The following is a 113,611-nucleotide window of genomic DNA, read 5'->3' as shown; positions in this document are numbered from 1 at the left end:
GGGGACCCTCACGGGCTGGGGCCTGGGCACCGGATTCGATCTCGTCATGCGTCGTCACGCCGACGACGTGGCAGTAATGACGAAGCACCTGATGGGGCTCGTCGGGGACGTCGACGACCTTCCGAAACGTACCTTCTGGGAGCTTCCGACCGGTTCCGATCCCGTACTCGAGCGGCACGGCCTCGCATCGCTGGCCCGGCCGGAGACGATGGCGGCCGCGAATGTGGCGGACCGGCAGGACGCGGTCACGGTTCCGAGCCTCAATATCGGCGGCTGGTTCGACATCTTCCTGCAAGGAACGATCGACAACTACCGGGCTGCTCGCCGCGGAACGTCCTCGAAGCTCGTGATCGGGCCCTGGAACCACGTGTCGACGCTCGCTCAGCAAGGACAAGTCGACTTCGGGTTCTCCGGCAACGGCTTCGCCATGGACTTCGCGACGTCGATCTCCGGGCTCTCCTTCGACTTCCTTCAGGCCCGGCTGACGTCCGACGACACCCCGCCCGAGGACGACCTTCCCGTGAAGATCTTCGTGATGGGCGCCAACGAGTGGCGTTCCGAAGCGGAGTGGCCCCTGGCGCGGGCGGTGGACACACCGTGGTTCCTGGGTCCGGAGGGCTCCCTGGACCCGGCCGACGAGCCCACCCCCGCCACGATGACGTACACGTACGACCCTGCCGATCCGGTGCCGACGGTGGGTGGAGCGACCCTGATGTCGCACAGTCCCGCGGGCGCCTTCGACCAGACCTCCGTCGAGGAGCGCCCGGACGTCCTGGTCTTCACCAGCGAGCCGCTGTCCGAAGACCTCGAGGTGACCGGACGGGTGACCGCGACCCTCACCGCGGCGACCGACGGCCCCACGACCGACTGGGTGGTGCGCCTCTGCGACGTCCACCCCGACGGCCGTTCCCACAACGTGACCGACGGCATCGCCCGCGTGCAGAGCACACCGCACGAGCCGACCGCCGTGACGGTGGATCTGTGGTCGACGAGCATGGTGTTCAAGATGGGCCACCGCATTCGCGTGCAGGTCACGTCGAGTTGCTTCCCCCGGTGGGACAGGAACCTGAACACGGCGGACGGGTTCGAGTCCGGCTCGTCGCGGGTCGCCCAGCAGACGGTCCACCTCGGAGGCGCCGGTGCCTCCTGCATCACGCTGCCGGTGGTTCCTCCGAGCAACTGAGTCCCCTCCGCCTCTCACCTCCTCGAAGGGCCAGCCATGACGCGGCGCACCCCCACAGTCGCTCACTGGGGCAATTACACGGTCGTCAGCGACAACGGGCGGGTGCTCGCGCTGGAACCCGCCCGGGGGGACAGCGCACCCTCCCCGATCGGCTCCGGCATGGCCGGCGCCCAGCGCGACGCCGTCCGCATCACGCAGCCGATGGTCCGGGAGGGGTGGCTCGCCGACGGGCCCGGACCGGCGAACGGCAGGCGCGGTCGTGACCGCTTCGTGCCGGTGTCGCACGACCACGCACTCGACCTGGTGAGTGCGGAGATCGAGCGGGTGCGGGGCACATTCGGCAATGCGGCGATCTACGCGAGCTCCTACGGCTGGTCCAGCGCGGGCCGGTTCCATCACGCCCAGAGCCAGATCCACCGGTTCATGCGCATGGCCGGCGGCTACACCGACTCGGTCAACAGCTACAGCGTCGGCGCGATGGAGGTGATCCTGCCCCACGTCATCGGCGGTACCGGCATGAGTATCTGGCGGCGCTGCCCGACCTACGAGGAGATCGCCTCCTACGGTGAACTCGTGGTCTCCTTCGGGGGAATGGCCCGCAAGAACACGGAGATCGAGCAGGGCGGTATCGCTGACCATGCCGCGCCCAGGCTTCAGGAACGCTGCCGAGGGGCCGGTGTGCGGTTCGTCAACGTCTCGCCGGTCCGCTCGGACTCGGCGGAGGACCTCGCGGCCGAATGGCTGCCGATCCGGCCCGGAACCGACGTCGCGCTGATGCTCGGCCTGGCGTACGAGATCGTCGCCTCCGATCGGCACGACCAGGACTTCCTCGCCCGCTGCTGCGTGGGTTTCGAGGAGTTCGCCGCGTACCTGCTCGGCCGCAGCGACGGAACCCCCAAGGACGCGACGTGGGCCTCCGGGATCACCGAGATCCCCGCCGACCGCATCCGGTCGCTGGCCGAGGAGATCGCCACCTCGCGCACGGTGATCAACGTCAGCTGGTCGATCCAGAGGATGGACCACGGCGAACAGACCCACTGGATGGGCGTGGTGCTCTCAGCCATCTCCGGGTCACTCGGCCGCCCGGGCGGAGGCTTCGCCGCGGGACTGGGCATCACCCAGGTCGGGGTGCGCCGCGGTTCGCACAAGAAGGCCGCACTCCCGCAGGGTGAGAACCCGGTCAAGAGCTTCATTCCCGTCGCCAGGATCGCCGACATGCTCCTGTCTCCCGGCGAATCCTTCGAGTACAACGGGCAGTCGCTGCGCTACCCCGACATCAAGCTCGTGTACTGGGCCGGCGGCAACCCCTTTCACCATCACCAGGACCTGCACCGTCTTGTACAGGCCTGGCAGCGTCCCGACACGATCGTGGTGCACGAGCCATGGTGGAACGCGCACGCCCGGTTCGCCGACATCGTCTTCCCGGTCGCCACGACGCTGGAACGGGAGGACTTCGCGGGGGGCGGGTTCGACCTCACGATCAGCGCCATGCACCGCGCCGTCGACCCCCCGCCGGGGGTGCGCACCGACTACGAGATCTTCGGCGGGCTGGCGGACCGCCTGGGCTTCGAGGACAGGTTCACCGAAGGACGCGACGCGCGTGCGTGGGTACGGGAACTCTACGAGCGGACCCGTGCCGGTCTGGCCGAGACCGTCGAGCTCCCGCCGTTCGACGAGTTCTGGGAACGCGGTCAGGTGACCCTGCCGCCGCCTCCGGACCCCCTGGCCGGAAGCTTCGCGCTGCTGCGCCAGAACCCGGAGAAGTACCCGTTCGCCACGCCGTCAGGAAAGATCGAGGTCACCTCCGCCACCATCGCGGGCTTCGGCTATGACGACTGCCCGGGTCACCCCACATGGCTGGAGCCACGCGAGTGGCTCGGTGCCCCCGCCGACGATCGCCTCCCGCTGCATCTGGTGTCCAACCAGCCGAGCCGCCGCCTCCACAGCCAGTACGACAACGGCTCCTACAGTCGCGAGGGCAAGGTCGCCGGGCGTGAGCCGGTGCTGATCAACCCGGTCGACGCGGGGGAGCGGGGCATCGCCTCGGGCGACGTGGTCCGGCTGTGGAATGCCCGGGGCGCCTGCCTCGCCGGAGCGGTCGTGACCGACGAAGTCCGCCCCGGCGTGGTCGTCCTGGCGACGGGTGCCTGGTTCGACCCCGAGGAGCCGGGCGTGTCCGGCTCACTGGAACGGCATGGCAACCCCAACGTCCTCACAGCCGACAGCGGAACCTCACGGCTCGCCCAAGGCTCGACGTCCGGCACGACACTCGTCGAGGCCGAACGCGTCGACCCCACGACGGCACCGGAGCCGCGGCCTTTCGTGCCGCCGGAGACGGTCGACCCGGGATCTCCGTCGGCTCAGCCTCCTTCGCGATGACCTGCGGTTGTCGGACTCCATCCCCCAACGATGTGAAAGACAGGCTCGATACATGTCCGATCTGACCATCGAATACGATCTCCCTGCCACCATGCGGGACGGCACCGTCCTGAGGGCCGACGTCTACAGACCTACGACCAGTGGGCCGTGGCCCGTACTGCTCTCACGGCTGCCTTACGGCAAGAACACCCCGCTGATGATCACCCTGCTCGATCCGATGGGCATGGCACGCAAGGGCACCATCGTGGTCGTCCAGGACACCCGGGGCCGGTTCGCCTCCGAAGGCGACTGGGAGCCCTTTACGTTCGAGTCGGACGACGGCTACGACACTGTCCGCTGGGCCGCCGCGCTCCCGGACTCCAACGGCTCGGTCGGGATGTACGGGGCCAGCTATTTCGGAAACACCCAGTGGATGGCGGCCCTGTCCAAGCCTCCGGAGCTGAAGGCCATCGCTCCGACGATCACCTGGTCGGACCCGGACGACGGCCTGTTCTCCCGGGGCGGGGCGGAAGAACAGGGCGTCAATGTGTCGTGGTCTCTGTCGCACGGGGGCGACACCCTGATGCGTCGGCACGCCGACGACCCGGTTGCCGGCACCGCCGCGCTCGCCGCGCTGGTCCGCGACATCGACGCCCTCGCGACGACCGGCTACTGGGAGCTGCCGTCCGGCCGCCATCCCGCGCTTCAGCGGCACCAGGTTCCCGATCTCGGATTCGAGCGTTGGAGGCGCGAGCCGGACTGGACCGCGTCGTGCCGGGTGGCGGGGCGTCACGGGGAGGTCGACCTGCCGAGCCTGAACATCGGGGGCTGGTACGACGTCTTCTGCCAGGGAACCCTCGACAACTTCACGGCGATGTGGGCCACAGGCCGTCCGGCGAACCTGATCATGGGGCCGTGGACCCACGGACACTTCGACGCACAGGTGGGCGACGTCAACTTCGGCACGGCCGCGAGCGGGGACGTCCTCGGCTTCCGGGGCACGCTCAGCGAGGTACAGCACGGATGGTTCCGGCAGTGGCTGGCACCGGACGCCGAGGCCGGCGACGGAGGCCCTGTGCAGCCGCACCTGCCGCCGGTTCTGCTGTTCGTCACGGGGATCAACGAGTGGCGGGAGGAACAGGAATGGCCCCTCGCCCGCGCCGTCGACACGGAGTTCTTCCTGCGTGCGGACGGGCGGCTCACCGATGACCCGCCCCAGGAGGGCGAGGGCGGCGACACCTATGTCTACGACCCGGCCGATCCGGTGCCGACGACCGGCGGCGCGGCGCTGCTACCGGACGAGTTCCGGCTGGGCCCCCTGGACCAGGCCCGGGTGGAGGCACGGCCGGACGTGCTCGTGTACACCACAGAGCCCCTGACCGAGGACGTCGAGGTCACCGGACGGATCCGGGCCTTCCTCCACGCCGCGACCGACGCCCCGACGACGGACTGGGTGGTCCGGCTCTGCGACGTCGACGCCGACGGCGTGTCGATCAACCTCGTCGACGGGATCGTCCGCGTGGCCGCGTCGCCGGGCGAGTTCGCCGAACACGAGGTGGATCTGTGGTCCACCAGCCATGTGTTCCGCCCCGGCCATCGCATACGAGTGCAGGTCACCTCCAGCAACTTCCCGCGCTGGGACCGGAACCTCAACACAGGAGAGCCCGTCGAACACGCGACAGGCTGGCGCCCGGCCCACCAGGAAGTGGCGCACGACACCGCGCGGCCGTCCCGTATCGTCCTCCCGGTCATCCCGGCTTCCTGACTCCGAGGATGACGAACGTCGTGGCCGAGCAACATCGGCCACGACGATGACACGTGGTGCGACAGCACAGCTCACAGGCTCGGTCCTGAAGGCCGTGCTGATCTCCACGCTGCTGGAGAGGACGGGCAGCGACTGGGATCGCCGCAGCCACCGTAGCCCTCGCAGCAGTGCGGACGCCCTCGTGTCCACGCGTACGTCGAACTGCTGCGAGGGCTATGGGTACGGCGCCTGGACGACTCGACTGAGCTGGCGTCGCACTGTCATCAGGCTGCTGATCTGCGTCCGGAAGACCCGACTCCCTGGGTGATCCTGCTGGGAGCGGTACGTATCGAGCGGTTCAAGTCCGCGACTGTGAACTCCATGTGGCGGGAGGCGACCGGCCGGGACCCGTGGCATCGCGAGGCGTACCTGCAGATGCTCGGCTATCTTTCCGCGGAGGAAGGCGGCTCAAGTGCTACGCGTTCTCGAATTCGTTGACGCGGTGCGCCACAAGGTCCCGGCCGACGCGCCCTGTGCCGGCCTCGAGTTGACGGCAGCTGTCAGGCAGTTCCATGGCCTGATGGCTCAAGGCGGTGTTCAGGAGCTGACCGCTCGTCGACTCTGGAGCGGCGCGCGTGTGTCCGCGGCCCTGGACCAAGCTGGCAACCAGTGGCCGAAACCGGGTTTCTTCCGGCATGCGGCCGCCCTGGCCGACCTGAACGTTCTGGCCTACGCACTGTGTGCGGCGCAACGCAGATCCGATGCCGCAGTCGTCTTCCAGGCCCTGGCCGGAACGGTCACCTACTGGCCCTGGCACGTCGAGGGGGAGGCCCTGGCGCAAGTACAGGGCGCAGCAGGCCAGGGGAGAGGGGACAGGACGCACTCGCTGAACCGGGAACGTGTCACGCGTTGTGGTTCCTCGACCGTGTGGCAAGCAGTCCCGATCGCTCCACGGAGAGCTGTTCACGCAGCGGACCGGGTTCGCCGACGATCATCTGGGCGAGGATTTCTCCGCACACGGGACCCGTCGCCATGCCGTACAGGTGCCCGGTGTTGACGTAGATGCCATCGACGCGGTCGACGATGGGCAACTGGTCACGGGTGTGGCCCACCAGACCCGCCCACAATCCGGTGATACCCAGTTCCCCCATGCGGGTCCCTCGATCCAGCGTGGTGTCGATCATCGCCTGAGTCGCCGACATGCTGATGTGCGGGTTGAGGGAACCAGGGCCGTCGATGCTGTTGCCGATCAGCACACCGCCCTCGGTGTTCTGGACGAGGACATCGTCGTAGTCGAAGTGCTCCTCCGCCCCCGTCGGCTGCAACGGTGCGAACACGTACGGGTCGTAGGACGGCAGGTCCGTCAGCGCGCCGCAGAACGCCACACCCCGGGGCCCGTGCAGGATGGCTCCCGGGGCATGGGTGGTCGGCTGAGTGAGCAGCTGGCCCACCCGGTAGGTCTCGATCGGCAGGTCGATGCCTTCCGACCTCAGGTTCATCGACCAGGCCCCGGTCGCCCACACCACGCCGCTCGCATGGATGTCACCGCGGACCGTACGCACACCGATGACCGCGTCACCGCGGCGGACCGTACCGAGCACAGCGGTGTTCTCGTAGACGCGTACCCCGCGCCGAAGGCAGGCGGAGCCGAGGCCACGGGCGAACGCCTGCGCATCGAGCTGGGCGTCGTCGGGGCAGTAGACAGCCCCGATCGCGGAGTCGGGAAGCACGGCACAGTGCTTGCGTGCCTCGCGCGCAGTGACGAACGAGACGTCGAGAAGAGCTGCTCGGCGATCCTCGACGTAGTCATGCAGAACAGCCTCTTGGACCTCGTTCTCGAAGTAGAACAGCCCGCCCTTGCGCCGAAACTCGAACGTCGGGCCGATCTCCTCCTCATACCTGGCGTAGTACTCCAGGCCGCGCTGTGCCAGCGTGAGTTCCGGGCCCGAACGGCGGACCTGCAGCCACAGCGCGCCAGAGTTGCGGCCGGTCGCGCCGTAAGCCAAGAAGCGCTGTTCCACGATGACCACGTCGTACCCGCGTTTGCTCAGCTCGAAGGCGCTGCACAGGCCGACGATGCCGCCTCCGACAACGACGATGTCAGCCGTGTCGAGGGCCCTGGGCCCGTCCATGCTGCCTCCTTGCGTGCCCGTGGGGTGGGACACCACCTCATAGTGTCGGGGTGTCTTGCTGTCAAGGGTCGTCCGAGAAGACCTTGCACGCCCACTGGAGGATTTCTGAGGGATACGGAAAGTTTGGTGAATCTCACAAGCAGTGGCTGGACCGGATGTGTCTAGGCTGGCCGAATTGCGACGCCATCCACGATGGGGCGACGAAAGTTCCGGACTGGTGTAGGGAACCCTCCACATGACGGACATGGCGACTGGGTGCACGCTCGGCGCCCTCTTGAGGAGCGACCGGCTGGGCCTGACCCTGCTCGTCGACAGCCCGGGGGCCCACTCCCGCCTGGTGCGCGGGGCACAGCTGCTCGGCAGGAGTGCCGGAGGTCCCCGGGACGACGTCATGCTGGTGACCGTGGACCCACCGGAAGACGGCACGGAACTCCTCGCCAGGCTTTCCGGCCTGCGGGATCTCCCCGGCTCGCACATGATCGCGGTTTGGCTGCCACCGACCGGTCTCCCCGACGGGCTGGAACAGGCAGCGGGTCGCCATGTCCTGCTGGGGCTTCCGGCCGAGGCCGATCCCGCCGAGTTGATCGGCGAGATCGCCCAAGCGACCACGCTTGTGGAAAGGAAGCTGACCAGACGCCTGACTGCGCTGCAGCGCTCGCTCACGCAAGCGCTCGCCGAACCGAATCCGCTGAAGGCTCTGACCGCACGGGTGGCCAAGGTCTGCAACGCGGTCGTCACCATCGTCGGGGCCGGCGGAAGAGCCGAGTACGCCACGGGCCCGCTGCCTCTGTCCTTGCTCGTTCCGGAGATCAGCCGCACCCAGAGCGACTCGCAGACCTTCGCCGTCGACGGCTGGTATGGCATGGCAGTCAGGGTCGCCACCGGTGCTTCCGAGGGTGAAAAGACCGGTTGGCTGCTCGCCGCCAGCCGACGTGACCCCTTTCCCGACCGCTACTCGGAGGCGGCGCTCTATATCGCCGCTTCCCTCGCCGAGACCAGTTTCCAGATCAACCTCGCCGCGCAACGGCAAGAGAGAGCCGTGCGCAGCGCCGTACTCGAAGAGGCTCTGGCCATGCGCCTGGAGCGCCACGACGCCGAGCTGGCCGGGCGAGTCGCCTCCTTGGGAATCTCCTTCGAGCACGAGACCCGCATGATGGTCGCGGAACTGGACCACGGCCTCTCGCCCGCCCGAGACGCCGCGGCCCTCGAATCCCTGTATTTCCGCCTCCAGCGCAGGCTGGACACTGACGGGATCCCGCATCTCCTCGTCCTCAGAGAAAGCGCCGTGGTGGGTCTTCTGCAGGCCTCCGCAGCCGCTGTCAGGCGCACCTTCGTGAAGACGGGGGCGTCGTCCGAGGACTTTCTGCTCGGTGTAGGCCGCAATGCCGTCGACGTGGGCCACGTGGTCGACTCCTACCATGATGCCCAGCTCGCGGTGCGTTTCCTGAAACGTGACAGCACCAGCAAAAGGGTCATGTCGTACGAGGACTTCGATTTCGCCACGCGCCTGTTTTCGGATGTGGGCCTCGACAAGATGAGCGAATGGGCGAACGAGCTTTTGCAACCACTCGAGGACAAGCAGACCATGCTCGTCACGCTGTCGACGTATTTCGAGCACCGGCAGAACATCATGGAGGCGGCCGAGGTTCTGGCGGTTCACCACAACTCGCTCAGGTACCGCCTGTCGAAGATCGAGTCGGCCCTCGACCTCAGCCTGCGGGATCCGTCCGCTGTGTCGTCCCTGTTCCTCGCCCTGACCGCCCTGTCCATTGTCGAAGCCCAGTCGCATCTCCAGCGCCGGATCACTCCGGGCGCGCGAGGCGGACAGGTGGGAGAGACCCGGGGTTCGGAGGCCGCGGGCGCCGTGCTCAGCACGGACGGCGAGCGGCTTTCCGAGCGCTTCGGCGCGGCAGTGGGCCCCGAGCGCTGATCGAGCTGACCCCGTCACCGGGTCCTGATCCCACTTGGAAATCTTCCATCCAAGACACTCTTGTTTCAGAACAAGGCCACTGGTGCTGCCCGACGCCCAACGAAAGACTTGCCGCCGGCCTTGGCCCAGGGTGCGCATCAGTGACGAAAGATGAGGGTTATGTCCGTGTTGGAAACGCCGTCCCACGCATCCGGTCTGTATTTCGACGACTTCTCCGTGGGTCAGCACTGGACCTCTCCGGCGCGCACGATCACGGAGGCGGACCTCGTTGCATTCGCCGGTTTCTCCGGCGACTACAACCCCCTGCACACCGATGAGGAATTCGCCAGGAAGACGCAATTCGGTGGTCGTATCTTCCATGGTCCAGGCGTTTTTGCCGTGGCCACCGGCCTGGAATCCCGGCTGGGCATAAAGGATGGCACCGCCATCGCCTTCCTGGGCATGGACTGGATCCTGACGGCACCGGTGCGCATCGGCGACACGATCAAGGTCTACGAGGAAGTCGCCGAGGTGAGAGCCTCCTTGTCGAAACCGGACCGCGGCGTCGTCACGTTCGACGTTCAGGTGACCAACCAGCGCGATGAGATCTGTCAGAAAGGCCAGTGGATCGTCATGTTCCAAAGGAAGCCATGAGAGGGGAGTCGCCCGGGCTTCACCTTCCCGTGGCGTGAAAGGGGCGGAGTTTCTGAACGTTGCCGGATCGCTCCTTCAAGGCTGTGGACGGGATCATCCACGTGGAAGCCGTCCCGGGCGAGGCTGCCACGGTCGAGGTCGACCTGTCGTCGACGAGCATGCTCTTCAAGCAGGGCCATCGCATCCGCGTGCAGGTGACGTCGAGCTGCTTCCCGCGGTGGGACCGCAATCCGAACACGGCCGACGGGCTACGGACCGGCGAGATGCGCGTGGCGATCCAGACTGTCCACGTGGGAGGCGGGTTCGGATCGTTGGTGACACTTCCGGTCGTGCCCCGTGCCGGCAGCAGCGAGGTGTAGGACGCGTCCTCCTTCGGGGTCTGGGTGCGAAGGTGCCACGCGGTTCGTGGTCCCGAGGACGACGCCCTCCGCACGGGTAAACGCCCAGCTCGCCCGAGCCGTCGGACTCGGTCACCCGCATGTGGGCGTCCCGGCGACCACGGGTCGGCGATCCTCGGCGAGAGGCTCTGGGGAGGTCGACGCTTCAGCGCGTCCCGGTCGGCGGACTCCTGTGTGACGTGCCCGGCCGGGCGCCTCGCCGTCGGCGGACGGCTGTCGGCGGCTACGCCTCTCCCCAGCGGTCCACCGGGGCGCCCACACGACCGTTGGAAATCCACCAATGATCACAGAACACCCTCGCAAGAGGACCAATGGCCGCAATCCGGGGCGCGGCTCACGATGAAGCCAGAAGACCGTGATCGGAACACGCCGGCTGCTCAGGCCCCTCGATACACGAAGAAGGACGGACACCGATGTCGACCACCACGTCATCCTCCACCGGTGCGACCCAGCCGGCGAGCACGATCATCGTCGGCGCTGGGATCATCGGCGCCGCCACGGCCCTCTACCTCGCGCGGGAGGGTGTGAAGGTCACGCTCGTCGACCGCCAACACGCCGGCTGGGGCGCCTCCGGCCGGAACGCGGGCTACATCTCGATGATCACCCGCTCCGGCGGTCCGCAGCTGGACCTGGCGCAACTGTCCCGGATGCTCTACTCACGCCTCGCCGAGGAGCTCGGCGACTTCGAGTTCCGTGCCAACGGGGCGCTCGTCTACTACTACGAGGAGCAGCTGCCGCTGATCCAGGGCTTCGTCGAACGGCGTCAGGCCGACGGGTTGCCCATGGAGATCGTGGACGGTGACCGGGCTCGCGAGCTCTGCCCGCTTCTGCCCGAGGAAGTCGTCGGTGGCATCCACAGCAAGAGTGACTGCTTCCTCCACCCGGGGAAGCTCGTGGACGCCCTGACGGCCGCCGCCGTGAAGGAGGGTGCCGAGCTGCTCCAGGCCGACGTCCTGGATCTCGTCGTGCAGGACGGGCGGTGTGTCGGCGTGCGGACCGCGACCGGTGTCCACCGCGCCGACGCCGTCGCCGTGACGGCCGGGTCGTGGACGGCCGAGCTCCTCGCCAAGGCCGGCCTGCCGTTCCACGTGCTCCACATGCGGATGCAGATGGCGGAGACCGCACCCGTCGAGGAGCGCTTCGGCGTCGCGGCGTACGGGCCGAGCCTGTTCCACGAGTACGCGTTCGTCCGTGAGCTTCCCGGCTACGACGACGACATCGTCCTGCACCCGCTGCAGCACATCATGCCCGAGGTGGGACTTCTCGAACTGATCTGCCAGCGCGCCGACGGGCGCCTGTGGCTCGGCTGCCCGATCGAGTTCGTCGACGGTCCCGACGCCTCGCCCAATCCGACCGTCGCCGGTATGGCCCAGACCTTCGGTGTCCTCGGCGACCACGTCCCGTCCCTCCAGCACATCCCCGTCGAACGGACGTGGGCCGGCATCGCGCCACAGACCGGTGACGGTCTGCCCGTCCTCTCCGACGTCGCGGCCCTCCCGGGGCTGTACCTCGGATCCGGACACGCCTACGGCGCGACCGTCGGCCCCGGCAGCGCCCGGGTCCTGGCGGACCTCGTCCTCGGCCACCGGCAGGAGATCGATATCGCTCCGTTCCACTACGACCGCCCTGCCATCACCGAGGGCATGGCCCGCGCGGTGAGTCTCGGCTGACTCCTCACCGAATCTCACCGAATCGACGACTGGAGAGACCTGGATGACCTCCCGCAAGGCGGACTGGAGCAGGCGCACCGCCAAGAAGACCGCCGGTACGACGGTCGTTCTCGACGACGTGGTCGTCGTGCCCGTGACGCCGGCCACGGCCTGGACGCGGCTGGAGGACGTGCCGCTCGTCGCCTCGTGTCTGCCCGGGCTCGACCCGGCGAGCCTCGTGGCCGAGAGCGAGAACGTGTTCCGCGCGCGCATGGTCAACACCGTCATGGGCATCAGCGCCAACTGGGACCTCACAGCAGTCATCGAGCCCGATCCGGCACGTCACGCGCTCACCGTGACCCTGGGAGGCGAGGACACCCGTCTCAACATGAAGCTCAAGGGGACGGCCAACGTACTGGTCCGTGCCGACGAGTCCGGACACGCACTGCTCGACTACACCGCGGACCTGAGGATCGACGGCAGCCTCGCCGCGATGGGCGGCCCCGTCATCCGCTCGATCCTGAGCGACGCGATCGGGCAGTTCGTCGAAGTGGTGGGCGGCCAGGAACCGGCCGAGCACGTGCCGTGGTACGTCCGCTTCTCCGAGCTGCTTCGTGGGTGGTGGGCTCGTCTCACCCGACGTTCCGACACCGGCTGACTGCTCGGCGGTTTCCGTCGGCCGGCCCGGACTCGCTGTCATCGCCGACGACTTGGGGGCCGGCCGGCGCCGCGAACAACGACCGATCAAGGAAACCGACCGTGAACCAGACCACCGCACCCGAGCGGCTCGTCCCCGGCCGGCGTGGCCTCTGCCTCGACGACTTCTTCGTAGGGCTGACGTGGGTGACGCCGGCGCGCACGATCACCGGCGCCGACCTCGTCAACTTCGCCGGCCTCTCCGGCGACTTCAACCCGCTGCACACGGGCGAGGAGTTCGCGCGCACCACCCCCTTCGGCGGCCGGACCCTCCACGGCCCCGGTGTCCTCTCCGTCGCCATCGGGCTGGAGGCGCGGCTCGGCATCAAGGAAGGAACGGCCATCGCGTTCCTGGGCATGGCCTGGAACCTGCGCGGCCCGGTGCTGATCGGAGACACCATCCATGTCGAGCAGACCGTCGCCGAGGTCCGCCCGTCCAGGACCAAGCCCGACCGGGGGGTCGTCACCTTCGACGTCGTCGTCAAGAACCAGCGCGACGAGGCGTGCCATGACGGGCAGTGGCTCGTCATGTTCCAACGCCACTGACCGAACCGGTCGGCCCGTTCACCGCGACTGCCGGGACGAGCGCCGATCCCGTCGTCGATCCATCGGATGACAGCCTGAGAAGAGGAACCCACCTTGACCACCACAAGGACTCGAACCGTCGCCATCACCGGAGCCGGATCCGGCATCGGGCGAGGCATCGCCCGCGCCTTCGTCGAGGCCGGTTACCAGGTGTTCGCGAGCGACGTCTCCCAGGACCGCCTCGACGAGACCGCCAAGGAGGTCGGCGATGCCGCCAACCTGCACACCCGGCAGGTGGACGTCACTGACCACGAGTCGGTCGAGTCGCTCGTCGCCGAGGCCGCGTCGGTGACCGGCGTGCTCGATGTGATGGTCAACTGCGCGGGCGTCTTCGACGGATACGCCGACGTGGAGGAGACCACTCCCGAGCTCTGGGCGAAGGTGATCGGTGTGAACCTCACCGGAACCTTCAACGGCTGCCGGGCCGCAGCGCACCGCATGATCCCGCAGAAGTCCGGCCGCATCATCACCATCGGCTCGGTCGCCGGGCAGCGTGGCGCGGCCGACGGCCTGTCCTACGTCGCCTCCAAGGCAGGGATCGAGGGTCTCCACCGCCGTCTGGCGATCGACGTCGGCCCGCACGGCGTCACGGCGAACGTGGTGGCCCCGGGGGTCATCAGGACCAACCTCCGCGCGACCTCGGAGGAGCTCCTGGGGGACCTGGTCTCGACCCAGCAGCGGGGCATCGGCGTGTCGCCGGAGATCATGGATTTTCTGATCCCCGCGCGCCGGTCCGCCGAGCCGTCCGAGGTGGCGAGCGTCGTGCTTTTCCTGGCCTCCGACGACGCGAGTTACGTGAACGGTCAGGTCATCGCGGTGGACGGTGGCTGGACGGCGACCTGATCGACCACCAGCCGCTACCTGCGGAACAAGGCGCCGCTCACCGGCCAACGGGCGAGCCGGCCATGGCTCCGGTACCCGCGAGGAGGCCATACGCGATCGAAGGTCAGGCGCGTCTGATCGTGATCGAGAGCGGCACCGACCGGGAAGTCACCGGCGATCCAGGCGATCTCATCGTCCTCCCGAAGGGCACGACAGTCCGATACGGCGCCGCGGTCGGAACCCGGCTCCTGCTGTCGATCTCTCCCGTCAACTGGCGGGAGCGGCAGTGATCTTGTGCCGTCCATAAGCCAGATGTGAAAGCCGAGCGATTAATTCGTCATTCGCACAATTGTTGGCGGGGGAGAGGAGGTCGAAGGTTGTGCTCCCGGTCGCACGAGGCCGAGCACATTTCGGCGTAGCACCGGCTGTTCAGCCACCGCGTCAAAAACCTGCAAGGGAACGCGAATGACCGTCACAAGTGAGTCGCTGAGCCACAACGAAACCAGACTCAGAGGCAACCTGGGTATCTTCCACCTCTTCTTCAGCGTCATGGCCTGGAACGCGCCGCTGGTCATCGTCGTCGGAGTCATCCCGATCATGCTCGTCGTGGGGACAGGCATCGGGACCCCGATCGCCTTCATCACGGCCGGCCTCATCATCGGCGCGTTCGCGGTCGGCTTCACCCGGATGGCACGGGTACTCCCGAACCCAGGCGCGTTCTACTCCTACATCACCGCCGGTCTCGGTCGTGCCGTCGGGCTCGGCTCGGGCCTGATGGCCCTCGTCGGGTACTTCTGCGCATACACAGGGACGTTCTCCTTCGGAGGCGTTGTCCTCAACTCGCTGATCCACAACACCTTCCACGGTCCCGATCTCCCGTGGTGGGTGCTCGGTACGCTCTTCTGGGCCGCGGCCGGCCTCCTCGGCTACCTGCGACTCGACCTCTCGGCGAAGGTCCTCGCCGTGTTCCTCGCGGGTGAAGTCGCCGTGGTCGTCGTCTACGACGTCCTGGTCTTGGCGAAGGGCGGTGCATCGGGCCTCTCGGCAGCTCCGTTCGAAACGGGCAACTGGTTCCAGGGGTCCTTCGGAATCGCCCTGCTGTTCGGCCTTGGAATGTACGGAGGATTCGAGATCACGGCGCTCTTCCGCGACGAGGTCCGTAACCCGGCGCGCACCGTCCCGCGCGCCACTTATGCGGTGATCATCTTCGCCATGGTGTTCTACAGTCTCACCGCCTGGCTGTACATCAATGCCCTCGGGGTCGACCAGGCGGTGGCGGCTGCGGGTGAGAACCCGACGGGTTCCATCGAAGGCACGATGCAGCAGTTCGGTGGCAAGCTGTTGCTGGACTCGGCCACCGTGTTGGTGAACACGAGCACGTTCGCGGTCGTTCTGGCGGGCCACAACATCGTGAGCCGGTACGTCTTCAATCTCAGCGCCGACCGCATCCTGCCGAAGGGCCTCAGCGGTGTGCACGCCAAGTTCGGTTCCCCGCACACCGCTTCGATGGCGGTCAGCATCGCGGCGCTCGGCGTGAACATTCCCGTCATCGTCCTGGACGTCGACCCCGTCCAGTTCTACGCGGCCGCGCTCGGCATCACGAGCCTTGTGCTCGTCCTCGCCATACTGCTCACCAACATCGCCGTACCCGTCTACATGAGAAAGCACGGCGGTGACCTCTTCTCCGTCTGGGCAACGGTGGTCTGCCCGCTGATCGCGGGCGTGGGACTGGTCACCGGCGTGGTCATGGCCGTCACCAACTTCGAGCTCCTGATCGGCGGCTCGACGGTTCTCGCGAACACCCTGCTTCTGTTCATCGCGGCGGTCTTCGTCGGGGGCGTCGTCCTGGCGATCGTCTACCGCCGGAGCCGCCCTGAGGTCTACGCGAAGATCGGACGGCAGTGACCCGGCAGGTCCCGCATTTCCTTGGGTATCCGTAGCGATTCGTCATCCGTCGGCCTCATGCCGTGTGCTCGGTGTCGGTGTCGTATGTGGGTACGAAGATCGAATGCGTGACCTTCCGCGGGGCGGATGACAGCATCGCGGGCGGGAAGAGGGCACGGGTGAGCCGGAAAGTGCCGCTCGCCGGTGGCGAGAGTGCCCGCACCGCGTGCCCCCGTGGTCTGCTGCGTACGGGGTGTGGAGGAGAAGACGGGCGGACTCCTGTCGGCCTCGGTGCTGGCGATGGGGGGAGGGTGGGTTGGGCTGCTGATCTGGTGTCCGGGATGGTCGCCGCGCTGCTGGCCGAGCACTGGAACGCCGCCGACGTGGACGTGCTGCCGCGTAGAGCACGCCGAGCGCCAGTGAGGACTTCCCAGAACCGGACACCCCGGCGATCGCCACCAGCCGGCCCAGCGGCACAGTGACGTCGACGTCCCTGAGGTTGTGCACGCGCGCGCCGCGCACCTCGATCGCATTTGGCGCGGCGGGCTCCCGGGCGGTGTCGCTGGCGTTCACGTCTCGGGTTCCTTCTGAAGGTGATCATGAGGAGCCCCCTGCTGGCGACGCAGGGGGTCACGCATGTGGCTTGGCGTCCCTTGGATCCTCAGGTCAGGACGCGATCGCTTCCGTCGCGGTCTGAGTGAACGCCCAGTGGGAGTGAACGATGCGCCACTCACCGTCGATCAGCCGGTAGGCCTCGGTGGCGTTCCACGCACGGAGCTGCTGCTCGTTGCCGTTGTCGTCGAGCACGTACGTGTCGAGGTTGTAGGCCAGGACCGCGAAATCACCACTGTCGCTGACGTTCACGGCGGGGTTGAGGTACTCGTTCCGCACGATGTGCGGGTTCGAGTAGAGCGACTCGATGTGAGCGATGACCGCGTCACTTCCCACGATCAGTTCCTTCAGAACCGGATCGAAGTAGCTGATCTCTTCGGCGTAGTTGTCGAGGTAGCCGCGGTTGTCGCCGACGCTCCACCGCTCGTTGAAGGACTTCTCCAGCTCAAGAACGGTCTTGCCGATCTCTTCCTTGTTGACGCTCATTCCGTTTCCCTTCATGGACAATGTGGCCGGCCGCATGAACGCGGCGCACGTGTGCACTCCCGGCGCCGTGCGGCGCCGACAGCCCGGCTGTGCGGGCCTCACCAGCCACTATTCCCTCGGGTCGGGCATTTCGGCCCGTAGCCAACAGACATGAGATGGTCATCAGCGGACAGTGGAAAGCGGGCAGGCCAAGGCATTCGTCTTCCCCTCAGGCGCACCCAGCCTGCTGTACGGCCGGCCGATCACCCGCACCGGATTGAGCTGCACTTCCTGCCGTCGTATTCGCCGGCGCGGAACCCCGACGAGCTGGTCGACGCCGGCCTCGAACGGAGCCTTTCGATACACAGCCGCGCCCGCGACCAGGCACAACTCGGCGCCGAGACCCGCCGGTCCGCCTGATGCTCTGCCGGTGGATGACGCAGCCGTTCTCCAGGAGGCCCAGGCCCGGCGGCCATGCCGAGGGCGTCGACGACCAGGTTGGCGTGGTGGTGATCGGCAATCGAGTAACCGATCACCTCGCGGGTCGCCCGATCGAGCCAACCCAGGTCCAGCAGCCTCTCCTCGGTCAGCTCGGCGCCCTCGGCCCAACGCCTACGGGACTGTCCTTCTTCGATCCCGGGCCCTGCTGCGCCCCCTGGGGACCAGTAGCTGGGTGCGGGAGTCCCCAAGTGAGATCAGCGGGTCTACGGAGTCCGGGGACCGGTTGCTCATCAGCGCACGATCGACCTGAGTGCCGTCCTCGGTGAGCTGCCAGTAGTCCTCGTTGACCGAAGTGGAACTGTTCGCGGCGTAGTTGACCTGCATGTAGGTGTGCGGCGGCACCTCCGGTACAAGAGGACGTCGTCCAGTTCCCCGCGTCGTCGACCTCGACGCCGACCGCCACCACCGGGGTTGGGCGCACGCAGCGCCGCAGCCCGCACAGCGGCGACACACCCTTGCCAGGCAGCCAGCCACTGGTAGCTGTCACCAGCGATACGGACACCCGTCGAGCTCGGGGCAGGCAGGTCAGGCACTGAAACGATCTCCCAGACGGGCCGAGCCTGAAGCCCTCACACTTACTGGTCGCCGGGTGGGGCACAGGCTCTCTCGCCCGCCCACCGGCGTAACAGAAGCCCCGTTCCAGAAGTTTCAGCACCGGCACCTTCACCGACAAGTTCCGCAAGGTGAACGGCAAGTGGGAGATCGAGCACCGCGTACAGACCATCGACGAGCCGATCCCCACGAGCCGGTAGCCTCAGCCGCCAGCCGCCCCCGGGTCGATGAGTTCGGCCAGGTGCAAGCTCTGCCGGTCGGGGGCGAGTTGCCTTACCTGCATGGAACAGCTGAACCCGTCGGCGAGGACCGGTGTTTCCGGTGCGGCCCGCTTGAGGGCAGGGGCGAGAGCCTGTTGGGCGACCTTCATGGAGACGTCGTAGTGCTCGGACTCGAAACCGAAGGTGCCCGCGACGCCGCAGCATCCCGTGGCCTCGTCGACCTGGGCGACGCCCAGTGCTGCGAGCGTCTTTCGCTGGACGGCGGCACCGAAGGCCGAGTACTCGTGGCAGTGGGTCTGCACGGTGACCGTCGGCGGCATCGTCGGTGGCTGCCAACCGCCGTCGACCCACTCCAGCACGGCTTCCGCGAAGCTGCGGACCCGGGAGGACACCCGCTCGGCCGCCTGTGTGCCCAGGAGTTCCGGGGCCTCCTGCTTCAGCGCGGCCGCGCAGCTCGGCTCGATGACGACGATGGGCGTGTCCGTACCGTCGTCGAGCTTCGAGACGGTCTTCGACAGCACCTTCTTGGCGGTGTCGAGCTGGCCCGTCGTGATCCAGGTCAGCCCGCAGCACGCGTCGGTCTCGCAGGTGACCTGGCGGCCGGAGCCGGCCGCGACCCGTGCGGCGGCACCGGCCACCTCCGGACGGAATCCCTTCGTGAAGGAGTCGACGAACAGGACGACATCGGCACCTCCCGCGTCGCCGCCGAAGTCCGCCAACTCCTTGCGGAGCCTGCGCCGCGAGGAGAACCGGGGCAGCGCCCGTTCGGTCGTCAGGCCCCCGGCCCGGGCCACGACCTTGCCGAGCGGTGAGGCGAGCACCGCGTTGACCAGCGGGCTGACGCGCCCCGTGAGCCTGAGCCAGCGCGGCAGCCAGCCGAGCGAGAAGTGCGACATGGGCCGTATACGACCCGCGTAGTAGTGGGAGATGAACTCGGACTTGTACGTCGCCATGTCGACGCCCGCGGGGCAGTCGTGCGAGCACGCCTTGCACGCCAGGCAGAGGTCGAGAGCCCCGCGGACGTCCTCCGACCGCCACCCCTCACCGACGCTGCTCGCACCCCGGACCATGTCCTGGAGCACGCGGGCACGGCCGCGGGTGGAGTCCTTCTCGTCACCCGTGGCCCGGAAGCTCGGGCACATGACGCCGCCGGAGTCCGCACGGCACCGTCCCACGCCGATGCACCCCTGCACCGCGTGGACCCAGGGGTCCGTCCCGGCCGCCTCGGCGTCGACGGGGCTGAGCGTGAAGTGGGTGCGCCACTCGCGGTCGGGGACTCCGGCGAGCGCGAGGTTCGCGTCGATCGGGTCCGGCTGGGTGATCGACCCGGGGTTGAGCAGCCCCGAGCCGTCCCAGATGCCGCGGTAGGCCTCGAAGGCGGTGAGCACGGACGGGCTGTACATGATCGGTAGGAACTCGGACCTGGCCCGCCCGTCGCCGTGTTCGCCGGAGAGTGACCCGCCGTGTCGTACGACCAGTTCGGCGGCCGCGGCGGTGAAGTCCCGGTACACCTTCCGGCCCGCGTCGGTGCGCAGGTCGTAGGTGATGCGGATGTGCATGCACCCGGCCCCGAAGTGCCCGTACATAATGCCCGTCAGTCCGTGCTCGTCCAGGAGCCGGCGGAAGTCGGCCAGATAGTCGGCGAGATGTTCCGGCGCGACGGCGGAGTCCTCCCACCCCGGCCAGGACTCCCCGCCGCTCGCGGGCCGCGACGACAGACCTGCACCGTCCTCGCGTACCCGCCACAGCGTCGCCCGCTCGTGAGGATCGGGAACCGCACGGCCGTCCACCAGGCGCCCGCCCGCCTCCAGCCGTTCGAGCAGCAAGGCGGCATCGGCGGCCACGTCCTCCGGACGCTCTCCGTCGAGGTCGACGTAGAGGAACGCCTCGCCCTTGGGCATGCCCAGGACGGAGTCCGCGCCGCGGCGCAGCCGCATCGTGTCCACGATGACCTCGTCGATGCCTTCCACAGCAGCGGGCGAGAACTCCAGGATGGTGGGGATGTCCCGTGCGGCGTCGACGACGTCCGCGTAGCCCAGGCACACCAGGAGCGCGCTCGGAGCCTTCGGCACGAGCCTCATCCGCGCCCGTACCACGAGGGCGCAAGTGCCCTCCGAGCCGACGAGGGCCCGGGCGATGTCGAAGCCCTTCTCGGGCAGCAGGTGCGAGAGGTGGTAGCCGGACACCTGTCGCTGGATGCGTCCCAGCTCCGTGCGGAAGGGGGCGAGGTTGGCCCGCGCGAGCTCCTTGAGCTGTTCGCCGAGCTCGAAGGCTCTGGCCACCGCATGCGCGTCCTCGGGGTCGGTCGCGCGCAGTCCGCCGGCGAACGCCGTGAGCCGTGCGCCGTCCGAGGTGACGACGTCGAGTTCGACCACGTGGTCCGACGTCCGCCCGTACCGCACGGAGTGGTTTCCGCACGCGTCGTTCCCGACCGCGCCCCCGACGGTGGCGCGGGTCTTCGACGAGGGGTCGGGCGCGAAGGTGAGGGCACCCTCGGTGGCGCCCTCCGCAGAGCGGCTGAGCACCGAGAGCACGACGCCCGCATCGACATCGGCCGTGCCGGACGTCTCGTCGATCCTGTGGATCCGATTCATGTGGCGGGAGAAGTCCAGCACGACGCCGGGACCGATCGCGTTTCCGGCCATGGACGTACCCCCGCCCCGGCCGACCACGGGCGTACCGGTGGCGGCACATGCCTTCACGACCGCTACGACATCCTCGACGCTTCGCGGGAAGACGACGGCCAGCGGTGGAACACGGTAGTTGGACGCGTCGTAGGAATACGCGGCGAGCCGGAGTCCGGAGGTCTCCACGGACACGCCGGCCGCCTCGATCGTCGACAGGACGTCCATGGGGGCAGTCACGTCAGAGCCCGTCCTTTCTGCCTGCGGGGTAGCCGTGGAAGCCGGTCGTCGCACATCCGGACACACCGTAGGTCACTCGCCCCACACTACTGGATGACCTGTCAACTTGCTCTCGGAAGGCGCACCAGCCATGAGCCTGGCCATCGGCTTTTCACCAGTGTCTGCCGCCTCGCGCGCATGCCTAGGCTGAAGAGCCAGAGGCCGTGACAACGGAGCGTGATCATGCCGACGCATCTGACCCACTGCCATTGCACGTTGCCCAGGTAGCTGATGCCCCACATGCCCACCGCGCCGCTGGAGCCGGGCAGTTGCGCGGCCCACTCGATGGTGTCGGCGCCGTCGGAGGCCTCGTTCACCAACGGCACGAACCCGCCCTCGGAGGTGAACCGCCCGTGCACGTCCTGGACCACGGCGATGAGCCCGCGCCGCGCGGCCAGCACAGGGTCCAGGAATTGCAGCTCGTAGTTGTCCGTCTTGTATATGACACAGCAGTAGGAGGAGAGCAATGGCAGGCGTGACGATCGAGTACGACGTGCCGGTCCCGATGCGCGACGGTGTCGTTCTGCGGGCGGACGTCCACCGTCTGGAAGGACCGGGATCGTGGCCTGTCATCGTCTCCCGGACGCCGTACGACGTGGTAGTTGGGCGAGGATGACGCGACGGCGTCGGACTAGTCGACGTCCGTGACCTTCTGGAGATGGTCGAGGGCGTCGACGTACTCGTTGAGCAGCCGCGTGATCTCGGACTTGACGGTGGTGTGGCCCTTCATGTCACCGACCACCTGGCCCACGGCGTAGGTCCAGTAGTCGAGATCGCGTGCGTGCTCCGCCCGCTTGTAGGAGTAGCCGTTCAAGATCGACTGCATCGGCCAGGACAGCGGCGCGGGAGCGGTGGGAGCCTGCCAGGCGTCGATGTACTTCGTCCGCAGCATCCGCCCCGGCTTGCCGGTCATGACCCGCGCCAGGAGGGCGTCCTCCGACTCGGCGGCGAAGAGCTTCTCCCGCATCTCCAGGCTGAGTTCGCTCTCCGCGGTCCCGAGCCACAGCGACCCGGTCCACACACCCTGACAGCCCAGGGACAGCGCGGCGAGGATGTGCGAGCCGCGGGACACACCGCCGGCGGCCAGCACCGGCACACCGGCCGCGGCCTCCACGACCTGCGGCCACAGCACCATCGACGCCACGGTGCCGACGCTGCCGCCCGCCTCCGTGCCCTGCGCGACGATGAGATCGACCCCCGCCTCGCGCTGCTTGACCGCGTGCCGGGCGGTGCCGACGAGCGCACCGACCTGGACGCTCTTGGCGTGCGCCGCCTTCACCACCCAGTCCGGTGTGACACCGAGGGCGCCGACGACCAGGCTCACCGAACTCCGGGCCAGCGTCACGTCGAGCTGGTCGCGGCTCTTCTTGTTGGTCATCGCCATCTTCCTGGCGTTCTCGACCATGTAGGCGTCGCGGTCCTCGGGAGTGAGGTCGTTCAGCCCGCCGCCGTCCAGCATGTCCTTCACGAACGCCAGGTAGCGGTCCGGGATCGAGGCCAGGTACTCCTCTGGAGTCTTCTCGTCGTCCATCGCCGTGCCGGGGAAAACCAGGTCCACGCCGAAGGGCTTGCCGTCGACCTCCCGCTCGAGCCACTCGATCGACATGTCGAGCTCTTCGGGAGTCATCCAGGCGGCGCCGAGCACGCCCATGCCTCCAGCCTTCGTGACGGCCGCGACGACGTCACGGCAGTGGGAGAAGGCGAAGAGGGGCAGTTCGATGCCGAGGCTTTCGGTCACATCGGTTTGCATCAGGAAACCTTCTCGTGGCGGTAGAAGTCGACGTTTTCGGGAGCCAGCGGCTCCTTGCCCAGGATCAGGTCCGCGGCCTTCTCGGCGATCATCATGACCGGGGCATAGAGATTCGCGTTGGGAATGACGGGCATCACCGAGGCGTCCACGACGCGAATCCCGTCCAGACCGTGAACCCGCATGGTCTGCGGATCGACCACGGCCTTGTCATCGGTGCCCATCTTGGCCGTGCCGCAGGGGTGGTACGTCGTCTCGGCGTCGCGGGCCACCCACGCGAGGATCTCCTCGTCGGTCCTGACGCCGGGTCCCGGTGAGAGCTCACCGCCGTTGAACGGCGCGAACGCGGGCTGGTTGAGCAGATCCCGCGTGACGCGGACACCCTCGATCCACTCCCGGCGGTCCTGCTCGGTCGACAGATAGTTGAAGGTGAGGACCGGGGCCTGGAGGGGATCGTTCGCGCGCAGCTTCACATGCCCCTTCGACTGGGGCGTCTGCGGTCCGAGGTTGATCTGGTAGGCGTGCTCCGTCGGCGCGGGCGTACCGTCGTTGCGCACGCCCAGGGCGAGCATCGTCAGCATCTGGTTCGGCATCGGCACGTCGTCGTTCGAGCGGACGAACCCGCCGGCCTCGAAGTGATTGGTGGCGGCCGGGCCCTCACGCTTCAGCAACCACTTGGCCCCGATGCCCGGCCATGACTTCGGCTTGAGAATGCCGGCCATCGAGACCGGCTGCGTACAGGCGTACATGACGAACGCTTCGAGGTGGTCCTGCATGTTCTCGCCGACCCCGGGCAGGTCCTCGACCACGTCGATGCCGAGCCTGCTCAGTTCCTCGCCGTTGCCCACGCCGGAGAGTTGCAGGAGCTGGGGCGAGTTGAACGCTCCGCCGCAGAGGATGATCTCCTTGCCGTGGACGACCGTCCTGCCGTCCCGCCGCGAGGCGAGTTCGACGCCGACCGCGCGCTTGCCCTTGAAGACGACACGGCTGACGAGCGCGCCGGTCATCACGGCCAGGTTCTTCCGGTCGCGGATCGGCGCGAAGTACGTGCGGGCCGCGTCGTAACGCTCGCCGTTCTCGATGTTGCAGTCGAAGGGCGCGAACCCCTCCTGGCGGTAGCCGTTGACGTCGTCGACCACTTCGTGGCCGGCTTGGCGCGCGGCTTCGAAGAGTGCGCCGAACAGCGGGTTCTGGGCCTTGTGCCGATGGACCGGGATGGGTCCCGAATGGCCGCGGTAGACACCGCGCGGATCACTGCCGACGAGGCGTTCGAGTCGCTTGAAGTACGGCAGGGTGTGGGCGTAGCTCCAGGTCTTCATGCCCGGAGCCGCGGCCCAGCGCTCGTAGACGAGGGGATTGGCGCGCTGGAAGAACATGCCGTTCATGGAGCTGGAGCCGCCCATGAGCTTGCCCCGGTAGTGCGCGATCCTCCTGTTGCCCAGCATGGGCTCGGGCTCGGACTTGTACTGCCAGTCGTAGAGCTTGTGGCCCATGACGAAGAGGAAGGCGGCCGGTACCCGCACCGGGTAGTCGAATCTGGAGTGTCGCCGACCGGCCTCCAGGACCAGGACCCGACTCCGGCCGTCGGCCGTCAGACGGTTGGCGAGCACACAACCGGCCGAACCGCCGCCGACGATGATGTAGTCGTAGCCGTCGTGCTTCATGAGAGGCCCTTCTTCCGAGGTTCCTGTGTCATGCCGGTCAACTCAGGTCAGCGAGCAGCGCCGCGACGTCTTTCCGGTTGAGCTTTCCGGTGGTCGCGTTGACCGGGAGGGCGTCGACCACGACAAAGGCGCTCGGCACCTTGTAGGAGGACAGCCGCGCCTTGCAGTACGCCCGGAGTTCGGCCTCGTCCACGCCCGAGGCGGTATTGGGGACTACGGCGGCGACCACCCGCTGGCCGTAGATCTCGTCGGGCAGGCCCACGACGGCGGCCTGGCCGACCGCCTCGTGCTCGTTGAGGACGCGCTCGATCTCCGAGGGGGAGATGTTGGTGCCCCCGCGGATGATGAGGTCCGACAGCCGCCCGACGACGTACACGTAACCGTCCTCGTCGACCCTGACCAGGTCCTTCGTCCGGTACCAGCCGTCGTCGGTGAGCGCCTCGCGCGTCAGCTGCTCGTCCCGCCAGTACCCCAGCATCAGGCCGGGGCCGCTCGAATACGCCTCGCCGACTTCGCCGGGCGGGACGTCGGCTCCCTCAGGGCCGAGGATCCTGAGCCGTGAGCGGGGAACGAGCTTCCCGGCCGAGCCCAGCCTGGGGACAGGGTCCGTGAAGGGGTCGTAGGTGACGAGGGGAAGGCACTCCGAGGCGCAGTACGCGTCGAGCACCGAGACACCGGTCAGGGCCGTCCAGTGGTCGAACACCGCCTCGTTGCGCGGCTCACCCCCCGAGATGCACAGACGGAGCGACTCGAACACGCGCGTACCCGGGGCCGGATCTCCCACGTGCTGGACGAGCTTGGCGAACGTGGCCGTGACGCCGGCCACGAACGTCGCCCGGTGCCGCTCGATCGCCGGAGCGATGAACTCCGGACGTGCCCGCCGTACGACGATCACGGTGCCGCCGCGCAGGAGCACCGCGAGCGAGGTGCTCGCAAGGCCGTACAGCCACGCCATCGGCAGGCAGATGATCGCCCTGTCGTCGGGGGAGAGGTGCCAGACCTCGCCGTAGGTGTCCGCGCAGTTGAAGACCGCGGTGGCGGACACCATGATCGCCTTCGGGCGGCTGGTCGTGCCCGAGGAGAAGCAGATCAGGGACAGCGGCTCCCGCAGATTCTCGGGGCTGGGAGAGCAGTCCTGACGGACTCCGCCGACGCCGAAGGACACGATGTCCACGACGGGGGTTCCGGGCGCCCCGGCCTCGACGGCCTCGCGATCGACTCCTTCGGAGACGACGATCAGCGAGGGGTCGCTCGTCTCGATGGCGTACCGCATGTCGCCGGAGCCCGATGAGGGGTAGACGGTGACGAGGACGCCGCCGGCGCGCCACACGGCGAGGGCGGTCATCAGGTACTCCGCCGAGCTCTCGGCGACCAGGGCCACCCGGTGACCGGGGCCGAGGCCGGCTTCGAGCAGTGTCGTCGTCCGGAGCTCGACCGCCGCTTGCAGATCGCGGTAGGTGATCGTCGTGTCGTTGTCGATCACAGCGGCGCGGTCGGGGTGCTCACGAGCGATGCGCTCGAAGGCCGACACGCAGTCGCCACGCACGGTGGCCGACGAGAACGCCATCCATAGCTCCTGTTCCTTGATCGGCGAGGCTGCGCAAGAGCCTCCCGAGTGGGTGGTCGGGCGCCAGGTGATGGGCCACAACGTAGGCGGTGGGGCCACCGGAGGTAATTGGAAATCCTCACTGGCTCCGGCGCTCCGCCCCGTAGAAACTCCGGTGGGATCACGTCTGCTGTTCCGCGGCAGCCACCCACTGTGGAGCTTCTGATGGACTGCTCCGATCCTCTGGGAAGTTCCAATGCGGTCCCGAGGTCGGTGGAGAGATAGTTCAGAAGGATGTTCGGGCAACCGGTTACATGCCGAACCGACGGACCGACGGCAGGGAGATCGCAACGTGAAACTGGACCAGGCGGATGTGGTCGTGGTCGGCGGCGGCATCGTCGGCGTGTCGACAGCGTACTTCCTCGCGACCAAGGGACATGACGTCGTCCTCTTGGAGCAGCGGGGCATCGCGTATGGCGCTTCGGGCCGGAACATGGGATTTCTCCACATGCACAACCGGAACGGAGATTTCTCTCTGGCGCTCTCCCGGGCCGGCCGCGCTCTCTACGACGACTTCTCACAATTGCTCGGCCCGTCGTTCGAGTACCGCGCGAACGGCGCGATGACGTATTTCTTCACCGACGACCAGCGCCAGGTCTACAAGGAATTCGTCGAGGACCGCAACCAGCACGGCTTCACCATGGAGCTGCTGGACGGACCGACGGCCCGTGAGGCGGCGCCGATCCTGCCGCCCACCGTCATCGGCGCCACGTTCTGTCCGGAGGACGGCCAGATCCGCACCCCCAAGTTCGTCCGGGCCCTGGCCCAGGAATGCCGCCGCCTCGGCGTGCGCATCTATGAGCACACACCCGTGCTCGGACTGACGCGCGACGGAGCGAAGGTCACGGGCGTCCGGGCTGTCGGTGGAGACGTGTACGCGGATCGAGTGGTCTGGGGTACGGGGGTCTGGTCGCGGATGCTCGAAGCGGAGGGCATCCGCGTGCCGATCAAGCCCGAGCGGCTCGGCGCGGTGCTGTTCGCTCCGGTCGAGGAGCACCTCGACAAGATCCTCAACGGTCCCCTGGCCGCCAAGCAGTACGGGCACATACGGAGTCTCCCGAGCTATCGCGACGAGTACTTCACGGCGCCCTACGAGGACCCGACCCACGGGATCGAGCACCTGGAGTGTGTCGCCAAGACGGAGGACGGCAACCTGTTCGTCGGGTGTCCGATGGACTACCCCGAGCAGCTGGACGACCGTATGCCGCTCGGCGGACTGAAGATGACCATCGACGCCCTTCTGGAGACCTTCCCGCACTACCGGGGACTCGGCGTCGAGGGTGTCTGGACGGGTCTCCTCCCGGCCACCGCCGATTCACTGCCGATCGTGGACGAGGTCGACGAAGCACCGGGCCTGGTCCTCGCCACCGGACACGTGTACGGGAACCTGGCCGGGCCGATCACCGGACAGCTCGTGGCCGAGCTGATTTCCGGCGAGGAACTCAGCCTGCCGATCGATGAAATGGCGTTGGACCGCCCGGCACTTCGCGAGAACTCCGACGGCGTGATCCGCTGGTGACCTTGCCGAGAGCAGAGAACTTCCCACGAGGGCGGAAAACGTCCCGTTGTCCCCATCAGCTTCCGAGGAGCATGAATTGACCACCAACACTCTCGGCGCGGCGCACACTTCGGAGTCCGTTCGATACCTCGACGAGATCGAGCTCGGGCAGACCTGGGTGACGCCCGGCCGGACCGTCACCGAGACCGATGTCGTCATGTTCGGCACCTGGTCGGGCGACATGCATCCGCTCCACATGAATGAGGAGTTCGCGAAGCAGACTCAGTTCGGTGGTCGACTCTTTCATGGCCCGGGAGTCCTGGCCATGGCGTTCGGCCTGGAGATGGGCCTGGGGTGGAAGAACCCGTCGGCGATCGCCTTCCTCGGAATCCGGGACTGGAATCTCCTCGCGCCGGTGCGCATCGGGGACACCATCAGGGTGAGCGAGGAGATCGTCGAGATCCGGCCCTCCGCGAGCAAGCCCGATCGCGGCGTCGTGACCACGCACGTCCGGGTCCTGAACCAGAACGGGGACGTGTGCCAGGAGGGCAAGTGGGTCGTGCTGCTGTCGCGCCGCTCCGACCGGTCGGAGTGAGGTGCCGTGACGCTACGACTGCCCGAGGGAAAGCGGCTCGCCGTATGTCTCAGCCCGGATTTCGACGCCCAGAGCGTCTGGATGGGCACGTTCCGGTCCACGTCCCAGACGGCTCTGTCACGAGGCGAGTTCGGTGCCGTGGTAGGGGCTCCGCGTCTGCTCGACGTGTTCCGTCGCTACGGGATCACCACCACGTGGTGCGTGCCGACGCACACGATCCAGACGTTCCGCTCGGCCGTGGACGCGATCCTCGAGGACGGCCACGAGATCGGAGCGCACGGGGTGTATCACGAATACGTCCCCGCGCTGGATCCGGACGAGGAACGGCGGCTGCTCGAACTTCAGCTGCGTCAGCACGAGAAGCTGCTGGGCACCCGGCCGCGGGGCTACCGTTCACCGGCCCTGGACGTCACGGACGACACGCTCGACCTGCTGGCCGAGTTCGGCTTCGACTGGGACTCGTCCCTGATGGGACGTGACTTCACGCCCTACCGGCCGCGGCTGGTCGTGGAGCTCGACCAGGAGAACGGCAACACCTTCGGGCCCGAGAGCCGGGTCCTGGAGTTCCCCGTCTCCTGGTTCCTCGACGACTTCCCGGAGCTGGAGTCCTTCAAGGGCAACGCCCTGATGCAGGCCAACGATGTCGTCCTCGCCCGCTGGAAGGACAGCTTCGACTTCGCCCACGAGCGCTGCCCGGGCGGGGTCGCGACCTGGACGCTGCATCCGCAGACCATCGGCAGGGCCCACAATCTGCTGATGCTCGAGAAGTTCCTCGACCACGTGACATCTTTCGACGACGTGTGGTTCCCGACGCTCTCGGGGCTCTTCGACTGCTGGGAAGACGGCTGAACAACCGACGCCGACGACAAAGCGCTCGGTCCGGACCGCGGACCGAGCGCTTTTCGCTGCTTGTCGGCCCGGTCCGCGCGGACACCACCTGGTAGGTCGCTCAAGGTGGCGCCAGCAGCGGTCACTGAACTGCTCTCCTGAGCATGCAACTGGGATCTGCACAGAGGGCGGGTGCCCGTTGACAGCTGGTTGATGCGTCACATATAAAGATGATGCATCAACCAAAGGATGGGGTCATGGAGACAGGGCAGAGCCGGCAGGCGGCACCCGGTGCCTTCACCGCCTTCGCCCGCTTCGTGCTCTACGGCGGCGGGGTGGGGCTCGCCGCCAGCTTCGCCGTGGCGGCCCTCGCCTCCGGGATTCCCTGGGCCCTGGCCAACGCCCTGACCACCGTGGTGTCCACGCTCCTGGCCACCGAGCTGCACGCCCGCTTCACCTTCGGCGCGGGCGGGCGCGCGAGCCGGCGCCAGCATGCGCAGTCGGCCGGGTCCGCGGCGGCCGCGTACGCGGTGACCTCTGTGGCGATGCTCGTCCTGCAGCAGCTGGTGGCGACGCCCGGTGCGGTGCTCGAGCAGGTCGTCTACCTGTCCGCCTCCGCACTCGCCGGTGTCGCGCGGTTCGCGGTGCTGCGCCTGGTCGTCTTCGCGCGGAACCGCTCGCAGGCCACGGCCCCCGTCCGCACCGCCCGTCCCATGCGCACGACCATGGTCCGTACCGCGGCCCCGGCCGCCCTCGCGATGCTTCTCCGCGCCGCCTGACCGCGCTGGGCGGCCAAGCCGCGAAGCTCTGCGCACCATGCCGCCCTCGGCACCAGGGAAGTCGTCCAAGCAGTGGGACGCACCTGGCTCCACCTCAAGAGGCACGCCGCCACGCAGCTTCACGATGACGTCGAGGCCGCAGTGGCCAACACGCTGCCGGTCAAGGCCAGGGCCGAACCGCCCGTCGGCGTGGCGCAGGCGTGCCGTTCCTTACGGTCTCGATCAGGGATGCGCCGCGGGTGCAAGAGCGTTGTCACCAGCCCAGGTGTCGATGGCGGCGAGGGTGTGGGGCATGAAGGTGCCGACGGTCATCATGTGGTCGGAGCCGGCGAGCTCGACGTAGGTGCCCCGTGCCCCGTACTTCTTGCTGGTGACCTTGCCGATCCGCGGCACCGTGCACTTGTCCTCGGAGCCTGTGATGACGAGGACGGGAGCGTCAACGGCGTCGAAGTCGACTCGCGCGTTCTGCCGCGGGTCGAGGTACCACAGCGACATCTGCCGGTACGCGGTCCCTGACTCGGCGCACAGCGTGGCGTAGTACGACTTCTGAATGTCGGGTGCCGTCTTGTTGCAGATCAGCGTCGTCCACGCCTTCCACGACACGGGGTACATCGGTTTGCCGCTCAGCCACTGGGGCAGGTAGCGGGCCCACAGGCGGACCATCGTCGGGTAGGCGTTCCACATGCCGGCCGCCGGTGCGGGGCCGAGCAGGACCACCCCCCCACTCAGAACTCGGCGTCGCCCAACAGGTCTGCGGAATCCCACAGCAAGCCGTCCGGGCCACCAGAGAGTGCCTGTTCGGTCCAGATGGACTTCCCGGCCGCTGTGTAGCGTGTGCCCCACCGCTGGGAGAGGGCTGCGACCAGCTGCAGACCGCGTCCGCCCTCGTCCGTTTCTGCTGCGTGGCGGATCCGGGGCGTGGTCAGGCTGCCGTCGGAGACCTCGCAGGTCAGGGTGGTGCTGTACAGCAGGCGGAGGCGCACAGGGCCTTTCGCGTGCCGTACGACGTTTCCCAACAGCTCGCTGGCGATGAGTTCGGTCGTCATCGTCAGGTCCTCGAGATCCCAGGCACGAAGTTGCTCCCGGATGTGCTCGCGAGCCAGGCCGGCGGCCCGCGGGTCCTCAAGGAGCTGCCAGGAGGCCATCCGGTCGGCGGCGAGCGAGTGGACACGGGCGATGAGGAGGGCCGCGTCATCGTTGGTGGTGGGGTGTTCTCGGGGGAGCAGCCCACCCGTGAGGATGTCGCACAGTCGTTCAGGGTCTGTGTGGGCGGCTGTGTGCAGGAGCTGCTCGAGATCGGACATGCCTTCGTCGATATCACGGTGCGCGGACTCGAGCAGGCCGTCGGTGTAGAGCACGAGAAGGCTGTCGTCCGACAGCTCCAGTTCACCCGTTTCGAACGGTGGTGTGCTTGCGCCGAGCGGTGGGTTCGAAGGCAGGTCCGGGAAGTACACACTGCCGTCGGGTGAGACGACCGCGGGTGGCGGGTGGCCGGCCCTGGCGATGGTGCAGACGCTGGTGGTGGGGTCGTAGACCGCGTACAGGCACGTGGCGTACGAGTCCTCTCCGAGGCCGCCGACGATGTCGTTGAGGTGGCTCATGACCTCCTCGGGGGGCAGCTCCAGTTCGGCGAGTGTGCTGACGGCAGTGCGCAGTCGGCCCATGGTGGCCGCTTCGGACAGGCCGTGGCCCATCACGTCGCCGACGACGATGGCGACACGGTCGGCCGAGAGCGGGAGTACGTCGTACCAGTCGCCGCCCACGTCCATGCCCTGACCGGCGGGGAGGAAGCGTGCGGCGGCCCTGCACGCGGGCAGTCGGGGCAGCCGCTTGGGGAGCAGGCCGCGCTGTAGTTCCTGGGAGCGTGTGTGCTCGGCGTCGTAGAGCCTGGCCCGCTCCAGGGCATGTGCGACCAGTGCGCTGATCGCGGTCAGGAGGGTGCGCTCGTCAGGGGAGAGACGGCGCGGCTGGTCGAAGGACACGGTACAGACGCCGAACGTGCGCCCGGAGACGGTCAGTGGCAGGAACGCCCAGGCTTGTTTTCCGGCCAGGCCTGGCCGGTCGGCACGGTGCGGGTAGCGCCGCGTGTAGTCCTCCACCGAGGCGACGAACAACGGCGTGCCGGTCAGGACGCATTCTCCGACCGGATCGGTCGCCACGACGCGATGGCCGTTCATCTCGTCGAGCAGGGCCTGCGGGTAGCCAACGGCTCCCACCACGTGTGCCCGGTCGCCCTCGATGGCGATCACAGCCAGGCCGGTGGCGCCGAACGGTGGGAGCACTCCCTGGGCGACCGCGTCCACCACATCGCGAGAAGTCCTCGCTTTCGCGAGCTCCGTGGTGAGCTCGGCGATCCGGGCCGAGCGCTCGGAAGCGGCTCGCTCGGCGGCGGCTCGGGCGGCCTCGCCCCGCCGCTTTTCGGTGATGTCCGTGAGGTAGAGGGTGAGTCCGTCGGGCCCTGGGACGATCCGCAGGTGATGGCAGCGCCCCGCCGCAATCCGTACGTCGAAGCCCACGGGCGCGGTCCCGGTGGCCTTCCTGCAGCGGGTCTCCAGGTCGGGAACCCGCCGTAGGGCGGGCAACTCCCACAGCACGCGCCCGAACAGCTCCTCCTCGGTGCCGCCGAGGGTGCGTTCGGCCTCCAGGTTGGCGAAGACGATCCGCCAGTCGTCGTCCACCAGGACGAAACCGTCGCTCATGTGCCGCAGTGCGCGGCTGAGAGCGTCCCGGACGGAACGGGATTCGTCGGTGTCCCAGATCACGCCCACCATCCGTGCCGGTTCCCCACTCTCGTCGAAGATCACCGACCCCCGGGCCCGCAGCCAGCCATAGCTGCCGTCCTGCAGCCGCATTCGGTACTCCGACTCGTACACGCTGTGGTCGCGGATCGCCCTCTCGACCGCCGCCAGCGTCGAGGGAAGGTCGTCGGGGTGGATGGACTTCATCCAGCTCTCGATCCGGAACCCGTACTCGGTGAGGACGGGGTTGTAGAGGGACGACTGCGCATCGTCCTCCCACATCAGCTTGCCGGTACGGATGTCCCACTCCCACGTGCTGACCGGGACGGCCTTCAGAGCCTGTCGGAGGCGCCCCCCGGCCCATGCTTCCTGCGACGGAGGGGAGGGCGGCGGCACCTGGCGCATCCGCCCCTCCGCCCAGTCGACCACAGCCCGCAGGAACCTCCACTGCTCCTCGGTCGGCTGCCCCTCGCTGCCCATCAGCACGGTGAGCGCGCCCGTCGTGCGTTCGTCCGCGAATATCGGAACGGACGCGAATCCGGTACCGGGCCAGAGCCCTGGGGGAAGCCCGGGCGCACCGGAGGGCTGAGAGGGTACCCACGTGCGGCGACCGTCGCGCACGGCGCCTGCCGGGACGACGGAGTCGTCCTGGTCGACCATCTGCCAGGAGCGGGTCAGCGACGGGGGCAGGCCGACCGATGAGGCAAGGCCCAGAACGGACAGCGCCCCACGCAGATGGACGGCGCCGCCCAGAGCGCCGAGCTCGGCCACCGCGTGCGAGAGAGTCAGCTGCAAGATCTCACTCTCGGTGATCTCCTGATCTGTCTCCGCCAGCAGCATCAGCCGCGCGCTCATGTGTCAAGGGTAGAGAGCTTGGGCGAAGAGCTCCAACCGCGCCGCCTCGACCAGACCACCGAGTCGGGCCCGTGATGGACGAATGCGGCGTCGCCGGCGAACAGCCTTGGGCGCCCGGCTGCCGGCGGGCTCAGACGGCAGCCGCGTCCGTACCGGCGCTGATCGGTGGGCGCCTCCCGGCCCAAGGGGCGGCCTGCTCGAGCTGGGCGGCAGGCCGGAACGGGATGTGCTCCACGCCGTAGGCCGCCACGAAGGCGCGGGCACGAACTCGATCCGCAGCCTGCCGAAATGGGTGCCGACCTCCTCCCGGTACGGACGCCCTGGCGTCGGCGCGTGGAAGGGGTCGCATGGGTGGTTCCCGGAGAGCGACCGCCAGGGCCGGGGCGACCTTCCAGCGGATACGCCTTCACCGCCGCCTACGAGGCCTTCGCCTACCTCCCGTCCCTGGTCTCGGTCACAGGCCAGGCTCACCAGGCACGGTTGTGCCCCGCCAAGCGCCAACTTTCGGTTGAGGCGACTGAGGCAGCTGTCAGCTCACGTCGTCACCACGAGCTTGCCGATGTGCGTGCGCTTCAGCAGCCGTGCCTGGCCCTGAGCCAGGTCCTCCAGAGGGAAAGCCTCCTCCAGCAGCGGCTGGAGCCGGCCGGCCCGGATCAGGTCCACCAGCCGGGAGAAGGTCGCCGAGGTCGGATTGGTGATGCCGTGCATCTCGAGGTCCTTGTAGATCAGGTCGCGCAGATCGATCCTCGTGACCGGACCCGCGATCGCACCGGCGGTTGTGTACCGGCCGCCGCGGCGGAGCACTTTCAGCAGCACGTCGAACACCGGCCCGCCGACGACGTCCGCGGCGACGTGGGCGCCTCGTTCACCGATGACGCGCTCGATGTCCCGCTGGACGTCCTCGCTCTCGCGGGCGACGAACTCGTGGGCCCCCAGTGCGCGAAGCCGCTTCTCCTTGGCGGCGCCGGCGATGGCGACGACGCGTGCGCCGCGCAGGCTCGCCAGCTGGATGAGCGCCGTTCCGACGCCGCCGGCGGCACCGGTGACGACGATGGTCTCGCGGTCCGCCAGCCGGGCGCGCTGAAGCATCTCCTCGGCTGTGTCGTACGAGCACGGAAACGTGGCCAACTCGGCGTCGGACAACGGTGAGTCGATGCGGTGGGCGTTGCCCTCGGGCACCGCCACGTAGTCCGCGTAGCCGCCGTCGCGCTCGCTGCCCAGGTACTGCACCAGCTGTGCGTGGAGCGGCAGTTCGGCGTCTCGGACCGAGGGGTCCACGATCACCCGCTCACCTATGCGCGCGGGGTCTCCCCCCGGCCCCACGCCGGCGATATGACCCGCCACCGCGGCACCCTGGATCCGGGGGAAGGCCACCGTGGAGCGGTTCCACGAGGATGCCGCCCCGTCCGACCGCCCCTGTAGGCCCAGTTCCTCGGAGACGCCGGACTCGACGACCTCGTCGTACCAGCCTGTGCGTGTGTTGATGTCTGTGTTGTTCATGCCGCAGGCGCCCACCCGGACCAGTACCTCTCCCTCCGCCGGTGCCGGGGTGGGGTAGTCGTCGCGGAAGACGAGCTTGTCGATACCGCCGTGGCCGGTCAGCACAGTGGCCCGCATGGTGGCCGGAACGGGGACGGCCGGTGCGGAAGGGGCGTTCACTTGTGTACTGGAATTCATGGAATCACTGACGTCCATTTCTCGGCTAGTTCGCCAGTTCGGGATTGACCATCACGTGCTTGAACTTGGAGTACTCGTCGATCCCGTGCGGGGACAGCTCCTTGCCGTATCCCGAGTTCCGGAAGCCGCCGAACGGCATTTCCGAGGCGACGAAGATCTGCTGGTTCACCCACACGGTTCCGAAATCGAGCTCCCGCGTGAAGCGCATGGTCCTGGCGAGGTTGGTGGTCCAGACACTCGCCGACAGGCCGTATTCGACTCCGTTGGCCATGTCGAGCATCTCGTCGTCACTGTGCCCGCGCTGGATCGTGATCACCGGCCCGAAGACCTCGCGCTGGATGATCTCGTCCGACTGGTCGGCGTCGGTGATGACCGTGGGGGCGTAGAACCAGCCCGGGCGGTCGAGCCGCTTTCCGCCGATCCGCACGGTCGCGCCGTTGTCGCGTGCGCGGTCCACGAAGCCGGCGACCCGGTTCATCTGACGCTCGGAGATCAGCGGACCGATCTCCGTCTCCGGGTCGGAGGGGTCTCCGACGCGCAGCTTCGCAGCCGCTTCGCAGTAGGCCTCGACGAACTCGTCGTACGCCGCGTCCTCGACGATGATGCGGCAGGCGGCCGTGCAGTCCTGGCCGCTGTTGGAGTATCCGAACTCCACGAGGTCCCGCGCGGTCGCACGGATCGGGCTGTCGGCGAAGACCAGGACCGGAGCCTTGCCCCCGAGTTCGAGGCCGATGCGCTTCAGCGTGCGTGCGCCCGACTCCGCGACGGCCTTTCCGGTCGCGACGTCTCCCGTGAGCGAGATCATCCGGATGACGGGATGCGCGACCAGGGCCTTGCCGGTGGTCGAGTCTCCCGGCACGAGATTGAGCACGCCCTCGGGGAGGAACTGATTCGCGATGTCGACAAAGAGGATGGTGCTGGTCGGAGTCAGCTCCGACGGCTTGATGACCGCTGTGTTGCCGGCGGCGACGGCAGCAGAGATCTTCCAGGCCGCCATCAGGAGGGGATAGTTCCACGGGGTGATCAGGCCGACCACACCGATGGGCTCGCGGCGCACCCACGAGGTGCTGTTGTTCGCGTACTCGCCGGTGGCGGGAACGGCAGACGTGCGCGCCGCGCCGGCGTTGAAACGGATGACGTCCCACACCCAGGGCATTGCCCCCTGGGCGACCGTGATCGGCTGGCCGACGTTCTCGCTTTCGAGCTGAGCGAATTCCTCTGCTCGCTCCTGGACCACGTCGGCGATCTTGAGGAGGATTTCAGCGCGTTCGGCAGGAGGGGTGTTCCCCCACGCCTTCGCCGCTGCCGCCGCCCGCTGCACGGCCTCGTCGACATCGGCCTCCGTCGCTATCCGATAGGCGGCGATCGCCTTCTCGGTGGCCGGGTTGACGACCACGGCGGCGTCGGTGTCGGTGATGTCTGCTGCGAACGCCGCCGCGGCGCTCCGGCGTTCGACCATCGGCTTGCTCATCGTTGCCGCTCCTTGTGAATCGGTTATGCCTGGTTTCGCCAGTTGACCGGTGTGATCGACAGGAGGAGACGCGTACCCGGGACCGCTCCGTAGCGGACGGTGGTGCCTCGGGGCAGGACGATCAGCTCTCCTGCCTCCCCGATCAGCGGGACATCGACGCAGTCCTCCACGACGAGGAACTCCGCCCGCCCATCGAGGACATAGACCGTCTCCTCGTACTGGAGCGTCCACGGGTCGCTGTGCCCCGGCTCGTCGAACGTCATGAAGTAGGTGCCGAGTTGGTCGAGGCCGGAGCCCGCGGTGCGATGCTCGATCTCGGCGGGACCGAAACGCTTGACCTCGGCCGACGCGAAGGCCGGCTTGGAAGCGCTGGGGCGGGTCATTTCTGTCTGTCTCCTCGCTGTGAAGGCCCTCCGGCGACGGAGTCACGGAGGGCCTGTGTGACGTCCTCGGGCAGCGGGCGCGACCGTGCGGCCTCGGCGTCGACGTTGACGTACACCAGCTCGATCTCCGCGATCTTCGTCCCGTCACGCGTGACGGCCATGTCGAGCTGGAAGCTGGACGTCCCCACACGCCGGCACGCGACGTCCACGTCGAGGACGTCGTCGAAGCGGGCCGGCGACAGGAAGGTCTGCCGCGCGCTCACCACCGACGGGTCGGTTCCGCCCTCGACCAACTTCGCGTAGGGCCAACCGAGTTCGCGGAAGAACTCGGTCATGGCGACGTCGGCCAGCTCGAGATAACGGCTGTTGAAGAGGAAGCCCTGCGTGTCGACCTCGTGGTTGCGGACCCGGTGCGTGTGGGTGAACACGTCAGGCGCCCGCCTCTGCCTGAAGCTTCGCGTACAGGTCGGGCCGCTGGAGCGCGAGCCCGGGCGCTTCGGGGTTCGCCCGCGAGGCCTGCAGGAGGTCGTGGTCCAGGGACACCACCACCAGGTCCTCCCCGGACGACTCGGCCTTGGCCAGGAACCCGTCGTTGATCCCGACGGTCCTGTCGACGGGCCCGGTGACCAGGGCGTTGCCGGTCGCGTGCATGGGCGCGTCCGCCGGCAGGCCGTCGTGGCCGATCAGGGGCGACATCGCGACGTAGAGCTGGTTCTCGATGGCGCGCGCCTGGCATCCGGTGCGGACCCGGTGAACGCCTCGTCGGTTCCAGGTGAGCGAGGGGCACAGGATCAGGTCGACCCCCTTGCGCACGAGGTACCGGGACAGCTCCGGGAACTGGATGTCGGCGCAGATGAGCACGCCCGCGGTGAACGGCCCGATCCTGGTGACCAGCAGTTCGTCGCCGCCGCGGGTGCCGAGCGCGTGCTCCTGGGGCGTCAGGTGGATCTTGTCCTGGGACTCGACCCGGCCGTCGGGATGGACGACGAAGGCGGTGTTGCGCAGTGAGCCGTCGCTGTGCACGCGGTTGTGGCTGCCGCCTGCCACCACGATGTCGTGGTCCTTGGCCATGCTTCGGAGGCCGTCGACGATTCCGTCGGTGAAGGTGGGCAGGACGTCCCAGTAGTCGGACCTGATCGTCGCGGTGGTCACCTCGTGGTCGTCGATGGAACCGAGGAGCCCGGTGCTGGAGAGTTCGGGGAAGAGCACGACCTCCGCGTTCTGGTGGGCGGCGCGGCGCACGAGGTCCTCGGTGTGGGTGAGGAATTGATCGAGGTCCCGCTCGGGGCGAAGCTCGAATTGGGTGACAGCGACGTTCAGCGACACCATGATTTCTGGGACTCCTTTTCCGGAGGTGAGGCGATGGTTTCTGCCGTAAAAGGCCCCGTCGCCGCCCGTGAAAGCGACGGTATCGGCTCTGTCGCGGCGGCTCACTCGTCACTTATGACAAGGACCGGGTGCGTTCCCTGGAATCTTTCCAAGCCGCCTTTGGCCGGTTGCGGATGAGGAAGCGCGGTCAGCGTTCCGGCCCGAGCGCCGCGCCGAAACGTGCTGAGAGGGACAGCCCCTGTTCCGGGTCGGCGAGCACGGTGCCCGTCGCCCCGGCGCCGCGGATCTCCCCGGTCTGTTCCTCCCGGCCGGCCGGCCTGATCCGGCGCTGGGTCCAGGACTCGGCTTCCACCATGGACAGCGCGGTCAGCGCGAGGAACAGGGACGAGACCGCCGACGGGTCCCGCAGGCTCAGGTCGAGCGCGGACTCGATCTTCGACAGGCGGTAGCGCAGCGAGTTGTGATGCACGGTCAAAGCGTCGGCGGCCGTCATGATGTTCTGCCGGTGCTCGAAGTAGGTCGACAGCGTCGCCAGCATGGTCTGCTTGTCCTCCAGGGGGCGCAGCAGTTCCCTCGCCCACTCGCCCATCCGGTCGAGACCGACGTCGGAGAACAGACGGGTGGCGAAGTCGAAGTCCTCGTAGGCCATCAGGCGCCGCCCCGTGCCGTCGCGGCGCAGGACGCGGAGGGCGAGTTGGGCGTCGTGGTAGGAGTCGACCACGTGACCGACGCCGGCCGCGTCCCGTCCGATGCCCAGCACCAAGCCCTCCGTCGGTGTGCCCGTCTTGACGAAGGCACGTCTGACGGCGGACGACGAAGCCTGCACGAGGCCGACCAGGGCGGACTCCCGCAGGACAAGCAGATGGGGGAGACCTTCGCCGACCAGCGTGCGTTGCAGGCCGGCGTGCAGCGACTCCAGGGCCGCCACGTCCCGGGCGGTGGTCACGCCGAGGGCCGGCTCCGCGACGATCACCCGGGTCTCCTGCTCGAAGGACAGCCCCAGCGAGGCGATGCGCCCCGCCAACTCGGTGTCGTGGCGCTCCAGACGCAGCGCCAGGGCCTCTTCGAGTACGGCGCTGCGCACCGCCCGTTCCTGGCGCTGGGCGGCGAGTTCGATCTGGAGGCTGGTCTCGGCGAGCGAGGCGGCGATGTACAGCGCGGCCTCGGAGTACTGGTCCGGGAAGGCCGGGCGGCGGCTGGCCGCGACGAGCCAGCCGGTCCGCTCACCGGCAGAGGCGCTGGTGGCGACCCTGACCGCCATGCCGTACCAGCCCTCGACGGTGAACCTCTGGGACTCGCTCCGGGTGCGCGCGATCTCCGGGAAGAGCAGGGACAGCGGCAAGGGCCCCGAGGCGTGTTCGGCGCCGCCGTGGCCGTCGACGAGCGTGACGACCGCGTTGCAGACTTTGGCGACGCGAGAGGTCAGCGCCCGCAGCGGGTCGGGTTCGGCCAGCGCCTGGGTCAGCGAGCGCTGCAATGACGTCAGACGTCTGGCCGGTGCCTCTTCGGCCCGCGTGGTCGACCGGGCTATCTCGGCGATGAGCTCCGCGGGATCGATGTCGTCAGGAAGGCCCAGCAGGAGGTGGCGGCCCGCCGCACGCTCCAGGCCTTTGGGCGGGGCGCCCGGCGGCAGCCATACGGCGATGACCCTGGAGCCGGGCAGCGCGAGGGCATCGGCGACACCGGCGAGCAGGTCACCACCGGTGCCGGGCCGGGCCGCGGCCACGAGGACGACGTCTTCACCGATCTTGGCGAGATCGGCGCTTCCCGAGGCCAGCCGTGCTCCGTGCACCGGCCGGGATTCCGCTCCCGCCCGGTCGACGAGCAGAGTCAGCCGCAGCCGCTCGTTGCCCAGGAGTTCGCCGAGCGTACAACCAGTCCCGTCATGCGTCATTTGGAAGGTTCCCTACGTCAATGTGGAACGTTCAGCCACCTACCAGCGGACCGTTGTGCTCCGGACAGGTTAGGCAATAACCGGCGAGGTGTGATCGGAAAATATCCCAAGAACCTGCCGTGCGGTGATGACAATTCCAATGGGGTGGACGCGTGGTCGCGACTACCGTCGGGGCAGAAATACGCAGACGTCGAAGCAGACGCCGAAACGTGGGTGGAGACTTAAATGGAGCCGCAGCACCCCGGAGAAGTCGCCCCCTATTGGCGGTCGGCCGTCAGCCAGGTGACGCCGGAGAAGGTCTTCGTCCGGGGCTACGACCTGGAGGACCTCATCGGAGGGCTGTCCTTCACCGCGGCTTCCTTTCTGCTGATCAAGGGGCGGTTGCCGACCCCGCAGGAGACCCGGGTGCTGGACGCCGTGCTCACGGCGGTTCTGGACTACGCCCTGCAGAAGCCCGGCACCGTCGCGGCGCGCTACGTGGTGTCCGCGAACCCGAGCATGGTGGCCGGCCTGGCCGCGGCGACCATGGCGGTCGGCAAGCACACCCTGGCGACCGAGGACACGGCCCGGTACATCACCTCCACCTACGCCCGCTTCGAGGAGTCGGGCAAGGATATGGACGCCTTCGCGGCCGACGAGGTGGCATCGATGGCCGCGCGCAGGCAGCGCATTCCCGGCCTGGGGCACCCGGTCTTCAAGAGGGTCGACCCGCGTGCGGCGATTCTGCGTTCGCTCGCTGTCGAGGAGGGGCTGTGGAGCGAGCCGGTGCAACTGTACGAGGCGATCCATCGCGCGTTCACCGCCCGGCCCGGCAAGAGCGACATCCCGATCAACGACGTGGGCGTCATGGCAGCGGTACTCGTCGGCCTCGGCTTCACCCCGGAGGAGACGACCGGCCTCGCGGTGATCTCGACCCTGCCCGGTGTGGTGGCGCACATCTCCGAGGAGCTGGCCGCGGCCAGTCCCCTCCGGATCGTCCCCGACCACGACGTGGCCTACGAGGGCGCGCGGGACAGGGACTTCGCCACCGACCTGAAGGAAGCAGGGTGGCCCGCCGCGCAGTGACCACTGCCGACGGCACTTCGTAAGATCCACCGGACCAGGGGCAGTCAGGGAGGCAGCATGGACCGGCTTCGAGCCCTCGACACCGCCGACATCGTCGTCGTCGGCGGCGGCATCGTGGGGCTGTGCACCGCGTTCGAGCTCAGCAAGCGCGGATACGACGTCATCATCGCCGAGCAGCGGTTCTTCGCGTTCGGCGCCTCCGGCCGCAACTCGGGGGCGATGTGGCTCCAGACGCGCCGCTCCGGCACGGAACTCCAGCTGGCCCGTCGCGGCCTGGAACGCTACGCCGAGTACGAGCGGGAACTCGGCCCCACCTTCGAGTTCCGCCGCCATGGCGGGCTGTTCTTCTACGAGACGGAAGAGCAGAAGACCGTGCTGAAGGAGTACGTCGAGGACCGTGCTTCCGCCGGTCTCGACATCTCGCTGCTCGGCGCCCGCGAGGCGCGTAAGCAGTCCCCGGTGCTCCCGGAGTCCGCCATCGGCGCCGTCCACTGCGCCGACGACGCGCAGATCGACGCCCAGGCGTTCGCCCGCGGTCTGGGAGCCGCCTGCCTGCGCCGCGGTGTGCGGGTCTACGAGAACACCGCCGTGCTGGGCACGCTGCGGCGCGGTGACACGGTCATCGGCGTCCGCACGGTGCGCGGCGACATCCACACGGGCGGGGTGGTGTGGGCGTCCGGCGCCTGGTCGGTGAACCTGCGCTCGGAGGGCATCGACCTGCCGATCGAGACCTCGCGGGTGGGCCAGCTGGTCACCCAGCCGATCGCCTACACCCCCGGCCCCATCCTGCGCGGCCCGCGTGGCGTGGCTTGGTGCGGGGCACTGACCGACCTGGCCGGCTACGACCCCCGGCTCTTCGCCGCGCCACAACCGCCCGGCGCGGACAGCGACTTCGTCTACGACGACACGCTCGTCCAGAACACCGAAGGCGCCCTGGTGGTGGGCAACAGCATCGACGGCACGGGCTCCCTCAACCCGCACATCAGCATGTCCGCCACCCAGGCCCTGATCAACACGACGCTGGACCGCGGCACCAGGCGCGGTGAGCTGGGCGTCACCGGACTGTGGGCCGGACTGGTCGGCCGCACGCGCGACCACCTGCCCATCGTGGACCGCGTCGAGGGCATCTACGTCAACACCGGTCACTCCTACGGAGTGGCGAGCGGCCCGGCCTGCGGCGAGATCCTCGCCCAGTTGATCGTCGACGAGCCCAGTCCTTTGCGTTCCGCGCTGGCTGTCGACCGGCCTGGACTCCAGGCCGCGCATGCCGCGGCCCCGTCGTGGTAGCCGCCCGGACCCGCTCGTGACGGTTCCGGTGACAGGGAGGTATCGATGATGCAGGCCGTGCTCCTCACCGCGTTCGAGGGCCCGAATGCCTTGGCCGTACGAGAGGCTCCGGAACCGGAGGCCCAGCAGGGCCAGGTCCTCATCGACGTCGAATGGGCCGGCGTGACCTTCCCGGACCTCCTGCAGTCGCGCGGGGAGTACCAGACGCGTCCCGAACTGCCTTTCATCCCTGGCTGGGAGGTGTCGGGAACGGTCCGCACGGACACCGGCGGATTCCGGGCCGGTGACCGCGTGGCAGCCCTGCCGGTCACCGGTGGCTTCGCCCAGACGGTCGCGGTCGACGCGCCGATGGTCTTTCCCCTCCCGGACAACGTGGACACCCGCCGTGGGGCGGCCCTGCCCCTGAACTACCTGACGGCGCATTTCGCGCTCGTCCGCCGTGGTGCTCTCCGGCCCGGTGAGGTCGTCCTCGTCCACGGAGCCGCAGGCGGGGTGGGGAGCGCGGCCTGTCAGGTGGCCGCGGCGTACGGGGCGCGCGTCATCGCGGTCGTGTCCACCGAGGAGAAGGCCGAACTGGCCAGGTCTCTGGGAGCAGATGAGGTGGTGGCTGCCGACGGCTTCCTCGACGAGGTCAGGACCCTCACCGACGGCCGAGGGGTCGACGTCGTGGTCGATCCGGTCGGCGGGGATCGCTTCCTGGACTCGCTGCGTGCGCTGCGGCACGGTGTGGGGCGCCTGCTCGTCCTGGGATTCGCAGGCGGGGGCATCCCGACGGTCAGAGTGAATCGTCTGCTGCTGACCAACACGTCGGTGCTCGGCGTCGGTGTCGCGGAGTACTGGCGGCAGGATCCGGAGGCCGCCCGCGCCCAGTGGCGCGAACTCTGGCCGTTGCTGAAGTCCGGCCGGCTGGACCCGCCCGTCTCGTCCGTCTTCCCCCTGGAACAGGCGGCGGCTGCCCTGAGGCACCTGGACGAGCGCCAAGCCCTCGGCCGGACTCTTCTGAAGGTGCGTGCCTGACGACACCTCCGAGGTGTCGTCGAGCACGCGCGCGTACCAAGTCCCCATGGCTCGGCGGATGGACGAGCCGATGCCGATGCCGCCGTCGACATAGAGGACGACACCGGTGATGCAGCGGGCCGCCGGCGAGCACAGGAACGCCGCCGCCTCGGCTATGTCGGTGGGGTCATCTGTGTGCCGCAGGGGAACCTTGCCGATGAGTTTCTCCCGGGCAGGGTCGTTCATCGAGGCCGGCATGGGAGTCTTGTCAAACCAGGCGCGATGGCGTTGACGGTGATCCCCTGCCGCGCGGTCTCCAGGGCGATGGCCGGGGTCAGGCCCACCACGCCGGCCTTCGCGGCGACGTAGTCGTCCTGGCCGAAGTTGCCGCGCCACGACATGGGGGAGAAGGACAGGATGCGTCCGTAGGCGCGGCGCCGCATCACCGGCAGCACGGTTCGAATGCCATGGCAGGAGCCGCTCATGTGGACGTCCAGCACGGCCTGCCAGTCCTCGTCGCTGATCTTTCTCGGCACGGTTGTCGCGGATGATGCCGGCGTTGTTCACCAGCACGTCGATACGGCCGTACGCCTGGTCGAGCTCGTTGATCCACGCCGTCACCCCGGCCGAGGAGGACACGTCCACCTCCTAGGCCCGGCCGGTTCCCGGGGAAGTGCTTGCTATGACCCGAACCGTTCGGGTGCGCGAACGCCGTCGGCCAGCGTGAACAGGCCGCTGGAAGGCTAGGCCAGCACTCGCGGCGCACCATGCGCTGCAGCCGCATCCGCAGCGGCCCGTCAGCGCTGGCCAGTAGGGTGAGCACGGGCCAGTCGCCCTCCGGCGGCATCTCGCCGCTCACGGTGTTTACCACCGGCGGAACGGGACCGGCGGATTCGTCCGAATCTGCACCAGCCGTCGGCCCGGGCGCGAACCCCGGTTCGTCCGCGCGCCGCGTTCGGCCGGCACCCGGGCGAGGGTCGCCTGAGTGATCACCAGGTGGGACAGCTCCTCCTCGGCGATCGCGCAATATGGCCGGAAAGGATCAGCGCGTCAGTTCCAGTGTCCGCTGGACCATTTCGAGGGCCTGGTCCACATGGTCGGCCATGTACACGAAATCCGCGAAGACATGGTCGATATCCGTCTCGTCCCGCGTCCGCAGGATGACGTCCACGACATCCTCCACCGTCGACTCGGCCGCCGGGCTGATGCGCAGCGCCGCGCCGATGCCCGCCGGGTCTCGGCCCTGGTCCTCGGCCATCCGGCGCACCTGTTCCAGTGGCCCGCTGACTGCGCCCACCGGGTCGAACTTGAACCCAGGGTGCGGCGTCACCGCCGGCAGGATGCCGTCCGCCCGGCGGGCTGCCCTGCGCTGCGAGGCCGGGCCGAAAGCGGCCAGGTAGATGGGGGGCCGAGGACGCTGGACGGGCTTCGGCCCGATGTAGGCGGCGGGGATGGAGTAGTGCGTGCCCTGGTGCTGCTCGATGGGATCGGTGGCAGACACTGCCTCCAGCACGTCCAGGAACTCGTCCAGCCGGGCGCCTCGTTCCCTCCAGGGCACGCCCACGCCCTGATACTCCTCCGGCGACCAGCCCGTCCCGAAACCGGGGAGCAGCCGCCCCTGGCTCACCACGTCGATGCCGCTCAGCGACCGGGCCAGGAGCAGAGGCGAGTACCAGGGCGCGGTGAGCGTGCTCGTGCCCAGCAGCACCCGGTCGGTGGCGGTCGCGGCCACGGACATCGCCACGAACGGATCGAGCAGGGCGTTCATCTGCCACGGGATCGGCGTGCCTGGGCCCGCGTAACCCACGGTGGGATTCACCGCGGCCAGGACACGGTCACCGACCCACAGACTGCCCGCACCGAGTTCCTCAGTCTGCCGGGCGAAGTGCGCCACACGGTCGAGCTGTTTAGCCATCGCGCCGTATTGGGGGAGTGAAAAACCTATACGCATGTCTACTCCTGTGGGGAAGGGGCCGAAGAGGTCAACAAGTAAAGATGACACTTCAACTAGCCTGCTGCGCAAGCCCTCTCATTGGTTGGCGCGCCCTCCGGGAGTGTCTTTCGGCCAACACTCGACGAGGATCGTCCGGCCCGGCGGTTTGGGGAGCCCGGCCGCCACGTCCAGGTGTGGTCGAGATCGGTCCGCTGGGTCCGGGGGCTTCTGGCCCGGTCGCCGGGTGTGGGCGAAGCGGACCTGCCAAGGAAAATTGTTGATCATGTCCCTCAAACAAGAGCCGCACCCAGCGAGGTTGGTCGAACGGCCCATGTGCTGCCGAAGTCGGCCAAGTGGAGACAGCCGAGCGCGCCGAGCCGGTAGTCGGCCGCGACGACGACCGCGCCGGTCTGCCGCGAGCGCGTCGCCCTGGCTGTACGTCGCCGAGGCCGAGCCGGCCTAGAAGCCGCCGCCATAGATCCACACGATGACCGTGTGCGGTCCATCGCCCCGTGCGGGTCTACACGTTCAGGCACAGACAGTCCTTGGAGATCTCCCGAACGGCGGGGACCATGCGTAGAGCAGGGGGAGTCCCGGCCCGAGTCCCGGCCCCGGCGGCTGCGCCGAGGCCACCAACCGCTGGATGGGCGCCGGGGCGAAGTGGTCGGCCGGGCGCCCCCCTACCGGCCGGCGGCCGGCTGCGGAGGGAGCAACCGCACGTCTCGGCGTCAGCTTGCCCCATTCCGCTGAACAGCCGGGGTGAGGGCTGCCTGAAAGAAGGAGCGGAAGCGGCCGGCCAGTTCCTCGGGGTGCAGGCTCCCGTGCAGTTGGGGGAGGTGTTCGAAGTCTCAACCCACAGGCACAGGAGCCGTGCAGGTGGTGACCGACCCGGCCGGGCGGCTGCTGTGGATCTCGCCCGTGCTGCCCGGCCGCGCGCACGATCTCACCGCGGCTCGCACCCACCGGATCATCCGGATCTGTGAACGCCAGGGCATTCCGGTCCTCGTCCGCCGTGCCTACATGGGAGCCGGCCCGTGGGTGACGACACCCCTCAGACGCCCGCCGGGCCCTGACCTCAGCCCCACCCGACAAACCGTCAACCGCGCGTTGTCCGCGGCGCGGGCGCCGGTCGAGCGCGGTGTCGCACGATTGAAGTCGTGGCGGATCTTCCGCAGGTCCCGGTGCAGCCCGAATCGAATGTCGTCAATCGCCGCTGCCGTCCTCACACTGGAGCGGCAACGCTGAAAAAGCTCAGTGAGCCATTTCCAACTTGGTGGAGAGGCAGGCAAGTTGGGATGGCTGCGGCGTTGAGGAAGAGATGAAGCTCCTGGTAGATGGGTTGTCGACCAAGATCAACCTGTCCGCTCGGCCTCGAGCCCCATTTGCGGGGGCAGCGCCAGCGTCTCGTTCAGCAGGTGCTTGAAACGGGTCTGCGCGGGTCCGGCGGCCGCGGCCAGTTGCTCGGCGAGGTCCTGGCCATGTCCTCCAGACGCGTGGCGGGGACGGTGGCGTGGAGCCAGCCACAGGCGCTGAACTCCGAAGCGGCAACGAGCTCGCCGGTCAGGGCCAGGTAGCGGGCGAAGCCGACGCCGACCCGCTGGGCCAGGCGTACCGGATAAGACCGGCGATGAGGAACATCATCGAGGTGCCGATGCCGTTCCCTGCGACCAGCATCACGGGAATGATGCCGACGACCACCACCAGCGGGGCGTTGTAGGCATCATGCTGAAGAAGAGCCCGAACGTTCCCAGGCTGCCGAGCAGCCGAGGGCCGGCCTCTGGCCTGACGTCAGCCGGCGGAGTCTTGCTCCCTGGGTTCCCATTCCCGCTAGGTCACTGTGCTGCGATGCTGCGGCCCCCGCCGGGCCGGCAGAGGAGCAGTCGTACGGAGAGCATCATCAGACAGCGGGCGACGCCGGTCGGCAGCGCGTCGTGCAACCGCTCGGCTTGCTCCGTGCCCATGCCGCAGAGCATCGTGAACGTAGCTGGTCAATGAGACGAGACCGACGATGAAGCCTCACGAGTCACCCGGCCGACGCCTTCCGGTACCGCCTGGCGCCTGGCTCGACACGGCCGCCGCCGCGGTCGCGGACAGCGACGGCCAGGTGACCCACTGGAGCAAGGGCGCACAGATGCTGTGGGGCTACGCCCCGCAGGAGATCATCGGCAGGCCGCTGGCCGATCTTTTCACCGACGCAGGGGGGAAGCTCCGGCATCGTGACGGCCACCATTTGGGCGGGCAGGTGATCCTGGCTCCTCTGTTGGACGGCGAGCGGGAGGCCGGGTTCCTGTTGACGGTACTGCCCGGATCGGTGACGGCCAATGCTGGGGAGGACGCACTCAAGCGGTGGTTCTTCAATCAGCATCCTGTGCCCTCTTCGATCTACGATCGCGACGCACGCGTGCTCTTCGGGAACGAAGCAGCGCAGCAGACGATGCGTTACTCCGAAGACGAGGTCCGCGGCCGGCTGTCCACCGAGTTGCGTCCGGGCGTCCAGGTGTACGAGGAACTTGTGCAGCTGATCCGCCGGGCTGCTCAGAGCGGAGAGCCGGAGTTCGTGGAGCGTGTTCTCGATGTGCCCGGCGAGGCGAGGGCGCACGTCTGGGGCATGGACTTCTTTCCGCTCAAGGACGCGGCCGGCCGGGTGCACGGTGTGGCTGCTTCGGCGTACGACTACTCCGAGAAGTACGAATCCCTGGAGCGGCTGGCGCTGCTGGGCGAGGCCCGGACCCGCATCGGTGCCAGCCTGGACGTGACGGGCACCGCCCGCGAACTCGCCGAGGTCGTCGCGCCCCGCTTCGCCGACGTGGTCAGTGTCGATCTGCTGGACGCCGTCTTCCAGGGCGACCTGCCCGCACCCGTCCTCTCCGGCTCCGTCCTGCTGCGCCGGGTAGCACTCCGCGCGAACACCCCCTTCTGGGAGCACCCAGCCCCAGGCGAGATCAGCCGTCATCCTGCCACCTCACCCATCGCCCGGTGCGTGGCCACCGGCCGGGCGGAACTGCACCCCATCACCGCCCCCGAGATCGTCCGCTGGTTCGCCGACGACACCATCCAGGCGGCGCAGGCCCGCGCCTGCGAGGCGGACTCGCTGATCGCGGTGCCCATCCGCGCCCGCGGCATCATCCTTGGCGCGGTCATGTTCCTCAGGTGCTCGACGTCTCGCGAGCCCTTCGCCCCCGCTGATCTGTCCCTCACCGAGGACCTGGTCGCGCGTGCGGCAGTCTGCCTGGACAACGCGCGCCGGTTCACGCGCGAACGCGGCATCGCTCTGGCGCTGCAGCGCCACCTACTGCCCCAGGGCCCGATCGTGCATCCCGCTGTGGAGACCGCCGCCCGCTACCTGCCCGCCGGTGACGGTGCCCAGGTCGGCGGGGACTGGTTCGACGTGATCCCGCTGCCCGGTGCGCGGGTCGGCCTGGTCGTCGGCGATGTCGTCGGCCACGGCATCAACGCGTCAGCCACCATGGGCCGCCTGCGCACGGCGGTGCGCACCCTCGCCGACACCGACCTGCCGCCGGACGAGCTCCTCACCCACCTCGACGACATCGTCACCCACGGTGAGGGCGGGCAGTACACGGAGGCCACGAGTGAGATCCCCGGCGACATCGGCGCCAGCTGCCTGTACGCCGTCTACGACCCGCTCTCCGGCACCTGCTCCCTTGCCCGGGCCGGCCACCTGGCCCCGAACCTGGTCCATCCGGACGGCACCAGCAGCATCGTCGACGTGCCCGCCGGCCCCCCGCTGGGCCTGGGCAGCCTGCCCTTCGAGGTGGCCGAGGTCACCGTGCCCGAAGGAAGCCTGCTGGCCCTGTTCACCGACGGCCTCCTGAAGGCCGGCAGTCGCGATGTCGATGAGGGGCTCAGCGCACTGCGCCGCGCGCTCGCCCAGCCCGCGCCCTCGCTCGAGGCCCTGTGCGACACCGTGCTGGATACGCTGTGCCTCGAACCCCGCGCCGACGACATCGTCCTGCTCCTGGCCCGCACCCGAATCTTCGGCGAGGATCGGGTCGCCTCCTGGGATGTTCCCGTCGATCCTGCGGTCGTGGCCGACATGCGTCGCCGCGTCGGCGACCGGCTTGCCGCTTGGGGGCTGGAGGAGGCCGCGTTCATCACGGAACTGGTGGTCAGCGAGCTGGTGACCAACGCCATCCGGTACGCCGGCGGCCTGATCCGTCTGCGGCTGATCAAGGATGAGACGCTGATCTGCGAGGTCTCCGACGGCAGCAGCACCAGTCCGCACATGCGCCGGGCCCGGCCGAGCGACGAGGGCGGCCGTGGCCTGTTCTTGGTCGCCGAGCTCACCCAGCGCTGGGGAACGCGCTATACCCGTACGGGCAAGACGATTTGGGCCGAGCAGCTTCTCTCCTGAGGCGAGTGAAGTGGGCCGACCGTGGGCAGTCGGCCCGTGGGGCCACGTCCTAGCTTCGCTTTTGCTTTCAGGCTGACGAACTCCAGCCAGATGGAACGCCTCGATGCCACGTGAGGTACGGCAGGACCTTCCTCCAGCACAACCAGGTTCGCGGATATCCATGCAGCAGTACCAGCGGTTCACCCTCCCCGGCGACGACGTAGTGCATCTGCACCTCGGACAGAAGACGGCGAGCTCGGTGGTGACGGCGACGGGGCTGTTGGAAGGGTCGATGATCCCTCCGTGTACGGCACCGGAGACGTCGCCGACGAGTATGTGCAGCGGCGAGTCCGGTTCGGAGTCCGGCCCGACCGACCCCATGACCGAGACGATCTCGCCGCGGACGCCGGGGAGGGTCTCCGCGCCGCCGTCTCGTACGAACGTCGGGCCGACGATGCTGCCGAGGGCCACGCGCACGATGCCGCGGCGGAACCCGGCGTCCGCACAGATGCGCTCCGCCGCCTCCCGCAGGTTCATCCCGGGCAGCACACGGGCGACGACCACGCGCCGGCCCTCGGCCGGAGTCGGGACGCCGCTGGGCTGCGGCGTGAACACCGGCATACGAGTCTCGGGGTCATCGGCGCTGTGATAGTGCACGCCGGGCAGCGGGTACACGATCGCGTGCACCGGGACGGGCCCGATCACGGTGTCAGGGAGGAGGACGTGGCCTGCCTGCACCACACCCTTCGCATCGACCCATGCCGCGTGACAGTGGATGAACGGCTCGCCGTCCCGCCGCCCCAGAGTCACCGAACCCCGGATGAGGTTGACGGGCCCCCTGGCGGTCTTGCCTTCTCCGTACTGGAGGGCCTTGCTGCCATCGGGCCATCACCAGACGCATTCGCGAGCTCAGCGAAACACTGACCGGAGTCGACCGTGTCTCGACGCGCGCGATGCGCTCGGGGGAGGGTGGGCCGGGGTGCGACCGTGGCCGGCGAGTTCACGAGCCGCTCCCGGATTCGCCGTCACTGCATGGCGTCATCGTCGACCTCCAGTCTGCGGCTCCTCGGCCCGTCGAAGCGGTGCGCCCCATGCTGGAAGGCGGGAATCCGAGCAGATACCGTGAAATGCAGCGAACCTCCCTTCGCTGTTCATCGATTTGTCGAAAAGCGCAGATGACGGTGCGGGCTGCATGCGCAGGACGCTTCGGTCACTGCCCCTCTGCCTTGCAGGCGGAACTCGGTGGTCTCGCCACGGGGTCTGACGACCAAGGATCACGCCGGATTTTCGTAATGCTTCCAATGGTTCGTGGTCGCCGTCGGCTCTTAACTGTGCGCAACTCACCGAGTGATGTCGATCTCATTTGCGTCACCACGCCCGCGATGAAATCCCCGGCCGACTGAACGACGAAGCCCGTCGCCGCTCGGGACATCGCCGCACCATGGCAGGAGCAGACCATGCAGCGCAGAGCAAGGGTTGTCGGACTCAAGAAGTCGAGCGAAACCGACGGCGGGACGGGCCTTCAGGTGCGTCACGGCAGGCGCCTGCTCGCCGGGGCGGCCGCCGGTGTCTGCGCCATGCTGCTCGCCACCGCGTGCGCACCGCAGGAAGCGACCTCCTCCGGCTCGGAGGCAGACGTCGATCCCGAGGTCACCGCGGCCCTCAAGAAGGAAGGCCTGGTCAGGTTCCACGACGGTCAGTACATGGAGAACTCCCTCCAGGCCTACTTGATGAAAGAGATCGTCACCGAGCTCGGTGGGGAGGCCGAAACCGTTCAGAGCGGACCGGCCGAGGCCGCGGCGGCGATGTGCAAGGCGGACGACCTCGTGTCCATGGACTGGTGGCGGTGGCAGTTCGAGGACGGGTGGCAGAAGTACGTCGTGAAGGAGAAGTGCGTCGTCGACGTCGGCACGACGGACTACAAGGGCGAAGAGGGCTGGTACGTGCCCACCTACGTCATCAAGGGGGACGCCAAGCGGGGCATCAAGCCCGCTTGCCCGGAACTCCCGGACTGGAAGGCCCTCAACAAGTGCGTGGACGTCTTCAAGACGTCCCGGACCACGCCCAAGGGCCAGTACATGACCGGGGCGGAGTCCTGGGCACCCGCCTACGGCGACCAGGACCGCATCGACAACCTGAAGCTCGACTACAAGATGACGTTCGCCGGCTCCGAGGCGGCGCTCTTCGCCGAGCTTTCCAAGGCCTATGAGCGGGGCGAGCCGTGGCTGGGGCTGATGTGGCGTCCCAACTACCTGACGCACAAGTACGACCTGACGCGTGTGGAGTTCCCGCCCTACAGCGACAAGTGCTGGAAGACCACGCACGCGTGCCAGTGGCCGGAGACCGTGATCTACCGGACCGCCTCGGCCGGCCTGGAGTCCAAGCACCCGACGGTCTGGAAGATCCTGCAGAACTACGAGCTCGACGACAAGCAGCTGAGTGCGATGCAGTCGCTGGTCGTGAACGACGGAATGTCGATCGAGGACGCCGCCAAGAACTGGGTGAAGGAGAACCGCGAGGTGTGGACCGCATGGATCTGACCAGCGGATCCCCGGCCGAGACGGTGCCTCGTACCGGCCCGGCCGCAAGCACGGTCACAGCGGCGAAGAGCAGGCGTCCGGACGAGCCCGGCAGGCCGGGACCGGCACCGCGTGAGCCTCGTCGCCGTCTCGGCCGTGGTTTCACCTGGCGTCCCTGGCACATGGTGCCGGTTCTTGTCGCCGTCGTGATCGTCACCGGGGCCGTCTCGGCCCCGGTGGCCTTCCCGGCGGGGCTCAGGGTCCCGGTCGGGCGGGAGGTGGAGGACGCGTTCAACGCCTTCGCGGAGAGCGGGACCTGGCTGTACGAGCCGATCGCCACCGCGTTGGACGCGTCGTTCGACTGGCTCGTCGCCTGGCTGGAGGTGATTTCCCCGCCCGTGCTCGCGGCGGCCGTGGTCCTCCTCGTCGGCTATTTCAAGGGCGTCCGGCTGGGGCTGCTCGCCGCGGTGATGTTCGCATGGGTGGTTCTCACCGGGCTGTGGGAGCCGACGGTCGAGACGGTCGCGTTCATGCTCGTGGCGGTCGTCGTCAGCGCCGTCGTAGGCGTCGGACTGGGACTTGCCGCCGCGACGCACCCGAGGGCCCACGCCGTCGTGCGGATGCTGCTGGACGCCCTCCAGGCGTTTCCGGCCTTCGCCTACCTCGTGCCGGTCGTGTTCCTGTTCGGCATGGGGAACACCCCGGCGTTGATCGTCACGGTGATCTGGGCCATGCCGCCGATCGCGCGCATGACCAGCGTCGGGCTCCGGGATGTCTCCCCCGACGTGCTCGAAGCCGCGGCGGCTTCCGGCGCGAGTCGCCGGCAGCTCCTTTTCGGGGTGCGGATCCCCATGGCGGCGCCGAGCATCCGTGCGGGTCTGAACCAGACCATCATGTACGCGATCGGGATGGCCACGATGGCGGCGATGATCGGCGCCGCCGGCCTGGGCGCGCCGGTGTGGAGCGCCCTGAGGCGACTGGAGTTCGGCGACGCCCTGCAGGGCGGGATCGCCCTGGTGCTCGTCGCGATCCTGATCGACCGGGCCTCCTCGCCGCGCAGCGGTCCCGGCACGACGAAGCGCGTGGAGGCGTCGGACGGACCGCAGCAACGCCCAGTGGGTCGCTTCCTTCGGAAGCCGTCGCTCGCGGGGACGATCACCTTCTCGGTGTTCCTGGCCGTCGTGGTCGCCTCGCAGATCTTCCGCGGCTCGTGGCAGAACTTCGCGGAGCCTCCGTGGGGCACACCGGTGCGGCTGCGGGAGCCCGTGGGCGATGCCGTGATCTGGGTGACCACGACGTGGGGCCCCGGCCTCGACGCGATCGGCTCGGCGATCCAGCAGTTCGGCCTCAACCGGCTCGGCGACTTCTTCGCCTCCATACCGTGGCCCGTCGTCGCGCTCTGCTCGGCCGTCCTCGGCGTGGTCGTCGCAGGAAAGGCCAAGGGCGTCGTCATCGGCCTCGGTGTCGTCGCCATCGGGTGCCTGGGAATGTGGGGGTCCACGGTCGAGACGTTGGCGGTGGTGAGTACCGCCATCGCGCTGGCCGTTCTGATCGGATTCCCGGTGGGTGTCCTGATGAGCGCGAGCAACGCGGTCGCAGCCGTGATGCGCCCGGTTCTGGACGTGATGCAGACGCTGCCGGTGTACCTGCTCGTCATCCCCTCCGTCATGATCTTCGGAAGCGGCGAGGTCGCCGCCGTTCTGGCGACCGTCCTGGCCGCGGTCCCGCCGGTGATCCGGTTCACCAACGCCGCTCTGCGGGGAGCGGACCCGGAGGTCGTGGAGGCCGCCGTCACCTTCGGTGCCACGCCCGGTCAGGTCCTGCGGCAGGTTCGTATCCCCCTGGGCCTGCAAACCATCATGGTGGGCCTGAACCAGGCGGTTCTGATGGCCCTGGCCATGGCGGTCGTCAGCGCGATGATCGGCGCGCCCGGTCTCGGACAGGACATCCTCTCCTCGGTCGAAAGGGTCGACCTGGCCCGGGGCGTCGAGGCCGGCCTGGCGATGTTCCTGCTGGGCGTGATCATCGACCGGCTCTTCGACGGGTCCGCCCGCATGCTCACCACCCTCACCCACACCTCGGTCAGCCCTGGAAAGGCGGGATCATGACTGCCGTATCCGCACTCGCGACGGAGGCTCCGGTCGGCGGCGCCGCCCTCAGCGTCCGACATCTCTGGAAGATCTACGGCCCCCACCCTCGACGCCACTTCGAGGAGACCGAGTCGGGCAAGGCCCAGTCGGACGGGGGGCACACCGTGGCGGTCCGGGACGTCTCCTTCGACGTACGGCCCGGCGAAACCTTCGTGGTGATGGGCCTGTCCGGCAGCGGCAAGTCGACGCTCGTCCGATGTCTCAACAGGCTCCTGGAGCCCACCGCCGGAGAAGTGGAGGTGGACGGCGTCGACGTCGTGTCGATGTCCCAGTCCCAGCTCAGCGAGATGCGGCGCAAGCACTGGGCGATGGTCTTCCAGCACTTCGGACTGCTGCCGCACCGACGCGTCCTGCACAACGTCGCCTACGGGCTCGAAGTCAGCGGTGTCCCCAGGAGCGACCGCGACGCGAGGGCTCAGGAGATGATCGAGCTGGTGGGACTCAAGGGCGTCGAGCACAAGTACCCGCATGAGCTCAGCGGTGGCATGCGACAGCGCGTCGGACTCGCACGCGCCCTGGCCGTACGTCCCCGTCTCCTGCTCCTCGACGAACCTTTCAGCGCTCTCGACCCTCTCATCCGCGGCGACCTCCAGGACGAGTTGCTGAGGCTCGCCGACGTCGTGCGCCAGAGTTCGATCTTCATCACGCATGACCTCGCCGAAGCGCTCAAGGTCGGCGACCGGATCGCGATCATGCGTGACGGAAAGTTCGTCCAGGTGGGGACCCCGGAGGACATCGTGCTGCGCCCGGCCGACGACTACGTCCGCCGCTTCGCGGTCGAGGCACCGCGAGCCAAGGTGGTGCGCGCCGGAACGATCGTGCGTGAAACCGTCACTCTCTCCGGGGCCGATACCCCGGAGACCGGCCTCGCGAGGCTGGCCGACGCCGGGGGAGGGGCCGCGATCGTGCGGGGCGAGGACGGCGCAACGCCGAGCGTCGTCACGGAGCTCCAGTTGCTCAGGGCCCAGAAGGAGGGGCGGAGGACGGAGGACCTCCTTACCGGCGAGTTCGCGACGGTGAGCGAGGACGAGAAGCTGGGCGCCGTGATGGAGAAGCTCGTCGCGACGGGAAACCCGGTGATTGTCCACTCGGCCTCCGGCCGACTGCTCGGACTCGTGGACCACTCGACGGCGGTCCGTGCCCTCGCCACGACACCGCCACCCGCTGGTTGACGCGTCAACTCGGGTCGGGTTAGCTTTGACGCCGAGTTCCGTGACCTGGTCGAGGACCTGGACGCGGTGCCCGAGTTCGCGCGGAGATGGGCCGCCCACCCGGTCGCGTTCCGGCAACCGGGCAGCCGGCGTCTCCTGCACCCGGTGGCCGGGATCCTGCGCTTCACGATCGAGGTGCTCCTGGTCGGAGAGGCCAATCACTGGCTTCAGCTGTGGGTGCCGTACGACGAGCAGACCACGTCCGCCATCAACGACCTGCTCGCCGCCCCAGGGAATGGGGCTCCAGGGCATGAGCGAAGCCGCTGACGCTGCGGACCTTCGCGGCGTAGACGTCGGGCATGGTCGCGCGGAAGAGGATCTCGCCCTCGTGGGACAGGCCCGGATTCATCCAGGCGCTCGTCTGGACGCCCGCCGCCAGCAGCTTGCGGTAGTAGTCGAGTCCCTCGTCGCGCAGCGGGTCGACCTCGTTGACCGAGATCATGTGGGGCGGAAGTCCCTCCAGGTCGGCGGTCGTGGCCCGGGAGGGCCAGCACGTCGCCTCGTCGATGTGCGCCGCACCCGGGTCGTAGATCTCGGCGAGTACCTGCATCATGACGCGATGGTTGAAGTACCCGTCGTTCTCGGCCACGGAGGGCGGCGTCTCGCTGTCGTCGGTCCACTTGCCGTGGACGAACGGGCACTGCGCATCCTCGCAGGCCCACCGGGCCCCGAGGTGAGTGAGGCCCAACAGGCCTTCCTGGCCGAGCTCTTCGAGCAAGGCACCCTCGTGATGTCCGGCCCGTTCAGCGACGGCCGTGGCGGGCTGGCCATTCTGCGTGGTGACTCGCTCGAAGCAGCACAGGACCTCTATCGCGACAGTCCGATCGTCCGCTCCGGTGACGCGAAGGTGGACGTGCGCGAATGGAACGTCGCGTTGGACTCGACGCGGCGGTGACGCCGCGAGCCCTCCCCAGCCGAGTGAGTACGTCAGTCCTGCGGGGCGATCTGCTTGAGGATGGCTTCCGCCTGTGCGGCCATCTGCTCGACGATCTGTCCCGCGGGAGCGATCTCGTGCACCAGCTGGATGGTCTGGCCGGCCGGCATCATGCCGAAGTCCAGGTCGCCGTCCTGGTATCCCGTCTCCACACGCGATCCCGCGACGGCGTACTGGCCGGGGAAACCGGAAGCCTGCGTTCCGGAGGCTTCCCACTCGCTCGTCCACTGGTTGGTGAAGGCGCGCATCCGCTTGCCGCTGTAGGAGTGGGTGATCGTCGTGTCCTTGAACGTGCCGTCGACGACGCGCTGCTTGAACGCGCTGTGCCCGAAGGCTTCCGGACTCGCGATGAACCGGGTGCCCACCCAGGCGCCGGCCGCGCCCAGCGCCAGTGCCGCGGCGAGGCCCCGGCCGTCCGCGATGCCGCCCGCCGCCAGGACGGGCTGGTCCACCTCGTCGATCACGGCCGGGACGAGGGTCATGGTCGACGCGTACCCGGTATGGCCGCCCGCCTCCGTGCCCTGGGCGACGATGAAGTCGACACCGGCGGCGCTCGCCTCACGCGCCTTGCCCACCGAGCCGACCAGGGCGAAGACCGCAATGCCCCGGTCCTTGCACTCCCGGATGAACCAGTCGGGCGTGGCGAAGGTCAGCACCACCGCCGCCGGAGCCGCGTCCAGCACGATCTGCACCTGATCGGCCACGGCGCCCGGTGTCAGCAGGGCTTCGATGCCCGCCAGCTTGGTGCGCTCCTGGTCGTCGAGCGAGTCCCACAGTTCGCGCACGGGCGCCCACTGCTGCTGGTCCTCGGTGGTCAGGGCGTCCGGCAGCAGCAGATTGACCGCGAACGGCTTGTCGGTCCCCTTCTTGATCGTCTCGATCTGGTCCCGCAGTGTGTCAGGCATGAAGCCGGCACCTCCGAGACACCCCATGCCTCCGGCGTTGCTCACCGCCACCACCAGTTCCGCCTGGGCCACGCGCGCCATCCCCGCCGAGCAGATGGGGTGGGCGATGCCGAGAGTCTCGGTGAGTGCCGTCTGTATCACGGGTAGGACCTTTCAGCTCGATCGGTGGGCAGTGGCTGCCCGATTGCTTTGACATGTACGTCTCTGGGCGCGCGGGCGGCCTCAGGTGGCGCTCCACCCGCCGTCGACGCGGATCACCTGGCCATTGACGTAGGACGCCCCCTCGGAGGCCAGGAACAGCACGACCGAGGCGACTTCGCCGGGGTCGGCGGAGCGGGCCGCGGGGATGAGGAAGTCCATGATCTCGGGCGACACCCCGATCCCACGGTTCTGGGTGGACACGAGGTCACCCAGGATCTCTTCCGAGGTCGCGCGCAAGTTGGTGCGGATGACACCCGGAGCGACGACGTTCGCCGTGACGTTGTGTGGACCCACGTCGATCGCGAGGCGGCGGTGGAGGCCCTCGATACCGGCCTTGGAAGTGACGTAGGCGAGACCGTCGGCGGCGCCGCGCTGACCCGCGACGGAACCGATGGAGATGATCCGGCCGGACTTCTGGCCGATCATGGCCTTCGCGGCGGCACGGCAGCCGTTGAACGTGCCGGTGAGGTTGACCGTGATGACCTTGTGCCACAGCTCCGGGGTCGTCTCGAGCACGTCGGCGTACCCGTCGAAGACGCCCGCGCTGTTGACCATGACGTCCAGGGAACCGGTGGCCTCGACCACTTCGTCGACGAGCGCGCCGACGCTCTCGTAACTGCTTACGTCGACGACCCGCAGGTGGAGCGACGAGGGGGAGGACAGCTCGGCCTTCGTCTCCTCCAGGCGTTCCTGGGAGATGTCACTCGCGAAGACCTCGTATCCCGCGTCGACGAAAGCGCGGGCGATACCCCGCCCGATGCCGGAGCCTGCCCCAGTGATGATGACGCTCGGTTTGTCCATGCCTGTGACTCTAGGGAGCCTCTGTCGAGGGCCTGAAGTGGAATCCTCATGAGACGTGGCGCGAGGTTTTGGGATATCCACCGGTGGGGGAGTTTCAGGGACCGGGGGTGGCCTGACGAGCCGCGTAGGCGGCGGGTGTGAGGCCGGTGTGGTGCCGGAAGAAGCGGCCGAAGTTGGCTGTGTCGGTGAAGCCGAGGTGGTCGGCGACCGCGCGGGCGGTCCATCGGGCGTGGCCGAGGAGGCGGCGCGCTTCGAGCAGGCGGCGCTGGTCGATGACCTGTCGTGCTCCGGTGCCGGCGGCGGCCTGGGTGGTGCGGCTGAGGGTTCGTACGGAACAGCCGAGCAGCCGGGCGTAGTCGTCGACGCGGTGCAGCTCGCGGTAGTGCAGCTCCAAGGCGTCCAGGAATCGTTCGTAGACCGCCGAAGAAGCGGTTCCGGCGGTGGCCGGAGCTCCTGTGACGTCCGGTGAGTTGGCGAGGCGTAGCAGCAGGGCTTCGAGGAGGCTGCACCGCAGGGCGTGATGGGCCGCGAGCGGGCGACGTCCCAACGCACGGTGTTCGTCGAGGAGTTGGAACGCGGTCTGCTCCAGCCAGGAGGCGTCGTCGGGATGCGGGGTCAGCACGGCGGGGGCGTCGTGCGAGGTGAGGGGAGCCAGCTGGCGGGCGATGTCGGGCCGGAGCGCCTCCGGCTCGAACAGGATGAAGGGGCCGCGGGCGGTGCTGGGGTCGTGCCAGCACTGCACGTGCCCGGGGCGCACCCACAGCCACTGGCCGGGAGCGACGGTGCGCGTGACGTGATCGACATCGTGCCGCAGTTCACCCTCCGTGACGAGGATCAGGTAGTGGAAGGTGGCCCGGCCTGGACGGGGCGGATTCCACGGCCAGTCGTCGTGGTCGGCGTGGAAGTCCTCGACGGTGGTCACTTCCAGGCCGTACGGGGTGCCGATCGGAGGCTGGAAGCCGTACAGCGGGACGGACTCGGGCTCTGCGCGTGCGGCGGAGTCGGGCCGCGAGACGAAGAGGGCGGAGTAACCCCGCTCTGACCGCGGCAGGTGTCGCCTGTCGACCATCATGTGTCCGCAGTTTACCGACCGGATCGTCGTCCGCGGGGAAAGGATGGTGAGCGCGGGGCTCGCCGCCGTCGTCGTGTTGCCGGTGCCGCCGCACGTGTTGATCATGCCGGAACGGCACCTCGTGCTCTGGCCTGCCGGTCGGGGCACGGACAGGAATCGAGGAGTGGACGACCTTGGACGGAGAAACACTGCAGAAGACCGGGGCCGACTGCGCCGAAGGACTGCCCGGGGCCGGCCTGGAGCACCCGTTCGGCCCCGAGTGGGAGGTCTACAAGGTGCGCGACAAGGTGTTCATGCTCATGACCGACGTACCGGGACACCCCGTCGTGATTCTGAAAGCGGATCCTGACGACGCCGCGGCCCTGCGCGAGCAGTACGCGGACATCACCCCCGGCTACCACATGAACAAGAAGCACTGGATCACGCTGGAGGGCGGAAACACCCTCGACGAGAAGCTCGTGAGGGAGCTGGTGACCGACTCCTACCGTCTCGTCGTCGGCCGGCTGCCCAAGTCCCAGCAGCCCGTCGATCCGCACACCTACGGCCGCCTCGCCTGACCCGCCTCATGCCCTTCAGCGGCGAGAAGCTCCAGGACACCGCGCGCGACACGGCACTCGCGCTCCCGGGAGTCAGCCACGGGCGCCCGTTCACCGATCAGCTGGACGTCTACAAGGTGGCGGGCAAGGTCTTCCTGATCGTCACGGACGACCCGGACGAACTCATCGTCACTCTCAAGGCGGAACCGGAGCACGGGCGGCTGCTGCAAGGCCAGTACCCGTCGATCACCTCGGGCCGCTACCTCGACAAGCGGCACTGGATCTCCGTAGGAGCCGGCCGGGGCGTCACCGCCGAGCTGGTCGCCGAACTCGTCGACCACTCCTACCACCTCGTCCTGGAGACGGTTCCGCGCAACCGCCGTCCCGGATGACCACCAACCAATCAACCAACCGACCACGGACAAGGACCGCCCATGCACAGCATGTCGACCGAGGAATGGCACGCTTTCGTCACCCGCGGCGCGCCCACCGGCCGGTTCGCCACCGTCGGGGCCGACGGCACCCCGAACATCACCCCCGTCTGGTACGTCTTCGACGGCGAGACCTTCCTCTTCACCACGGGCGGTGCCACGGCCAAGGCCCGCAACCTGCGCCGCAACCCCCGTGCCTCCCTCTGCGTGGCCGACGACGCTCCGCCCTTCGCTTACGTCGAGGCGCGCGGCGAGGTGACGCTCAGCGAGGACCTCGACGAACTCCTCGACGTCGCCACCCGGGCCGGAGCCCGGTACATGGGCGCGGACAAGGCCGAGGAGTTCGGCAAGCGCAACGCCGTCCCCGGCGAACTCGTCGTCCGCCTGCATCCCACCAAGGTCATCGCCTACGGCGGCGTCACCGACTGATGAACACCTGGCGGCTCTCCACACCCACGGCGCGCGGCCCGGAGCCAAGGACCCGTCCGTCGCACCCCCGACAAGTGGCGCGGGAGCAGCGGAAGGCCGGCAGACTCGCCGAAGGGCCCCGGATCATCCGGGACCTGCACGACACTCTCGCCCAGGAGCTCGCGGACAACCGGATACTCCCGCAGGCCGCCGAGCGGGACCGGGGGCATCCGGCCGCGACGAGGCGCAGGACGTCGTACTCGTGACGCCAGGGCGCCATGACCTGGGACTTCAGGCCGCCGTCGTGGCCAGCTTGTCGCGGCCACCCCCGCCCTGCGCGTGTGCGATTCCAGCAGCGAGGTCTTCGGCGAGCAACCGCTTGGCGATCGAGTCGAGAGCCGCGCGCAGCTCAGGGGTGCTTGGGCGGCCCTGATCGCGTTCGATCTGGTCCGCGAGCCAGTTCTCCCAGCCCTGGGCGATGGCGTGGGCGTGCTCCTGGCCCTGAGCCGTGAGCGAGTAGAAGTCCGCTTCTCGGCTGAGGTCGCCCAAGCGAATCGCTTCGTCGAAGGCCGGTCGCAAAACCTGTTCGGGCACGAGATGCCGGGAGGCGATCTGGCTCAGCTTGGCGTAGCCGAACAGCCTCGTCCACAGGGCGACCTGCATGATGGTCCATGCACGGCCCGGGTCGAGCCGGGAACCTGTCAGAGCCAGGACGTCCGCGTACGCCATGGCGCCCGGCTTCGGCAGCAGGGCGGAGATCCGCCGTTCCAGGGTGATGCGGACACCGTCGACGGGGGCTCCGAAGCCGCTGTCGAGGTCGGTGGAGGCCGTCCGGGCACTGTCGCGCAGCGTGACCTGGCGTAGGAAGAGCGCCACGACGAACCCGATCAGGGCGACGGGCACGGTCCACAGGAAGACCCCGCTCATCGAGTGCGCGTAGGCGTCGATGACCGGGATGGCTGCGGCATCCGGGAGTTGGTGGAGGGCCTGCGGGGACTGCGCCGCTCGGGCGAGCTGCTCTGCAGGCACCGTGCCGGTCGCGGCTCCCTCGCGGATGCCGTGCGCGAGATCCGACTCGAGGGAGTTGGCGTAGATGGTGCCGAAGACCGCGGTGCCGAAGGAACTGCCCAGTGTGCGCAGGAAGGTCACACCCGACGTGGCGGTGCCGAGGTCCTTGTAGTCGACGGTGTTCTGCACGACGATCGTCAGGATCTGCATGCTCAGACCGAGACCGGCACCGAGTACCAGCATGAACAGCGACTCCAGCCAGGTGGAGGTCGACCGGTCCATCAACGACAGCAGGTACAGCCCCAGCGCAGTCACGAGCGCGCCCACGATCGGGAACACGCGGTACCTGCCGGTCTTGCTGACCACATTGCCGCTGTACATCGACGTACTGATCAGGCCGATCACCATCGGCAGTGTGCGCACCCCGGAGAACGTCGCGTCCTCACCGTCCACGTACTGCAGAAACGGCGGCAGGTACGTCATCGCACCCAGCATCGCGAAGCCCACGACGAAGGACAGGACCGCGCAGACCGCGAAGACGGAGTTCTTGAACAGACGCATCGGAAGCATGGGCTCCGGGGCCCTGATCTCCACCAGGCAGAACAGCACCATGGCCAGCACGCCGACCGCGAACAGGCCAATGATCATCGGGGAGGACCAGGCATACTCGCTGCCGCCCCAACTGGTCGCCAGGATCAGTGAGCTCGCGCCGATCGAGACCGTCGCAATCCCCAAGTAGTCGACGATCGGTTTCACGACCGCCTTGACCTGCGGAATGTTCTTCATCGTCAGGATGACGACGACGAAGGCGATCGGCACGTTGACGTAGAAGCACCAGCGCCAGGAGACGTAGTCGGTGAAGAAGCCGCCGAGCAGTGGGCCCAGAACGGTAGAGGCGCCGAACACAGCGCCCATCGCGCCCTGGTACCTGCCGCGCTCGCGCAACGGGATCACGTCCGCGATGAGCGCCGTCGCGGTGACCATGAGGCCGCCCGCGCCGATTCCCTGGACCGCCCGAGACGCGATCAGCATCGTCATCCCGTTGGAGAGACCGCAGAAGAACGAGCCCGTGATGAAGATGATCGTCGACGTGGCGAAGACGGTCTTGCGTCCGTACATGTCGCCGAACTTGCCGACCAGCACCGTCGAGACGGTCTGCGCCAGGAGGTAGGAGGTCACCACCCAGGACATGTGTGAACCGCCGCCGAGATCCGCGACGATCGTCGGCAGTGCGGTGCCGACGATCGTCTGGTCGAGGGAGGCCAGCAGCATGCCCGCGGCGATGGTGACGAAGACGACGGTGCGTTCGCGAGGGCTCAACAACGGGGGCTCGGACGGGTTCGGTTCCGTTCCTGCCCGGGGCGAGGTGGCTGGTGCAGTCATGGGAACCCTCGCGGTAGAAGGAGGCGCGTGACTCGGTGACGCATCATCCTGGCCAGATGATCGATGAAGTGTCAACAAGCATGCTGCACCGGCTGTGTGCTGGGCTGTGCGTACTGCTTCGCCCCTCAACCCGAACTCTTCGACGAGGTCGTCCTCCATGACGACAACGACGCGTTGCGGCGGCGGCTGGCGCGCTCTGCGTGAGCGCGTCGCACCGCCGGAGGGTCAGGCGGTGATGTCGGGCTCGGGGTCGGGGACCGCTGTGGCCCAGGCGGCCATGGCGTCCAGGACGTCGCGCAGCCCCTCGCCGAGAGGGGTGAGCTGGTATTCGACGCGCGGGGGGATCTCCGCGTAGGTGGTGCGGGTGACGATGCCGTGGGCCTCGAACTGGCGCAGCCGACTCGTCAGAGTGTGGGGGCTGATGCCGGGCAGAGCGTCGCGCAGCTCGGTGAAGCGGTGGGGGCCGCGCAGGAGCTCGCGCACGATCAGGGTGGCCCAGGGCCCGTTGAGCAGGGCGAGGAACCGGGCGACACCGCACTCGGGCAGGCAGGGGTTGGACATTTTTAGAGCGTAGCCCATTAGTGCAGTTGATGTAACTGGTGCATCGTGTGCACTAATAGCGCCATGACCTACGTGATCCATGGCGCCACCGGCGCCCAAGGTGCCCCCGTCGTCTCCGCTCTCGCCGCCACCGGCAAGTCCGTAACCGCTGTGACCCGCAACGAGCACGCCGTCGTGGACGGCGCACGCGTGGTGGCCGCCGCCTACTCCTCCGCCGCCGACCTGACCGGCGCCTACCGTGGTGCCGCAGGGGTGTTCGTCCACCTGCCGGTGACCTCGGAAGAGAACCGCCAGATCTTCGCGGGCAACATCCTCGCCGCCGTCCGCGAGGCGCGGCCGGCCCGCGTGGTGTTCTCCACCAGCGGTTTCCCGGTCGATCCCGCCGTCGGCGGAGCCGCCGCGACGCTGGCTGCCGGCCTGGCCGACAGCGGCGTGTCCCATGCGGTGATCGCGCCCGAGCTGTACCTGGAGAACCTGCTCATGCCGTACGTCATCGATTCGGTCCGTGAGCGCGGTGTGCTGCCCTACGCGATCCGGGCCGACTTTCCCGTCTCCTGGGCGTCCCACCTCGACATCGCCGATGTCGCCGTCGCCCTGTTCGAGCGCACGGACGTCACCGGCGTGGTCTCCGTCGGACAGTACCCGGCGATCACGGGGCCGGACCTGGCCGAGGCGTTCGGCGCCCGGCTCGGGCGGGACGTGGTCTTCGAGCCGATCACCCCAGGGGAGATGCGTACCTCGATCGCGCCCCTGATCGGGGAGGCCGCGGCTGCTGATGTCGCGGGGGTCTACCAGGCGATGAGCACCATGCCGGGCCGCTCGATCGCGCCGGAGACCTCCGCCCAGAAGCTGCTGGGCGTCACCCCCCGGACCACGAGCCAGTGGCTGGCCGACATCGGGCTGTGATCGACCCGCCTCCTTCGCATGCGGTGGTGCCGGCCGTCTCCCGGCGGCGGATATCCACGGCACCACCGCTACCGGCTCACCGCGTGATCGGGAGGGCCGGGTTGTCTGTAGCTCGGCCCAGCGGGCTGGCTTGCGGGGCGTGAAGGCCTCCAACTCCGGCTGGTCACTACCTGGTGCTGCGGCGCGGTCGACGCCGCCCAGGGCACGAACGCCGGCTGCACACGTCGGCCCACAACTCCGCCTACCAGAGCGCCTTGAAGCTCCAGGGGTACGTGCAGCCCCCACCATGTCGACCAGAGCCTGTGTGTTGAGTCTCTCGCGGGTTCCTGACGCCGATACAGGTCGGATGTATGGCAAAGTCTCTCCCCGACGCGCGGAGTTGCTGCGTCGTGCCACACACCCGGCGTCGGCTGGTGCCCGCGCGAGCGTCCTGTCGTGGCTGTCCTGGACAAGTCATACCTGGTCATGAGGGATGGAAGGGTATCCGGCAACAGCCTTGGCCCAAGGTATTGTTGAGTCGCATGGGAGACGCGTCAACATCTTCGGGGGACTTCCGTCCGGCTGTGGGCGGCATTGGTACGCGGCTGATCGGCCGATGCCGTGAGCGTGAGGTACTCGGTGCGCTCGTCGGCGCCGTTCGTGCGGGGGAGAGCCGGGCACTCGTCGTCAGTGGTGAGGCGGGCGTCGGCAAGACGGCGCTGCTGGACTGGCTGGTCGACGAAACATCGGGTGTCCGTATCTTGCGCGCCACCGGTGTCCAGGCGGAGATGGATCTGCCGTTCGCCGCGCTGCACCAGTTGCTGGCGCCCATGCTGGACCGGCTGGACCGCCTGCCGGCCCCGCAGCGCGACGCCCTGCGCACGTTCTTCGGTATCAGCCCGGGGAAGGCACCGAATCGGTTCTTCGGAGGCCTGGCCGTCCTGGGCCTGCTTGCCGATGTCGCCGAGGAGCAGCCGCTGATCTGCGTCATCGACGACGAGCAGTGGCTCGATCGCGCCTCGGCGCAGGTGCTCGCGTTCGTCGCCCGCCGCCTGGAGAGGGAGTCGGTCGGACTCGTCTTCGCCACCCGGCGGCCGAGCCGGGACCTCGCGGATCTGCCGCAACTCGTCGTCGAGGGCCTGGAGGACGAGGAAGCCCGTACGCTGCTCGACTCGGTGGGTACCGGACCGCTGGACGAACGGATCCGCGACCAGGTCATCAGCGAGACCCGCGGCAATCCGCTGGCCCTGCTGGAGCTGCTGCGCGGGATGTCGCCGGCGGAGATCGCCGGCGGCTTGGGAATACGGCGCGGTGCCCGGCCCCTGTCGAAGAAGATCGAGGAGAGCTTCCGGCGCCGGCTCCACGCGCTCCCGGCCGGGCCCCGGCGCCTGCTGCTCCTCGCGGCCGTCGACCCCGTCGGCGATCTGACGCTGCTGACCCGGGCGGCTGCGCTGCTCGGCATCACGTGCGAGGCCAGAGCCGCCACGATGGAGACCGGCCTGATCGAGGTCCGCCCCAATGTACGGTTCCGGCACCCGCTGGTCCGCTCGGCGCTGATGAACTCCTCGGCACCGCAGGACATCCGGGAGGCACACCGGGCACTGGCCGAGGCCACCGATCCGGAACAGGATCCCGACCGCCGCGCCTGGCATCGTGCCCTGGCCGCGACGGGGCCCGACGAGGACGTCGCCGAGGAACTCGAGCGCTCCGCCGACCGCGCGCTGGCACGCGGTGGCCTCACCGCGACGGCGGCGTTCCTCGAACGCGCCGCGATCCTGACACCGGATCCCGCGCGCCGCGCGCAGCGCATGCTCACGGCGGCCTGCGCCAAGCTCGACGCCGACGCCCTCGACGAGGCGCTGAGGCTGCTGGAGGCGGCCGAGGCGGGTCCGGCAGACGCCCTGCGGACGGCCGAGGCGGAGCACCTGCGCGGCGGGATCGCGCTGGAGCAACAGCGCATTCCCGAGGCGGTCCGGATCCTCCTCGGCGCGGCCCGGCGTATGGAACCGCTCGCTCCCGCCCTGACGCGCGAGATCTACCTGGAGGCGCTCGTGGCGGCTGTGCTGGGCGCCGCTGTGGACGGCTCGACCAGCTTCTCTGCGGTCGCGGAAGCCGCGCGCAACGCGCCTGCCGCTCCCGAACCGCGGCGCGCGGTCGACGTGTTGCTCGACGCGTGGGTGACGCGGGCCACGAAGGGGTACGCGGTCGCGGGGCCGATGCTCGCCGAGGCACTGCGCATGATCAGCGGACCGGGCGGCGACTCGAGCCGGCTCGTGGGGGGCAGGGCGGCGGTCGTCCTCGCCATGGAACTGTGGGACGCGGAGGCGTCGTTCACGATCGCCACGCGCCAGGCCCGGGTCGCTCGCGGGACGGGTGCGATGGGGCAGTTGCGGGTCGCACTCAACGTCCTGGGCCTTGGGCGGATTCTCGCCGGGGAGTTCGCGGGCGCGGCGGAGCTGATCACGGAGTACCGCATCCTCACCGAGGTGACGGGCAACCCGTACTTCCCGTTTCCCGAGATGATGCTGGTGGCGTGGCGCGGGCAGGAGGCACGGGTGCGGGAGCTGGCCGAGGCGAGCCGGCGGGCGGCGCTCGGGCAGGAGAGCGGCGCGGTCATACCGTACGCGGGCTGTATGAGCGCGGTGCTCCACAACGGCCTCGGCCGTCACGATGAGGCGCTCGTCGCCGCCCGGGAGGTGCTCGAGCGCGACGACTGCGGCCTGGGCCCCTTCGCCGTGCCCGAGCTGGCGGAGGCGGCGGCCCGCACCGGTGACCGGGGGACCGTCGAAGACGTACTCGAGTGGCTGTCCGAGCGCACACGTACGGTGCCCACGGACTGGTCGCTCGGGATCGAGGCCCGGCTGCGCGCCTTCCTCGCGCACGGGAGCGACGCCGAGGGCTTCTACCAGGAGTCGATCGAGCGCCTCGGCCGTACCCGCGTCCGAGTGGAACTCGCCCGAGCGCACCTGCTGTACGGCGAATGGCTGCGCCGCGAGAAGCGGCGGGCCGATGCGCGGGAGCAGCTGTCCACCGCCCACGACATGCTGGCGACGATGGGCGCCGATGCCTATGCCGACCGCGCACGACGCGAGTTGCTCGCCACCGGGGCGACCGCTCGCAAGCGCACCGACGACACCAGGAAAGAACTCACGCCGCAGGAGGCCCAGATCGCCCGGCTCGCCCGTGCGGGCCTGTCGAACACGGAGATCGGTGCGCGGTTGTTCATCAGCGCGCGTACGGTGCAGTACCACCTGCGCAAGGTCTTCATGAAGCTCGGCATCAGCGCACGCGGTCAGCTCGACGCGGTCCTGCCGGACGACGGGAACTAGGAGGACTGACTCCGTCAGGTCTTTTCGTTGGCCCTGATCAAGAGCATGTTGGTGGACGGACGCACATGAAGTGAACCGTGTGCGGGCGATGTTGGCCCTATTTACGAGGACTGATGCTGGACGGCCGCCGGAAGTCCATCCAGGCGGTGGCGGAGCGGTTGCTGGATGGCAATGAGCAGAACCTGCAGCAGTCCGTGAACCAGTCGACGTGGGATCCGGTGCCGGTGCGGCGGCGGATCGCGGAGCGGATGGTGCCGCTGATCGGCCCGGATGCCTGGGCGGTCGATGACGTGTCGTTCCCCAGGGACGGCCGGATGTCGGTCGGGGTCGCGCAGCAGTACTGCGGTGCTTTGGGCAAGCAGGCCAACTGCCAGGTCGCTGTCAGCGTGCACGCGGTCGCCGACGCCGCATCAATCCCGTTGCACTGGCGGCTGTTCCTGTCCAGGGAATGGGCCGGCGATGCCGGGCGCCGGCGCCGGACCGGGGTGGTCCGATGACGTCGGGCACCGGAGAAGTGGCGGATGGCCCTGGACGCCTGCTGCCGACCGCCCTGATGCGTCGAGCCGCGACTCATCTCGTCTCCTTCCAGTCACCGCCGCACCAGACAGACCTGCCTGGAAGACACAATTCCTCGGGCGTACGCCGGATCTGTTCGTGATCGTCCGGACCCAGCCTGTGGCCATCAGAGAGGATTGACAGGTGTCAGGTGCACTGCCACAGGAATCTGCCTTCGCGCCCGTCGGGGGATACAAAGGCGTACCCGACCCCGTCGCCGCCGAAGGACAACTGACGCACCGGCTGGGCCCCGCTCCCGCTGTCGAGCTGTGCGAGGAGCCACCAGCCGGGCCCGGGTCTCTCGTCGCCCTGCAGCCACCTGGGTGCCACGCCCGGCCCACCGAGGAACTGGTGGAGGTTCTCATCGGTTGTCCCGGCCGGGGGACCGGCGATGAACTCCCCGTCCAAGGCAGGCCCCGTCGCCGCCCGGCAAATCTGCAGGAAACCAGGGAGCCGTCCGCCCGGCTGGATGAGCAGCGCGTTCTCCCCGCCCTCCGGTTCCCAGGTGCGGTCGGGGTCATCGGCCATGAACAGGTAGGCCATCGTCGTCGCACCGGCCCCGGTCGCCTGGTCGATGCGGAATTGGGCAAGGAACCGCATGGCGGCACCCGACCGGGCCGAGAGCGGCCACTGGGGTGTGTCGAGCCAGACCGGCTGGCCGCCGAGCTTCGTGCACGGTTCGCTGACCGCAGCGGGAGTAGGCAGGAAGTCCAGCCTGCGCACGATGGGCATGCCCGTGATCCTTTCATCAGCGGGGCCGGTACGGCCGGCCGGCCGGGGCAAGAGCCCAGTCGGCCGGCCGTACCGGCCGCGGTTCAACAGGGGACGTCCAGAGCCCGCGCAACCTTTCCCCTGGTCCATCTCACATTCTGACGCAGGCCGCGGGAAGCGTGGTTGATGGGCAGCCAGAAGCCGGGGCACTGTCGCCCTCGCTGCGGTTCGAGGGCCGCGTCCCCGGCAACGAACTGCGGACCGGCACCGGAGATCGCGCTGCGCCTCGCGGCGCGGGCGAAGTCCTGCTGGGCTTGGATTCGTGATGTCGTGCGGGATCAGCCGGATGCGAGCGTCAGGCCGGTCCCGGTGAGGCAGCGAAGAGAGATCAGGCGCCGACGGCGAAGCCGAGGCGCGAGAAGTACGCCTCGTGGCCCTTTTTGTTGGGGTGGTAGGAGTCGGCGAGCGCGCTGACCCCGACGGTGACCGGCTCGGTCAGGAAGGGATCCGCAGAGCAGATGCCGCGGCCGTCGAAGAACTCCTGGATCTCCGCGAACTGGATCTTCCTCCCCGCGGTCCCCCCGACGTCGGCCACCGCCGCATGGATCGTCTGGTTCAGCTCCACGGAGGCTTCGTTCATCTCCTTGCGCACGGTCGCGCTGGGGTTGAAGACCTTCTCGAGGACGGTGCACGTGCCTGCCTCATCGAACAACTTCGGATATCCGAGGACGACGATGCGGGCGTTGGGCGCTTTTTCGTGGATCGTCCGGTAGGTGCGGTCCAGCGTCGCCGGCAGTTGGCTGCGCATGGACCCCAGGGACCTGTTCAGGGCGCTCTGACAGGCGCCGGTAATGTCAAAGTTCTTGACGCATGTTTCCATCGCGTCGGCGAACTGGATGTCGTTGCCGCCGATGGTGAGCGACACGAGGTCCGTCTCGGCGTTGAGCGCCTCCACCTGCCGTTCCACGACGTCGCCGGTGACCGCCCCGGCGCACGCGGCGAACGTGAAGCTGCCGAGGAAACCGTCCGGCCCGCCGAACTCCTTGGCGAAGACGGCGGGGTATGCGTCCACGCTGCGCTGGCAGGTGTTGCTGTGGTTGACGAAGGGGGTCGGCTCGATTATTCGCAGGCCGTTGACCGGAGGGATCGTGCTGAGGTTGGACAGGTACGGTGAGGCGCCGGTGCCGGCCGAGTAGGAGTCGCCGAGGGCGACGTAGTCCTGCCCGTCCGTGGCGGCGTCGGCGGTCAGTGGCACGATTGCCGCGGCGGCTACGGCGGCCAGGCCTGCCAGCCAGGCCATGGTCTTTCTGCGGGTGTTGCGACGGGCTCGGCGGCCGCTGCTGGGCTGAGAGAACACGGGGGTACGTCCTTTTCGGTGGGCAGGGTGTCCTGTGGTGGACAGGGGGGAAGGAGAGACGGCGCTGCGGCGTCCTGCGGGTGAGGCCGAACGACGCGCGCGGGCATCGCCGCATGTGCGGGCATGCCGGTGCTGATGGGGGATGTGGAGATACCGTCGCGAGGCTCGGTCGGCCGCCGATGGAGACGGGGAACCACGCGGCCTGTCGCCCTCACCTGGATGGGCTGTGGCGGACGAGCCGGGCCGGACCAGCCGCCGGTGATCTTCATGAAGAGCGGGCCGCCGTCCGGAACGCTGCCGGGGACGGTGCGCGGCCCATGGCCCTCGCCGTCCCCGGCAGCGGCGGATACCGGCGGTCAGCAGTTGCGGAGGCCGTTGGTCACCGCGTTGTATTCGTCGATGTCAAAGGTCAGCCCGTACTTGACCTTCACCTCGACCCACCAGGTCAGGTACTCGCAGGGCTTGTTCGCCGGCATCCATTCCGCGGGATCCTTGTCGCCCTTGGAGCGGTTGCTGCTCGCCGAGACGGCGACAAGGTTGACGACCACGTCGTTGGCGAACACCGCCCGGTCCTCGTCGGTCCAGTCGTCGGCACCGGATTCCCATGCCTCGCTCAGAGGCACGATGTGGTCGATGTCCGGGTTGGTGACGGTCACGTTGTCGTAGATCGACAGCCATTGGCCGTTGGTTACCTCGCAGCCGTTGACGAGGCCGCCGGCGGACATGTCACGGATCTTGGTCCATTTGTCGGCGGTGCAGTTCGGGCCAGTCTGTCCGGGGGGCGGACCGACACTCCGCCAGTGCGGGAACCTCGCCCGGTTGTAAGGTGAGCGAGCTTCTTCGGGCTGCAGGAAACCGGTGAGCCGCTGGTCATTCCACTGATTGCGTGCCTCGGCGGCGCTGGGCGGGCTTTGGGGGCCGTACCCGAATGCGGCGGGGAGGACCAGGCTGGCGACTGCGGCGGCGGCGGCGACCGGAGCGATCACCCATGCCCGCCTCTTGAAGCCGCTGCGCCGGTGTGGAGCGTCTGTCTGCGGGGCGTCGACCGACCGGCGCCGCCCCCTGGTTATCGGCATCAGCCGATCCCCACCCTGGTACGGATGCTTCTGAAGTGTTTTCGCATGGGGGCTCCTTGCGTCGAGGGCGTGCGAAGTTGAGCCACAGAACCAAGACGTCTGCAACACCCTTCCGGACAGGGTGACTTGGGCTCTCGGGGGAGTCTCCACGCGGAGGCCAGGGCGCAACAGAGTCAAATATCCCTACCGGCGAGTTCGCTGTTCCCCCCTCTGGCGCTGCCACCCGTGCTTCACCGACAACCCGCCTCCACCCCAGGCCGAGCGGGAACACTGTCATCACTGCGTCGTCGAACAGGTCATCGCCGACAGCAAAGCCTCCGCCCTGGCCCGCCTTTGCCGTCGGGACAGTTCAACGCCAATGCCGCCTGGCTCATCCTGTGGGCGATGACCTGCAACCTGCTGCGGGCCACCGGCGCACTGACCTCCGCCTTCCACGCCAAGGCCACCACCGCAACCCTCCGTCCTCGACCCCGCACGCGCGCCCGCGCGCCTCACGGCGCGGGCTGTTCACCACCGTCGTGGCCGTCGCGGCAAGCGCGGTCGGCTTCGGCCTGAGGAGCCTTTCCGGTCTTGCCCGGATCGGGGCTTGCCGCGCAACTCCCCTGCAAGGAGCAGCACACCGTCTCCGGACTCCACGAACTCCCGTGACCTGGTAGCAGAAGCCCTGAAGATCGAAGTCGCCCGACGGCCGCCGCGCCGCTGTCCGCCGGGAGTGATCGCCGTTCACCGCGACCACCCCGGCCGCCGACAGGGCTGTTCGTCGCGACGGCGCCGGGCGGGCTCGCGTTCTGCGGCGCTGTGGAAATGGCCGATCGGACGATGGCGGCCGGTCCAGGGCGCGGAGACATGGCCGTTCGGGGGAGGTGGGGGGCGTCTTCCGGAACGAGAGTCGTTAGCGACGGTCGGCAGAAGCGCAGCGGAGGCGTATCCGTCAGGGACCCGGCCGTGACTTCGTTCATGTCCCGTGGCTGCACGGGCACTTGGGAGGAATCGTGTGTGACCAGTGCGATTATCAGGTGCTCTCTGTCGATGTGGCATCGTTATCCGTCGCTCTTGTCAGCCGCCATGGCATAACACCGGCCCCCCTGGCCGGGATCGGCGTCCGGCTGGTCCGAGAGCCGAGTGACATTTGGCCGAGCGACGACGTCCTGCTGCTCCATGGAGTCGGCATGGCGCAGGAGCTGAAGCGCTTCACGGCCGAGACCGAGGGGGCGCTGCCGCCCGCCGCGGTGCTCGCGCCCTGGCTCGACTGGAACGACGTTTCCCTGGCCCTGGATCTCGGGGCCATGAGCTATCTGCTGGAGAACCGGTACGCCTGTCTGCTCGCAGAGGCGCTGGTGTGCACCTGCCGGGGCGTCAGCTTCCTCGATCCGGCGGTCGCCGCGGAACTGGTCAGGCTCGCCTCCAGGGCCAGAGCGCGAGCGAAGCCGGGCGAACCCACCGCCGCGGGTGTCGCGGTGCCGGGCCGGCTGCCGCAACTCTCGCTGCGGGAGCGGCAGGTCATGGACCTCCTCGCCTCCGGCCGTGGGGTCAGGGGCGTGGCCCGCGAGCTGCTCCTGACCGACAAGACCGTCAGGAACTATCTGACCCGTATCTACCAGAAGCTCGACGTGCGGAACCAGCCGGAGGCGATCCTGCGCTGGCTGGGGCATCTGGAACCCGCTGCGCCTGGCCGTCGGTGACGTCCAGCGCGGGCGGCCGTCGGCGAGGCCCTCCGTTGTAGGGCCGCCACGGGCGAAGCCCGAGGCGGCCAATCAGGTGATGTTCCAGGTGGTCGCGTCCGGAGCGATGTATGAGTTCGTCCGCAGTTCGGACCGCGGGCCGCAGTTGTTGTTGTGCCATTCGAAGCGGACGGTCTCACCGGTGTTCACCGGGAAGCTGCTGATCTGGAAGCTCCCGCCCGCGTTGAAGGAGTACGCGCCGCCGATCCGGCCCGAGATAGTCGCCTTTGCGGGCGACGAGCTGAAGCGCGGTCAGCTGTCTGCCCAGCGTTGCTCGGAGCTCTCCGTCCTGGCGGGCCACCTGCGCGACCGGCGCTCCGTCCAGCACCTGGAGCACCGCCCGGTAGCGATGCTCGGCCGTCCACCGCCGGTCGTCCACCGGCTCCGGCTCACGCGCTTCCGTCACAAGGACCAACGAGCCCCGGTCGTCCAGGATGTGCCGAGACCGTCAAAAGTGCCGTAGGACCGTCCAGGATCAGTCGGGACAGAACCGTCCAACAACCCATGGGAATTCACACTCCGGGGAGAACTACGAGGCCGTTGACACGCCTGCCGGCTGGAGGCGCCCGGTGGCTGCGGCGGCGGTCTGTCGATCATGACTGGCCATCCGCACTGTGCACTGGCTGATACGAGTGCCCCGCGGCGGGACGACACTTTCCTGCGACGACGGCCCCCACCCGTCCGCGAGGAGAGCCATGCGCGCGGTGATCGTGAACGACTACGGACAGACGCCCGTGCTGGGCGACGTGCCCACCCCGCCACCAGGACCCCGCCAGGTGCTGATCAGGCTGCGGACAGCGGCCGTCAACCCCATCGACCATAGGTGATTCACGCATCAATAGTTGATGCGTCATATTATTTCTGATCGCGGTAGTACCCAAGACCGCACGTCGCTGTATCCGCATGCATCAGGAATTCATCAGGAAAGGGATCGACCCATGCCCACATGGAAGTGGAACAACAGGATCCGGAAGAACGCGGCCCTCGTCGTCGCCGCCGCGACCGTGTTCGCGATGCCGCTGGCGGCCTCCGCCGCTCCCCGGGAGGCGGACCCGGCCTCTGCCGCCGCGACCGTGTCGCGGCCGGGGCCGACCGACGATCCCGGCTTCCCGACCTTCGTGCACATGCCTGCCGACCAGGCGGCACACCCCGGTGTCGGCCTGGAATGGTGGTACACCATCGGTTGGTTCAGGGCCGGCGGCCACGAGTACGGCTACGAGGTGACGCTCGGCTCGAGCGGCCTTGCACAGGTCTCCCTCACGGATGTCACCGACGGCACCTACATGTCGGACGCGGTTCGCACGCCGGCCGGTGAGTTCAGCATGTCGACGACCACCCTGGACGTACGGATGTCCAATGCGTCGCTGTCCGGTCCGATGGACGACATGCGCCTGAAGGCGGAGCTGCCGGAAGGGAGGGGCACCATCGACCTCGCCCTGAGCGCCGTCGGCCCCACGATGTACAACAACGGCACCGGTCTCTTCCCGTTCCTGGGCGGCACCAGCTACTACTACTCGCTTCCCAACCTGCGGACCACCGGGACGCTCACCCTGGACGGCAAGGCCCATCGCGTCAACGGCACCTCCTGGCTGGACCGGCAGTGGGGCAACTGGGACTGGGACAAGCTGCACAGGTGGACCTGGATGGCGCTGCGGCTCAGCAACGGGCAGATCATCAACCTGTGGGACATGTTCGACGACTCCGGAGAAAAGCACTGGGCGACCGTGCTCGACCCCGACGGAACCCACCGCGTGGTCTCGGTCGAGCCGCTGGCCCCGCACGCGACCAACTTCGAGACCAGCCCCGACACCGGCCAGCGCTACGCCGGCAAGTGGACCGTGAAGATACCCAGCCTGCGGACCACGCTCACCGTGACCGCCGAGCCCGTGCTGCAGGAGATCGCGGTCAATCTGCCGTGGACACCGGGCATCAACGAGGCGGTTGCTTCCGTACACGGCACCTCCCAGGGTCGGCCCGTCACAGGCAACGCCTTCGTCGAGCAGTTCGGTCACTGGAACAACTAGCAGACGGCGCCGGCGGTTGAACGAGCGGCCGCAGCCGGCCGCTCTCCGCCCGGCCCCGGTTGGCTTGCCATGGGAACGCCCCCTGGCAGGCCAACCTTTTGCCTTTTCGTCCTGTCCGGGAAGCGCGTGAGGACGTCAACGGGTGACTTGCCCGGTCCCGTTGGCGTCGGCCGTGCGGATCATGCAGGTGAGGCGTGCCGAGCAATGCGGCGGTCCTGTTCGTCGGTGATGGCGATGTCGTAGGTGGCGGTGCTGCTCACCGGGGGATGGTGCACGTCGGCCAACACCAGCTCGAGCAGGCACTCGTGGAGTTCCGTGCCGCCGAGCGATTCCAGACGCTGCTCGTCGCGCCCCATGGGCTGACTGTCCAGGTACACCAGTTCCTGGTGTACACCCCCGTGCGGCTGGGCGACACGGAGGGGGCCCGAGCCGCGCTGGCCAGGACGTCCGAGGAACATCGCGACTGGGGGGAGGCACACGCGGCGCTCGCCTCCGTGCACCTCGCCGACGGCGATCCGCAGGCGGCCATCGACGCCCTTGCGGCTGTCCTGGACGGTTCAGCTCCCTTTGTTCACATCATCTCGGTCATCCAGGCGCTCCTCCTTGAAGCGCTCCGGGATCGGTGGGGTGGTCTGCCCTGGGTCTGATGGAGTCGGGTCGCTGGAGAATTGACCGGTCCGGCAGCCTTCCCGGGCCGGCATGGCCGGCAGCTGTCCGCCCGAGTTCTGCCGCCGGGTCCTCGGCCTGGCCGGGACTTTGGCCTGATGCGACGGCGGGTGGCAGTTCGCACACCCTGCCCGTCAGGCTCGGGGCCGGCAGCAGTCACTGAACTGCTCTCCTGAGCATGCAACTGGGATCTGCACAGAGGGCGGGTGCCCGTTGACAGCTGGTTGATGCGTCACGTATAAAGATGATGCATCAACCAAAGGATGGGGTCATGGAGACAGGGCAGAGCCGGCAGGCGGCACCCGGTGCCTTCACCGCCTTCGCCCGCTTCGTGCTCTACGGCGGCGGGGTGGGGCTCGCCGCCAGCTTCGCCGTGGCGGCCCTCGCCTCCGGGATTCCCTGGGCCCTGGCCAACGCCCTGATCACCGTGGTGTCCACGCTCCTGGCCACCGAGCTGCACGCCCGCTTCACCTTCGGCGCGGGCGGGCGCGCGAGCCGGCGCCAGCATGCGCAGTCGGCCGGGGCCGCGGCGGCCGCGTACGCGGTGACTTCTGTGGCGATGCTCGTCCTGCAGCAGCTGGTGGCGACGCCCGGTGCGGTGCTGGAACAGGTCGTCTACCTGTCCGCCTCCGCACTCGCCGGTGTCGCGCGGTTCGCGGTGCTGCGCCTGGTCGTCTTCGCGCGGAACCGCTCGCAGGCCACGGCCCCCGTCCGCACCGCCCGTCCCATGCGCACGACCACGGTTGCCGCATGACTGGTCCTGCGGCCTGGCGCCAGGCCGCGCAAGCCCATCCGCTCGTCGTGGACGGGGTGCTCGCCGCAGTGGTGTACCTGGCAAGCCTGTTGTGGCCGTTCGCCCCCGGCGAGCCGCCACAGCGGGAACCGCTGATCGCCACCGTCGGGCAGCAGGTCCCGCTGACCGCCACCGTCGTGGTGCTGGCGACACTGGCCTGCGCCGCGCTCGTCTTCCGGCGGCGGTGGCCGTTGGCGGTGCTGGCCGTCGGCACCGGGATCTCCTGTGCTTCCGAGATCGTCTCGGATGTCCAGGGCGTGTTCCTCGGCGCCCCGGTCATCGCCGCATACACCGTCGCCGTCCGCACCGACCGCCGGACCGCCTGGACGGCCGGGGCCGCCGCCGCGTTCTTCTTGGGGGTCACTTACCTGGCGACCTCCGGGTGGTACTGGATCGGTGAGGGGGCCCAGGACATGGTGGGGTGGACCCTCGTGGGGGTGGTCGCCGGAGACGCGGTCCGCGGCAGGCGGGCGTATGTCCTCCTGCTGGAGCAGCGGGCCCGTCGCGCCGAGCAGAGCCGTGAGGAGGAGACGGCCCGCCGGGTCGTCGAGGAACGGCTGCGGATCGCCCGCGAGTTGCACGACGTGGCCGCCCACCACATCGCCGTGATCAGTGTCCAGGCCGGGGTGGCCGGGCACACGCTGCGCACGGACCCGGACGTGGCCGAGGAGTCGCTCGCCCTGGTACGCCAGGCCAGCCGGAGCGTGCTGGAGGAACTCAGCGCGCTGCTCGGCGTACTGCGCCAGGAAGGTGATACCCAGGCCCCGGTCGAGCCCACCCGGGGCCTCGACGGGCTGGACGAGCTCGTCGCCTCGTTCGCCGCAGCGGGCCTGCAGGTCGCCTGGACGCTCTCCGGGCGCCCACGCCCGCTGTCCTCGGCGGTCGACCTGGCTGCGTACCGGATCGTGCAGGAATCGCTCACCAACGTGCACAAGCACAGCGGGAGCGCCTCCGCGCGGGTCGGGGTCGAGTACACTCCCGACCGGCTGATCGTCCGAATCCACGACGCGGGAGGCGGCGGCACAGCGGCCCGGACGGGCGCGGCCGACGCCGGGCACGGCGGGTACGGCATCCTGGGCATGCGCGAGCGCGCGGCCGCCGTCGGCGGCCGGTTCGAGGCGGGCCCCGGGCCCGACGGCGGCTTCACCGTACGAGCCGAACTGCCGCTGCCCCCACCGTCGGTGAAGGAACCGTGGACGGATCCGGAGAAGGAGAACAGGGATGACCATCCGGGTCCTGCTGGCCGATGACCAGAGCCTGATCCGCGCCGGCTTCCGGGCGCTCATCAACGCGGCGCCCGACCTGGAGGTGGTCGGAGAGGCCGCGACCGGCCGGGAAGCCGTCGAACTCGCCCGCAGCACCCACGCGGACATCGTGCTGATGGACGTCAGGATGCCGGAACTCGACGGCATCGCCGCCACTCGGGAGATCACCGCCGACGAGGACCTCGCCGGGGTGCGGGTGCTGATCCTCACCACCTTCGAGATCGACGAGTACGTCTTCAAGGCGCTGCGCGCCGGGGCCAGCGGCTTCCTGGGCAAGGGTGTCGAGCCGGTCGAACTGCTGGCCGCGATCCGGACCGTGACGGGTGGTGAGGCGCTGCTTTCGCCGAAGGCGACCCAGGGCCTGATAGCCCGTTTCATTGCTTCACCCGACGAGCAAGTCGTGACCGCGGAACTGCTCGACGCGTTGACCGGACGGGAGCGCGAGGTGCTGGGCCTGGTCGCCATGGGCCTGTCCAACGACGAGATCGCCGAGCGGCTGTACGTCTCGACGGCCACCGCCAAGACCCATATCAACCGGGCGATGACGAAGCTGGCTGCACGGGACCGGGCCCAACTCGTCGTCATCGCCTACCAGACCGGACTGGTCCGCGCCCCGAAGTGACCGGCCGGGACCTGGGCACACATGTGGCCAGGGTGCACTCCTCCCGTGGTCCTGTTCGCGGCCCGTCTCCGTACCGCGCTCGCGGTAGCTCCGTACCACGGGCGTGGGAGAACGAAGTGTCCATGCCAGGCTGACGACCGGGAGATCCGCGGTCGGCAGTCTGGACCGCATGATCGAAGTCAACAACCTGACGAAGCGCTACGGCGACAAGACCGCCGTCGACTCGCTCACCTTCTCGGTCCGACCGGGCATTGTCACCGGTTTCCTCGGCCCCAACGGGGCCGGCAAGTCCACCACCATGCGTATGATCCTCGGCCTCGACCGGCCGACCGCCGGGACCGCGACCGTGAACGGCCGCCCCTACGCCGAACACAGGGCGCCACTGCACGAGATCGGCGCGTTGCTGGAGGCCGGGGCCATCCATCAGAGCCGGTCCGCGTTCAGCCACCTCCGGGCACTGGCCGCCACCACCGGCGTCCCGCGCCGGCGGGTCGAGGAGGTGATCGACCTCGTCGGCCTGAGCGAGGTCGCCCACAAGCGGGCAGGCGGTTTCTCCCTCGGCATGGGCCAGCGCCTCGGCATCGCCTCGGCGCTGCTCGCCGATCCCCAGGTGATCATGCTGGACGAGCCGGTCAACGGTCTCGACCCGCAGGGCATCCTCTGGATCCGCAACCTGCTGAAGGGGCTGGCCGCGGAGGGCCGGACCGTCTTCGTCTCCTCGCACCTGATGAGCGAGATGGCGCTCACCGCCGAACACCTCATCGTGGTTGGCCGAGGACGGCTGATCGCCGATGTGTCGGTGGCCGAGTTCACCGCGCGGGCGGACCACAACACCGTACGCGTGCGCTCGCCGCAGGCCGCGCAGCTCCGGGACCAGCTGGCCGGGCCGGATGTCACGATCACCAGCCTCGAGCCCGGGGTGCTGGAGATCACCGGACTGACGACCGACGAGATCGGCGATCACGCCGCACACTCCGGCTTCACCCTGCACGAGTTGTCCCCTCAGCAGGCATCGCTGGAGGAGGCCTTCATGGAGATGACCCAGGAGCACGTCGAATACCACGCCACGAACAGCACCAGCCCCTCGCCCACCCCCCCGTGGTGACGAGCTCGCCACGACCGGGAGGACCGCCTGATGACCACCGCCACAGCACCCGACCTGACGGCGCGTCCCGCGCGTCCCGAACTGCGCGTCACCACGCGACGCGTCTTCACTTCCGAGTGGATCAAATTCTGGTCGCTGCGGTCCACGGCCTACACCCTGATCGGGGCCGTCGTGGCACTGGTCGGCTTCGGGCTGATCGCCGCCTCGGTCACATCCGGCGGCGAAACCTTCCAAGGCCCCGGCGAAGGAGTCGCCGACTCCACCGGCATCAGCCTGGCCGGTACCGAGCTGGCCCAGCTCGTCGTCGGCACCCTCGGGGTCCTGCTCACCGCGACCGAGTACAGCACGGGTCTGATCCGCTCCACCCTCGCCGCGGTGCCTCGCCGGCTGCCGGTGCTCTGGGCCAAGACGGCGGTGCTCGCCGCGGTCCTCCTCCCGCTCGGCACGGTCGCGGTCTTCATCGCCTTCTTCGCCGGGCAGGCCATCCTCGGCTCCGACGGCGCCTCCCTCACCGACCCGGGCGTCCTGCGCGCGGTCACCGGCGCCGTCGTCTACCTGACCGGCATCGCACTGATGGGCATGGCGCTGGGCGCCCTGCTACGCCACACCGCGAGCGCGGTGACCACCCTGTTCGCCGCGCTCTGGGTGGTGCCCGGCCTGCTACAGATCGCCCTCCCGGACAGCTGGAACGACGCCATCGGCCCGTACCTCCCCTCCAACGCCGGCTCCGCCTTCATGACCGTGTCCCCCGGCTCGGACCTGCTCTCCCCGTGGGCGGGCCTGGCCGTGTTCGCCGGTTTCCTGGCCGTGTTGCTGGGCACGGCGGCGTGGCAACTCAAGCGGCGGGACGCCTGAGGGCGCCGGTGCGTCACCGGCCGCCGAAGTCCCCACCCCACCCCTTCGGACGGTCAGGTCGGCTGCTGCCCAACGTCTCCGCCAGCACCGTACTCCGAGCGGTCCCGCACACCCGGTCCCTCACCGGAAGCGCGGGACCGCTCGGAGTACGGTGTGCGTGCTCAGGCCCGGTACACCGTCTTCAGACCGGCCGGTGTCACGCCGACCTCGCTGTCGGGCGAACACAACGCGGAGCTGCCGGGCAGACGTTGAGCCCGCAACGAACAGATCGGGTCCTGTCCCTACAGACAGGGCCCGATCTTCGGTGGCAGTCCAGGATTTCGTGGGTCTCGATGATGGCCGGTCCGATCGCGCTTTGGGTGATGCCGAGCATGTCGGCCATCAGCTTCTGCGAGCAGATCTGACGCAGGTAGAGGACGGTCGGCAGGAGGTGGTCCCTGCTCGTCAGGAGGGAACGGCCATGGGCACCCGGGGCATGTCGGCGCCGGCCGCCGCTGATCCGGAAGTCGCGGCGCTCGCGTTGCGCTGCCTGGTCGGGGCCAGACGGGCAGCCGGCGCAACGAGTGCGTCGCGGGTCATGCCGGTCAGTGCCGGATCCGCCAGCAGTTCCAGGGCCGCCGCCCGCGCTTGGGCGCCGCCGCCGACCGCGGACGTGGGAAAGCCGGGGGTGCTGGTGGGGCGGATGGTGTAGTTCCACGTGCCGTGCCACACGAACGGCGGCACGTCGTCCAGCGGGCGCGGAGTCGAGGTGAAGCCCTGCAACGGGGTGCGGAATTGGCTCTCCCAGTCCACGACGTCCTCGTGCCGCAACCGGTGCAGCAGATTGTAGTTCTCCAGCAACAACGCGACGCCCTCACGATGTCCTTGCCGAACCAGGGGCAGACCGGGACCGTGTTTCCGCGTCCGAGCATCAGGTCCAGGCGTCCCTTGGCGACGTGCTGCACCATCGCGTAGTCCTCAGCGATCTTCACCGACGTGTTGTCAGCCGCGCTCGTGTGTTCCCTTCAGACATGCATCGCGTGGTGTTGCGCGGTTGGACTTGGGGAGGCCCCCCGCGGGCGTCAGCCGGGCACGTCGGTGGGGTTGTCGGAGCCGCCCCAGACGGTCCACATCGGGGGGATGTGCCGGTCCGGGCGGTGTACGAGTGTGGCGACGAACCGTTCCAGCACCTGGGCGACGCCGTCGTCGTCGTTGGCGGGGGCGTGATGGCGTGCGGCCCGCAGGACGTCTGGGTGGGCGTTGGCCATGGCGTAGGAGTTCCCGACCGCGGTGAGCATGGGCAGGTCGTTGGGCATGTCGCCGAAGGCGGCGATCTCGTGGCTGCCGATGCCGAGTCGGCGGCTCCACTCGAGCAGGGTGGTGGCCTTGGTGACGCGGGGTGCGCTGAACTCCACCAGTGACAGTCCGGTGGAGTGGGTGGTCTCGGCACTGCTGCCCGCGGTGCGCCGAGCTCGCTCGTAGAAGTCGTCGAGGGACAGAGTCGGGTGGTGGGCGAGGATCTTCAGTACCGGCTTGCCCGGGATGCGGGTGAGGAGTTCCCCGGCGGTGCCGACCGGTTCGGCGGCCTCCTCACCGAACGACCAGGTCGGGTAGGCCGGTTCGTGGCCGAAGTCCCTGTCGTACTCGACGGCGAAGGTGGCGCCGGGTATCGCCCTGCGCACGCGGGTGATGAGCCGGGTGGCCGCGAGGGGCCGGATCGGGGACAGGTGTGCCAGGGTTCCGTCAGGGGCGTAGACGGCCGCGCCGTTGGCGGCGATGACGAAATGCGGTCCGATGGTGGCCAGCAACTTCGGTACGGAGCGCGGTGGGCGGCCGGTGACGAGTACCACGAGGATTCCGGCCTGCTCGGCCGCGGCCAGGGCGGCCCGGGTGCGGTCCGACAGCGTTCCGTCGCTGCGGAGCAGCGTGCCGTCCAGGTCCGTCGCGATCAGCTTCGGAGGGATGAGAGGGACAACGAGAGGCACGGCGGGCGCGGTTGTCATGGCGGCAGCCTTCTGGATCGACGGAGTGAACAGGTGTGGTTCGGTGCCCTGCGGACACGGGTGCCTCCCGCCGACCGATGGCCCCTGGCACCGCGCCATCGACGGAGCCGCATGGGGGAGGGATGCGCGCAAGTCTCCGCGCCCGGGCACGGGGCGGCACCGGCGCTGGTGCCGCCCCGCGGCGTCGGTTCGCCCCTTACATCCCGGGGGTGGTCTCGTTGGGGACGGGGGTGTTGAGGAGCTGCTGCTCCCAGGCGAAGGCCACTCCGGTGCCGCCGCCGTGGGCCATGACGGCCATCTGGTCCTCGGGCGAGATGATGTCGGTGCGGGCCCAGTCGCGCTGCCACTCGCCGAGGAGGCCCCCCCACGTGACCGGGGTGACGCCGGCCTGGATCATGCGGCGTACGGCCATGTCGTGGGCCTCGGCCGACATGCCTCCGCAGGCGTCGGTGACGACGTAGACGTCGTAGCCCTCGCCGGCGGCGTGGATGGCGGGGAAGGCCACGCAGATCTCGGTGTACAGGCCGGCGATGACCAGCTTCTTGCGGCCGGTCGCCTTGACGGCGTCCACCACGCGCTGGTCCTCCCAGGTGTTCAGGGTCGTCCTGTTGATCGGCTTCTGGTCGGGGAAGACGTCCTGCAAGGGCTGGATGATGAGGCCGCCGCGCTCCTCCACGACCGTGGTCAGGATCGTCGGGACGCCGTAGCCCTTGGCGCTCTTGGCCAGGCCGACGACGTTGTTGACGATCATCGTCGGCTCGTGGCTGTGCAGGTTCGCGAACTGGAACGGCTGGTGGTCGATCAGCGCCAGGACGCTGTTCTCGGGCGTCAGCAGGGCATCCAGGCCGGTCTTCGGGAACTCGCTCACGGGGGATCTCCTTCAATGCATGGAACGCGTAAGTAGTTGTTGTGGCCGCGTTCCTGTGATGCGTCAACTATTACGTGGCTCTGGTGATGTGTCAACTAACAGATAGAGTGAGTTTGCATGGAACAGAAAACAGGCTGGCTCAGCCCGTCCGAACAGCGCGCCTGGCGCGCCTTCGTCGACGTACATCAGAAACTCCCCAGCAGGCTGGCACGCGGACTGCAGGGCGGGAGGAACCTGTCCCTCGCCGACTACGTCGTCCTCGTGGCCCTCACCGACGCGCCCGACGGTCTGCGGCACTTTCAGGACCTGGCCAACGCGGTCGAGTGGGAGCGAAGTCGCATGTCCCACCATCTTCGCCGCATGGCCAAACGCGGTCTGGTGACCCGGGAGGACTGTCCCGAGGACAGGCGCGGGGTCCATGTGGTCGTCACGCCCGCCGGTCGCACGGCCATCGAGGCGGCTGCCCCCCAGCATGTCGCCACCGTGCGCCGACTGGTCATCGACCCCCTCAGTCCCGAAGAACTCGACACGCTCACCCATCTCTGCGAACGCATCCTGCGACGCTTGGAGATGGATCCTCCTGACCCGTCGGCTCACCCTCCAGGGGAGGGTGGTCGATGATTTCGGCGCCGCCGAGTTCATCGACCCCACGACGGTCTCCCTGCCGGAGGCGGTGCAGCGGGCGCATCCCGACGGCATCGACGCGCTGATCGACCTCGTGAGCGACGCGGACCGCTTCGCCTCGCTGGCCAAGCTGGTCCGCCCGGGCGGCTCGGCGGTCACGACGAGGTTCGTGGCCGATGTGGGCGCACTCGAGGCCGTGGGCGTCACCGAGATCAACTTCGTGCTGTCGGCCTCCGGCCGCCTACTCGACCGTGTGGCGGAAGCCGTCGTCACCGGATATGTCGCCGCGCCGCCGATCACCCGGGTCCCGCTGGAGGAGGCGCCGGCCGTCGTGAACGGCACCGTACGAGGGGCGACCGAGGTCAAGACCGTCATCACGGTGCGCACCAGCATCGGCGGAGCCAGAACGCGGCGAGCACGGTGACCGGTCGTAAGGCGGCCGTGATCACCGGAATCGGCGGCGGCCTCACGCCCGGCCCGCTGGAGGTGCTGCCGCCCGACGTGCTCCGGCACGGCGTCGAGGTCAACGTGCTGGGCGCGCTGCAGGTCATCAACAGCTTCCTGCCCGCACTGCGCACCGCACAGGGCCGCGTCGTCCACGCTCCGGTCCGTGCCTTCTTGGACGACGACGCTGAAGTCGTCCTCCGCCTGCCGGCCAAGAAGTGCGGCACCTCGCGGGACGAACTGCGCCTTGACTCCGCCCCGCGCGCGTAGCCGAACGGGTGACCCACCGACGATGTCGCAGAGGAATGCCATGCCCTTTCTGCCGCGCAGGGAGCCCTGCGCCTCGGCCGCCGGCACATCAACGGACACCGTCGCGTCCGCCGAGCCCGTCGCCCCGGAACCGCGGCACCCGCACGTCATGCCGCTGTGGGAGGCGGCCAGAACTCACCGCCTCAAACCCCCACCCCCGCGGACCGGGAGGGCACGGCGGTGCTGCAGATGCTGGTCAGGGGCCCTTGTGGTGACCGTGGCCGTCTATCTCGGCCTGCTGACCTTGACCGCGAAGAACGGCTCCGCCCACGGAGTCGAGCGTGTGATATGCGTCGGAAAACGCGCGGGCCACTCCTGGGAGACATGGCTGCGGGGCTGCCCGGGTGCCGCGAGGACGAGGGCCGGAACGACCCGCGCCCGCCGAGATGAAGCCGCACGCTGCCTGATCCCGGGCATGCCCCTGCCTGTTCGGTCAAGTTCTGTGGCGTGGTCGGCTGAGGAGACACATAGGCGGGATGGGGGTGTCGTCGAAGCCCACCACGTTGATTTCGCCTGGCACCCGCGTCCGGCTCAGATGCCGACGGAGCACATGGGCACGACCGGGAGGACGACGCGGGAGGACTGTGCGACGTCGTGCGCCACCTCCTGGCGGGGCGGGAGTCCGTTCCGGAGTCGAGGGGCTCGCCAATGTTGAGGTTGCGGTCCCAGCGAGGGAAGTCGCTGGACGTGACGTGGACGCGCAGACGGTGGCCGGCCCTTCGACCAGTTGCGGGTGTTCTGGCACGCGGTGATGCCGGCCAGGGCCGGGGTGCGGCTCACCCTCGCAGTCTGCTCCCCGTCTGACTCTTCCCCTTGCCCTCGCCGGAGCCCGCTGATGATCACGGCAGACCGCACTGTCGAACGTGTTCGAAGGCAGCTGCCCGTGTCGCTGGGGACAGCCGACCGACGGGTTCAGGTGCGAGGCGGGTTGATGAATTGCTGCCAGGCTGTTTCCCCGACGGCGGCACGGATGTGGTCGCGCGACGCTTCGGCGAGTCGTCGCGCGCGTGCGAGGTCGAGCCCGATCAGCTCGCCGCGGTGCTTGAGCACCCGGCCGCCCACGATCACGGTGCCGATGTCCCCGCGCCCGGCCTGGAACACCAGGTGCCCGACAGGGTTGTTCACGGGCGTCATGGACGGCGTGTCCTGCCGGAGCAGTACGAGGTCGGCGAGCTTGCCCGGGGTGATGGAGCCGATCCGGTCGGCCATGCCCAGGGCCTCAGCGCCGCCGAGCGTGGCGTAGTGCAGGACGTCGGCGTCCGGCAGGATCCCGCGCGCCCTGTCCATCGTCACGACGGGGGCGCCGCGGATCAGCAGCGGCCACCCCGCTGGGAGGCGGGCGGGCTCGGTCACGGCCGTCGTGGCGGCCTGTGCGGTGGCAGGCAGCCCGGTGGCCATCGCGGCACCTGCCGCCGCCACCGTGCCGGCCAGAAGACTCCGGCGCCCGACGGACGCGGGCCGGATCCCTTGGACATCCGTGTTGTCAGCTGCGCTCGTGTGTTCCCTTCAGGCATGCATCGCGTGGTGTTGCGCGGTTGGACTTGGGGGAGGCACCCGGGGGCGTCAGCCGGGCGCGTCGGCGGGGTTGTCGGAGCCGCCCCAGACGGTCCACATCGGGGGGATGTGCCGGTCCGGGCGGTGTACGAGTGTGGCGACGAATCGTTCCAGTACCTGGGCGACGCCGTCGTCGTCGTTGGCGGGGGCGTGATGGCGTGCGGCCCGCAGGACGTCCGGGTGGGCGTTTTCCATGGCGTAGGAGTTCCCGACCGCGGTGAGCATGGGCAGGTCGTTGGGCATGTCGCCGAAGGCGGCGATCTCGTGGCTGCGGACGCCGAGTCGGCCGCTCCACTCGAGCAGGGTGGTGGCCTTGGTGACGCGGGGTGCGCTGAACTCCACCGCCGTCCAGGTCCGTCGCGATCAGCTTGGGAGGGACCAGAGGGACAACAGGAGGGGGGAGATGATGTCCGTACGGGCCCAGTCGCGCTGCCACTCGGCCAGGGCGACCTGACACGTGATCGGGACGATCCCGGCCTGGACCATGCGGCGTACGGCCATGTCGTGGGCCTCGGCCGACATGCCTCCGCAGGCGTCGGTGACGACGTAGACGTCGTAGCCCTCGTCGGCCGCCTGCAGGGCGGGGAAGGCCACGCAGATCTCGGTGTACAGGCCGGCGATGACCAGCTTCTTGCGCCCGGTCGCCTTGACGGCGTCCACCACGCGCTGGTCCTCCCAGCTGTTCAGGGTCGTCCTGTTGATCGGCTTCTGATCCGGGAAGACGTCCCGCAAGGGCTGGGTGAGGTAGCCGCCGCGCTCTTCCACCACTGAGGTCAGGATCGTCGGGACTCCGTACACCTTGGCGCTCTTGGCCAGGCCGACGACGTTGTTGACGATCATCGTCGGCTCGTGGCTGTGCAGGTTCGCGAACTGGAACGGCTGGTGGTCGATCAGCGCCAGGACGCTGTTCTCGGGCGTCAGCAGGGCATCCAGGCCGGTCTTCGGGAACTCGCTCACGGGGGATCTCCTTCAATGCATGGAACGCGTAAGTAGTTGTTGTGGCCGCATTCTTGTGATGTGTCAACTATTATGCGGACCTGGTGATGCATCAACTAACAGATAGAGTGAGTTTGCATGGAACAGAAAACAGGCTGGCTCAGCCCGTCCGAACAGCGCGCCTGGCGCGCCTTCATCGGCGTACATCAGAAACTCCCCAGCGCGCTGGCGCGCAAGCTGCAGGCCACGGGGAACCTGTCCCTCGCCGACTACGTCGTACTCGTGGCCCTCACCGACGCGCCCCACGGCCGGCAGTACTTCCAGGAGCTGGCCCAAGCGGTGGACTGGGAGCGCAGTCGCATGTCCCACCATCTCAGTCGCATGAACAAACGCGGCCTGGTGACACGTGAAGACTGCCCCAAGGACGCGCGCGGGGTTCACGTGATCGTTACACCCACCGGCCGCGCGGCCATCGAGGAGGCCGCCCCCGGGCACGTCGCCACCGTGCGTCGGCTGGTCATCGACCCCCTCAGTCCCGAAGAGCTCGACATGCTCACTCATCTCTGCGAAGGCATCCTTGGCCGGTTGGAGACGGATCCACCCTGACGTCTCGCCTGTTGGTCGCCTGTCCACGACGGGCGGCCAGCAGGCTATTGACATGTCAACGGTTAATGCATCATCGTGTTCTTGATCGTCCTGCTGGTCGCGTCGCGGACACTTCTGCTGCCGCAGCGGCGTTGTCGGGCATGACCCGAGCGAACTCTCCAAGGGCAACAGTGATGCAGAGCGCACTTCAGGTACTCAAAGCCGGGCAGGTCTTCGACGGCGACCAGGCCAGAGGGCCTGGCATGGTGATGATCGAGAACGGCCTGATCCGGGCCGTGGACTTCACAGGAGCGGCCCCACCGGAGTACGCCACCGTCACCGATCTCGGGCCGGACGCATGGCTGCTTCCGGGACTGGTGGACGCGCACGTCCACCTGTGCTGGGACGCGAGCACGGACGCCGTGGCCCACGTCACGAACGACGACCCCGGCACCATCCTCGACACCGCCCGTACCGCGGCGGCGACCGCACTGCGGACCGGCGTCACCACGGTCCGGGATCTCGGGGACCGCGACTACCTCGCCCTCGCCCTCCGCGACCAGGTGCCACCCACCCAGCGCCCCGAGATCGTCGCCGCCGGTCCGCCGATCACCACCCGCGGCGGCCACTGCCACTTCCTCGGCGGCGAGGCCGAGGGAGCCGACGCGCTGCTGGCCGCGGTACGCGAGCGGGCCGAGCGTGGATGTGACGTGGTGAAGGTGATGGTCGGCGGTGGCAACATGACGCCCGGCTCCAACCCCCTGCACCAGCAGTACGGTCCGGCCGATCTGCGGCTGATCGTCGAGGAGGCGCATCGACTCGGGCTCACCACGGCCGCGCACGTCCATGCCGCCGACGCGATCGGGGATGTGATCGACGCCGGCTTCGATACCATCGAGCACTTCACCTTCATGACCCCCGACGGTGCCGGACTGCGGGACGACCTGCTCGACCGGGTCGTGAAGCAGCGGATCTTCGTCAGTCTCACGGCAGGATTGGTGCCGGGGACACAGCCGCCACCACCGGCCATTGCCGCCCGCATCGACGCCCTGATCGACGTCGCGACCAAGGTGATCGCCTCGGGCGCACGGATCGTCGTCGGCACTGACGCGGGCATCGAGCCGTCAAAGCCGCACCACGTCTTTCCGTACGCGCTGGTGCAGCTCGCCGAGCTGGGCATGCCCACCCTCGACGTGTTGCGGTCGGCGACGACCGAGGCCGCCGAAGCGGTGGGCCTGGTCGGCCGCAAGGGTGTACTGCGGCCCGGCGCGGACGCGGACGTCCTGGTCCTCGGCAGCTCACCCGTCGCCGACCTCTCCGCCTTCACCGACATCCGGGCCGTGTACCGGGCCGGCCACCGACTGCCCGGGAACTAGGGGCTGTCTGCGGTTGTGATCAAACGCGGGTTTTGGATCCTGGCTGGGGCGCCGGTGCGGTAGGACTTCGGTGTGACACGTGCGCAACTCACGGACGAGGAGTGGGAGTTCATCGGACCGTGCCTGCCGCCACTGACTTCGGCGTCTTGGGGTCTGGATATGTGTCGGGACCGGTGACGTGGTCCGTCCGGGCTGGTACGCCGGATGCATGCGGTATCCGGACGGAGGCGGGCTGACCGCCGAGCAGCGCAAGCGCCGGGACGAGGTACGGATGCGGGCTGTTGACCTCTTCGAGGAGGCGTGGAAGTCCCGCGCATCGCCCGGGAGTTACGGGTGAGTGAGAAATCGGTCTACCAGTGGCGCCGCGCCTGGAAGACGGGCGGACGCGGGGCGCTGCGTTCCAAGGGCCCCTCCGGCTACGACTGCCGCCTGGGCCCTCACCTGCAGGCCAAGCTCGCGATGTGGCTGGAGGAGGGGCCGGCCGCGCACGGCTGGAGTGAGGACCAGGTGTGGACCGCCTCCCGGGTCCGCACGCTGATCGGACGCAAGTTCCATCTCTCCTACAGCGTCTCCGGGGTGACCCGGCTGCTGCACCGTATGGGCTACAGCGTGCAGATGCCCGCCCGTCCCGCCGCCGAGCGCGACGAGGACGCGATCACCGCGTGGCGGGAGGTGACCTGGCAGGAGGTAAAACCCTCCGGGCGGCGACCGGCGCGTTCGTCTGCTTCGAGGACGAAGCGGGCGTGACCGGCCGTCCGCCCAAGGGCCGCACCTGGGGTCGGCGCGGCATCACCCCGAGAATCAAGGTGTCCGGCCGCAGCCGGGGACGGCTCTCGGTGGCCGGGCTGCTGTGCTACCGGCCCGGCCTTCCCTCCCGCCTGTGCTACCGGCTGCGCCGGCATACCGGCCGCAAGGGCGAGCGTCGCTCGCTCGGCGAGAGGGACTACATCCGCCTCCTCGACGGCGCCCACCAACTGCTCAAGGCCCCGCTGATCGTGGTGTGGGACCGGCTGAGCACCCACACCTCCAAGACGATGCAGGCGCTCGTGGCCGAGCGGGACTGGCTGACGGTGGTCCTGCTGCCCGGGTATGCGCCCGAGCTCAATCCGGTGGAGGGCCTGTGGGCACATATCAAGCGGAGCCTGGCCAATCTGGCCTCCCGCACCCTCAGCGAGCTGGAGACTCTGCTCCGCCAGCGACTCAAGGCGATGCAGTACCGACACAGCATCCTCGGCGGATTCCTCGCCGGGAGGAGCCTCGCACTCGACAGACCGGACGGACCCTAATACGCCGAAGTCAGTAAGAATATCCCGGAGTACACCGTCCTGTTCGAGCGGATCGTCAACGTGCTCATCGACCTCCAGCCGGACATCCGGTTGAGCTTCAGCACACATCCAAAGAACGTGCTCGAGGCGCTGCAACGCTGGCTTGACCGCTAGGGCCTGTGTGATGTCACGATCGTCTTCCTACCGGATCCGCCTTCCAAGCGGATCCGGATCCGCAAGTTTGATCACGACATCACACAGGCCCTAGCAGACGGCGCCGGCGGTTGAACGAGCGGCCGCAGCCGGCCGCTCTCCGCCCGGGCCCCGGTTGGCTTGCCATGGGAACGCCCCCTGGCAGGCCAACCTTTTGCCTTTTCGTCCTGTCCGGGAAGCGCGTGAGGACGTCAACGGGTGACTTGCCCGGTCCCGTTGGCGTCGGCCGTGCGGATCATGCAGGTGAGGCGTGCCGAGCAATGCGGCGGTCCTGTTCGTCGGTGATGGCGATGTCGTAGGTGGCGGTGCCGCGTCCGCGGTGCAGGGGAGTAGCGACGCCCATGGAGAGGCTGGAGCGGGCGGAGTGATGGTGGGTGGCGTTGAGGTTGATGCCCACGGCGATTCCGTCGCCGCCGGCGTGGAGGGCGGCCCCGCAGGAACCGAGGCCCTCGGCGAGGACTGCGGAGGCACCACCGTGCAGCAGCCGTAGAGCCGGGTGTTGCCTTCGACGGGCATGGCCTCACGATGGCGAGGTCCTCGAGCAGTGGGCGGCAACCGGAGCCACCTCACCGCCTTCTTCTCCACCGACACCCTCGGCGTGCGGGTTTGAAGATCTTGCCGACCGGGGGCATCGGCGTGCTGTCGATTCCCACATGAGCCCGGAACCGCGCGCCGCCAACCGCAGCCCCGAGTACTTCCATGGTCGGGCCCGTCCAGCTGATGCTCTTGGCGTTCCGGTCGCTCGGCCTACACCGTTGCCCGAGTAGGTCAGAAGAGTCGGCGTCCCCTCGAGCACACGCCGGCGACCATTGCTGTGACACCCCGAAACGATCATGGCTCGATCACATCTCTCGGGTTGATACATCAACCGATTCGCGATAACGTTGTTGATGCGTCAACAAGGAACCTCTTCCGATAAGGACAGCTGTCATGAGCGACAAGAAGGTCATCGCGGTCGCCGGAGCGACGGGCGCGCAGGGCGGCGGCGCCGCGCGGGCGATCCTCGCCGATCCGGAGTCGGGCTTCACGGTCCGCGCGCTCACCCGGAACCCCGACTCGCCCGCCGCCAGGGAACTCGCCGCGCTCGGTGCCGAGGTCGTCCGGGCGGACTTCGACGACGAGCCGACTGTGCACAAGGCGTTGCAGGGTGCCTACGGTGCCTTCTTCGTCACCGACTTCTGGGCGCACATGTCCGCGGCCAAGGAGATGGCGGAGATCGGGGCGCTGGCCCGGGCGGCCGAGGCCGCGGGGCTGCGGCACGTGGTCTGGTCGACGCTGGAGGACACCCGCGAGCTGCTGCCGCTGGAGGACGGCCGGATGCCGGTCCTGCAGGAGAAGTACAACGTGCCGCACTTCGACGCCAAGGGTGAGGGCAACAAGCTGTTCACGGAGGCCGGGGTGCCGACCACCTTCCTGAACGCGACCTTCTACTTCCAGGGCTTCCTGAGCTACTTCGTCCCCAAGCGCGGCGAGGACGGCGTGCTGACGCTGACCCTGCCGCTGGAGGACGGCAAGCTGCTGGCCGGGGTGGACGTGACGGACATCGGCCGGACGGCCTTCGCCATCCTCAAGGGCGGCGCGCCGTTCATCGGCCAGACCGTGAGCCTGGCCGGCGATCACCTGACCGGTGCGCAGTACGCGGAGAAGCTGGGGGCCACGCTCGGCGAGCCGGTGCGCTTCCAGTCCGTGCCCTACGACGTCTTCCGCACCCTCGACATCCCGGCGGCCGACGAGCTCGGCAACATGTTCCAGTACTACGGCGACTTCGACCAGGAGTTCACCGGCGCCCGTGACCTGAACCGGCTGCGCGAGATCAACCCGGCGCTGAAGAGCTTCGACGACTGGCTGGCCGAGAACGCCTCGAAGTTCGAGGTGAAGTGAATGACCGCGACCACCACCGTGAGCGGGCAGCTCGGCGGCAAAGTCGCCTTAGTCACCGGTGCGAGCCGCGGCATCGGCGCGGCCATCGCCCGTCGCCTGGCCCGGGAGGGCGCGGCCGTGGCGATCACGTACAACTCGTCTCCCGGCCACGCGGACAAGGTCGTCGAGAGCATCACGGCCGAAGGGGGCGAGGCCGTGGCCATCGCGGCCGATGCGGGGGACGCGGAAGCGGTCCGTGCGGCGGTCGACGGCACCGTGGAGGCCTTCGGCCGCCTGGACATCCTGGTGAACAACGCCGGCGGCGGTGCCTTCGGACCGTTCGAGCAGCTTACCGTCGACGACTTCGACCGGTCCGTCGCGGTGAACATGCGCTCGGTGTTCGTGGCCACCCAGGAGGCGCTGCGGCACATGGGGGACGGCGGCCGGATCATCTCGATCGGCAGCGTCTTCGCCGAGAGGATGCCGATTCCGAACGGCACGCCGTACGCCCTCACCAAGGCGGCCATCGGTGGTTTCACCCGGGCGCTGGCGAGGGAACTGGGACCGAGGGCGATCACGGTGAACAACATCCAGCCCGGCCCGATCGACACCGACAGCAATCCGGCTGACGGCGACCTCGCCTCGGTGATGATCCCGCTGACCCCGGCAGGACGGTTCGCCTCCCCTGAAGAGCTGACCGGCCTGATCGTCTACCTCGCCGGCCCCGAGTCGGGCTACGTGACGGGCGCGACGATCAACATCGACGGCGGCTACACCGTCTGAGCCGCTCGGGCCCGCAGGCGCCCGGCCGGGGTTACCCGGCCGGGCGCCTTGCCGACAACGCGGACGGTCACGGCGCGCAGGTTGACTGCCGGGACGTCGCGGTGGTGCTCCGCGGGCGCCGCGCAGAAGCCCGAACACACCGAGTACCGAATAATGAAAGCAGTCTCCCGGTGGCGTACAACGGAGTGCCGCACCGAGCGAGGAGTGACATGAGCGGGTCCAGCGATCAGGCCGGAAGCGGTTCGTTCGCTCTCGACGCCCTCGCCGCAGCCGTGCTCGACGAGAAGGGCACAGTGCTGCGGTGGTCCAGGGCGGCCACGGAACTGGTCGGGTACACGGCTGCGGAAGTCCGCGGTCACCCGGTGAGGGACCTGATCGCCGACGTGCCCGGCGAGCCGCTCACGGCAGCACGTGAGGGCACCGGGATTCCGGCTGCGGGCCGGGCTCGGTTGCGGCACCGCCAGGGCGGCCTGGTCGATGTCACCTTCCGCGTGTTCCGGCTGGAGGGGGCCGCCGAGCTGCTCGCGCTGGCCGCACCCGTGGAAACGGTGAGCGAGCTGGATCTGGGCGTGTCGCTGCTGCGCGCGCTGTTCTGCCAGGACCAGATCGGCGTCGGCATCCACGGCACCGATCTGACCATCCTGCGTACCAACGTCGCCCCGGCGGTGTTCGGCGGTCCGCCCGCACCGCTTGGCAGCCGGCTGCGGGACATCCTCCTCGCCGAGGACGCCGACGACATCGAGGCCGCCCTGGGGCAGGTGCTGGAATCCGGCGCACCGTTGGTCGGCCGGGAGCAGCGGATGCGGGCACCGCAGGTGCCCGGACGGGAATGGGCCCTGAGGCTGTCTGCCGTCAGGCTGGAGGACGGGGACGGAAGGCCCACGGGGGTCGCCGCCATGTTCACCGACACGACCGAGCAGCAGCGGGCCCGCCGGCATCTGGACGTCCTCCGGGAGGCCGCGGTCCAGGTCGGCGGTTCGCTGGATGTCTCGCGTACCGCACAGCAGCTGGCCGACGTGGTCGTCCCGGCACTCGGGGACCTCGGAATCGTCGACCTCGCCGAGGCTGTGCTGGAAGGAGACGAGCCCCCGAAGTGGTCGGGTGGCGGAGACCTCCACCTGCGCGCCGCGGCCTCGGCCACCGGCGAGTGGCCGGGGCGCATCAGGCTGGGAGAGCCCCTTCCTCCGCTGCCCGACCACCCGGCCGTCCGCAGCATCCTGCGCGGCGAGACGCTCATCGCCACCCGCGATGAGTGGCTTTCCCTGCTGGGTGACCCCGAGCTGGCCGACCTCCTCCTCCCCGATGCCTGGCACTCCATGATGATCGCCCCGCTGCACGCCCGCGGCCTCATGCTTGGTGACCTGCAGGTCTGGCGGGTCAAGCAGCCGGATCCCTTCACCAGGGAGGACGCGGACCTGCTGACGGAGGTAGCCTCCCGGGGCGCCCTCGCCATCGACAACGCCCGCCGCTACACCCGGGAACACCGGGCGGCTGTCGCGCTGCAGCAGCGTCTGCTGCCCCGGGCGACGACCGACACCCCGGCGGCGGAGACCGCCGGTATCTACCGCCCCGCCGGCGGCGGAGCCGAGATCGGCGGCGACTGGTTCGATGCCGTTCCCCTGCCCTCCCTGCGGCTCGCCCTCGTCGCCGGGGACGTCGCCGGCCACGGCCTGCAGGCCAGCGCCACCATGGGCCGTCTGCGCGCAGCCATCCACACCCTTGCCGATCTGGAACTGGACCCCGACGAATTGCTCACCCGCCTCGACGGCCTGGTCCAGCGTCAGGCCTCCGAGGCGCCGCTCGTGCATCAGGACGCGATCGGCGCCACCTGCCTGTACGCCGTCTACGATCCGGTCACCCGGCAGTGCTCTGTCGCCAGTGCCGGGCATCCACCACCGACCGTGCTCCGGCCCGACGGCACCGAACAGGACGTCCCGATCTCGCCCGGTCCACCGCTGGGCGTCGGTGGCATGCCGTTCGAGGTCACCACGCTCACCCTGGAGCCCGGCAGTCTCGTCGCCCTGTACACCAAGGGCCTGATCCTCCGCGAGGACCGCGATCTCGATGCCGGGCTGCGCCGTCTGACGGACGGGCTCGCCGCGCACTGCCGCCCCGGCGCCCGGCTGGAGGAGGCGGGCCGCACCGTCCTCGCCGGTGTCGGCGACGAGCCGGCCCAGCAGGACATCGCGCTGCTGCTGGCCCGTACGCGTGCCGTGCGGTCCGAGAACACCGCCGACTGGGAGTTCCCGGCCGACCCGAGCGTCGTGGCCGTGGCCCGGGAGGAGACCACCCGCCAACTGGCCGCATGGGGACTCGACGATCTGGCCTTCACCACCGAACTCGTGGTCAGCGAGCTGGTCACCAACGCCGTCCGCTACGCCGGCGGCCCGGTCGGGCTGCGCCTGATCCGGGAGGAAGTCCTGGTCTGTGAGGTCACCGACCCCAGCAACACCCAGCCCCGGCTGCGGCGGGCGCACACCACCGATGAGGGAGGCCGCGGCCTGTTCCTCGTCGCCCAGCTCACCACGCGCTGGGGCTGCCGCTACGGCCGTACCGGCAAGACCATCTGGGCCGAACAGCCCCTCACGACATGAGTCATCTCCGCGCGGCGTCCACAACCGTTGCCTCGCGGTGTGCGGCTTCCAGCGCCACTCGCGTGGTTGCTCTGAACGACAACAGGCCAAGCACCGGGGGGCTCCGCCGCACCCGCCGCGAGCCGTACGTCCGGCAGGCGTGGCGTCCTTGGCACGTACCGAGGCGGCGGTGGCCCTAGGGGCAGCGGCCCACCGACCGCTGTCTCCACGTCCACTGGTCTGCCGTCGGGCAGGCGGTGGCAGGCCAGCGCCCCGATGAACGAGCCGGGAGGGGCCGTACCGCCGTGCACGGTGGCGGTCAGCCACTGCTGGCACCGTGTCGAGCAACTCCGCCAGGTCTGTTGATGCGTCAACTATTTGCCATGGTGGCCGCGAGCGTGAGCGTCAACCGCGTCAGTCGCCGATCGTCTCGGCGGCTGCTGATGCGAGCGGGGCGCGCCCCGTGGGGTCGGCGGGCCAAGTGATGTTGATTCATCAACAAGCGGCAACCGTACTACCCCGACCCTGCCGGAGGTCACCCGAAGCGTGCAGGACGGCGCACGGTCCAGTCGCTCAGCTCTTCGAGGGCGGAGGCCAGGCGCAGGAGGGTCGCCTCGTCCCAGGGCCCGCCTATCAGCTGGCTTCCGATGGGCAGCCCGTCGGGCGAGGTGTGGAGCGGCAACGAGATGGCGGGCAGGCCGGTGATGTTGCAGACGGCGGTGAACGAGATCATCCGGTTCTCGGTCATCCGGAATCCGCCGGGATCGGCGTTGGCCTCGGCCAGGCAGGCTCCGGCCGGAGGGGGCGGGCAGGCGAGGGTAGGGGTGAGCAGCACGTCGAAGTCGCGGCCCCACTGGGCCCGGACCTCAACCGCTTCTTGTTGCAGGAGTGCGGCCGTCCGTGTGTACTCGCCAGAGTGGCGCGTCTTGGCGCGTTCCATGCGGAACCGCAGATGCGGCTCGGCCAGTTCCGGATGGTCGTAGGGCGCGGTCCACAGTGCCGCGTCCAAGGAAGTCTGCGCGTACCCGAGGCCCGCCTCCTCGGTGAAGAAGCGCGGCGACACCGGGAAGACCGCATGCCCGAGCGACTCCAGCAGCCTGCCGGTCCGCTCGGCCGCCGCGACGCACACCGGGTCCACCGGCAGTCCGGTGGGCGCCTCAAGCAGCAGGCCCACCCGCAGTGGCTCGGACTCCCGTCCCACTTCGTCGGAGAACGGCCGCTCCGGCGCGGGTGCGCCGTACATGACGAGGCTGTCCGGCACGCTCATGACATCCAGTAGTGCGGCCGCGTCCCGCACCGTCCGGGTGATCGCTCCCTCGACCGTGGCGTGTTCCCAGGCCGCCAGGTACTGCGGCACCCGTCCGCGGCTGGGCTTGAGCCCGACCAGCCCGCAGCACGAGGACGGCATCCGGATCGAGCCGCCGCCGTCGTTGGCGTGGGCGACGGGCGCGAGCCCCGCGGCGACGGCGGCCGCGGCACCGCCGCTCGAGCCGCCCGGCGAGTACTCCGTGTTCCAGGGGTTACGGGTGATCCCGTAGCGGGAGCTCTCCGCAGCGGTCAGCATGCCCATGTCCGGGGTGCTGGTCCTGCCCATCAGCAGGAACCCGGCGTCCAGGAACCTGGTCACGACAGGGTCGGTGATCGTGCGGGGCGTGTCGTCACACCCGAGGCTCCCGAAGGTGGCGGGCTGCCCGGCGACCAGGTTCAGGTCCTTGATCGGAATGGGCACCCCGTGAAAGGCGGGCAGGTCCCCACCCTCCATGACGGCACGCTCGGCCTTCACGGCGGCCTCGCGGACCTCCTCGTCGTTGCGCCAGACGAACGCCCCGATCTCGGGATCGAACCGGTCGATGCGCTCCAGATAGGTGTCGACGATCTCGACGGGGCTCAGCTCGCGCATGCGCACCGCCTCTGCCAGACGCACGGCGGAGTCGAACGGGTCCATGGGGGGCTCCAATCTGTAGCCATGTCAGGGGAGTTGCAGGGGGAGGGGAGTCAGCCGACGGCGAGCAGCCGGTCGAGCTCCTCGCGGTGGTGCGTGCCGCTCGGGCCGTCGAAGACGACCCGGCCCGCCTGCATGACGATCGCCCGGTCGCAGCGCTCGAGGAGGAGCCCGGCGTGCTGGTCGACCATCACCACCGCCACTCCGGTGGCGGCGATACGGGCCATCGCCTCCAGGACCTGCTGGACGAGCGACGGCTGCAGACCCTGAGTGAGTTCGTCCACGACGATCAGCAACTGTCCGGACAGCATCGACCGGGCAATGCCGAGTTGCTGCTTCTGGCCGCCGGACAGCGTTCCGGCGGGCTGCCGGCGCCGCTCGGTCAGCAGCGGGAAGATCTCGTGGGGATCGACCGCGGGGGCGAAACCCGCGCGCGTGGCCAGGCGGAGGTTCTCCGCGACGGTGAGGGTGGGGAACACCCCCCGGTCCTCGGGCATCAGTGCCGCGCCCCAACGGGCGAGCAGGTCCGGGCGGCCGCGCGGCACAGGGCGTCCGGCCAGGCGTACCTCGCCCCCCTGCCGGTCGGCCAGCCCGAACACGGTGCGCAGCAGAGTGGTCTTGCCGGTGCCGTTGCGCCCCAGCAGGGCGATCCGCTCGCCCTCGGCGACCCGCACGGTCACGTCGCGGACGACGGCGGCCTGCCCGTATCCGCCGCCCAGTGCGTCCAGTTCCAGCATCATCGGTTCACCCCCAGGTAGGCCTGGCGCACCGTGGGATCAGCGGCGATCTCGTCCATCGGCCCGTGGGCGATCACCTGGCCCTCGTGCAGGACCACGACGTCGTCGGCCAGTTCCCGGACGATCGCCATGTCGTGTTCGACGACGACCAGTGCGCACCCCGTCCGCCGTGAGACCTGCTTCAGCTCGTCGACGAGCGCCCGGGCGTCGTCGGGTCCCAGCCCGGCCGCGGGTTCGTCGAGCAGCATCAGCCGGGGCGCTCCGGCCAGCACCATGGCCAGCTCCAGCCGGCGCCGGTCGGCCAGCGGCAGGGTCCCGGCCTCACGGGCCTCGTCGCCGACCAAGTCGTCGTATTCGGCGGGCAGTTCGACGTGGAGCGGCGCGTCCAGGCGGCCCAGCCTGATGTTGTCGGCGGGAGACAGCGCCGTCAGGACGCTGGGGATCTGGAACATCCGGCCCACGCCCAGGCGTACGCGATCGTGGACCGGCAGCGCGGTGGCGTCCGCACCGAAGATGCGCACGTCGCCCGCGTCGGGGGCGAGTTGGCCCGCGACGACGGCGAGCAGGGTGCTTTTGCCCGCGCCGTTGGGACCGATCAGGCAGATGCACCGGCCGTCCTCGACCGTCAGGTCCACGCCGCGCAGCACGTCCACCGGGCCGAAGGACTTGCGGATCCCCGTCAGTGCCAGGGCCGGACCGTCACCGTGGGCGTCGTGCCCGCGGTGCCGTGGCGCCGCCGCAGCTGCCGGCAGCTTCACCGCTGGGCCGCGTGTCCACGCCCGGGCCAGTCCCGCCAGACCTGAGGGGGCCACCTGGACGACCAGAACGAACAGGGCGGCGAGCGCGAGCACGTACCAGCCCTGCCACGTGCTGCCGAGCGTCTGCGCGCCCGCCGTAATGAGGATCGCGCCGAGGAACGGTCCCACGGTCGACTGCCTTCCGCCCACTGCCAGCCAGACCAGCACGCTGGTCGACAGGGCGAGCCCGAAGACCTGCGGTGACACCAGTCCGGCGGCGGGTGCGTACAAGGCACCCGCGACCGCCGACACCGCCGCACCGACGGCGAACGCCGCTGTCCTCACCCGCAACGGGTCGATGCCGGTCTGGGCGGCGCGCTCGGGGTTGCGGGAGGCGGCGATCAGCCGCGCGCCGAACCGGCCGCGGACCACCGTGACGCTGGTGAGGGCCACCACGGCGGCCACCACCAGGAGGGTCAGGTAGTAGGCGGAGACCACTCCCTGGCTGCTCACCGACAGTCCGTTGGTGCCTCCGGTCAGATCCGGGAGGCTGGTCGCCGCGTGCTGGAGCAACAGACCCACCCCGATCGTCAGCAGGATGAGCGGAGCGTCGGGCACACGGGAGGCCAGTCCGATCCGGACCATCGGCACCGCGATGCCCACGACGGCTGCCAGGGCCGCCGCCAGCAGGGCGGCGAGCGGCCAGCCGTGCTCCTGGCTGAGCGCGACGGCGTAGGCGCCGAGCCCGAAGAAGGACGCGTGGCCCACGCTGAGCAGCCCCGCCCGCCCCCAGGAGAGGTCCAGGCCGTAGGCGAACAGCCCGTTGCACAGGCCCAGGGTCAGGGTGGCCACCGCGAAGGCGCTCAGACCGAACGGAGCCGCCGCCAGCAGCACGAGCAGCAGCGCGAAGCGCACCACCACCCCTACTCGGGTGCTACGCCTCCCAGCTCCGGGCGCGGCCGAGGCGCCGCCGTCCGGCCGACGGCGTACGCCGTGCGCGGACGGCGTCGGCAGTACCGGGACCTGCTCGTCGCCGCGCCCGTCGATGTCACGGCCGGGGCTGATCACGCGCACCCCGGCATGGGCGTGGTGTCGGCGATGCGGCCGAGCTCGCGGCTGACCTCGTACGCCCCACCCGGCTTGATCGTCACCTGGAGCATGTCGGCCTGGAGGAGGTGGTTGGCCGCCGCGAAGCGGGTCTTCTCGCCGAGCGGCGAGTCGAAGGTCAGCCGTCCGATCTCGCTGTTGATCGCCTCGCCGTCAGCGGTGCCGGCCTTCTCGGCAGCGGCCAGGAAGAACTGGATGCCGAAGTACGCGTTGCCCGCCACCTCGGGCATCGGACCGTCGAACTCGTACGCCTTCCGGTAGTCGGCCACGAAGGCGCGGCTGTCGGAGTCGTCCAGCCGGTCGGTCCAGCGCACGGTGTGCGTGCGGCCGTTCACCAGGGCGCTGAGCGCGGGGTAGTAGTCGCTGTCCAGGGGCGCGCCGTCGTAGCCGAGGTCAGAGGTGAGCAGGCCGAACTGCTTGGCCTGCTGGCTGAACGACACCGCGTCGGAACCGACGACCATGGTCAGCAGCACGTCCGGCCGGGCGGCCTTGAGCCGCTTGATCACCGGCTGCCAGTCGGTCTGCCCGATCGGGCTGAACTCCTCGGCGACGACCGAGCCACCGGCGCGTTTCACCTGCTCCTTGGCGACTCCCAGGTAGTGGTGCGGGAAGTTGTAGTCCGAGCCGACGACCGCGACCTTCTTTCCGTACTTCTCCAGCAGCGCTGGGACCGTCGGTGTGAGCAACTGGCGCGTGCTCTCACCGAAACCCCATGCGTAGGGACGACACCGCCCGCCATCGCCGAGGATCGCCGTACCGAACGGGACCTTCGCGTCGTCGGCGACCTTGGCCACGGCCTCGGCCGTGTCCCCGGTGATCGTGCCGAACAGCATCGACACCTCGTCCCGCTGGACGAGTCTGCGGGCCAGCTGCGTCGAGGTCGCCGGGTCGCCCGCGTCGTCGGCGACGACGTACTTCACCTTCGTGCCGTTCACGCCGCCGGCGTCGTTGACCTGCTTGACGCCCAGTTGGAAGGCGTTGCGCAGGGCCTTGCCGGTCGAGGAGACGGGCCCGGTGAGCGGCACGATCAGGCCGACCTTCAAGGGCCTGTCCCCGTCGCTGCCGGTGTCCGAGATCGCCGAACCACCGCAGCCGGTCACCGCCAGCAGGGCGGCGGCCGTCAGGATGCCTGCGCCGGCACGCGAACGCGTGTGAGCCATGATGTGAACCTCCGAAGCCAGGGACGCGATCGCAGCGCGGCGATCGCGACGACGATGAGATAGAAGAGGACCTCGGCCAGCACGTCGGTCAGCCAGGTGCGCAGCAGCACCGACAGCGCTGCGATGGCCAGGGCGGCCCCCGCCGCTGTCGCGAGCGCGCCGGGGCGGCTGAGCAGCAGGCCGAAGAAGACGGGGACCAGGAGGCCGAAGCCCATGGTCGGGTTCACCGCGAGCAGCGGGCTGTACAGCGCCCCGGCCAGCACGGCCAGCAGCCCGCCGAGCAGGAACGCGAGCGTGCGCAGCCGGCGCGGGTCGGTGCCCAGCAGTGCCGCCATGGTCGGGTTGTCGGCCACCGCGCGGAGGGTCAGGCCCCAGTCCGTGCGGTAGGCGGCGAGCAGCACCAGCCCGATGACCGTGGCCGCGATCAGGCCGCAGACCAGCCGGTACGTCGGATAGGGCGTGCCCAGGACGGTCACCGTCCCGCCGATCGGTGCATCCACCGACCGGGAGGTAGAGGTGAACAGCAGTTCCGCCGCCTGCCGCAGTGCCATGCCGACACCCCAGGTGACGAGCATGGTCGCCAGCCCGTCCGCGAGGGGACGCCGCAGCAGCAGCCGTTCGACCAGCAGCAACAGCGGCGCACTCGCCAGCAGGGCGAGTGTCACGCGCCACCCGAACGCCGGACCTGTGAGGACCACCGCCGTGTAGGCCCCCACCATGATGAGGTCGCCCTGCGCGAGGTTCACCACCCGGGTCGCCGCGAAGGTCACGGCCATGCCGAGGGTGGTGAGCCCGTAGAGGCCGAAGAGAGTGAGAATTGCCAGGAGTACGTCCACGTGGTGATATCCCTCCACTTCCGCGGACTGCAGATGAGTGGGACTATCGGCCAGTTCCGGCCATTGCGTTGGCACCACAGCGCAGACTTCTGGTGCTGCAGTGCAGAGGAGAAGCCGATGCCCCTCGAAGCCCGAATGGACGGCACGCTCGTCTTCGGCTACCTGGACACCGTCTCCTCCGACCGCGCCAGGGCGTTCGACGCCGTGATGGTCAGGACGGCGACGCCCTACGCCGCCGAGATGCGATCGGAGCGGTTCGGCGCGATCACCACGTGCGACATCGCCGGCGAGCAGCGGGCGCAGGTCGTGCCGCACGCGTCGGTTTCCACCGAGGGAATAGACACCTTGCTGGGCGTGCTCCTGGCCGGAGAGGTGACCATCGAACAGAGCGGCCGCCAATGCGCCCTGTCCCCGGGCGACTTCGTCCTCTACGGCGGCGGGCGTCCGTTCCGCCTGGACCTCGGCAGCGACTACCGCTGGTTGCTGATGAGACTCGACCCGAGCACCAGCACCTTCTTGCAGCACATCCCCGACGCCATGGTCGCCCAGGAGCTCACCCGTTCCGCCGGCGGCCGCATCCTCTCCTCGATGCTCGTCGAACTCGCCGACCGTGGTCATCGACTCGGACCGCTGTCAAAGGGAGAGATGGGCGAGCACGTGACCGGCATCGTCCGGACGCTCGTCCGCGAGTACGCCGGCCGGCACACGCCCCCTGTTCACGCGCACCGGCTGAAGCGCATCCTGGAGCACATCGACCTGCACCTGGCCGAGGAACTCCCGCCCGCCCGGATCGCCGCCGACCACCACATCTCGGTCCGCTCCCTGCACGCCCTGTTCCAGCAGCGGGGCGAGACACTCGGCGACCACATCCGGCGACGGCGCCTGGACCGCATCCGCCAGGACCTGGCCGACCCCGGCCTGGCCCACCTTCCGGCCTATGCCGTGGCGGCCCGCTGGGGCATCACCGACCCGAGTTACTTCGGCAGAGTCTTCAAGGGCGCGTTCGGTGTCTCCCCGCGGGAGTTCCGCCGGTGGTCGCTTCCCGGCGCCGCCGGAGAGTGACTGCTTCCGCTGCCGTCAGGAGGCGATCAGGCATCGGCAGTGGGCCAGGAAGCCGTCCAGCGCCAGGTCGAACGCGGCGTCGGCGCGGTCGGGGCCGACGGCGGCCAGCGCCTGAGCGAGCAGCGGGGTCTTCCCGTCGGCGTCGGGTTCCCACATGGTTTCGGGCGCGGCCAGGTCGAGCGCCGAACCAAGGACGAGATTGTCCAAGGCGGTGAGGACGGCCATGACGCGGTCCTTGGCGAAGCCCGCGTCCAGCAGCAGGGCGACCGCCCGCTCGTACTGGGCCAGCGCGTGGGGTGCGCGGACGGGCGCCGTGGCGAGCAGCGGGATGGTGCGCGGGTGGGCGGCGAAGGCGGCCCGGTAGGAGCGGGCCCAGGCGGCGAGGGCGGTGTCCCAGGGGCGCAGGTCGAGGGTGGCCGGGTCGATGGCGCCCGTGACGCGCAGCCGGATCAGTTCGACGATGCCGGCCCGGCCGTCGACGTGATGGTAGATCGAGCCGGTCTGGACGCCGAGCTTCCTGGCGATCTGCGGGACGCTGAAGTCGCCGTTGCGGTCGACGAGTTCGAGCGCGGCGGTGCCGATGCGCTCCCTGTCGAGCAGGGCCTTGCTCGGCCGCCCCATGCGTCGTTCTCCTTGATCGTTGCCACTCGGGTCTTCCCAGGGGTGGGGCCCAGGGCTACATTACCGAAACCGAAAGGCTTTAGGTTTAGCTCGCCGGGCGGTCCCCTGCCGCCGAACGGCGCCGTCCGAAAGGTGCCCCGCCGCCATGGCCTCGACCGCCAGACCCCAACCCGCGACCGCCACGGAAACCGACTCCTCGCTCCGCTCCGGCACCCTCCGCGCCAGTGACATCACCTTCCTCGTCGTCTCCGCCGCCGCCCCGCTCACCGTCATGGCCGGCGTCGCCCCGCTCGCCATCCTGCTCGGCGGCATCGGAGCGCCGAGCGGATACCTCATCGCCGGTGCCGTCCTCGCCCTGTTCGCGGTGGGCTTCACCACCATGAGCCGGTACATCGGCAACGGCGGCGCCTTCTATGCGTACGTCACCCGCGGCCTCGGCCGGCCCGCGGGGGTCGGCTCGGCCGCCCTCGCGCTGCTGTCGTACAACGCGATGCAGATCGGCATGTACGGACTGCTGGCCACCACCGTCCGCGACGCGCTGCAGGCCCTGTGGGGAGTCAGCGCGCCCTGGCCGGTGGCCGCCCTCGTCGGTATCGCGGCCGTCTGGTACGCCGGGTACCGCAGTATCGACTTCGGGGCCCGGGTGCTGGGCGTGCTGCTGGTCGCCGAAGCCGGCATCCTCGTGGTCCTGGCCGGCGGGGTGCTGGCGGACGGCGGCGCGCAGGGCATCCACTTCGACTCCTTCACTCCCGGCAACGCCTTCACGCCCGGCACCGGTGCCCTGCTTGCCTTCGCCTTCGCGGCCTTCATCGGCTTCGAGTCCACCGCCATCTACCGATCCGAGGCCCGCCGACCGGAGCGGACGATCCCCCGCGCCACCTATGCCGCCGTCGGCTTCCTCGGCCTGTTCTACGCCTTCGTCGTGTGGATCGTCGTGCAGGCGTTCGGCGCGCGGGACGTCATGGCCGCGGCCGCCGAGGACCCCGCCGCGCTGTTCTTCACCGCCACCACCCGGTACGTCGGCGGCTGGGCGGCGGATGTGATGCACGTCCTCATCGTCACCAGCGTCTTCGCCGCGCTGCTCGCCTTCCACAACGCCATCAACCGCTACACCCACGCCCTCGCCCACGAGGGGGTGCTGCCCGTGGCTCTGGGCCGGGTGCACCGGCGGCACGGCTCGCCGCACATCGCCGGGATCCTGCAGACCGTGCTCGCGGCCCTGGTGGTCCTCGGCTTCGCCGCCGCAGGCGCCGACCCCTACGAGCGGCTGCTGCTGTGGGTGAACACCCCCGGTGTGGTCGGCATCGTGCTGCTTCAGGTGCTGACCGCGGCCGCCGTCCCCGTCTTCTTCCGCCGCATCAGTCACACCGAGGGTGTCTGGCGGGCCGTGGTGGCCCCGATCGCCGGAGCCGTGCTCATGGGCGCCGCGCTGTACCTGATCATCGACAAGATCGAGTTGCTGACCGGCGCCGGGACCGGCACCAACGCGGCGCTCCTCGCTCCCGTCCCGCTGGTCTTCGCCGTCGGCGTCGCCCTCGCGTACCGGCTGCGCCGCACCCGACCGCAGGTGTACGAGGCGTTCGCCGCCGAGCCCGACACCGACAACCGAACCGCTGGAAACCCCGACACCCAGCAGTAGCCACTGAGCCCCGCCACCCCGTCACGAGCCGCTGCGAAAGGCGATCCACGTGCCCTTCACCAACGCCGACACCGTGCTGGCCGGCGCCACCGTCCGCACCCTGGACCCGCGACACCCCCTGGCGACCGCCGTCGCCGTCAGGGACGGCCGTATCGCGGCGGTCGGCGAGGAGGCCGACGTACGCCACTGGCGCGGCCCCCGCACTCAGGTCGTCGACCTCGGCGGCGCCACCCTCACCCCCGGCCTCACCGACGGGCACACCCACGCCGTCAAGGGTCTCGAACTCGCCCAGGGCATCGACCTCTCCGGCTGTAAAACCCTGGAGCAGCTGCGCGCCGCGTTGCGCGAGGCCGCCCGGCGGGCCGCCCCCGGGTCGTGGATCACCGGCTGGAACCTCGACCACAACACCTTCGAGGGCGGCCCCATCAGCCACCACCTCATCGACGACGTCGTGGGCGACATCCCCGCCTTCCTACGGCTGTACGACGCTCATTCCGCGCTCGCCGGCTCCGCGGCCCTGCGTGCCGCCGGGGTCGACGGGCCACGTCGCTTCGACCAGGGTGCCGCCATCGTCTGCGACCCCGACGGGCGCCCCACCGGTCACCTCGTCGAGCAGGCCGCCATGGAGACCGTCGCCGCCCTGATCCCGCAGCCCTCTCCCGCCGAGCGCCGCAAGCACCTGCTCGCCCTGCTGGCCGACATGGCCGCCACCGGCCTCACCGGAGGCCACGTCATGGACCTGGAGACGCCCGACGCGCTCGATCTGCTCACCGCCATCGAGGACGAGGGCGTCCTGCCGCTGCGGCTGCGCATCGCGCCCTGGTGCCAGCCCGGCGCCGGCCCCGACGAACTGCACCGGCTGATCGCCCTCCAGGGGCGCGCCGGACGGCATTGGCGCGTGGCGGGCGTCAAGCTGTTCCTCGACGGCACCGTGGAGGGCGGCACCGCCTGGCTGGACCACCCCGACTGCCACGGTGCCGGCACCGAGTCGTTCTGGCCCGACCCCGCCGCGTACACCCGCGCGGTGCACGCTCTCGACCGCGCGGGCGTGCCGACCGCCACCCACGCCATCGGTGACGCCGCGGTCCGCCGCGTCCTCGACACCGTCCAGGCCCTCGGCACCCCGCACGCCCGGCACCGTGCCGAGCATCTGGAGACCGTGCCCGACGACCAGATCCCGCGCTTCGCCCGGCTCGGCGTCGCCGCCTCCATGCAGCCCGCCCACGCCACCTACGCCAGGGCGGACCACAGCGACGAGTGGTCCCGCCGACTCGGCCCCGAACGCGCCGCCCGGGCCTGGCGCTGTCGCGACCTGCGTGCCGCCGGAGCCACCCTGGTCCTCGGCTCCGACTGGCCCGTCGCCCCCTACGACCCACGCTGGGTACTCGCCGCCGCCCAACTGCGCCGCCACCCCGGCGACCCCGGCACCCCGCCCGTGCGACCCGACCAGGCACTCACCCCGCTGGCCGCCCTGGAGGGTTACACCACCCACGCCGCGCTGGCCGCGGGCGAGGAGGACATCGCCGGACGCATCGCGCCCGGCTTCCGGGCCGACCTCACCGCCTTCACCCTCGATCCCCTCACCACCGGCCCCGACGAACTCGCCGACGCCCCGATCCGGCTCACGATGAGCGGGGGCCACATCACCCACCGGACACTGTGACACCGCTCTCCTCGCCCGGAGCACCTCGATTCGCCCGTACCGGGTGCTTGCTCATGATCGAGACCCGGTTGAAAGCGTTCATGGTGATCGCCACCCAGATCGCAGCGGAGATCTGGTCATCGGTGAGAACCTGTCGAGCGGCCTCGTAGGCGGATTCCTGTGCGACGGCATCGGTGGGGTCGGTCGTGGCCTCGGCCAGTGCGAGGGCCGCGCGTTCCGTGGGGGAGAACACCGCGGTGTCCCGCCAGGCTGCCAGCACTCCCAGCCGCTGCGCCGACTCACCCGCGCGTACGGCCGCCTTGGTGTGGAGGTCGAGGCAGTAGGCGCAGCCGTTGATCTGCGACACGCGGAGGTTGATCAGCTCCACGACGGTGCGGTCGAGCCCCGCCTCGGCGGTAACCGCGCGCACCGCTTCCGATGTCTGCACCAGGGCGTGGAAGGCCTTGGAGCTCTGTTTGTCGATGAAGATCCGCATGTCTCCCGCTCGCCGTGTACTTGCTGTAGCCCTCGTCCTAAGATCATGGCATGATAGTTGATGCAACAACTAGATTCCACGGGAGGTGGTCTCGGTGAGCAATGTCGAAGCCGAGCCGGCAGTGATGAGATGCGGGTCGCCGGTCGACGACGTGCGGCCGGCCGGGGCGTCACGGGTCGACGTGCTCCCCGCACGGGACGTACCCCTGGGCGGACCGCGCTCGATGACGGTGCGGCGGACGCTGCCGCAGCGGGACCGGACGCTGATCGGCGCCTGGTGCTTCGCCGACCACTACGGTCCCGACGAGGTCACCGACAGGGGCGGCATGGCGCTGCCCCCGCATCCGCACACCGGCCTGCAGACGGTGACCTGGCTGTTCAGTGGGGAGGTCGAGCACCGCGACACGCTCGGCACCCACGCCTTCGTGCGGCCCGGGGAAATCAACCTCATGACAGGCGGGTACGGCATCGCCCACTCGGAGGTCTCCACCCCGCGCACGACCGTCGTCCACGGCGTCCAGCTGTGGGTGGCGCTGCCGGAGGAGCACCGGAACGCCGAACGGGACTTCCAGCACTATGTGCCCGAGCCTGTGCGGATGGAGGGTGCCGAGATCAGGGTCTTCCTCGGCTCGCTCGCCGGAGATGTCTCTCCGGTACGAACGTTTACGCCGCTGCTCGGCGCCGAGATCATCCTCGAACCGCGTGCGACGGTCACCATGGCCGTGGACTGCGCCTTCGAGCATGGCCTCCTCGTGGACAGCGGGGACGTCCGTGTGGCCGACACCCTGCTGCACCGGGCGGAGCTGGGCTATGTCCCGCCGGGTGCCGACGCGTTGACGCTGACGAACGAGTCGGACGGTCCGGCGCGGACGATTCTGCTGGGCGGCACCCCCTTCGAGGAGGAGATCGTCATGTGGTGGAACTTCATCGGCCGCACTCACGAGGACATCGTCAAGGCCCGCGAGGACTGGGAGGACTGGGAGGCCTCCTCCGAGCGCTTCGGCACCATCGAGGGATTTCCCGGGGACCGTCTTCCCGCGCCCGCCCTGCCCAACGCCACCATCAGGCCGCGTCGCAACCCTCCGCGTCGCTGACCTCTCTCAGAAGGGCATTCCTCATGAGTCAGCTTTCTGCTGCCTCGGTCGTCGAGCGGGGTGGACGCACACCATCGGTACGAGATCGTGGTCGACGGCAAGCGCGTCGGCGTGACCGAGTACCGCGACCACGGTGAGCAGCGCGTGTTCTTCCACGCGGAGGTCGACGACGCCTACGCCGGACAGGGCCTGGCCGCTGCGGATCTCCACAGGCAATCAGGATTGGCCCATCTCACAGATCAGAAGACAGAGGCTGCGCATCGCCGAGGCCTTCACCAGGGAACTCCCCGCCACTGACTGAGCAGGCGGGCGGCGCCGCCGGTTGACACTTGCGGCGCCCACGGCCAGCCGCAGCTGCCACGCACTGGGCGTTGACGGGTCTCTTAGCATCCTGGCAGGTGACCCGTCAACGGTCACTTACACTCGTCTCCATGAAGGAGACGGTGCGGTGGTTGACCCCGGAGGAGCAGCACGCGTGGCGGGGCTTTGTGCGGTTGCATGAGCGGCTCATGGGCCGGTTGTCGCGTACGTTGCAGGCCGAGTCGAAGCTGTCGGGCGCGGACTTCGCGGTCCTGGTCCATCTGACGGATGTGCCGGAGGGGCGACAGCGTTATCAGGACCTGTGCCGTGCTCTGGAGTGGGAGAAGAGCCGGACGTCCCATCACATCGCGCGGATGGCCGGCCGGGGACTGGTGGTGCGGGAGGAAGCCCCTGATGACGCGCGGGGGGCGTTCGTGGTGATCACCCCGGCGGGGCGGGAGGCGATCGAGGCGGCGGCTCCGCGCCATGTGGAGACGGTGCGGGAGTTGTTCCTGGACCATGTCACGCTGGCTGAGCTGCGGATGCTGGGCGAGATCTCCAGTCGGGTGGTGGCGAAGCTGGACGAGGACCCGTCCTGAGCCCGGGCACGGGCTCCACCCGAGTCCCGGGTTTCCGGCCGCTCGGGTGAAGGCGTGGGTTCTCAGGCGGCGCCGTGCAGCAGTCGCGCCACTTCACCGTCCACGTCCAGACCGTCGGCCTCCCGGCCGACAGGGACCGACTGATACGTGCGCTCCAGCCACTGTGCCACCGTGGCGAGGGGAGCGGTGAGCCGAGCGGTCCCCTGGGGGGACGACAGAGCGATGTTCAGCTCGGCATCGGGCCCGCACCCGACCGGCCAGAGGTGTACATCGCCTTGCCCGCTCGGCCGCAGCAGGCCTTGGGCCAGCAGATCGCGGGCCAGCACCCACGGGACTGCGCGGTCGGCGTCGGGATGGAAGACCAGGTGCACGGCAAACGGGTCGCGCGCCTTGTACAGCAGGCGGGTCGGCACAGCGATCCGCTCGTCCGACGCGAGCACGAGCTCGGTATACAGCATTTGATCTATGTAGCTGGTCATGGCTCGAATCGCTCCTTCGAGAGCCTGGCCGCCGGGTAGCGCCACTGCGAAGGGAAGACGGAGATTGTTGATGCGTCAATGACGCTTAGAATGCTGTGGTTCTTCGTGGCTCGTCAAGTAAGTGTGCGCATAGTCACTTGATGCATCAACTGTCTTGGGTGGGAGACACGACGTTCCCGCGCGTCATCGGACCACCCGCTCCGGCAGCTGCTCGCCGACAGCCGGCTCCCGGACGCGGCGCTGCCGTGGCAGGAAGAGCGCGAGGACAAGGCCGAGGGCCACGGCGGCGGTCGCGATCAGGAAGGAGACGCGGAAGCCCTGCATGGTCGGAATCTCGACGCCGCCCACGGTGACCGCCGTGTCGGCGAGGACCATGCCGACAACAGCGCTCGACAGTGACGTACCGATGGAGCGCATCAACGTGTTGAGGCCGTTGGCCGCGCCCGTCTCCGAGGGATCGACGGCGCCGTTGATCAGGGCGGGCAGCGAGGAGTAGGCCAGGCCGATGCCCACGCCGAGGAACACCGAGATCACTGCGGTCTGCCAGGCCGCACTCATCAGGCCGATCCCCGCTCCGTAGCCGATCGCGATGACCAGCAGCCCTGCCAAGAGGGTGCTCGTCGGGCCGTACTTGGCCGACAGACGGGCGTAGACGGGGGTCATGAACAGCATCGTCACGCCCATCGGGGCCATGTACAGGCCGGTGACGACCATGGACTGGCCGAGGCCGTGGCCGGTGGACGTGGGCAGCAGGAGCAGCTGGGGAAGGACGAGGGTCTGGACGTAGAAGGCGACGCCGACCGTGATCGAGACGAGGTTGGTGAGCAGCACCTGGCGGCGGGCCGTGGTGCGCAGGTCCACCAGTGGGGCCTTCGCACGCAGCTCCAGCACGCCCCACAGGACGAGGATCACGACCGACCCGGCGAACAGGCCGAGCGTGGTGCCCGACGACCAGCCCCAGTCGCCGCCCTTGGTGACCGGCAGCAGGAACAGCACGAGGCCGAGGGAGAGACCGAGGGCGCCGAGCAGGTCCAAGGTGCCCTCGGCGCGCACCGGGGACTCGGGTACTAGGAGGAGGGTGAGGACGATGGAGAGGGCGCCGATGACGGCCGCGCCGTAGAACAGGGAGTGCCAGTCGGCGTTATCGGCGAGCAGGGCCGCGGTGGGCATCGCGATGCTGCCGCCGACGCCGATCGAGGAGCTCATCAGGGCCATCGCCGAGCTGAGCTTCTCGGGCGGCAGCAGGTCGCGCATCAGGCCGATGCCCAGCGGGACCGCGCCCATGGAGAAGCCCTGAAGGGTGCGCCCAGCGAGCATCACCGTGAAATCACTGGTGACCGCGCTGATCAGGGACCCGACCACCATCACGGCGAGGCTGGCGATCAGCATGCGGCGCTTGCCGTACAAGTCGCCGAGGCGGCCCATGATCGGGGTGGCCACGGCACCGGAGAGCAGGGTCGAGGTCACGACCCAACTGGCGTCACTGGGTGAGCTGTTCAGCAGCTGCGGCAGGTCCTTGAGGACCGGGACGAGCAGGGTCTGCATCACCGCGACCACGATGCCCGCGAACGCGAGCACCGGGATCACGGCACCGTTCGCCCTCCGGGTGGGGCCGTCGGTTGTCGGATGTGTCATGGCACGAGGCCTCCAGGCCGGAGTGGGGAGCGGGGGAGCGGCGGGCGGATCCGCGCAGGATGCGACGTCCGGGGGCCGATACGTGAGCATGCGCATGCGCATGCGCAGAGCACGGCCGGCACCCCCGTTCGGTGCGGAACTTCCGTACCCGACAAGGCGGTTCCAGCGACGCGGGCACCGCCGTGGTCTGGTGAGAGGGAGGATCCGCCGTTGCGTCAGGCCGGCCTGCGGCGGGGACGCGCGAGCATGCGCTCGGCGGCTTGGAGCAGGTGTTCGCGAAGGTCGTCGTCGCTGACCTCGGGGTACCTGACTGGTGCCGTGGCGAGGCCGCGGACAGCGGCGGCGAAGTAGAGGCGTTCGCTCAGGTCTTCCCGGTCGCCGCCGAAGAGTTGCTCGACCTTCTCAGCCACTACCGGCCACTGGCGCATGACGGGCTCGGGCTCCTGACGGTCGCCTTCCTTGGCCAGGAACGTCAGGAGATCGCGGTGTTTGACCATGAGTCCCACGTACTCGGCGAGCGCCTCACGCCGCCGTGCGGGCTTGAGCGGCCCGGTTCCCACCTTCTCGAAGAACGCGTCCAGGTCGGTGAAGGCGGGCTCCACCACCGCGTTGAGGATGTCCTCCTTCGTGCGGAAGTGATACGTGACCGCCGCCTTCGACAGCCCCATGCCAGAGGCGATCATCTGGATCGACGCACCCTCGTAGCCGCGCTCCGTGAACAGCTCGAGTGCGCAGCGCAGCATCCGCTCGCGGGTCTGCTCCAGTTCCCTTGCCTCTGGCACCGCTTCCTCCTTGGAACACCCTCGCCGCAGGGCTGACTGGACGGTCGTCCAGCATATCTGCCATTGATCACCGCGCCGTTGCGGAGTGGGGACTCACGCCGCCGTGGGCAGGAGGACGGACTTCACCTGGAAGTACGCCATCAGGCCTTCGAGACCGTTCTCGCGGCCGAGGCCGCTGGCCTTGTAGCCGCCGAAGGGGGCGGCGTTGTCGATGCGGTAGCCGTTGATGCCGACGGTGCCGGTGCGGATGCGCCGGGCCAGCGCCGTGCCCCGCTCGATGTCGCCGGTCCAGACGCTGCCCGCCAGGCCGTACTCGTTGTCGTT

Annotated in this window: 98 protein-coding genes and 9 pseudogenes (1 of these 107 cut by a window edge); 60 read left to right on the top strand and 47 right to left on the bottom strand. The window is 69.1% G+C overall.

Going from position 1 to position 113,611, the window contains the following annotated elements:
* The 3 genes in view from ACYVO6_RS39530 to ACYVO6_RS39520 are tightly spaced (at most 52 nt apart) and all read left to right on the top strand, a layout consistent with a single transcriptional unit that may run on beyond the window.
* Positions 1-1,183 carry the 3' portion of a CocE/NonD family hydrolase gene (locus ACYVO6_RS39530; RefSeq protein ID WP_461070073.1) on the top strand. 470 nt of this gene lie to the left of the window's left edge, so only the last 1,183 of its 1,653 coding nucleotides appear in the window; the start codon falls outside the window, past its left edge; the stop codon is at positions 1,181-1,183.
* 36 nt (positions 1,184-1,219) lie between these two features.
* On the top strand, positions 1,220-3,562 hold the full coding sequence (locus tag ACYVO6_RS39525; protein ID WP_461070071.1) for a molybdopterin-dependent oxidoreductase: 2,343 nt from the start codon (positions 1,220-1,222) through the stop codon (positions 3,560-3,562).
* 52 nt (positions 3,563-3,614) lie between these two features.
* Positions 3,615-5,306 carry a CocE/NonD family hydrolase gene (locus ACYVO6_RS39520; protein WP_461070069.1) on the top strand — a complete coding sequence of 564 codons (1,692 nt, stop codon included), beginning with the start codon at positions 3,615-3,617 and terminating at the stop codon, positions 5,304-5,306.
* Between the two features lie 881 nt (positions 5,307-6,187).
* Here ACYVO6_RS39520 and ACYVO6_RS39515 read toward each other — a convergent pair.
* Positions 6,188-7,417 (bottom strand): NAD(P)/FAD-dependent oxidoreductase, encoded by a 1,230-nt coding sequence (locus ACYVO6_RS39515; protein ID WP_461070067.1) that lies wholly within the window; start codon positions 7,415-7,417, stop codon positions 6,188-6,190.
* Between the two features lie 391 nt (positions 7,418-7,808).
* On the opposite strand from ACYVO6_RS39515, the gene ACYVO6_RS39510 reads away from it, so the two are divergent.
* The 9 genes from ACYVO6_RS39510 to ACYVO6_RS39470 all read left to right on the top strand — a co-directional run bounded on the left by ACYVO6_RS39510 (position 7,809) and on the right by ACYVO6_RS39470 (position 16,035).
* Positions 7,809-9,347, top strand: a complete 1,539-nt coding sequence (locus tag ACYVO6_RS39510) for a PucR family transcriptional regulator (protein WP_461070065.1) — start codon at positions 7,809-7,811, stop codon at positions 9,345-9,347.
* A 159-nt stretch (positions 9,348-9,506) separates the two neighbouring features.
* Entirely contained in the window at positions 9,507-9,980 is a 474-nt protein-coding gene (locus ACYVO6_RS39505; protein WP_461070063.1) for a MaoC/PaaZ C-terminal domain-containing protein, read from the top strand.
* Between the two features lie 59 nt (positions 9,981-10,039).
* A complete protein-coding gene (locus ACYVO6_RS39500) occupies positions 10,040-10,339 on the top strand; it encodes a CocE/NonD family hydrolase C-terminal non-catalytic domain-containing protein (RefSeq protein WP_461070061.1) in 300 nt (99 codons plus the stop codon).
* 452 nt (positions 10,340-10,791) lie between these two features.
* A complete protein-coding gene (locus ACYVO6_RS39495; protein WP_461070059.1) occupies positions 10,792-12,048 on the top strand; it encodes an NAD(P)/FAD-dependent oxidoreductase in 1,257 nt (418 codons plus the stop codon).
* A 43-nt stretch (positions 12,049-12,091) separates the two neighbouring features.
* Positions 12,092-12,685 carry a CoxG family protein gene (locus ACYVO6_RS39490; RefSeq protein ID WP_461070057.1) on the top strand — a complete coding sequence of 198 codons (594 nt, stop codon included), beginning with the start codon at positions 12,092-12,094 and terminating at the stop codon, positions 12,683-12,685.
* 101 nt (positions 12,686-12,786) lie between these two features.
* A complete protein-coding gene (locus tag ACYVO6_RS39485; RefSeq protein ID WP_461070055.1) occupies positions 12,787-13,269 on the top strand; it encodes a MaoC/PaaZ C-terminal domain-containing protein in 483 nt (160 codons plus the stop codon).
* Positions 13,270-13,362: 93 nt separating this feature from the next.
* On the top strand, positions 13,363-14,151 hold the full coding sequence (locus ACYVO6_RS39480; RefSeq protein ID WP_461070053.1) for an SDR family NAD(P)-dependent oxidoreductase: 789 nt from the start codon (positions 13,363-13,365) through the stop codon (positions 14,149-14,151).
* Between the two features lie 62 nt (positions 14,152-14,213).
* Positions 14,214-14,420, top strand: coding sequence for a hypothetical protein (locus ACYVO6_RS39475; RefSeq protein ID WP_461070051.1), 207 nt, complete (start codon positions 14,214-14,216; stop codon positions 14,418-14,420).
* A gap of 175 nt (positions 14,421-14,595) precedes the next feature.
* Positions 14,596-16,035 (top strand): APC family permease, encoded by a 1,440-nt coding sequence (locus ACYVO6_RS39470; protein ID WP_461070049.1) that lies wholly within the window; start codon positions 14,596-14,598, stop codon positions 16,033-16,035.
* Between the two features lie 645 nt (positions 16,036-16,680).
* On the opposite strand, the gene ACYVO6_RS39465 is transcribed toward ACYVO6_RS39470, so the two are convergent.
* The 3 genes from ACYVO6_RS39465 to ACYVO6_RS39455 all read right to left on the bottom strand — a co-directional run bounded on the left by ACYVO6_RS39465 (position 16,681) and on the right by ACYVO6_RS39455 (position 21,735).
* Positions 16,681-17,112: a YybH family protein gene (locus ACYVO6_RS39465; RefSeq protein WP_461070047.1), complete on the bottom strand. Its 432-nt coding sequence runs from the start codon at positions 17,110-17,112 to the stop codon at positions 16,681-16,683.
* A 1,234-nt stretch (positions 17,113-18,346) separates the two neighbouring features.
* Positions 18,347-21,229, bottom strand: a complete 2,883-nt coding sequence (locus ACYVO6_RS39460; RefSeq protein WP_461070045.1) for an FAD-binding and (Fe-S)-binding domain-containing protein — start codon at positions 21,227-21,229, stop codon at positions 18,347-18,349.
* 101 nt (positions 21,230-21,330) lie between these two features.
* Complete coding sequence (locus ACYVO6_RS39455; protein WP_461070043.1) at positions 21,331-21,735, bottom strand: CocE/NonD family hydrolase; 405 nt, start codon at positions 21,733-21,735, stop codon at positions 21,331-21,333.
* Here ACYVO6_RS39455 and ACYVO6_RS39450 point away from each other — a divergent pair.
* A complete protein-coding gene (locus ACYVO6_RS39450) occupies positions 21,735-21,884 on the top strand; it encodes a hypothetical protein (RefSeq protein ID WP_461070041.1) in 150 nt (49 codons plus the stop codon). The two genes, ACYVO6_RS39455 and ACYVO6_RS39450, sit on opposite strands and share 1 nt — an antisense overlap.
* 15 nt (positions 21,885-21,899) lie before the next feature.
* On the opposite strand, the gene ACYVO6_RS39445 is transcribed toward ACYVO6_RS39450, so the two are convergent.
* Genes ACYVO6_RS39445 through ACYVO6_RS39435 form a run of 3 tightly spaced genes read right to left on the bottom strand, consistent with a single transcriptional unit; the run spans position 21,900 to position 26,246 of the window.
* Positions 21,900-23,018, bottom strand: coding sequence for a nitronate monooxygenase (locus ACYVO6_RS39445; RefSeq protein ID WP_461070039.1), 1,119 nt, complete (start codon positions 23,016-23,018; stop codon positions 21,900-21,902).
* Positions 23,018-24,679: a choline dehydrogenase gene (locus ACYVO6_RS39440; protein WP_461070037.1), complete on the bottom strand. Its 1,662-nt coding sequence runs from the start codon at positions 24,677-24,679 to the stop codon at positions 23,018-23,020. The genes ACYVO6_RS39445 and ACYVO6_RS39440 overlap by 1 nt, the downstream gene beginning before the upstream one ends.
* A gap of 37 nt (positions 24,680-24,716) precedes the next feature.
* Complete coding sequence (locus ACYVO6_RS39435) at positions 24,717-26,246, bottom strand: class I adenylate-forming enzyme family protein (RefSeq protein ID WP_461070035.1); 1,530 nt, start codon at positions 26,244-26,246, stop codon at positions 24,717-24,719.
* 331 nt (positions 26,247-26,577) lie between these two features.
* Here ACYVO6_RS39435 and ACYVO6_RS39430 point away from each other — a divergent pair, with 331 nt between their 5' ends.
* The 4 genes from ACYVO6_RS39430 (at position 26,578) to ACYVO6_RS39415 (ending at position 29,985) form a co-directional block, all read left to right on the top strand.
* Positions 26,578-27,804: an NAD(P)/FAD-dependent oxidoreductase gene (locus ACYVO6_RS39430; protein ID WP_461070033.1), complete on the top strand. Its 1,227-nt coding sequence runs from the start codon at positions 26,578-26,580 to the stop codon at positions 27,802-27,804.
* 76 nt (positions 27,805-27,880) lie between these two features.
* Positions 27,881-28,378, top strand: a complete 498-nt coding sequence (locus ACYVO6_RS39425; RefSeq protein ID WP_461070031.1) for a MaoC/PaaZ C-terminal domain-containing protein — start codon at positions 27,881-27,883, stop codon at positions 28,376-28,378.
* 6 nt (positions 28,379-28,384) lie between these two features.
* Positions 28,385-29,227 (top strand): polysaccharide deacetylase family protein, encoded by an 843-nt coding sequence (locus ACYVO6_RS39420; protein ID WP_461070029.1) that lies wholly within the window; start codon positions 28,385-28,387, stop codon positions 29,225-29,227.
* 236 nt (positions 29,228-29,463) lie between these two features.
* Positions 29,464-29,985, top strand: coding sequence for a GtrA family protein (locus ACYVO6_RS39415; protein WP_461070027.1), 522 nt, complete (start codon positions 29,464-29,466; stop codon positions 29,983-29,985).
* Positions 29,986-30,207: 222 nt separating this feature from the next.
* On the opposite strand, the gene ACYVO6_RS39410 is transcribed toward ACYVO6_RS39415, so the two are convergent.
* The 8 genes from ACYVO6_RS39410 to ACYVO6_RS39375 all read right to left on the bottom strand — a co-directional run bounded on the left by ACYVO6_RS39410 (position 30,208) and on the right by ACYVO6_RS39375 (position 40,332).
* The gene (locus ACYVO6_RS39410) at positions 30,208-30,702 is read right to left on the bottom strand and encodes a hypothetical protein (protein ID WP_461070025.1); all 495 of its coding nucleotides are present in this window, start codon (positions 30,700-30,702) and stop codon (positions 30,208-30,210) included.
* An 8-nt stretch (positions 30,703-30,710) separates the two neighbouring features.
* On the bottom strand, positions 30,711-33,578 hold the full coding sequence (locus tag ACYVO6_RS39405) for a SpoIIE family protein phosphatase (protein ID WP_461070023.1): 2,868 nt from the start codon (positions 33,576-33,578) through the stop codon (positions 30,711-30,713).
* A gap of 534 nt (positions 33,579-34,112) precedes the next feature.
* Entirely contained in the window at positions 34,113-35,237 is a 1,125-nt protein-coding gene (locus tag ACYVO6_RS39400; protein ID WP_461070021.1) for an alcohol dehydrogenase family protein, read from the bottom strand.
* A gap of 43 nt (positions 35,238-35,280) precedes the next feature.
* The gene (locus ACYVO6_RS39395; RefSeq protein ID WP_461070019.1) at positions 35,281-36,726 is read right to left on the bottom strand and encodes an aldehyde dehydrogenase family protein; all 1,446 of its coding nucleotides are present in this window, start codon (positions 36,724-36,726) and stop codon (positions 35,281-35,283) included.
* Positions 36,727-36,749: 23 nt separating this feature from the next.
* Positions 36,750-37,109 (bottom strand): hypothetical protein, encoded by a 360-nt coding sequence (locus tag ACYVO6_RS39390; RefSeq protein ID WP_461070017.1) that lies wholly within the window; start codon positions 37,107-37,109, stop codon positions 36,750-36,752.
* The gene (locus ACYVO6_RS39385) at positions 37,106-37,537 is read right to left on the bottom strand and encodes an acyl-CoA thioesterase (protein WP_461070015.1); all 432 of its coding nucleotides are present in this window, start codon (positions 37,535-37,537) and stop codon (positions 37,106-37,108) included. Before ACYVO6_RS39385 ends, ACYVO6_RS39390 begins: the two co-directional genes overlap by 4 nt.
* Position 37,538: 1 nt before the next feature.
* A complete protein-coding gene (locus ACYVO6_RS39380) occupies positions 37,539-38,438 on the bottom strand; it encodes a nitrilase-related carbon-nitrogen hydrolase (protein WP_461070013.1) in 900 nt (299 codons plus the stop codon).
* A gap of 187 nt (positions 38,439-38,625) precedes the next feature.
* Positions 38,626-40,332, bottom strand: a complete 1,707-nt coding sequence (locus tag ACYVO6_RS39375) for a PucR family transcriptional regulator (protein ID WP_461070011.1) — start codon at positions 40,330-40,332, stop codon at positions 38,626-38,628.
* 225 nt (positions 40,333-40,557) lie between these two features.
* Between ACYVO6_RS39375 and ACYVO6_RS39370 the strand changes: the two genes are divergently transcribed.
* The 3 genes from ACYVO6_RS39370 to ACYVO6_RS39360 are packed head-to-tail and all read left to right on the top strand — an operon-like array spanning position 40,558 to position 43,701.
* A complete protein-coding gene (locus tag ACYVO6_RS39370; RefSeq protein ID WP_461070009.1) occupies positions 40,558-41,397 on the top strand; it encodes a citryl-CoA lyase in 840 nt (279 codons plus the stop codon).
* A gap of 57 nt (positions 41,398-41,454) precedes the next feature.
* The gene (locus tag ACYVO6_RS39365) at positions 41,455-42,684 is read left to right on the top strand and encodes an NAD(P)/FAD-dependent oxidoreductase (RefSeq protein WP_461070007.1); all 1,230 of its coding nucleotides are present in this window, start codon (positions 41,455-41,457) and stop codon (positions 42,682-42,684) included.
* A 45-nt stretch (positions 42,685-42,729) separates the two neighbouring features.
* Positions 42,730-43,701, top strand: a complete 972-nt coding sequence (locus tag ACYVO6_RS39360; RefSeq protein WP_461070005.1) for an NADPH:quinone oxidoreductase family protein — start codon at positions 42,730-42,732, stop codon at positions 43,699-43,701.
* Between the two features lie 135 nt (positions 43,702-43,836).
* Here the strand turns inward: ACYVO6_RS39360 and ACYVO6_RS39355 are convergent.
* Positions 43,837-44,165: pseudogene (locus tag ACYVO6_RS39355) on the bottom strand (SDR family oxidoreductase); the annotation flags it as partial.
* A 557-nt stretch (positions 44,166-44,722) separates the two neighbouring features.
* Entirely contained in the window at positions 44,723-45,595 is an 873-nt protein-coding gene (locus ACYVO6_RS39350) for a TIGR03619 family F420-dependent LLM class oxidoreductase (protein WP_461070003.1), read from the bottom strand.
* Between the two features lie 885 nt (positions 45,596-46,480).
* On the opposite strand from ACYVO6_RS39350, the pseudogene ACYVO6_RS39345 reads away from it, so the two are divergent.
* A pseudogene (locus tag ACYVO6_RS39345) lies at positions 46,481-46,858 on the top strand (transposase family protein); the annotation flags it as partial.
* A gap of 265 nt (positions 46,859-47,123) precedes the next feature.
* Positions 47,124-47,330 carry a hypothetical protein gene (locus tag ACYVO6_RS39340; protein WP_461070001.1) on the top strand — a complete coding sequence of 69 codons (207 nt, stop codon included), beginning with the start codon at positions 47,124-47,126 and terminating at the stop codon, positions 47,328-47,330.
* A gap of 115 nt (positions 47,331-47,445) precedes the next feature.
* Here the strand turns inward: ACYVO6_RS39340 and ACYVO6_RS39335 are convergent, their stop codons facing one another.
* A complete protein-coding gene (locus ACYVO6_RS39335) occupies positions 47,446-47,574 on the bottom strand; it encodes a hypothetical protein (RefSeq protein ID WP_461069999.1) in 129 nt (42 codons plus the stop codon).
* A 47-nt stretch (positions 47,575-47,621) separates the two neighbouring features.
* Here ACYVO6_RS39335 and ACYVO6_RS39330 point away from each other — a divergent pair, with 47 nt between their 5' ends.
* The gene (locus tag ACYVO6_RS39330; protein ID WP_461069997.1) at positions 47,622-49,985 is read left to right on the top strand and encodes a SpoIIE family protein phosphatase; all 2,364 of its coding nucleotides are present in this window, start codon (positions 47,622-47,624) and stop codon (positions 49,983-49,985) included.
* A 288-nt stretch (positions 49,986-50,273) separates the two neighbouring features.
* Here ACYVO6_RS39330 and ACYVO6_RS39325 read toward each other — a convergent pair.
* Positions 50,274-50,501, bottom strand: a pseudogene (locus ACYVO6_RS39325) (PPC domain-containing DNA-binding protein); the annotation flags it as partial.
* Positions 50,502-51,421: 920 nt separating this feature from the next.
* On the opposite strand from ACYVO6_RS39325, the gene ACYVO6_RS39320 reads away from it, so the two are divergent.
* From ACYVO6_RS39320 to ACYVO6_RS39305, 4 genes and pseudogenes are all read left to right on the top strand, one after another.
* Complete coding sequence (locus ACYVO6_RS39320) at positions 51,422-52,504, top strand: glycine betaine ABC transporter substrate-binding protein (RefSeq protein WP_461069995.1); 1,083 nt, start codon at positions 51,422-51,424, stop codon at positions 52,502-52,504.
* Positions 52,495-54,591, top strand: coding sequence for an ABC transporter permease (locus ACYVO6_RS39315; protein ID WP_461069993.1), 2,097 nt, complete (start codon positions 52,495-52,497; stop codon positions 54,589-54,591). Before ACYVO6_RS39320 ends, ACYVO6_RS39315 begins: the two co-directional genes overlap by 10 nt.
* The gene (locus ACYVO6_RS39310; RefSeq protein WP_461069991.1) at positions 54,588-55,805 is read left to right on the top strand and encodes a quaternary amine ABC transporter ATP-binding protein; all 1,218 of its coding nucleotides are present in this window, start codon (positions 54,588-54,590) and stop codon (positions 55,803-55,805) included. Before ACYVO6_RS39315 ends, ACYVO6_RS39310 begins: the two co-directional genes overlap by 4 nt.
* A 12-nt stretch (positions 55,806-55,817) precedes the next feature.
* Positions 55,818-56,111, top strand: a pseudogene (locus ACYVO6_RS39305) (MmyB family transcriptional regulator); the annotation flags it as partial.
* On the opposite strand, the gene ACYVO6_RS39300 reads toward ACYVO6_RS39305, so the two are convergent.
* Positions 56,053-56,433: an alpha/beta hydrolase fold domain-containing protein gene (locus ACYVO6_RS39300; RefSeq protein ID WP_461069989.1), complete on the bottom strand. Its 381-nt coding sequence runs from the start codon at positions 56,431-56,433 to the stop codon at positions 56,053-56,055. The pseudogene ACYVO6_RS39305 and the gene ACYVO6_RS39300 overlap by 59 nt on opposite strands.
* On the opposite strand from ACYVO6_RS39300, the gene ACYVO6_RS39295 reads away from it, so the two are divergent.
* Positions 56,404-56,739, top strand: a complete 336-nt coding sequence (locus tag ACYVO6_RS39295) for a YciI family protein (protein ID WP_461069983.1) — start codon at positions 56,404-56,406, stop codon at positions 56,737-56,739. The genes ACYVO6_RS39300 and ACYVO6_RS39295 overlap by 30 nt on opposite strands.
* Positions 56,740-56,771: 32 nt before the next feature.
* Here the strand turns inward: ACYVO6_RS39295 and ACYVO6_RS39290 are convergent, their stop codons facing one another.
* The 3 genes from ACYVO6_RS39290 to ACYVO6_RS39280 form a co-directional block, all read right to left on the bottom strand.
* Entirely contained in the window at positions 56,772-57,824 is a 1,053-nt protein-coding gene (locus ACYVO6_RS39290) for an NAD(P)H-dependent flavin oxidoreductase (protein ID WP_461069981.1), read from the bottom strand.
* Between the two features lie 81 nt (positions 57,825-57,905).
* The gene (locus ACYVO6_RS39285; RefSeq protein WP_461069979.1) at positions 57,906-58,685 is read right to left on the bottom strand and encodes an SDR family NAD(P)-dependent oxidoreductase; all 780 of its coding nucleotides are present in this window, start codon (positions 58,683-58,685) and stop codon (positions 57,906-57,908) included.
* 94 nt (positions 58,686-58,779) lie between these two features.
* Entirely contained in the window at positions 58,780-59,607 is an 828-nt protein-coding gene (locus ACYVO6_RS39280; RefSeq protein ID WP_461070119.1) for a helix-turn-helix domain-containing protein, read from the bottom strand.
* A gap of 323 nt (positions 59,608-59,930) precedes the next feature.
* On the opposite strand from ACYVO6_RS39280, the gene ACYVO6_RS39275 reads away from it, so the two are divergent.
* The 4 genes from ACYVO6_RS39275 to ACYVO6_RS39260 all read left to right on the top strand — a co-directional run bounded on the left by ACYVO6_RS39275 (position 59,931) and on the right by ACYVO6_RS39260 (position 61,398).
* Positions 59,931-60,314 (top strand): MmcQ/YjbR family DNA-binding protein, encoded by a 384-nt coding sequence (locus tag ACYVO6_RS39275; protein ID WP_461069977.1) that lies wholly within the window; start codon positions 59,931-59,933, stop codon positions 60,312-60,314.
* An 8-nt stretch (positions 60,315-60,322) separates the two neighbouring features.
* Positions 60,323-60,685 carry an MmcQ/YjbR family DNA-binding protein gene (locus ACYVO6_RS39270; RefSeq protein ID WP_461069975.1) on the top strand — a complete coding sequence of 121 codons (363 nt, stop codon included), beginning with the start codon at positions 60,323-60,325 and terminating at the stop codon, positions 60,683-60,685.
* A gap of 42 nt (positions 60,686-60,727) precedes the next feature.
* A complete protein-coding gene (locus tag ACYVO6_RS39265) occupies positions 60,728-61,153 on the top strand; it encodes a PPOX class F420-dependent oxidoreductase (protein ID WP_461069973.1) in 426 nt (141 codons plus the stop codon).
* A gap of 74 nt (positions 61,154-61,227) precedes the next feature.
* Entirely contained in the window at positions 61,228-61,398 is a 171-nt protein-coding gene (locus tag ACYVO6_RS39260; protein ID WP_461069971.1) for a hypothetical protein, read from the top strand.
* A 25-nt stretch (positions 61,399-61,423) separates the two neighbouring features.
* Here the strand turns inward: ACYVO6_RS39260 and ACYVO6_RS39255 are convergent, their stop codons facing one another.
* Positions 61,424-63,523 carry an MDR family MFS transporter gene (locus ACYVO6_RS39255; RefSeq protein ID WP_461069969.1) on the bottom strand — a complete coding sequence of 700 codons (2,100 nt, stop codon included), beginning with the start codon at positions 63,521-63,523 and terminating at the stop codon, positions 61,424-61,426.
* A gap of 225 nt (positions 63,524-63,748) precedes the next feature.
* A complete protein-coding gene (locus tag ACYVO6_RS39250) occupies positions 63,749-64,084 on the bottom strand; it encodes a winged helix-turn-helix transcriptional regulator (protein ID WP_461069967.1) in 336 nt (111 codons plus the stop codon).
* A 63-nt stretch (positions 64,085-64,147) separates the two neighbouring features.
* Between ACYVO6_RS39250 and ACYVO6_RS39245 the strand changes: the two genes are divergently transcribed.
* From ACYVO6_RS39245 to ACYVO6_RS39235, 3 genes and pseudogenes are all read left to right on the top strand, one after another.
* The gene (locus ACYVO6_RS39245) at positions 64,148-64,990 is read left to right on the top strand and encodes an SDR family oxidoreductase (protein WP_461069965.1); all 843 of its coding nucleotides are present in this window, start codon (positions 64,148-64,150) and stop codon (positions 64,988-64,990) included.
* A 521-nt stretch (positions 64,991-65,511) separates the two neighbouring features.
* On the top strand, positions 65,512-68,298 hold the full coding sequence (locus tag ACYVO6_RS39240; RefSeq protein WP_461069963.1) for an ATP-binding protein: 2,787 nt from the start codon (positions 65,512-65,514) through the stop codon (positions 68,296-68,298).
* 88 nt (positions 68,299-68,386) lie between these two features.
* A pseudogene (locus ACYVO6_RS39235) lies at positions 68,387-68,831 on the top strand (IS701 family transposase); the annotation flags it as partial.
* A gap of 169 nt (positions 68,832-69,000) precedes the next feature.
* Here the strand turns inward: ACYVO6_RS39235 and ACYVO6_RS39230 are convergent.
* The 3 genes from ACYVO6_RS39230 to ACYVO6_RS39220 all read right to left on the bottom strand — a co-directional run bounded on the left by ACYVO6_RS39230 (position 69,001) and on the right by ACYVO6_RS39220 (position 71,646).
* Positions 69,001-69,585 carry a YwqG family protein gene (locus ACYVO6_RS39230; RefSeq protein ID WP_461069961.1) on the bottom strand — a complete coding sequence of 195 codons (585 nt, stop codon included), beginning with the start codon at positions 69,583-69,585 and terminating at the stop codon, positions 69,001-69,003.
* Positions 69,586-69,952: 367 nt separating this feature from the next.
* The gene (locus ACYVO6_RS39225; RefSeq protein ID WP_461069959.1) at positions 69,953-70,921 is read right to left on the bottom strand and encodes an SGNH/GDSL hydrolase family protein; all 969 of its coding nucleotides are present in this window, start codon (positions 70,919-70,921) and stop codon (positions 69,953-69,955) included.
* Between the two features lie 356 nt (positions 70,922-71,277).
* Positions 71,278-71,646, bottom strand: a complete 369-nt coding sequence (locus ACYVO6_RS39220) for an HNH endonuclease family protein (RefSeq protein ID WP_461069957.1) — start codon at positions 71,644-71,646, stop codon at positions 71,278-71,280.
* A gap of 1,520 nt (positions 71,647-73,166) precedes the next feature.
* Here ACYVO6_RS39220 and ACYVO6_RS39215 point away from each other — a divergent pair.
* The 4 genes from ACYVO6_RS39215 to ACYVO6_RS39200 all read left to right on the top strand — a co-directional run bounded on the left by ACYVO6_RS39215 (position 73,167) and on the right by ACYVO6_RS39200 (position 75,742).
* Positions 73,167-73,679 carry a LuxR C-terminal-related transcriptional regulator gene (locus ACYVO6_RS39215; RefSeq protein WP_461069955.1) on the top strand — a complete coding sequence of 171 codons (513 nt, stop codon included), beginning with the start codon at positions 73,167-73,169 and terminating at the stop codon, positions 73,677-73,679.
* A gap of 181 nt (positions 73,680-73,860) precedes the next feature.
* On the top strand, positions 73,861-74,181 hold the full coding sequence (locus tag ACYVO6_RS39210) for a hypothetical protein (protein WP_461070121.1): 321 nt from the start codon (positions 73,861-73,863) through the stop codon (positions 74,179-74,181).
* A gap of 232 nt (positions 74,182-74,413) precedes the next feature.
* Entirely contained in the window at positions 74,414-74,545 is a 132-nt protein-coding gene (locus tag ACYVO6_RS39205) for a hypothetical protein (protein WP_461069953.1), read from the top strand.
* Positions 74,546-74,656: 111 nt separating this feature from the next.
* Positions 74,657-75,742 (top strand): lipocalin-like domain-containing protein, encoded by a 1,086-nt coding sequence (locus ACYVO6_RS39200; protein ID WP_461069951.1) that lies wholly within the window; start codon positions 74,657-74,659, stop codon positions 75,740-75,742.
* 179 nt (positions 75,743-75,921) lie between these two features.
* On the opposite strand, the gene ACYVO6_RS39195 is transcribed toward ACYVO6_RS39200, so the two are convergent.
* Positions 75,922-76,098, bottom strand: coding sequence for a hypothetical protein (locus tag ACYVO6_RS39195; protein WP_461069949.1), 177 nt, complete (start codon positions 76,096-76,098; stop codon positions 75,922-75,924).
* A gap of 30 nt (positions 76,099-76,128) precedes the next feature.
* Between ACYVO6_RS39195 and ACYVO6_RS39190 the strand changes: the two genes are divergently transcribed.
* From ACYVO6_RS39190 to ACYVO6_RS39165, 6 genes are all read left to right on the top strand, one after another.
* Positions 76,129-76,389: a hypothetical protein gene (locus tag ACYVO6_RS39190; RefSeq protein ID WP_461069947.1), complete on the top strand. Its 261-nt coding sequence runs from the start codon at positions 76,129-76,131 to the stop codon at positions 76,387-76,389.
* 290 nt (positions 76,390-76,679) lie between these two features.
* Positions 76,680-77,162, top strand: coding sequence for a GtrA family protein (locus ACYVO6_RS39185; RefSeq protein WP_461069945.1), 483 nt, complete (start codon positions 76,680-76,682; stop codon positions 77,160-77,162).
* Positions 77,159-78,451, top strand: coding sequence for a sensor histidine kinase (locus tag ACYVO6_RS39180; RefSeq protein ID WP_461069943.1), 1,293 nt, complete (start codon positions 77,159-77,161; stop codon positions 78,449-78,451). The genes ACYVO6_RS39185 and ACYVO6_RS39180 overlap by 4 nt, the downstream gene beginning before the upstream one ends.
* Complete coding sequence (locus tag ACYVO6_RS39175; RefSeq protein WP_461069941.1) at positions 78,423-79,088, top strand: response regulator transcription factor; 666 nt, start codon at positions 78,423-78,425, stop codon at positions 79,086-79,088. The genes ACYVO6_RS39180 and ACYVO6_RS39175 overlap by 29 nt, the downstream gene beginning before the upstream one ends.
* Before the next feature lie 169 nt (positions 79,089-79,257).
* Positions 79,258-80,193, top strand: a complete 936-nt coding sequence (locus tag ACYVO6_RS39170) for an ABC transporter ATP-binding protein (RefSeq protein ID WP_461069939.1) — start codon at positions 79,258-79,260, stop codon at positions 80,191-80,193.
* Positions 80,194-80,223: 30 nt separating this feature from the next.
* Positions 80,224-81,048 (top strand): ABC transporter permease, encoded by an 825-nt coding sequence (locus tag ACYVO6_RS39165; protein WP_461069937.1) that lies wholly within the window; start codon positions 80,224-80,226, stop codon positions 81,046-81,048.
* Positions 81,049-81,744: 696 nt separating this feature from the next.
* On the opposite strand, the pseudogene ACYVO6_RS39160 reads toward ACYVO6_RS39165, so the two are convergent.
* The 3 genes and pseudogenes from ACYVO6_RS39160 to ACYVO6_RS39150 all read right to left on the bottom strand — a co-directional run.
* A pseudogene (locus ACYVO6_RS39160) lies at positions 81,745-82,028 on the bottom strand (LLM class flavin-dependent oxidoreductase); the annotation flags it as partial.
* Positions 82,029-82,109: 81 nt separating this feature from the next.
* Positions 82,110-83,030, bottom strand: coding sequence for an HAD family hydrolase (locus ACYVO6_RS39155; protein WP_461069935.1), 921 nt, complete (start codon positions 83,028-83,030; stop codon positions 82,110-82,112).
* A gap of 196 nt (positions 83,031-83,226) precedes the next feature.
* Positions 83,227-83,898 (bottom strand): hydrolase, encoded by a 672-nt coding sequence (locus ACYVO6_RS39150; RefSeq protein WP_461069933.1) that lies wholly within the window; start codon positions 83,896-83,898, stop codon positions 83,227-83,229.
* A gap of 117 nt (positions 83,899-84,015) precedes the next feature.
* Here ACYVO6_RS39150 and ACYVO6_RS39145 point away from each other — a divergent pair, with 117 nt between their 5' ends.
* From ACYVO6_RS39145 to ACYVO6_RS39135, 3 genes are read left to right on the top strand one after another with little or no spacing between them, the layout of a single operon-like run.
* Positions 84,016-84,519, top strand: coding sequence for a MarR family winged helix-turn-helix transcriptional regulator (locus ACYVO6_RS39145; RefSeq protein ID WP_461069931.1), 504 nt, complete (start codon positions 84,016-84,018; stop codon positions 84,517-84,519).
* Positions 84,509-84,946 carry an MDR/zinc-dependent alcohol dehydrogenase-like family protein gene (locus ACYVO6_RS39140; RefSeq protein ID WP_461069929.1) on the top strand — a complete coding sequence of 146 codons (438 nt, stop codon included), beginning with the start codon at positions 84,509-84,511 and terminating at the stop codon, positions 84,944-84,946. Before ACYVO6_RS39145 ends, ACYVO6_RS39140 begins: the two co-directional genes overlap by 11 nt.
* Positions 84,943-85,236, top strand: coding sequence for a hypothetical protein (locus tag ACYVO6_RS39135; protein ID WP_461069927.1), 294 nt, complete (start codon positions 84,943-84,945; stop codon positions 85,234-85,236). The genes ACYVO6_RS39140 and ACYVO6_RS39135 overlap by 4 nt, the downstream gene beginning before the upstream one ends.
* A 951-nt stretch (positions 85,237-86,187) precedes the next feature.
* Here ACYVO6_RS39135 and ACYVO6_RS39130 read toward each other — a convergent pair.
* The 3 genes from ACYVO6_RS39130 to ACYVO6_RS39120 form a co-directional block, all read right to left on the bottom strand.
* Entirely contained in the window at positions 86,188-86,673 is a 486-nt protein-coding gene (locus ACYVO6_RS39130; protein ID WP_461069925.1) for an amidohydrolase family protein, read from the bottom strand.
* A gap of 165 nt (positions 86,674-86,838) precedes the next feature.
* Positions 86,839-87,171: an HAD family hydrolase gene (locus ACYVO6_RS39125; RefSeq protein ID WP_461069923.1), complete on the bottom strand. Its 333-nt coding sequence runs from the start codon at positions 87,169-87,171 to the stop codon at positions 86,839-86,841.
* 21 nt (positions 87,172-87,192) lie between these two features.
* Positions 87,193-87,786, bottom strand: a complete 594-nt coding sequence (locus tag ACYVO6_RS39120; protein ID WP_461069921.1) for a hydrolase — start codon at positions 87,784-87,786, stop codon at positions 87,193-87,195.
* Positions 87,787-87,903: 117 nt separating this feature from the next.
* On the opposite strand from ACYVO6_RS39120, the gene ACYVO6_RS39115 reads away from it, so the two are divergent.
* The 3 genes and pseudogenes from ACYVO6_RS39115 to ACYVO6_RS39105 all read left to right on the top strand — a co-directional run bounded on the left by ACYVO6_RS39115 (position 87,904) and on the right by ACYVO6_RS39105 (position 91,012).
* On the top strand, positions 87,904-88,371 hold the full coding sequence (locus ACYVO6_RS39115; RefSeq protein WP_461069919.1) for a MarR family winged helix-turn-helix transcriptional regulator: 468 nt from the start codon (positions 87,904-87,906) through the stop codon (positions 88,369-88,371).
* Positions 88,372-88,544: 173 nt separating this feature from the next.
* Positions 88,545-89,726: an amidohydrolase family protein gene (locus ACYVO6_RS39110; RefSeq protein WP_461069917.1), complete on the top strand. Its 1,182-nt coding sequence runs from the start codon at positions 88,545-88,547 to the stop codon at positions 89,724-89,726.
* Positions 89,727-89,934: 208 nt separating this feature from the next.
* Positions 89,935-91,012: pseudogene (locus ACYVO6_RS39105) on the top strand (IS630 family transposase).
* A gap of 383 nt (positions 91,013-91,395) precedes the next feature.
* Here ACYVO6_RS39105 and ACYVO6_RS39100 read toward each other — a convergent pair.
* Positions 91,396-91,720: pseudogene (locus tag ACYVO6_RS39100) on the bottom strand (hotdog fold thioesterase); the annotation flags it as partial.
* A 414-nt stretch (positions 91,721-92,134) separates the two neighbouring features.
* On the opposite strand from ACYVO6_RS39100, the gene ACYVO6_RS39095 reads away from it, so the two are divergent.
* The 3 genes from ACYVO6_RS39095 (at position 92,135) to ACYVO6_RS39085 (ending at position 96,441) form a co-directional block, all read left to right on the top strand.
* A complete protein-coding gene (locus ACYVO6_RS39095; RefSeq protein WP_461069915.1) occupies positions 92,135-93,085 on the top strand; it encodes an NmrA/HSCARG family protein in 951 nt (316 codons plus the stop codon).
* Complete coding sequence (locus ACYVO6_RS39090) at positions 93,086-93,847, top strand: 3-oxoacyl-ACP reductase family protein (protein ID WP_461069913.1); 762 nt, start codon at positions 93,086-93,088, stop codon at positions 93,845-93,847. It begins immediately after the preceding gene.
* Between the two features lie 209 nt (positions 93,848-94,056).
* Positions 94,057-96,441, top strand: coding sequence for an ATP-binding SpoIIE family protein phosphatase (locus tag ACYVO6_RS39085; protein WP_461069911.1), 2,385 nt, complete (start codon positions 94,057-94,059; stop codon positions 96,439-96,441).
* A 514-nt stretch (positions 96,442-96,955) separates the two neighbouring features.
* On the opposite strand, the gene ACYVO6_RS39080 is transcribed toward ACYVO6_RS39085, so the two are convergent.
* Genes ACYVO6_RS39080 through ACYVO6_RS39060 form a run of 5 tightly spaced genes read right to left on the bottom strand, consistent with a single transcriptional unit; the run spans position 96,956 to position 102,939 of the window.
* Complete coding sequence (locus ACYVO6_RS39080) at positions 96,956-98,365, bottom strand: amidase (protein ID WP_461069909.1); 1,410 nt, start codon at positions 98,363-98,365, stop codon at positions 96,956-96,958.
* Between the two features lie 50 nt (positions 98,366-98,415).
* The gene (locus ACYVO6_RS39075) at positions 98,416-99,102 is read right to left on the bottom strand and encodes an ABC transporter ATP-binding protein (protein WP_461069907.1); all 687 of its coding nucleotides are present in this window, start codon (positions 99,100-99,102) and stop codon (positions 98,416-98,418) included.
* Positions 99,099-100,904 carry a branched-chain amino acid ABC transporter ATP-binding protein/permease gene (locus ACYVO6_RS39070; protein ID WP_461069905.1) on the bottom strand — a complete coding sequence of 602 codons (1,806 nt, stop codon included), beginning with the start codon at positions 100,902-100,904 and terminating at the stop codon, positions 99,099-99,101. The genes ACYVO6_RS39075 and ACYVO6_RS39070 overlap by 4 nt, the downstream gene beginning before the upstream one ends.
* The gene (locus ACYVO6_RS39065) at positions 100,901-102,103 is read right to left on the bottom strand and encodes an ABC transporter substrate-binding protein (RefSeq protein ID WP_461069903.1); all 1,203 of its coding nucleotides are present in this window, start codon (positions 102,101-102,103) and stop codon (positions 100,901-100,903) included. The genes ACYVO6_RS39070 and ACYVO6_RS39065 overlap by 4 nt, the downstream gene beginning before the upstream one ends.
* Positions 102,064-102,939, bottom strand: coding sequence for a branched-chain amino acid ABC transporter permease (locus ACYVO6_RS39060; protein WP_461069901.1), 876 nt, complete (start codon positions 102,937-102,939; stop codon positions 102,064-102,066). The genes ACYVO6_RS39065 and ACYVO6_RS39060 overlap by 40 nt, the downstream gene beginning before the upstream one ends.
* A 117-nt stretch (positions 102,940-103,056) precedes the next feature.
* Between ACYVO6_RS39060 and ACYVO6_RS39055 the strand changes: the two genes are divergently transcribed.
* Positions 103,057-104,001, top strand: a complete 945-nt coding sequence (locus ACYVO6_RS39055) for a helix-turn-helix domain-containing protein (protein WP_461069899.1) — start codon at positions 103,057-103,059, stop codon at positions 103,999-104,001.
* A 15-nt stretch (positions 104,002-104,016) separates the two neighbouring features.
* Here ACYVO6_RS39055 and ACYVO6_RS39050 read toward each other — a convergent pair whose 3' ends face one another.
* Entirely contained in the window at positions 104,017-104,622 is a 606-nt protein-coding gene (locus ACYVO6_RS39050) for a TetR/AcrR family transcriptional regulator C-terminal domain-containing protein (RefSeq protein WP_461069897.1), read from the bottom strand.
* 145 nt (positions 104,623-104,767) lie between these two features.
* Here ACYVO6_RS39050 and ACYVO6_RS39045 point away from each other — a divergent pair, with 145 nt between their 5' ends.
* Positions 104,768-106,261: an APC family permease gene (locus ACYVO6_RS39045; protein WP_461069895.1), complete on the top strand. Its 1,494-nt coding sequence runs from the start codon at positions 104,768-104,770 to the stop codon at positions 106,259-106,261.
* Between the two features lie 49 nt (positions 106,262-106,310).
* Positions 106,311-107,924 (top strand): amidohydrolase, encoded by a 1,614-nt coding sequence (locus tag ACYVO6_RS39040; RefSeq protein WP_461069893.1) that lies wholly within the window; start codon positions 106,311-106,313, stop codon positions 107,922-107,924.
* Here the strand turns inward: ACYVO6_RS39040 and ACYVO6_RS39035 are convergent.
* Positions 107,905-108,399, bottom strand: a complete 495-nt coding sequence (locus tag ACYVO6_RS39035; protein ID WP_461069891.1) for a carboxymuconolactone decarboxylase family protein — start codon at positions 108,397-108,399, stop codon at positions 107,905-107,907. The two genes, ACYVO6_RS39040 and ACYVO6_RS39035, sit on opposite strands and share 20 nt — an antisense overlap.
* Positions 108,400-108,493: 94 nt before the next feature.
* Here ACYVO6_RS39035 and ACYVO6_RS39030 point away from each other — a divergent pair, with 94 nt between their 5' ends.
* From ACYVO6_RS39030 to ACYVO6_RS39020, 3 genes are all read left to right on the top strand, one after another.
* Positions 108,494-109,492, top strand: a complete 999-nt coding sequence (locus ACYVO6_RS39030; RefSeq protein ID WP_461069889.1) for a pirin family protein — start codon at positions 108,494-108,496, stop codon at positions 109,490-109,492.
* Positions 109,493-109,552: 60 nt separating this feature from the next.
* Positions 109,553-109,789, top strand: coding sequence for a GNAT family N-acetyltransferase (locus ACYVO6_RS39025; RefSeq protein ID WP_461069887.1), 237 nt, complete (start codon positions 109,553-109,555; stop codon positions 109,787-109,789).
* 134 nt (positions 109,790-109,923) lie between these two features.
* Entirely contained in the window at positions 109,924-110,391 is a 468-nt protein-coding gene (locus ACYVO6_RS39020; RefSeq protein WP_461069885.1) for a MarR family winged helix-turn-helix transcriptional regulator, read from the top strand.
* Positions 110,392-110,453: 62 nt separating this feature from the next.
* Here ACYVO6_RS39020 and ACYVO6_RS39015 read toward each other — a convergent pair whose 3' ends face one another.
* The 4 genes and pseudogenes from ACYVO6_RS39015 to ACYVO6_RS39000 form a co-directional block, all read right to left on the bottom strand.
* Positions 110,454-110,870 carry an SsgA family sporulation/cell division regulator gene (locus ACYVO6_RS39015; RefSeq protein WP_461069883.1) on the bottom strand — a complete coding sequence of 139 codons (417 nt, stop codon included), beginning with the start codon at positions 110,868-110,870 and terminating at the stop codon, positions 110,454-110,456.
* A 234-nt stretch (positions 110,871-111,104) separates the two neighbouring features.
* Positions 111,105-112,505 (bottom strand): annotated as a pseudogene (locus tag ACYVO6_RS39010) (MFS transporter); the annotation flags it as partial.
* 215 nt (positions 112,506-112,720) lie between these two features.
* The gene (locus tag ACYVO6_RS39005; RefSeq protein ID WP_461069881.1) at positions 112,721-113,287 is read right to left on the bottom strand and encodes a TetR/AcrR family transcriptional regulator; all 567 of its coding nucleotides are present in this window, start codon (positions 113,285-113,287) and stop codon (positions 112,721-112,723) included.
* 93 nt (positions 113,288-113,380) lie between these two features.
* Positions 113,381-113,611: aldehyde dehydrogenase family protein (locus ACYVO6_RS39000; RefSeq protein WP_461069879.1), on the bottom strand; the 231-nt coding region annotated here is incomplete at its 5' end.

Source organism: Streptomyces pseudoechinosporeus (assembly GCF_054783935.1).
Note: the sequence above shows the minus strand (reverse complement) of the source record. Positions and strands in the feature narration are given on the sequence as shown.

What these genes read in the sequence shown, in the direction of transcription:
- ACYVO6_RS39525 (WP_461070071.1), top strand. Translation starts at nt 1,220, where the DNA reads ATGACGCGGCGCACCCCCACAGTCGCTCACTGGGGCAATTACACGGTC.
- ACYVO6_RS39520 (WP_461070069.1), top strand. Translation starts at nt 3,615, where the DNA reads ATGTCCGATCTGACCATCGAATACGATCTCCCTGCCACCATGCGGGAC.
- ACYVO6_RS39515 (WP_461070067.1), bottom strand. Translation starts at nt 7,417, where the DNA reads ATGGACGGGCCCAGGGCCCTCGACACGGCTGACATCGTCGTTGTCGGA.
- ACYVO6_RS39510 (WP_461070065.1), top strand. Translation starts at nt 7,809, where the DNA reads ATGCTGGTGACCGTGGACCCACCGGAAGACGGCACGGAACTCCTCGCC.
- ACYVO6_RS39505 (WP_461070063.1), top strand. Translation starts at nt 9,507, where the DNA reads ATGTCCGTGTTGGAAACGCCGTCCCACGCATCCGGTCTGTATTTCGAC.
- ACYVO6_RS39495 (WP_461070059.1), top strand. Translation starts at nt 10,792, where the DNA reads ATGTCGACCACCACGTCATCCTCCACCGGTGCGACCCAGCCGGCGAGC.
- ACYVO6_RS39490 (WP_461070057.1), top strand. Translation starts at nt 12,092, where the DNA reads ATGACCTCCCGCAAGGCGGACTGGAGCAGGCGCACCGCCAAGAAGACC.
- ACYVO6_RS39475 (WP_461070051.1), top strand. Translation starts at nt 14,214, where the DNA reads ATGGCTCCGGTACCCGCGAGGAGGCCATACGCGATCGAAGGTCAGGCG.
- ACYVO6_RS39470 (WP_461070049.1), top strand. Translation starts at nt 14,596, where the DNA reads ATGACCGTCACAAGTGAGTCGCTGAGCCACAACGAAACCAGACTCAGA.
- ACYVO6_RS39465 (WP_461070047.1), bottom strand. Translation starts at nt 17,112, where the DNA reads ATGAGCGTCAACAAGGAAGAGATCGGCAAGACCGTTCTTGAGCTGGAG.
- ACYVO6_RS39450 (WP_461070041.1), top strand. Translation starts at nt 21,735, where the DNA reads ATGGCAGGCGTGACGATCGAGTACGACGTGCCGGTCCCGATGCGCGAC.
- ACYVO6_RS39445 (WP_461070039.1), bottom strand. Translation starts at nt 23,018, where the DNA reads ATGCAAACCGATGTGACCGAAAGCCTCGGCATCGAACTGCCCCTCTTC.
- ACYVO6_RS39440 (WP_461070037.1), bottom strand. Translation starts at nt 24,679, where the DNA reads ATGAAGCACGACGGCTACGACTACATCATCGTCGGCGGCGGTTCGGCC.
- ACYVO6_RS39435 (WP_461070035.1), bottom strand. Translation starts at nt 26,246, where the DNA reads ATGGCGTTCTCGTCGGCCACCGTGCGTGGCGACTGCGTGTCGGCCTTC.
- ACYVO6_RS39415 (WP_461070027.1), top strand. Translation starts at nt 29,464, where the DNA reads ATGGAGACAGGGCAGAGCCGGCAGGCGGCACCCGGTGCCTTCACCGCC.
- ACYVO6_RS39405 (WP_461070023.1), bottom strand. Translation starts at nt 33,578, where the DNA reads ATGAGCGCGCGGCTGATGCTGCTGGCGGAGACAGATCAGGAGATCACC.
- ACYVO6_RS39395 (WP_461070019.1), bottom strand. Translation starts at nt 36,726, where the DNA reads ATGAGCAAGCCGATGGTCGAACGCCGGAGCGCCGCGGCGGCGTTCGCA.
- ACYVO6_RS39390 (WP_461070017.1), bottom strand. Translation starts at nt 37,109, where the DNA reads ATGACCCGCCCCAGCGCTTCCAAGCCGGCCTTCGCGTCGGCCGAGGTC.
- ACYVO6_RS39380 (WP_461070013.1), bottom strand. Translation starts at nt 38,438, where the DNA reads ATGGTGTCGCTGAACGTCGCTGTCACCCAATTCGAGCTTCGCCCCGAG.
- ACYVO6_RS39375 (WP_461070011.1), bottom strand. Translation starts at nt 40,332, where the DNA reads ATGACGCATGACGGGACTGGTTGTACGCTCGGCGAACTCCTGGGCAAC.
- ACYVO6_RS39370 (WP_461070009.1), top strand. Translation starts at nt 40,558, where the DNA reads ATGGAGCCGCAGCACCCCGGAGAAGTCGCCCCCTATTGGCGGTCGGCC.
- ACYVO6_RS39365 (WP_461070007.1), top strand. Translation starts at nt 41,455, where the DNA reads ATGGACCGGCTTCGAGCCCTCGACACCGCCGACATCGTCGTCGTCGGC.
- ACYVO6_RS39360 (WP_461070005.1), top strand. Translation starts at nt 42,730, where the DNA reads ATGATGCAGGCCGTGCTCCTCACCGCGTTCGAGGGCCCGAATGCCTTG.
- ACYVO6_RS39350 (WP_461070003.1), bottom strand. Translation starts at nt 45,595, where the DNA reads ATGGCTAAACAGCTCGACCGTGTGGCGCACTTCGCCCGGCAGACTGAG.
- ACYVO6_RS39335 (WP_461069999.1), bottom strand. Translation starts at nt 47,574, where the DNA reads ATGGGCACGGAGCAAGCCGAGCGGTTGCACGACGCGCTGCCGACCGGC.
- ACYVO6_RS39330 (WP_461069997.1), top strand. Translation starts at nt 47,622, where the DNA reads ATGAAGCCTCACGAGTCACCCGGCCGACGCCTTCCGGTACCGCCTGGC.
- ACYVO6_RS39320 (WP_461069995.1), top strand. Translation starts at nt 51,422, where the DNA reads ATGCAGCGCAGAGCAAGGGTTGTCGGACTCAAGAAGTCGAGCGAAACC.
- ACYVO6_RS39315 (WP_461069993.1), top strand. Translation starts at nt 52,495, where the DNA reads ATGGATCTGACCAGCGGATCCCCGGCCGAGACGGTGCCTCGTACCGGC.
- ACYVO6_RS39310 (WP_461069991.1), top strand. Translation starts at nt 54,588, where the DNA reads ATGACTGCCGTATCCGCACTCGCGACGGAGGCTCCGGTCGGCGGCGCC.
- ACYVO6_RS39295 (WP_461069983.1), top strand. Translation starts at nt 56,404, where the DNA reads ATGGTTGAAGTACCCGTCGTTCTCGGCCACGGAGGGCGGCGTCTCGCT.
- ACYVO6_RS39285 (WP_461069979.1), bottom strand. Translation starts at nt 58,685, where the DNA reads ATGGACAAACCGAGCGTCATCATCACTGGGGCAGGCTCCGGCATCGGG.
- ACYVO6_RS39270 (WP_461069975.1), top strand. Translation starts at nt 60,323, where the DNA reads ATGCCCTTCAGCGGCGAGAAGCTCCAGGACACCGCGCGCGACACGGCA.
- ACYVO6_RS39265 (WP_461069973.1), top strand. Translation starts at nt 60,728, where the DNA reads ATGCACAGCATGTCGACCGAGGAATGGCACGCTTTCGTCACCCGCGGC.
- ACYVO6_RS39255 (WP_461069969.1), bottom strand. Translation starts at nt 63,523, where the DNA reads ATGACTGCACCAGCCACCTCGCCCCGGGCAGGAACGGAACCGAACCCG.
- ACYVO6_RS39250 (WP_461069967.1), bottom strand. Translation starts at nt 64,084, where the DNA reads ATGTCCAACCCCTGCCTGCCCGAGTGCGGTGTCGCCCGGTTCCTCGCC.
- ACYVO6_RS39245 (WP_461069965.1), top strand. Translation starts at nt 64,148, where the DNA reads ATGACCTACGTGATCCATGGCGCCACCGGCGCCCAAGGTGCCCCCGTC.
- ACYVO6_RS39240 (WP_461069963.1), top strand. Translation starts at nt 65,512, where the DNA reads ATGGGAGACGCGTCAACATCTTCGGGGGACTTCCGTCCGGCTGTGGGC.
- ACYVO6_RS39230 (WP_461069961.1), bottom strand. Translation starts at nt 69,585, where the DNA reads ATGCCCATCGTGCGCAGGCTGGACTTCCTGCCTACTCCCGCTGCGGTC.
- ACYVO6_RS39220 (WP_461069957.1), bottom strand. Translation starts at nt 71,646, where the DNA reads ATGTCCGCCGGCGGCCTCGTCAACGGCTGCGAGGTAACCAACGGCCAA.
- ACYVO6_RS39215 (WP_461069955.1), top strand. Translation starts at nt 73,167, where the DNA reads ATGGCGCAGGAGCTGAAGCGCTTCACGGCCGAGACCGAGGGGGCGCTG.
- ACYVO6_RS39205 (WP_461069953.1), top strand. Translation starts at nt 74,414, where the DNA reads ATGCGCGCGGTGATCGTGAACGACTACGGACAGACGCCCGTGCTGGGC.
- ACYVO6_RS39200 (WP_461069951.1), top strand. Translation starts at nt 74,657, where the DNA reads ATGCCCACATGGAAGTGGAACAACAGGATCCGGAAGAACGCGGCCCTC.
- ACYVO6_RS39195 (WP_461069949.1), bottom strand. Translation starts at nt 76,098, where the DNA reads ATGGGGCGCGACGAGCAGCGTCTGGAATCGCTCGGCGGCACGGAACTC.
- ACYVO6_RS39185 (WP_461069945.1), top strand. Translation starts at nt 76,680, where the DNA reads ATGGAGACAGGGCAGAGCCGGCAGGCGGCACCCGGTGCCTTCACCGCC.
- ACYVO6_RS39180 (WP_461069943.1), top strand. Translation starts at nt 77,159, where the DNA reads ATGACTGGTCCTGCGGCCTGGCGCCAGGCCGCGCAAGCCCATCCGCTC.
- ACYVO6_RS39175 (WP_461069941.1), top strand. Translation starts at nt 78,423, where the DNA reads ATGACCATCCGGGTCCTGCTGGCCGATGACCAGAGCCTGATCCGCGCC.
- ACYVO6_RS39170 (WP_461069939.1), top strand. Translation starts at nt 79,258, where the DNA reads ATGATCGAAGTCAACAACCTGACGAAGCGCTACGGCGACAAGACCGCC.
- ACYVO6_RS39165 (WP_461069937.1), top strand. Translation starts at nt 80,224, where the DNA reads ATGACCACCGCCACAGCACCCGACCTGACGGCGCGTCCCGCGCGTCCC.
- ACYVO6_RS39155 (WP_461069935.1), bottom strand. Translation starts at nt 83,030, where the DNA reads ATGACAACCGCGCCCGCCGTGCCTCTCGTTGTCCCTCTCATCCCTCCG.
- ACYVO6_RS39145 (WP_461069931.1), top strand. Translation starts at nt 84,016, where the DNA reads ATGGAACAGAAAACAGGCTGGCTCAGCCCGTCCGAACAGCGCGCCTGG.
- ACYVO6_RS39130 (WP_461069925.1), bottom strand. Translation starts at nt 86,673, where the DNA reads ATGGCCACCGGGCTGCCTGCCACCGCACAGGCCGCCACGACGGCCGTG.
- ACYVO6_RS39115 (WP_461069919.1), top strand. Translation starts at nt 87,904, where the DNA reads ATGGAACAGAAAACAGGCTGGCTCAGCCCGTCCGAACAGCGCGCCTGG.
- ACYVO6_RS39110 (WP_461069917.1), top strand. Translation starts at nt 88,545, where the DNA reads ATGCAGAGCGCACTTCAGGTACTCAAAGCCGGGCAGGTCTTCGACGGC.
- ACYVO6_RS39095 (WP_461069915.1), top strand. Translation starts at nt 92,135, where the DNA reads ATGAGCGACAAGAAGGTCATCGCGGTCGCCGGAGCGACGGGCGCGCAG.
- ACYVO6_RS39090 (WP_461069913.1), top strand. Translation starts at nt 93,086, where the DNA reads ATGACCGCGACCACCACCGTGAGCGGGCAGCTCGGCGGCAAAGTCGCC.
- ACYVO6_RS39085 (WP_461069911.1), top strand. Translation starts at nt 94,057, where the DNA reads ATGAGCGGGTCCAGCGATCAGGCCGGAAGCGGTTCGTTCGCTCTCGAC.
- ACYVO6_RS39080 (WP_461069909.1), bottom strand. Translation starts at nt 98,365, where the DNA reads ATGGACCCGTTCGACTCCGCCGTGCGTCTGGCAGAGGCGGTGCGCATG.
- ACYVO6_RS39075 (WP_461069907.1), bottom strand. Translation starts at nt 99,102, where the DNA reads ATGATGCTGGAACTGGACGCACTGGGCGGCGGATACGGGCAGGCCGCC.
- ACYVO6_RS39065 (WP_461069903.1), bottom strand. Translation starts at nt 102,103, where the DNA reads ATGGCTCACACGCGTTCGCGTGCCGGCGCAGGCATCCTGACGGCCGCC.
- ACYVO6_RS39055 (WP_461069899.1), top strand. Translation starts at nt 103,057, where the DNA reads ATGCCCCTCGAAGCCCGAATGGACGGCACGCTCGTCTTCGGCTACCTG.
- ACYVO6_RS39050 (WP_461069897.1), bottom strand. Translation starts at nt 104,622, where the DNA reads ATGGGGCGGCCGAGCAAGGCCCTGCTCGACAGGGAGCGCATCGGCACC.
- ACYVO6_RS39045 (WP_461069895.1), top strand. Translation starts at nt 104,768, where the DNA reads ATGGCCTCGACCGCCAGACCCCAACCCGCGACCGCCACGGAAACCGAC.
- ACYVO6_RS39035 (WP_461069891.1), bottom strand. Translation starts at nt 108,399, where the DNA reads ATGCGGATCTTCATCGACAAACAGAGCTCCAAGGCCTTCCACGCCCTG.
- ACYVO6_RS39020 (WP_461069885.1), top strand. Translation starts at nt 109,924, where the DNA reads ATGAAGGAGACGGTGCGGTGGTTGACCCCGGAGGAGCAGCACGCGTGG.
- ACYVO6_RS39015 (WP_461069883.1), bottom strand. Translation starts at nt 110,870, where the DNA reads ATGACCAGCTACATAGATCAAATGCTGTATACCGAGCTCGTGCTCGCG.